This window comes from Microbacterium pullorum, assembly GCF_014836535.1.
Classification (GTDB): Bacteria; Actinomycetota; Actinomycetes; order Actinomycetales; family Microbacteriaceae; genus Microbacterium; species Microbacterium pullorum.
In genome coordinates, this window is record NZ_JACSQP010000004.1 from 362554 (window position 1) to 446428 (window position 83875).

Genomic DNA, 83875 nt, shown 5'->3' on the forward strand with positions numbered 1-83875 from the left:
GAAGGCGCGGCGACAGCAGCGACGTCGCGCCCGCCGCCGGCGAATCGCGTGCCCGGTCATAGCGCGCGAGGTCGTCGGTGAGGAACTCGCGCAATCGTGCCCGGGCGGCCGGTTCGCCCGGTTCCCACGTCTCGCGCAGGCCCTCGGCCCAGTCGGGCCGAGTGGGGAGCAGCTCCCAGTCGCCGAGGGCAGCCGAGGCCGGTACGCGCGAGGGAGCCGCGATGGTGCGGGGTTCGGGCAGTGGCGCGCGCGGTGCCGGGAGCGATAGGCATGCCCGCCAGAACGGCGTGAACACCGAGAACGGGGTGCCGCCACCGGTGCGCACCGTCCACGGTTCGAACAAGACGGAGCCTGCGAACGAAGCCACGGTGACACCGTCGCCGCGCAGACCCGTCTTCAGCCGCGCGTCGACCTCGCGCGCCGCGCCGTAGCGACGGTTCCAGAACACCGCTCCCGCTCCGGCATCGGCCACCGCTTCGCGCACGACCCGCTCGGCGGGGCCGCGGCGCAGCACCAGGGCGCCGCCACGCTCGGCCAGCCGCTCGGCGAGCGAGGCGAGGCTGTGGTGCAGCCACCAGCGCGCCGCACCCCCGAGGGGGCGGATGCCGGGGGACTGCTGGTCGAGCACGTAGAGGCCGATGATCGGCTCGCCGCGGTCGATCGCCGCGCGCAGCGCCGGGTTGTCGGCCAGGCGCAGGTCGTCGCGGAACCACACGATCGAGGGGGAGGGCATGCCCCCATGTTCGCGCACCCGTGTCGGGGTCGTGGCGGGGTTGACGCGGCGGCGCCTCAGAGGCTGCGGTCGTCGCCCACCCGGGCAGCCGGGCGGCCCGCGGCGGAGAAGGCGTGACCGGCGGGCACCGTCACCCGCAGGGCGCCCGGCTCCACGCGGGCGCGCACATGCACCGCCTCGCCGAATTCGTCACCGTCGAGCTGCACCGGCTGCGCGCCCGCCGGGGCGAGGTCGAGCCCCGGGCCACGGGCGTAGCGCACCGCGGTGTCTTCGGTGCGCAGCGCCAGCGCCCGTCTGCCCGCGCGGAAGCGGCGCAGCACGCTGTTGTCCCAGGCGACGCGTCGCCACACGAACAGCCAGCCGAAGGGTCCCGCGGGCTGGAAGACCACGACGTCCAGTTCGCCGTCGATCATCGAGGCCTCCGGGATCAGTTCGAGCCCGGCGGGCAGCGACCCGCAGTTGGCGAACAGCACGCTGTGCACCTTGGCCGAATGCATGCGGTGACTGTCGACCTGGTAGACGACGCGGAACGGCTGGGCGTTCACGAGCGACCGCGCGGCGCCGCCGACATAGGCGACCCAGCCGACCGTCTTCTTCAGCTGCGGGTTGGTGTTCGCGATCATCGCGGCATCGAGCCCGATGCCGCCCATCACGACGAAGGCGTGCTCGTCCACTCGACCGTCGGGACGGCGGAGGGTGGCGAAGCCGATGTCGATGTCCTGGGTGTGCCCCTGAAAGGTCGCCCGGATCATCGTCTCGGCGTCACCGAGCGGCAGCCGCAGGTTGCGCGCGAGCAGGTTGCCGGTGCCGCTCGGCACGATCGTGAGGGGGATGCCGGTGCCGCTGACCGCGCCCGCGACGGCCCGCACGGTGCCGTCGCCGCCGGCCACGAGCACAGCGGCGACCCCCTGGGCGAGCGCGTTGCGGGTGGCGCCGTCGCCCAGATCGTCCACCGTGGTGCCGAACATCAGCGGGGGAGCCCATCCCGCCGCGTGCGACAGACGCTCCGCGGCGGCGCAGAGCGTCGCGGCATCCACCTTGATCGGGTTGTAGACCAGCGCGGCGCGAGGGGCGGCGGGCACGGTCATGCAGTCACGATAGCCCCGGCTGTGGGGGCGGGGCCTGTGCGAGGATTGTCGGATGATCGATCCCGCTCTGCTCCGCGACCAGCCGGACCTCGTCAAGCGCTCGCAGCAGGCCCGCGGTCAGTCGCCCGAGACCGTCGATGAGGCAGTGGCGGCCGACCGGGCCCGCCGTCAGGCGATCACCGCGTTCGAAGAGCTGCGCGCCGCCCAGAACGCCCACGGCAAGCGTGTCGCGCAGGCGCCGAAGGACGAGAAGGCGGCGCTGGTGGCTGAAGCCAAGGACCTCAGCGACCGGGTCAAGCGCGCGCAGGCCGCCGTCGCCGAGGCCGAGGCCGCTGCCGATGCCGCGTTCGCCAAGCTCGAGAACATCGTGATCGACGGCGTCCCTGCCGGCGGCGAAGACGACTTCGTCACCCTGCGCACCCACGGTGAGCCGCTCGAATTCGACTTCGAACCGCTGGATCACCTCGCCCTCGGCGAGAAGCTCGGTGCGATCGACATGGAGCGCGGCACCAAGGTGTCGGGCTCGCGCTTCTACTTCCTCACCGGCATCGGCGCCCGCCTGGAGCTGGCCCTCATGAGCCTCGGGCTCGACCGCGCGCTGCAGCACGGGTTCACCCCCATCATCCCGCCGACGCTCGTGCGCCCCGAGGTCATGCGCGGCACCGGGTTCCTCGGGCAGCACGCCGACGAGGTCTACCACCTCGCCGACGAAGACCTCTACCTCGTCGGCACGAGCGAAGTGCCCCTCGCCGGCTACCACATGGACGAGATCCTCGACCTCTCGGCCGGGCCCAAGCGCTACGCCGGCTGGTCGACCTGCTATCGCAGCGAAGCCGGCTCGTACGGCAAGGACACCCGCGGCATCATCCGGGTGCACCAGTTCAACAAGCTGGAGATGTTCGTCTACACGACCCCGGAAGACGCCGAGGCGGAGCACGAGCGGCTCGTGGCCGTGCAGGAGCAGCTGCTGCAGGACCTCGGCCTGAGCTACCGCGTCATCGACGTCGCCGCCGGCGACCTGGGCTCCTCGGCCGCCCGCAAGTACGACATCGAGGCGTGGGTCCCCACGCAGGGTGCGTACCGGGAGCTCACCAGCACGAGCAACTGCACCACCTACCAGGCCCGGCGCCTGGACATCCGCTTCCGTCCCGACGGCGGCAAGACGTCGCCGGTCGCAACCCTCAACGGCACGCTCGCCACGACGCGCTGGATCGTGGCGCTGCTGGAGACCCACCAGCGCGCCGACGGTTCGGTGACGGTTCCCGAGGTGCTGCGTCCCTACCTCGGCGGGCTCGAAGTCATGGAGCCGATCGCATGAGTCAGGCTCACCTCCCCGCCACCGGCGGCGTCGAGATCACCCGGCCCGGTGACGCGGCGGAGATCGTCGAGGAGATCGCGGCGGACACCGAGAATCCGCTCGTCCCCACCGAGCGCCTGCTCATCGTGCTCGACATCGACGGCACGATCCTGCTCGAGGACGAATCTCTCAGCCCCGGGATCGTGGAGGCCGTCGCGCACGCGCACCGCGCGGGACACGAGGTGATGCTCGCGACCGGCCGCAGCTGGGAGAGCACCCGCGGCATCATGCGCGTGCTCGAGATCGCCCCCGAATACGTCGTCTGCTCCAACGGTGCGGTCGTGATGCGGCGTGTCGAAGGCGACGAGGTGCGCTACGAGCGGTTCCACACCGAGACCTTCGACCCCACCGAGGTGCTGACGCTGCTGCGCGAGCACCTGCCGCACGCACGGTACATGGTGGAGCTGCCCGACGGTCGGCGCCTGTACACCGAGGAACTCGACGACTGGAACCTGCAGGGCGCCAAGCGGGTGTCGTTCGAGGAGCTCTCCGCGCAGCCGGCATCGCGTGTCGTGGTCGTCTCGCCCGATGAGACCGAGCAGGATTTCGTCGACCTCGTCGCGCGCATCGGTCTGAACGAGGTGTCGTACGCGGTCGGCTGGACCGCCTGGCTCGACATCGCTCCGCGCGGGGTGGACAAATCCTCGGCGCTGCAGCTGGTCTGCGACTGGCTGGGTGTGGACCCCGCCCATGTGCTCGTGATCGGCGACGGCCGCAACGACATCGGCATGTTCCGCTGGGCGCGCGAGCACGGCGGCCGCGCGGTGGCGATGGCCCAGGGTGTGGCAGAAGTGCGCGCCGTGGCGGGGGAGACCACCGGTTCGGTCGAAGCAGGCGGCGTCGCCGACGTGCTGCGCGGGCTCTGAGCCGCCGCGCGCGGGCGCTCCGCGCGTCATTCAGCGGCCGCACAGCAGCCCCCGGGACAATGGGACACGATGCCGTCGACTAGACTCGTGGCCTGTTCGACGGATGCCGCGTGGCTTCCGCCGGGAGGGTTGTCCGAGCGGCCGATGGACCTGGTCTTGAAAACCAGTGGGCAGCAATGTCCCGTGGGTTCGAATCCCACACCCTCCGCCATGGCACTCGGGTGTGACGATGAGGGCCCGTCCCACCCGAGAGGACCCGCGTGAGCACACCCGAACCCAGCGGCGCACCCACCGGCGCTGCGCGCGCCGGCCGGCGCCCGCTGGCGCGGCACGGAGCCCATCGCTCGCCCGGGCCGCTCGCCCAGCTCCTCAAGTTCGTCGGCATCGCCCTCGCCGTCGTGCTCGTCGCGGCGGGCGGCGTCGCCGCCTACACCGCGTACGACCTGGCATCCAGCTTCGCCGACGGCTCCGTCGACCTCGAAGGCCAGGAGGCCGTGCCGCCGGACATCGGCGAGATCGAGGGGGGAGTGAACCTCTTCCTCGCCGGCACCGACGCCTGTGAGCCCGAGTACGCCGCCTTCTTCGGCGATCGCTGCTCGGGAGCCGACGCCGAGGGCGAACTCAACGACGTCAACATGCTCGTGCACATCTCCGACGCCCCCCGCCGGGTGACCGTGATCTCGTTCCCCCGCGACCTCATGCTGCCGATCCCCGCGTGCACCGAGCCAGGCGGTTACGCCAGTTCGGCCATGAGCAAGCAGCCGTTGAACTCGGCGTACTCGTACGGTGGCCTCGGGTGCGTCGTGTCGACGATCTCCGAGCTCACCGGGCAGGAGATCCCCTTCGCGGCGAAGATCACCTGGGGTGGGGTGATCGAGATCACCGACGCCATCGGCGGCGTCGAAGTGTGCATCGCCAATGGCATCCGCGATCCCCATACCGGCATCGACTGGGAGGCGGGCAACCGCACCATCGCCGGCCTCGAAGCGCTGCAGTTCCTGCGCACCCGGCACGGCGTCGGCAACGGCGGCGACCTCGGCCGCATCAGCAACCAGCAGCAGTACATGTCGCGGCTGGCGCGCAAGCTCATCAGCGACGAAGTGCTCTCGAACCCGGCGACCCTGTACTCGCTGGCATCCACCGCCGTGAAGAACGTCACTCCCAGCAAGACGCTCACGAACCCCGTCACGCTCATGCAGATCGCCCTCGCGGTCAAGAACGTGCCGTTCGAGGAGATCGTCTTCGTGCAGTACCCGGTGCTCGAAGACCCCGACGACCCCAACAAGGTCGTGCCCGACTATGACGCCGCCGACCAGCTCTGGGCGGCGCTGGCGGCCAACCAGCCGATCGTGCTGAGCGGCGAGGCCAGCCAGGGCGACGGTGTGGTCGTCGTCGAGTCGGAGAACCCCGAGGCGACCGATCCCGCCACCGACGCCGGCGCAGAGGCGACAGAGGCAGCCGCTCCGGGTGTTACTCTGCCATCGTCCATCGCTGGCCAGACCGCCGCGCAGGAGACCTGTTCGAACGGAAATGTGAGCGAATGACCCCACGCAGCGCCCGAGGGCGACCGCTTCCGGTCGCCCGGCACGGCCTGCTGCGTTCCCCGAACCCGCTGCTGCAGATGCTCACCGTCTTCGGTGTCATCGTCGCGGTCGTGGTGGTCTCGGGGGTCAGTGTCGCCGGCTACGCGGCCGTCGGCCTGGTGTCGGACTTCGCCGAGAACGCCGTCGAGCTCGAAGACGCGCCTGCCGAGCCGCCGAGTCTCGGGCCGATCGAGGGGCCGATCACGATGGTCGTCACCGGCACCGACGAGTGCGAAGACGAGATCGCCGGCCTCTTCGGTGGCAGGTGCACCGGCTCGGATGCCGGCGGTCAGCTCAACGACGTCAACCTGCTCGTGCACATCTCCGATGCGCCGCGGCGTGTGACCGTCGTGTCGTTCCCTCGTGACCTCATGCTGCCGATCCCCTCGTGCACCCAGGAGGACGGCACGCAGACCGCCGCGATGCGCAAGCAGCCGCTGAACTCGGCCTACTCCTACGGCGGCCTCGGCTGCGTCGTGAACACCCTGTCGAGCCTCAGCGGGCTGAGCGTGCCGTACGCCGCCAAGGTCAGCTTCGGCAACGTCATCAGCATCACCGACGCCATCGGCGGCGTCGAGGTCTGCATCGCCGGCGGCGGCATACGCGACCGCCACACCGGCATCGACTGGCCGGCCGGCATGCGCACCGTGTCGGGATACGACGCGCTGCAGTTCCTGCGCACGCGTCACGGGGTGGGAGACGGCTCGGACCTCGGGCGCATCAGCAATCAGCAGCAGTACATGTCGCGTCTCGTGCGCAAGCTCGTCAGCGACGAGGTGCTGAGCGACGTCGGCACCCTCGGCGCGCTCGCCGGCACCGCGGTGAAGAACGTCACCCCGAGCGACAGCCTGGCCAACCCGCTGCGGCTCGTGCAGATCGCCCTCGCCGCGAAGGACGTGCCGTTCGAGGACATCACGTTCTTGCAGTACCCCACCTACGACGATCCCGCCGACGGCAACAAGGTCGTTCCCGACTACGCCGCCGCCGAGCAGCTGTGGGCCGCGTTGATCGCGAACCAGCCGCTGCAGCTGAGCGGCGAGGCGGGCAAGAACGACGCCGTGGTCGTGGTCGAGCCTCCCGCGGGCGAGGCTCCGGCGGACCCGGCCGTGGGCGAGACGCCGACGGAGACTCCTGCCGTGGTCGACGGCACCGTGGTGCTGCCGCAGTCGATCACCGGCTCGACCGCCGCACAGGAGACGTGCTCGGTGGGTAACGTCCGGGGGTGACCCGTGTTCGTCGAGGGGCGCGCGACCAGGTTATGATGGCTGAGTGCGTCCGCCGATTCGGTCGGGCGCCTGGAGACGTCGCATAGTCAGGCCTAGTGCACCACCCTGCTAAGGTGGAGTCCCCTTATGGGGACCGAGGGTTCAAATCCCTCCGTCTCCGCCATTGATTCCCTGATCGGTCATACTTTTTTCTCGTATCTCGGAGACCAATGCCGATCTGAATGGCATCTTTTGGCGCATAGGGGTCCCCCAGCGGGACCCGTGGGGGACCCCTGGAAAACAGATCTCCGCTCGGCTGCCTGAGCTGATTCGTCGAGTTCCGCGTGTTTCCGCGGCGGGCTGGGGACCGATAGTGGGGGAGTGCACCGCTCCGCGAGGGTGGAGCACCTCACGGGCTTTGGCACGTGTGGTGCCCGCACGATTGGGCGGCGGCTAACGCGATTGTTCTCGGGCCGGTCATCCGAACGGTCGAGGCCCACGCTTGGCAAGGGGAACGCGATCGTGTCGGGATCGAGCGTTGACGGACAGAAATCGTGATGTCGGTCGATCGCTCCTGGTAGCCCGGCCCTCTCCGTCCAACCGATGCGCGCGTCTCAACCCGTCCTCACCGTCCGTCATTCGGGCACTGCGCGGATAGGGAGCCACTGCGAGCAGCACCGCAGCGTTGAGCGTCCGCGCAATCGGTTACCGTGGAAGCGGTGAGCAGAAGCCGCGAAGTGACGGCGTGGGTATCGGCGACGTTCCCTCGTCGCTCCTGGACAAATCTTTCGGTCGTCTCCGGCGCGTTCCACGACGTGGTGATGACAGGCGAGGTGGTCGCTCGCGTGAGCTCGGGTCGCGGTCACTTCGAGCGCTCGACGCGGGAGTGGCAGATCGCACAGCAGGTAGACAACCTGTTCGTCGACACTGCGGTGCCCCGTGTGCTGACCGACATGCACACAAGCGCCAACCACAGCGGATTCTTGCTCTCCCGCCTGCCAGATAGCGACGACGCACCCGCTGAGTGGAGCGAGGTTCGGTCCACCTACGCAGAGTTGCTGGAGGCGCTGGCACTCGCTCCAACGACGCTGGACCTGCCGCCGGCGCGGACCTGGTGCGGTGGCGACCGTTTCCTGGAGACTGTTCAGGAGGCCTTAACCCCGTTGCTCGGCGACGATGCTCCGGCGGCGGTCCGGGCGGTCGAATCCGTTATGGAGCTTCCGAATCGCAGCCCAACCCTTGTGCACGGTGACTTCGGCGCCCACAACATAATCTGGCGGCAAGGTCGAGCACATGGCGTGATCGATTGGGACCATGCCTGCGTTGACGATCCTGCTATCGACATTGCGCCGCTGGTGGGAATGTATGGGGCAGCCAGCGTTCGACAGATCGCACCGGCCGAAACGGTTTCGCGCGCCATGGTGCATCGCGCGACACTGCCTCTGCAAGTCGCAGCCGCAGCACACAGCATCGGCCACGCCGCACTTCGCGACCACGCACTAGGCAACTTCAGAACGCGCCTACACTCCGGACTGTTGTACGCCGCTGATGGCGCCCACCCCTGATCCGGAACGCTCAGGGATCCCCTGCGCGCGCGATCGGCCACGCCGCGCTATTTGCCGCGGTCGTGCCGGTCGTGGCCGTCGGCGGACGCGGACTCGCGGTCCAAGCTCAGGGGTCCCCCAGGGGTCCCCCAGGGGTCCCCGAGGCTGCCGATAGTCCGGATTGTCCTGGTGTGTGAGGGTTGCATAGAGTGCGACATGAGGCGGCCGACGGTCGTTCGAATATGCCCGGTGAGGTGCGGAATTTGCGGGGCCGCGCGGGTCAGGGCGGTGATGGGCAGCGCAGCCGGATTCGGCTCGTTTCCCCCTGCTAAGGTGGAGTCCCCTTATGGGGACCGAGGGTTCAAATCCCTCCGTCTCCGCTCTGAAAATTCCTGATCAGCATCTATTTTCTTCCGCTTCCGCCACGAAGTGTGCCATTTCTGCCGCGTTCTTGGTGCGGTCAGCGGTGAGCAGATCGGCATCCAGGCCTTGCGTCCTTGCAGTCTTCTCCTTTGGAAATCGCCTGGGTTGCCCTTTCCGGGTGTGAGGCGGGAGCGCAAATCCCTCCATGACCGGGATCGGCGTGTCCGCGAGCTCGTAAAGAGCGGGTACGTCTCGATGGGGCGTCAACGAGTCCAGGTTCGTTCTGAGTCGAGTGAGCAGCCGAGCGCCCGAGGGCTTCGTCTCTTGCTCAAGCAGAGCGGATCCACCTCCTCCAGCCACGAGTCACCGGAGCGTGTACTGCCGCCTAGCCGGACGGTTGTCGCTTCGAACAGAACCGTCGCAATGAGATGGTTACACCAGGCTCCGCAAACATCCGACCTCTTGCTAGGGTGTCTCGCATGGCTGTCACCGACGAAGCGATCCTGAAGATCAAGGAAATGATCGTCTCGGGAGCACTCGGGCCGGGCAGCCGACTTCCACCCGAGAAGGAGCTCAGCGAGCGCCTCGGCCTCTCGCGCAGTTCCCTCCGTGAAGCGGTGAAGGCGCTCGAGGTCATCCGGGTGCTCGACGTCCGCCGAGGCGACGGCACCTACGTCACCAGCCTGCAGTCCGACCTCCTCCTCGAGGCGATGTCGTTTGTCGTCGACCTGCACCAAAACGACTCGATCCTCGAGATCCTCGCTGTCCGGCGTATCCTCGAGCCGAAGGCGACGGCGATCGCGAGCGGCGTGATCACCGACGAGCAGCTCGACGAGATCGCGGGGCTCATCGAGACCATCGCGAACGACACCGACATCGAACATCTCGTCGTGCACGACATCGACTTCCACAGCCGGATCGCGGGTGCTTCGGGCAACGCCTATCTCGCGCACCTCATCGATTCCCTCTCCAGTCAGACCGTCCGCGCGCGCGTCTGGCGCGGCATCACCGAGGGTGGCTCTGTCGCCCGGACGATCGACGAGCACCGCGCCATCCTCGCGGCGCTGAAGCAGCGTGACGGCGAGCTCGCTGAGGCGTTGATGATCGCCCACGTGTCGGGCGTCGAGCAGTGGCTGCGGAAGGCGCGCTAATGCGCATCGCACTGCACTCCGAGATTAAGCCTGGCCTTATCGATGGCTACGTCACTAACCACGATACGATCCCCGACGACCTCGTCGAGACCTTCGCGCGGGTCGGCATCCGCTCCTGGACCATCTGGCGCTCCGATCACCGACTCTTCCATCTCGTCGAGTGCGACGACTGGGATACCGCGCGCGCAGCGCTCGCGACCGACAGCGCGGACGCCCGGTGGCAGGCGACGATCGGCCCGTACGTCCGGTTCTTCCTCGACGCGGAGGGCGGCCAGGACACCGCGCCGCTCCATGAGGTGTGGGACCTCGCAACCCAGCGCGACCGGAGCCGAGAAGAGGTGTAGCGACACATGCCCGTCGCGGTCATCGACGCCCACGTCCATATCTGGGACCCCGCGGTCCTCCCGGTCCCCTGGGTCGAGGGCAGCCCGCTCGCGGGTCCACGCCTCCCGCGCGACCTGGACGGCGATGACCGCATCTCGGCCCGCGTGTTCGTCGAAGCCGACATGGCCGCCACCCCGCTCGCGGAGGTCGACTGGGCCACCTCGCTCGGTTGGGACGGCCTCATCGGCATCGTCGCTGACGTCGACCTGACCGCTGGCACGCTCCCTTCAGATCTCGCTGAACTTCGCCTCCGCCCGCTCGTGCGCGGTGTGCGCGACTTGCTGCAGAACCGAACGGATGCCGCGATCGCGGCGTGCGCACCCGGTCTCGGGTTGCTCGGCGACGTGACGTTTGACGCCTGCGTGACCTGGCAGCAGCTTCCGGCCGTCGCGGCGCTGGCCACCGTCGCCCCCGAGACCGCGATAGTGCTCGACCACTGCGGCAAGCCGCCCGTCACCGATGGGCTCGACTCGGCGGCGGGGAAGAGGTGGCTCCGCGGCATCCGTTCGGTCGCTGCATGCGACAACGTGACGGTGAAGCTCTCCGGGCTCCGCGCCGAGGCCGCGGACGCGGCATCCTTCACCGCGCATGCACCCGCGTTCCTCGAAGCGACGCTGGAAGCCTTTGGCACGGAGCGCGCCATGTTCGGCAGCGACTGGCCCGTCAGCACCGGTGCCGACGCCGGTGTCTCGACAGCCCAGTGGATCGACCTCGTGCGAGTAGCGGCCGGAACCGGCTGGCCCCAGGTCGCCGCCGGGACGGCGAGCCGCGTCTATCGACTCAGGGGATGAGGCCCTCCGCTGCGAGGTCGTCCCATAGCGCGGACGGGATCGGCGTGCGCAGATGCTCGACGTTCGCCTGCAGCGACGAGACGCGCGCGGTCCCGACCACGACCTGCTCGACCGCCACGTGCCGCAGCGGGTATTGGATAGCCGCGGCGGGAAGCGCGACGCCGTGGCGTGCGCACCCGGCGCGGAGCGCCTCGGTGCGCTCGATCAGCTCGGCTGGCACGTCGCCGTAGTCGTAGTGCGCGGTGCGCGGGTCGGCGGCGGCGAGCAGTCCCGAGTTGAAGACGGCGACGGCAATCACCGCGACACCTTGCGACTCGCAGAGGGGGAGGAGTTCGTCGCGGGCGGGTTGCTCCAGCAGGGTGTACCTGCCGGCGATCATTACGACGTCGAGGTCGCCCTCGCGCACCGCCCTCACTGCCGCATCCACACTGTTGACGCCGACGCCGATGCGGTCGACGAGGCCGCGCTCGCGCAGCGTCGCCAGCGCCGGCAATCCGAGGCGCAGGCCTTCGTCGAGGTCGTACACGTCGGGGTCGTGCAGAAACAGGGTGTCTATTCGATCGAGTCCGAGCCGCTCGAGCGACTCCGCGAGGCTCCGCTCGACACCGGCGAGGCTCGGGTCGAAGCGGCGCACGAGCCGGTCTGGGACGGCGAACCCGTTCGCGGCGTCCATCCCGCCGCTGAAGTCGGGGTTCGGCTCCAGGAGGCGCCCGACCTTCGTCGACAGTTGGAAACCCTCGCGCGGCTTGCCCTGCAAGAGAGCACCGAGACGCTGTTCGCTGAGGCCCAGGCCGTAGTGCGGTGCGGTGTCGAACGAGCGGATGCCGGCGTCCCACGCAGCATCCAGCACGGCCCGCGCATCGTCGTCCGAGACCTCGCGGTAGAGGTTGCCGATCGAGGCGGCACCGAAGCCGAGTCGTTCGATCATGCGACCGGTCCCGTCGCGTGCCAGCGGTATTGCTCGATGGATGCCGCGTGCATCTCGGTGCCGGCGCCCGGGGCGGTCGGCGTGACGTAGCGGCCGTCCGTGATCACGGTGGGCACGACGAAGTGCTTGTGGAGGTGGTCCACGAACTCGATCATGCGCCCCTCCATGCTCCCCGAGACGGCGACGAAGTCGAACATCGACAGGTGCTGCACCGCCTCGCACAGCCCGACTCCGCCGGCGTGCGGGCAGACCCGCACCCCGAATTTCGCGGCGAGGAGGAGGTGCGCGATATTCTCGCTGACACCACCGACGCGCGTCGCGTCGATTTGCATGACCTGGAGGGCGTCTGCCTGCAGGAACTGCTTGAACATGACGCGGTTGTGGACGTGCTCGCCGGTCGCGACCGGGATCGGTGCGATGGCCTTCGCGATCGCCGCGTGCCCGAGGATGTCATCGGGGCTCGTTGGCTCTTCGACCCAGGCGAGGTCGAACTCAGCGAGCGCCCCGATCCAGCGGACTGCCTCGGTGACGCCCCACCGCTGGTTCGCGTCGATGGCGATGGGGAAGTCCGGGCCGACGGTGCGGCGCGCGATGGCGAGCCGGCGAATGTCGTCCTCGAGGGAAGTGCCCACCTTGAGCTTGATCTGCGCGAAGCCGTCGGCGACCGCTTCGCGGCACAACCGCTCGAGCTTTTCGTCGGAGTAGCCGAGCCAGCCCGGGCTCGTCGTGTACCCGGGGTACCCGTGACGGAGCAGCTCCGCCTCGCGTGCGGCGCGGCCGGGTTCCGCAGCCCGGAGGATCTTGATCGCCTCGTCACGTGTGAGCGCGTCGCTGAGGTAGCGGTAGTCGACGAGGTCGGCGATCTGCTCGGGGCTCATCCGGGAGAGGACTTGCCACAGGGGCATCCCTGCCCGCTTCGCCTTCAGATCCCACAGCGCGTTGAGAGCGGCGCCGATCGCCATGTGCATCACGCCCTTCTCGGGGCCGAGCCAGCGCAACTGCGAGTCGTGCGCGAGTAGGCGCCACGTCGCGCCCATGTCGTCGAGGAGCGGTTCGAGCTCGAGCCCTTCGAGATGCGGCCGGAGGGCGTCGATCGCGGCGACCTGAACGTCGTTACCGCGGCCGATAGTGAACGCGAATGCGTGCCCCTCCAGCCCGTCGCCGGCGTCGGTTCGGATGACCACGTACGCGGCCGAGTAGTCGGGGTCGGGATTCATCGCATCGGAACCGTCGAGGCTGAGCGATGTGGGGAAGCGGATGTCCGCTGTCTCCAGCGAGGTGATGGTCGTCATTGGTCCTCCTGGGCCCACGATAAACATCCGATGTCTTGGCCGTCAAATGGTAGCGTGTTCACGCAAGCCACATTTCTCGGCGGCTAAAGTTCGGATGTTCGAAGGAGACGCATGCGTTTCGCCCGGGTCGGCGCTGCCGGCAAAGAGATCCCCGTCGTCCTGCACGGCGACCAGCTGTTCGACCTTCGCGGTATCACGCCCGACATCGTCGGCACGTTCCTCGAGAGTGGGACGGATGCCGTCTCCGCGGCACTCGCGGCGGGCGAGCTTCCCGAGGTGCGGGGAGGTGATGTGCGGTACGGTGCCGCGATCGCGCGACCGTCGTCGATCATCTGCATCGGCATGAACTATGCCGCGCACGCGGCCGAGTCAGGGTCGGCGCCGCCGGAGGACCTCGTCGTCTTCCTGAAGACCGCCAATACGATCGCCGGCCCGTTCGACGACGTCGCCCTTCCGCCCAGCAGTGTCAAGACCGACTGGGAAGTCGAGCTCGGCGTGGTGATCGGACAGCGGACCAGCTACCTGGACTCGCCTGCCGCCGCGCGTGCGCACATCGCCGGCTACGTCGTCGCGAACGATCTCTCCGAACGCGAGTGGCAGATCGAGCGCTCGCTCGGTCAGTGGAGCAAGGGCAAATCGTTCGCCGGGTTCTCACCGGTCGGCCCGTTCCTCGTCACGACCGACGAAGTGGATGCCGGGATGCTGCGCGTGCGCAGCTGGGTGAACGGCGAACCCCGACAGGATTCGTCGACAGCCGACATGATCTTCGGCGTGGACGAGATCCTCTACCGACTGAGCCAGTTCCTCGTCCTCGAGCCCGGCGACCTCGTCCTCACCGGGACGCCCGAGGGCGTCGCACTGTCGGGGCGCTTCCCATATCTGGCATCTGGTGACGTCGTCGAACTCGAGATCGACGGGCTCGGCCGGCAGCGGCAGGCCGTCCGATGAGTGCCTTCGACGGCCTCGCGGCCATCGTCACCGGCGGAGCCTCAGGTATCGGCGCCGCGATCGCCGCACGCCTCCGTGAGGACGGCGCGCGCGTCGCCGTATTCGACCTGGCCGAGCCAAGCGGCCACGACCAGTACCGGGTCGACGTCGGTGACGATGCGGCGGTGCGCGCCGCTGTCGCCGAGGTCGCGGAGCGCTTCGGCGGCATCGACGTGGTCGTGAACAACGCCGGTATCGGCGCACAGGGGAGTGTCGAGGCGAATTCTGATGAGGAATGGCACCGGGTGTTCGATATTAATGTGCTGGGTGCTGTGCGCGTGTCGCGGGCCGCGCTGCCGTGGCTTCGCGGGTCCGCCCATGCAGCGATAGTCAACATGTGCTCCATCGCCGCAGGCGCGGGGCTCCAGCAGCGCGCCCTGTACGGCGCGACCAAGGGGGCGATGGCATCGCTGACGCTCCAGATGGCGGCCGATCACATCAGGGAGGGGATCCGGGTCGCCGGCGTGAGCCCTGGCACTGCCGAGACGCCGTGGGTGACGCGGCTGCTCGACAGCGCGCCCGACCCTGTCGCAGAGCGCGCCGCGCTCGAAGCGCGGCAGCCGCACGGCCGGCTTGTGCACGCGGACGAGATTGCCGACGCTGTCGCGTACCTGGCGAGCCCGCGCGCCGGATCGACGACCGGCACGATCCTCGAGGTCGACGGAGGGATGGCCGGACTGCGCCTCCGGCCCGCGTAGGCATCGGATCATTGTGATCACGCAGGGGCTGTTTTTGACGTTTCTAGAGATTTGACACTTTAAACATCGGATGATTGGATCGGGGCGGCGAGTGCCTGAACCAGTCCCTCGCCCATTCATCAAAGGAGATGTCATGAGAGCACGTTCCGCAGCACTCGCCGTCACCGTCGGCGGCGCGCTCGCCCTCACCGGGTGCGGTGCCTCCGGTTCCGGCGGCGACGGCGACCTGATCTGGTCAATGTGGATCGGGTCGACCGAAGACCAGCAGGCATGGGACGCCGTCGCAGCCGCCGGCGCAGAAGCGGCCGGTGTCGACGTCACCCTTCAGGGTGCGCCGTTCGCAGATTACTGGACCAAGCTGTCGACGCAGCTCGGCACGTCGAGCGCCCCGTGCATCGTCTCGATGCAGAGCCTGCGGCTCAACCAGTTCACCGACGGGCTGCTGCCGCTCAATGACCTCATCGCGGACAGCGACATCGATATCGACGCCTTCGACGAGGGCGCACTCGAGGCGATGGCGTTCGACGGTCAGCAGTACGCACTGCCCTACGACACCGGCCCCCTCGTGTACTTCTACAACAAGGACGCGTACGCGGATGCCGGTGTCGCTGAGCCCGAGCCGGGGTGGACTGTCGACGACTTCGAGGCTGCCGCCGAGCAGCTCGCTGCAAACGACCAGATCGCCCACGCGTCGAGCGTCGAGGACCTCTACCTCGAGGCGAGCGCGCTCGCGTACAACGGGGCGTCGATCATCAGCGAGGACGGCGAAATCGCAGTTGACGACCCCGACTTCGCATCGGCGGTCGAGTGGCTTGCGAGCCTCGTCGAACAGGGGTACGCGACGCGCGCCGACGGTGCCGACTCCACTGCGGACGACAACGCGTTCGCGAACGGCACCGCCGCGGGCATGGTCGCAGGCCCCTGGCAGGTCCTCGACGTGAACGCGAAAACCGACTTCGAGCTCGGCATTACGACGATCCCGGCCGGCCCCGGCGGCGGGCCGACGTTCTCGGCCGGCTCCGGCTTCGGTATCTCCAGCACGTGCGCCGATCCTGAGGCTGCGCTTGAGGCGATCGGAGCGATGACCTCGCCGGACGTGCTCAGCACACTGGCATCCGACGGCCGCGCGTTCCCCGCACGCACCGCCGAACAGCAGCTCTGGTACGACAACGCGCGCGTCGACGGTGTCGACGTCGCGATGAGCGCCGCGCTCGAATCGGCCATCCCGTTGCCCGGCAGCGCGCAGGGCGACCAGCTCAACCTGCTGCTCGCGCAGTACGGCGCGCAGATGCTGAACGGCGACCAGCCGGCAGTCGAGGTGCTCGCCACAATGTCGGACCAGCTCGGCTGATCCGGAGGTACCCGTGACCGACCTCATCGACCGGGAAGCCGCCACGCCGGCGCCCTCGTCTCCCGCGGCAGCGGTGGGACGAGGGCGCCCGGCCCGGGCGCGGCGGAGCCTGTGGGGATACGGCTTCGTCGCCCCCCACAGCGCAGGCCTCGCCCTGTTCACGATCGTCCCGATCGCCATCGCACTTGTGATGAGCCTGCACATCTGGCCGATGATCGGGTCGCCGACCTTCATCGGTCTTGAGAACTTCACGCAACTTCTCGCCGACGAGACCTTCCGGGTCGCGATGGGCAACACCCTGTTGTTCGTGGTGCTCTACGTGCCGTTGAACCTCATCGTGTCGCTTGGCATGGCGGCGTGGCTCAGCCCGAAGATCAAACACCGGCAGATCTTCCGCGTGCTGTTCTTCCTGCCCACCGTGACACCGATCGTCGCGAACGCGGTCGTGTGGCGCATGCTCTACCAACCCGGCGGCGCGATCGACGGAACATCGCAAGCGCTGTTCGGCATCGAGACGCCGAACTTCCTCCAGGACCAGCAGTGGGCCATGATCGCGATCGTCGTGATGAGCGTGTGGCAAGGCTTCGGCTACAACATGATCGTCTTCTCGTCGGCGCTCGACTCGGTGCCGGAGAGCCAGCTCGAGGCTGCGCAGCTCGACGGCGCGAACGCGTGGACCACGTTCTGGAAGGTGACGCTTCCGCTCATCTCACCGTCGGTGTTCTTCGCCTCGACGATGACGCTGATCACCTCGTTCCAGGTCTTCATCCAGCCGTACATCATGACCAAGGGTGGTCCCGGCAACGCGACGATCACCCTCGTCCAGTTCATCTACAACCAGGGCTTCACGTTCCAGCAACTCGGGCTCGCCTCAGCGGCGGCGTTCGTGCTGTTCGTGATCATCCTCGGCGTCACCGCCGTGCAGTTCATCGGCCAGAAGAAGTGGGTGCACTATGACTGACGTCATCGTCGTCCCGAAGCGCGCGCAGGGCGTGCACCGCCGGTCCGCCCCGAGCGGGCACCGCACCCGTCGGAAGGTGCGGTCGGCCATTGGCTACATGCTTCTGTGCCTGGTGGCACTCCTGTTCGTCTTGCCGCTCATCTACATGGTCGCGACGTCGCTCAAGCCGGCCAACGAGATCTTCTCGACGCCGCCCTCGCTGTTCGGCTCGTCGATCGAGTGGGGCAACTACGTCGAGGTCTTCGAGTACGCCGCCTTCGGTCGGTACCTCGTCAACGGCATGCTCGTCGCAGTCTTCGGCACGGCGATCACACTCGCGGCATCCGCACTCTCCGGGTACGCGTTCGCCCGGCTGAAGTGGCGCGGTCGCGGCGCGACGTTCGCGGTGTTCCTCGCGACGATGATGCTCCCGCAGGAGGTCATCATCGTGCCGTCGTTCGTGCTCATGCGCGAGCTCGGCTGGGTGAACAGCTATGCGGCGCTCATCGTCCCATGGGCGTTCACGGCGCTCGGCGCCTTCCTGCTGCGGCAGTTCTTCCTGTCGGTGCCCCAGGAGTTGGAGGATGCCGCGCGCATAGACGGGGCCGGCACTTTCGGGACCTTCTGGCGCGTGATGTTCCCGCTCGCGCGGCCGACGCTCGCCGTGCTCGCGGTCTTCACGTTCATCACCTACTGGAACTCGTTCCTGTGGCCGCTCATCGTCGTCAACGACGTTTCGGCGCTCGGGACGATTCCACTCGGCCTGCAGCAGTTCTTCGGCCAGCAGGGCACTCAGTGGCATCTCATCATGGCGGCATCCGTCATCTCGATGCTGCCGACGACCATCCTCCTCATTGTGCTGCAGCGGCACCTCGTCCGGGGAATCGTAACCTCCGGACTCGGCGGTCGCTGAGTGGCATCACCACCATCCACGAAAGGAACGACCGCATGGCTATGTTCACCGCCGAACCGAAGCGACCCGAGGCCTACGAGGGATTCAGGCGGGAGACCCCGGAATGGTTCAAGGACGCGAAGCTCGGCATCTTCGTGCACTGGGGGCCGTACTCCGTGCCCGCCTGGGCCGAGCCGATCGGTGCCCTCGGCACGATCGACAAGGAGACGTGGCAGAAGCACAACCCTTACGCGGAGTGGTACTACAACACGATCCGCATCGAGGGGAGCCCGGCGCAGGAACATCAGCGCGAGGTCTACGACGGCGCCGACTACGACGCGTTCCTCGACGCGTGGAAGGCCGAGTCATTCGACGCTGACGAGATCATGGCGCTCGTCGCCCGCACCGGCGCGCGCTACTTCGTGCCCACCACGAAGCACCACGACGGCGTGACACTCTGGGACGCCCCGGGCACCGGTGACCGCAACACCGTCGCGCGGGGACCCAAGCGCGACATCGTGGGCGAATTCCGGGATGCCGCCGAGCGTGCCGGCATCCGCTTCGGCATCTACTACTCCGGTGGGCTCGACTGGCACGTCGGTGGCCAGCCGCCGATTACGAGCGTCATCGACGACGCGCACCGTCCGCTCGACAAGGCGTACGCGGACTACGCGTTCGAGCACGTCGCCGACCTCATCGAGAAGTACAACCCCGAGGTGCTCTGGGGTGACATTGAGTGGCCCGACGCAGGCAAGCCGGACGGCGAGAAGAGCATGGCCGAGCTGTTCCGGCGGTTCTACCGGGCCCGTCCCGAGGGCGTCGCGAACGACCGGTGGGGCGAAACGCACTGGGACTTCCGCACGAGCGAATACGAGCAGGGTCGCGAGCAGGAGACCGGCATGTGGGAGAACTGCCGCGGCGTCGGCTTCTCGTTCGGTCACAACCAGATCGAGGACGAGTCGAACTCCCTGGATGCCGCGGGCGCGGTGCATCACTTCGTCGATGTCGTGGCGCGCGGTGGGAACTTCCTGCTGAACATCGGCCCGACGGCGGCCGGTGAAGTCACTCCACTGCAGCGTGCGACCCTCGAAGGCCTCGGCGCGTTCAACGCGGCGCACGGCGACGCGATCTTCGGATCGCGGGTGCTGGATGCCGCGATCGCGCAGCCGTCGGACGAGCCGTGGGTACGGTGGACGCGGACCGGCTCGGCCGAGGCCGGTTTCGTCGCGCACGCCTTCGTCGACGCGCCGGTCGGCACCGCCGTGACGCTGCCGGTGGATGCCGCGGCCGTCGACCTCTCGGCTGCGGTGGGGCGCTCCGGCGCTCGTGTCTACGCGGGAGTCGAGTCGATCGTCGTGCACGTTGAGGCGCGCGATGTGCCCGGGCCGGTCCGGGTCGACATCCCCGTCCGCTGACGCAGAGGGATGGGCAGGGTCTCGCCCGGTCCTGACATGCCGTGCCATTCGCTTCGCGGGCGCCGCGGCGATCCTCGGGTGGGTGGTCGTCGAGAAGATCAAGGACGGCAGAGCCACCTCGGTCGGTGCCGGGTCAGGCCTCGTCGCCATCACTCCCGCGTGCGCTGCACTCGACCCGATCTGGGCGATCCTGCTGGGTGTCATCGCGGGGCGGTGTGCTGCCTGGCGATCGGACTCAAGTGCAAGCGGGGATTCGATGACTCCCTCGACGGCGTCGGATTGCATGGCATCGGCGGATTGCTCGGGTGCTGGTACCTGGGCTTCTTTCGCCCAGGAGAGCACACCACGTCGCCGCGCGGACCCCGGTGACCTTCGGCGGCGACGATGTCGTGACCGCCGACACGCACGGGCAGCGCATCGAGGCGCTGAACGTGATGGTCGACCAGGCGCACACGACGGTGTCTTACGGCATCCAGTGCGGAGCGGTCACTGTCGGCATCAGGCCGGAGATCGCCGTGATCCTGGGCGGGTCGACGCGGCTGGGTCGCCACGCGCTTCCCCCGGGAACGCTGGTGTCCGCGCAGGCGACTCTCCGTCGCCGCCGACGGCGTGATCCTGCGGCTGTCCTTCGTCACGGCGTGATGTCCGCTCAGGCCGCCGTCACGCGTCTTCGTGTATGACATTTCAGGCGTATCGGTGGAAGCGACAAGCTGAACGCACACACCCACCCGTGCAGTGACTACGCTCATAACCGAGGTCAGTCATGGAGTTCCCCGGGAGGATGAGCATGTCGGTGGCATCACCCCGCGTCGGGCGCCGCGAGCGCAACAAGCAAGAGAAGCGGGAGCGCATCGTCGCCGCGGCCGGCGCCCTGTTCGCCGAGCGCGGGATCGACGACGTCACGACCCAGCAGATCGCCGACGCCGCCGACATCGGAACCGGAACGCTCTTTCTCTACGCGAAGACCAAGGGTGAGCTGCTGCTTCTCGTGCAGAACGCTCACTACCTGCGCGCCCTCGAAGAAGGGCGCGCGGCGGCGGCGGAGACCACGGGTGCAGTGGACGGTGTTCTCGCCGTCCTCGCGCCGATCGTGGCCTGCAACCGCACCCATGTCGACAATGGGCGCACCTACCTGCGGGAGATGGTCTTCGGCGATGCCACCGAGCCGCATCACGCCGAAGCGCTGCGCATCGTCGACGAGACCGAACGCGACGTCGCGGCGTTGATCGTCGCGCGCGCGGGGCGCAGTGAAGCGGATGCCACGGTGCTGGCCCGGGTGATCTCGTCGGGCCTCGTGGTCACGATGGCTTCGGCATCCGACCCGCAGACGAGTGTCGCCGAGGTGGTCGCAGCCGTGCGCCGGCAGGTCGAGGTCATCCTCGCCGGCGATCGGTACAGCGGGTAGAGTACACCGCTGACCGGCCGATTCCTTCTGTCTTCGCCATCAATCTCTGGCCAGGCGCGGACCGGCCCAGCCGCCCGCCCTATCTGCGGGGTCGCGTCCGCGCTTAGTGCGTCTGCTGCACCGCCCGCGGCCGCAGGTGCGTCATTCCGCCATCGATGTCCAGCGCCGTGCCGGTGATCGAGCCCGAGCGAGGCGACGCGAGAAAGGCGATGGCATCGGCCACCTCTTCCGGGGTGACCATGCGACCGGTGGCCTGCCGTGCATCCAGAGCCGCACGCTCGGCGGCCGGATCGGGGAAGTTCTGCAGCATCCGCTCGACGAATGCCGTGGCCACCGTCGCCGGCCGCACGCAGTTGATCCGAATGCCGTCCGCGATGTGGTCAGCGGCCATCGCGAACGTCAGAGACATCACCGCACCCTTGGTGGCGCTGTACACGGCCCGTTGAGGCAGCCCGTTGAGGGCTGCTACCGACGAGAGGTTGATCACCGATGCGGCCGGTGAGCGACGTAGCCACGGCAGCGCGGCTGCCGTGACGCGCGCCATGCTGATGACGTTGATGTCGAGCACGCGCGCCCACTCGTCATCGTCTGCGTCCTCGATGGTTCCGATCGAACTGATGCCGACGTTGTTGACCACGATGTCGATGCCGCCCAGTTGTCTGGCGACCTCATCGATCGCTGAATCCACGCTCGCGCGGACGCCCACGTCGCACACGATCCCGACGGCGCCCGTGGGGATCGTGTCGATCGCGCGGTCGAGCACCGCGACATTCGCACCCCGTTCGCGCAGCTGGCTCGCTGTTGCGAAACCGATGCCCGACGCCCCGCCCGTGACAACGGCAACCAACCCGTCCAGCTCGGCGCTCATGCCTGACCCACTTTCTGTCGTGCGGCGCCCAGGCCCTCGATCGCCAACTCGACCACATCCCCCGCACGAAGGTACGGGTTGCCCTCGATGCCGAGCGCGACCCCCGCGGGGGTTCCGGTGTTGATGAGGTCGCCGGGTCGCAGCACCATGAACTGGCTGAGGTACCAGATCGCATGAGCGACGGAGAAGATCATGTTCGCGGTCGTGCCGTCCTGGCGACGCACCCCGTTGACGTCGAGCGTCATCCGCAGCTGCTGCGGGTCGGGGATCTCATCGGAGGTGACCAGCCAGGGTCCCAGCGGGTTGAAAGTCTCGCAGCTCTTTCCTTTGTCCCACTGGCCGCCGCGCTCGAGCTGGAACTCACGCTCGCTCACGTCATGCGAGACTGCGTACCCGGCGACGTGCGCGAGTGCCTCGTCGGGCGATGCAAGATAGCGCGCCTCGGTGCCGATCACGACGCCGAGCTCGACTTCCCAGTCGGTCTTCACCGATGCACGCGGCACGAGAACCTCGTCGAACGGCCCGATGACCGTCGAGGGGTCCTTCATGAACACGACGGGCTCAGCAGGGATCGCCGCCCCCGTCTCGGCAGCATGATCGCTGTAGTTGAGTCCGATGCACACGATCTTCCCCGGCAGTGCGATGGGCGCCCCGATGCGCTGACCTGTCATATCTATCTCGGAGAGGTCGCCGGTGGCGAGCGCCGCGCGCACGCGGTCGATGCCGCCCGACTCGAAGAAGGTACCGTCCAGATCGCTCGTCAAAGCATCCAGTGCAAATGTCGACTCTCCGTGGATGACGACGGGTCGCTCTTCGCCGGGGGCGCCGTAGCGTGCGAGTTTCATCTTGTTTTCCTCTCGAGGGGTGATGCGGTGGTGCGCAATCGGTAGAAATCAGTTGCCGTCCCGGCGCGGATCCGCGCGCGTTCGCTCTCGTCGAGGGAGCCGAACACGCCGTCCAGCGCGCTCCACACCCGCTCGTAGCCGCCGGCGAGCGTGCTGATCGGCCAGTCGCCGCCGTACATCAGCCGCTGCGGCCCGAACATCTCGATTCCTGCGTGTATGGCCGGAGCGATGTCGTCAACGGTCCACCTGTCCATGGGCCCTGTCGTCGGATACAGGCCCGAGACTTTCGCGTGCGTGGCGGGGTTCGCTGCGACCTCGGTCATGAGGGCGCGCCATCTTCCCGCGTCGTCTTCACGAATCGGCGGGTGACCGAGGTGGTCGATGACCATCCGCAGATTCCGATGGCGCTCGCCCATGTCGATGGCCGCCTTCAGGCGGCCGTGACCTGGGGCGATGATGTCCAGTGGGAGGTCGCGGTCCGCAAGCATGCCGAGTACTGAATCCACCTCAGGCGTGGCGAGCCAGCTCGGGTCGTCGCGGGTATGGATAAGTGCACGGATGCCGCAGAACGCCGACTCGTTCTCCCATTGCTTCAGAAGCTCGTCGGCGTGGCGAGGATCATCGAGGGGCACCCACGCGACGACTCCCCGCACACGGGAACTGACGGCCGCGGCTTCGAACATGACCTCGCTGTCGGCGGCGTTGTCGGCCGACTGCACAAGGATCGTCCCCGCGATCCCCACGTCGTCCAGCTGCTGCACGGCGTCTTCGATTGTGTGGTCTCGCGCCAAGGTGGCGTCATCAGGGCTCATCCACGGGTAGGCGGCCCGTGTCAGTGACCAGATGTGCTGGTGCGCGTCGATGACCTGATCGTCGGTGCTCTCAACCATGGTGAGCAACCTCCGCCCGCTCGTCGAGCAGGCCGTGCTGCACGAGAGTCGACCAGAACTCCTCGGGAACCTCCGTGCGGTGCCGCGCTGCGGCCTCGGAGACGTGGCGCTCGGTGCGAGTGCCGATCACGACGGACGCGACCGCGGGGTGCCGGAGGGGAAAGGCCACCGCTGCGTCGGGGATCGTGATGCCGAAGTCATCGCACAGCTCTGCGATCCGGCCCGTGCGCTCGAGCAGCTCGCGCGGTACAGCGCCGTAGTTGTAGTGCGCGTCAGGACGGATGCGCGCAGTCGCGAGCAAGCCCGAGTTGTAGATAGCCGCCGCGACCACTGACACGCCGTTCGCCTGCGCGGCAGGGAGCAGATCATCGAGCGCGCCCTGCTCGAGCAGGGTGTAGCGACCCGCCAGCATGACGATGTCGATGTCGAGGCGCTCCGCGAATCGCGCGAGCATCGCCGACTGGTTCATCCCGGCGCCGACCGCCTTCACGACGCCCTCGTCTCGCAGCTCGATCATCGCCGGCAGCGCTTCGGAGAGAGCCTGCTGCTCATGCTCATCGGGGTCGTGCAGGTACAACACGTCGACCCGGTCGAGTCCCAGGCGTTCAAGGCTGTCGTGGAGGGAGCGGCGGATGCCGTCACGGCTCAGATCCCACTCGCGTCGGGTGGTCGCGGGGACCAGGAAGTCTCCATCGAACGCGCCCTCCCCGCCGGGGTTGGGGACGAGCAGGCGCCCTACCTTGGTCGAGATCACGAACTCATCCCGTGGCTTGCCCTGCAAAGCGTCGCCCAGCCGCCGCTCTGAGAGACCCAGTCCGTAGTGGGGTGCCGTGTCGAAGTACCGCACGCCGGCGACCCACGCCGCATCGACCGCGGCCGTCGACGCCTCGTCCGTCGTCTCGCGATACAGGTTGCCGAACTGAGCGGCGCCGATGCCGACCTCGGTCAACGCGAGATCGCCTGCTGTGCGTCGGTTCATCGTCGAACCTTCCCCCCAAACCTAATACGTCGTATGAATATATGTCATCCTGCCATAAGACGCCGGGCCAGATCTGCCAGGGAACGCTGGCTCAGACACTCCCGTCGCGGGCACGGGCGGCGCAGCGGGCGAGCCGCCTCAAGGCAGCTCGAGTCTTCCATCGATGCGACGCGGCACCGTGGACGCCCCGTCCCGAAGCTCAGGCGGCAGGACGGACTGGGGAGCGTCTTGGAACGCGATCGGCCGCAGGAAGCGACGGATCGCCGTCACCCCGACCGACGTATGCGCGGAGTTCGTCGCAGGCCAGGGCCCACCGTGATGCTGTGCCCACGACACACGAACCCCGGTGGGATAGCCGTTGAAGACGATCCGGCCGACGAGCGGCGACAGATCCGCCACAAGGCGCCGGGACGCGGCATCCTCGTCAGGCTCTGCGTGAATGGTGGCGGTGAGCGAACCCGGCACCGATGCCAGGGCCGATGCGACCTCGTCGAGGGAGTCGTAGCGTACGACGACCATGAGCGGACCGAACGCCTCCTCGGCGACAGCGCTCGTGAGATCTGCCGCGGCGACCGCGAGAACCGTCGGTGTGGCGCGGATCCCGTCGCCATCCATGCTGCCGCGCGCGAGCAGACCCACCCCCTGCTGGGATTCGAGCCGCGAACTGGTCTCGTCGAATGACGACGCAATCCGGTCATTGAGCAGCGTCTGCGCTGAGGCGACAGCGGCACGACCGACGAGACCGTCCACCACACGATCGCCGTCTGCTCCGGTCGGGACGAACGCGAGTCCCGGTTTCGTGCAGAACTGTCCCGAACCGAGTGTGAATGAGCCGAAGAGTCCCGCGGCGATCTCGTCCGCGCGCGCGGCGGCCGCGGCGCGCGTGATCACGAGGGGATTGAGGCTGGACAGTTCTCCGAAGAACGGGATGGGTTCGCTGCGTTGGTCGATGACCGCCATGAGGGCCTGGGCAGCAGAGAGCGACCCGGTGAATCCAGCCGCTCGTACCCGCGGGTGCGCGACCAAAGCGCGGCCCGACGCCGTGCCGTACACGATGCCGAGGAGACCCTCGGGAGCTCCATACGCGGTAGCCGCCGCAACGAGCACCGAGAACGTCGCCGCCGAGGTCTCGAGATGAGAGCTGTGCGCCTTGACGACCACGGTGTTGCCGGCCGCGAGCGCGGACGCGACATCCCCGCCGGCCACGGAGAACGCGAAGGGGAAGTTGCTCGAGCCGAACACCGCCACGACGCCGAGCGGGACGAGGATGCGACGAAGCTCGGGAGCCGGCCCGAGCTCGGTGTCGCCGGCGTGGTCGATGGCCGCTTCGAGGTACCCACCGTCACGCAGCGCCTGCGCGAACAGTCGGAACTGGAACGCGGAGCGCGCGATCTCACCGGTCAGCCGCCCCTCGCCCAGCCCGGTTTCGCGATCAGCGATGGTGGCCAGGTCGGCGGCGCGGCCCATGAGACCGTCGGCGAGCGCATCGAGCAGACCCGCGCGCCACAGGCGATCGTGACGCGCGAGGACAGCGAACGCGGCGTCGGTGGCGTGGACGCACTCGTCGGCGCCGTGATCCGACGTCGGTTCGATACCGGTGTCTCGCGCAGTCGATGTGCGGGGGTCGGTGGAGGTCAGCACGTGTGATCCTTCATCTCTGATGTCAGGACAGTGGTCAGCGCAAGTAGCCGCGGCGGGCGAGACTGCGATACAGGTCGTCGATCCCCGAGACCCAGGGCGCTACCTCTTCCGAGGAGCGGACACGGTTGACGAGGGACCCGAGGCGGGGCTCCGAGATGCGCACGACGTCATCGGTGTGGTGGGTGAACCCGCGGCCGGGTTCGCCGCGGTCTTCGACGGGTGCCAACATCGTGCCGAGGTACAGCACGAAACCGTCGGGGTACTGGTGCCGGCGCCCGATGGCCTGAGCGACGAGGTCGACCGGGTCGCGACTGATCTGAGCCATCGCGCTCTCGGCATGCATAGTGAACCCATCCATGCCTTCGACGTCGAGACTCACGACGGCGAGGCGTACATCGTCGAGGGTGTAGCCGTCGTCGAAGAGTCGCAGCAGCGGGCCCGCTGACGCCGAGGCGTTGTTGTCTTTCGCCTCGCCGAGCAGCAGCGCGCTGCGTCCCTCGATGTCGCGCAGGTTGACGTCGTTGCCGAGCATTGCGCCCACGATGGCACCGCGCGACGACACGCACAGCACCACTTCAGGCTCGGGGTTGCTCCACTGCGACGCTGAGGCCACGCCGACGTCGACGGCGGTGCCGACGGTCGCGAGCACCGGGGCCTTGGTGAACAGCTCGGCGTCCGGTCCGATCCCCACCTCGAGGTATTGGCTCCACCATCCCTTCGCGATCAGCAGCTCTTTCAGTGCCATCGCCTCCGCAGAGCCGGGCCGCAAGGAGTCAATCGATCCACCGATGGTGGCGTCGATCTCCGTACGGATGGCGGCGGCGGCGCTCTTGTCGCCGCGCGCTCGCTCTTCGATCACCCGCTCGAGCATCGACACCGGAAAAGTGACGCCGGCGGCCTTCACCACGTGCAGGTCGATCGGCGACAGCAGCCAGGGAAGAGCCGCGTTGCGCGTGTCGGGCGGAGTGTTCGCGGCAATCTCTTCGAACGACCCGACGTCGGGTCCGGATGCGGCGGCCACGGCAGCAGCGGGGAGCTCGTTCTCAGTGAGCGTGCGCATCGTGGGGAACGTCGCGGTGATGTCGATCAGGCGGCCGCCACGGCAGGCCACGACTGCGGGGCCTTCGGGAAGACGAACGCGACCGACGAGGCATGCGTTCCGCGCGTCGGCGGGGAGGAGGACAGAAGGCACGGGCGGCCAGGAAGTGGTCATGGGAGGTCCTCGGATTCAGCGGCGGTGAAAGACGCCGACGCGCTTCTCGGCGAAGGCGGTGCGCCCCTCGGCGGCGTCTTCGGTGGCGAAGGCGACGGTCTGCAGGTCACGCTCGTAGCCGATGGCCTGCTCCTGCGGCATGTTGACGGCCGCACGCAGGTTGGCTTTCGCCGTCTCGGCGGCGATCGGCGGATGCTGGGCGATGATGGCGGCGATCTGCTGCGCACGACCCACGAGATCGCCGGGTTCGGTGAGCTCTGACACGAGCCCCCAGCGCAGCGCGGTTTCCGCGTCGATCGGATTCCCCGTCATCAGCATCAGAGCCGCGTTGGACGAGCCTGCCGCCTGAGACAGGAACGCCGCCATTCCGCCGCCGCCGATCCAGCCGAGCTTGATCTCGGGGGCGGCGAACGACGCCGTTCGCGACGCGATGCGGATATCGCAGCTCATCGCCGTCTCGAGACCCCCTCCGAAGGCGAAGCCGTTCACGGCCGCGATCACCGGCTTGCGTGCGGCGCGGATCGCATCGCAGTAGTCGGTGCGATTGCGAAACTCCCACGGCGTGGCGTACTTGTCGAGCGTGCCGATGTCCGAGCCTGCGCAGAACGAACGTTCCCCGGCGCCGGTCACGACGATCGCGCGGATCTCGTCGGCGGCATCGGCCCCCTCGATCAGCTCGACGAGGGCATCGGACATCTCAGGGGTCACCGCGTTGAGCTTCGCGGGGCGGCTGAGGGTGATCGTGGCGACCGCGCCCTCGACGTCGTAGCCGATGTTCTCGTTTGGCGAGGTGTTCATGCGATTGTCCTTTCAGCGGGAGACGAGGCGCCCAGGCGGTCGAACTCCACGTCGAGGTGAGAGAGCGTGTGGTCAGGGTCGGCGTCACCGAGAATGGCAGCCCGCACCAGTGCGGAGGCAGCGGACTGGAACGCGATGAATCCGTCGACGCGGGGACGCACCCATGCGCTCTCGATGGTGGCGAGTGTTCGGCGGTAGAAGTTTCCGGCCGCAGCATTGACCGTGGGGTCGGTCCATGCGTCCCGGCGCGACGGCTGACCTGCGTGCTGCGGGATGAATGACCGCTGCGCATCCGGCTCGAGCAGGCCACGCAGATGCGTGAGAAGATCGTCGCCCATCTCACGACGCGCCGAGAGCGCGAAGCCGGTGCCACCGATCGTCGAGCCGCGGTGGCCGTCCGGCCCTGCCGGCGCGTCGTCGAACACGAGCGGGTCCTGTCCGGTCGCATACGTGACGTACCCGTAGATCAACGGGATGTAGGCGATGTCACGCTCCGTGCGCATCCGCTCGAGCAGACCGATCGGGTTCTGCGCAGTCGTGCCCTTCGGCATGCGTTCGGCGATCCCCCGCAGCAGCTCGAGCGCGGCGATCCCGGTCGAGCGGTGGACGAATCCGCTCCCGGGGTCCACGCTGCCGGGCGCCCCCATCGCCGCGCACAGCGACGCGAACGAGAGGAAGGCATGAGGGCCCGCGAGGCTCAGTGCTACGGGGACCTCATCCGCGAGCCTGTCGACGTCCTGCCAGCTCTGCGGCGACCGGGTCACACGCTCCGGTGCGCGAACGGCGACCTGGGTGGCCGCATCCAGGGGCAGTGCCCACAGTCGATTCGCCATACGGTAGGACTCGATGCTCGGTCCCACCGACGCCTCGTCGAGGCCGGCGAGCCAGTGCGGGTCGAACAGCTCGTCCAACGGTTGCAGTGAGTCCTGCGCAAGCGCCTCGCCGAGGTGCGGATGGTCGAGCACGATCACGTCGTACCGGGCCGCGGTCGCGGCGATGGGCGCCGACTCGAAACCTTCGAGCGACTGCACGTCCCACTCGATGAGCGGCTCGCCGGTGGCGGTGATCGCGCCGGCGGCGGCTCTCTCGAGGGCCAGTCTGCCGCGCGGGTGATCCCACGTGAGGCCTCGGTAGCGGGCCATCACGGCTCCACGGGAACCGGCATCCCGACGGCGGCACCGGTGTCGAGAAGCTGATCGATGCGCTCGGTCGTGAGTCCCGCCTGCGCGAGTACCTCACGCGTGTGCTCTCCCACGAGCGGAGCACCGCGGTAGATCTGCGGGGGTGTGGCCGAGAAGCGGTACGGGAACCCAGGCGTCTTCACTCGGCCCTCGGTCGGGTGGTCGTACTCGATGAACGTGCCGTTGTGTGCGATCTGAGGGTCTGCCACGAGGTCGGCGTAGTCGAGCACCGGACCCACCCAGATACCGGCCGACCCCAGCACATCGAGCCAATGCGCGGTGGCCTTTTCGCTCAGCTTGGCCGCGGTGAGCGCGTGCACCTCGTCGCGACGGGTCCAGCCCTCGACTTCGCTGCTCCACCCCTCGAACATGGGCTCGCCGATGAGCGGTCCCAGCTGACGCAGATCGGCGAATGCCAGCGCGAGATACCCGTCGCTCGTGGCGAACACCCCATATGGAGCGCGAATGAAGACGTGCGCGTGCGGTTGGCCCGAGCGTTGCTGTGCCTTGCCGCCGATGGTGAACACCGACAGCTCCTGCATCTGCAGAGTCGTGAGGGCGTCGAGCATGTTCACGGTGACGAGTTGCCCCTCACCCGTGCGCTCGCGGTGAAGGAGCGCCGCGAGCACTCCCTCGAACGCGGTCGATGCGGTGATGGCGTCGGCGAGATACTGGCCGGCGGGTGTGGGCTCGTCGCCGTCGCGGCCCGCCGAGAACATCGCGCCCGACATCGCTTGCAGAAGCAGGTCCTGGCCGGGCCGGTCGCGATAGGGCCCGTCCTCGCCGTACCCCGAGATAGAGACATAGACGAGCGAAGGATTGACAGCGCGCAGCGATTCGTAGTCCACGCCGAGGCGCGCAGCGACACCCGGACGATAGTTCTGCAGGAAGACGTCGGCGCTTCGCACCAGTTCGAGCAGCGCCTCCCGGCCGCCGTCGCTCTTGAGATCGAGGGCGACGGACCGCTTGTTGCGGTTGAGGGAGAGGAAAGAGACGTTGATCTCGTTGCCCTGTGCGCCACCCGCGGCTGCGAACCTCTGCCATTCGCCGACAGTCGGCTCCACCTTGATCACGTCGGCGCCCAGGTCGCCCAGGCGCTGCGCGGCGAACGGACCCGCCATGGCGATCGAACAGTCGAGGACGGTGTAGCCCTCGAGTACGGCGGCGTGGGATCCGGTCATGACACAGGTTCCTTGTTCTGCACCGCGATCTCGGTGCCTCCGGCCGCGCTGCTGCGCAGCATGGCGTCGATGAGTTCGATCGATCGGGCGGCGACGTCCGCCGTCGAGTTGTTCTCTGTACTCCTGCCGAGGATCAGATCGATGAAGCGGTTCGGCGGCTCGATGCACTCGTACTCGCCTGCCCCCTCGGGGATGTCGATGTTCCACTCCTGGCCGTCGTGGCGGCGCACGCTCACGCGTTCGCGCTCGGTGTCGAGCAGCAGCACGCCCTCTGACCCGAAGACCCGGATGTCGACCTGGTAGCTGCTGCCGTCCGGGAGTGAGGCTGCCCCCGACACGGTGCCCAGTGCACCGCCGCTGAAACCGACCACGGCTGCGTCGTAGAGGTCCACGGCAGAGCCGGCGGTCGAGACTTTGGCCGTCACGGTTTCGGCGCGCAGATCATCGAACAACCAGAACAACAAGGCACTCGAATGAGTGATCTGCCCGTGCGCGTATCCGCCGCCCTTGGAAGGCGTCTGCCACGTGCGCGGGTCGGGGCCGGATGTCTGCGAGTCCCACAGCCGCCGAATGTGATTGGTGTCGCCGGCGAACAGGCCCAGCGTCGGCGACGCCATGTGGCACAGGGCGTACTGCACCTGCCCGATGTGCCCGGCATCCACCAGTCTTTTGGCCTCGACCGTGAACGGTTTGTAATTCCAGCCATAGGGCGCGAGGAAGACCACGCCCCGTTCGCGCACGCGGCGCTCGAGGTCCCATCCCTGTTCGGCAGAGAGCGTCACCGGCTTCTCGACGAGCACGTGGAGCCCTCGCTCGATCGCCTGCACCGCCTGTGCGTAGTGGAGGTCATGCGGGGTCGTGATGACCACGGCATCGAGATCCTGAGCGAGGAGTTCATCGTAGTTCTCGGTGGCCATCCCGAAACCGAACTGCTCGCGGACACGCTCGAGCTCGGGGCCGATCCCGCACACCCCGACGAGCTCGACGTCCTCCCTCGCCGCGAAGATCGGGAAGTGGTTGCTCGTCGCCCACCATCCGGCACCGACGGCTCCCAGGCGCACCTTGCCACTCATGTCATGCTCCAGCGGCGTCGGCCGCCATCGTCCGTCGTACTCGTCAAGACGCCGCGTTCCCGCAGACGCTCGAGATTTCCGGTGACGGGAAAGATCGAATAGTCCAGCGCGCCGGCGCTCCACGGGCCCAGCTTCTTACCCGCCTGACGCACCACCTCGAGCGCGGTCAGCGGAGCACCTGCCGCGACGAGGGCGTCGGTGATGATGGCATCGATCTCGGCGACGTAATCCTCTGACTCGGCGAGGAAATCCTCGACGCCGGTTCCCTCGTGCACCGGGTAGTGGGCGGTGAGCAGCAGGTCGGCGTCGACGTCACGAAAGGCGCGGATGCTGTCGAGATAGGGCGTGGTGTCGCGATAGGTGGGCGGGAAAGCCGGGGATCCGTCTGCGAAGGGCACGGTGCGCCCCAGCGTCGCATCCCCGATCATCAGGGCGCGGTTGGCGGGGTCGTGCACCGCAACGTGGCCGGGGCTGTGCCCGGGCACGTGCATCACGGTCACCTCTCGACCGCCAAGATCGAACACCTCGCCGCCGGTCAGTGCGCGGTCGATCGGCACCAGGTCGGTCACCGATCGCAGGTAGCTCGTCGTCTCGGCCGGGTCGTCGAACCCGTCCGAGGCTCGAAACTCCCCGTATCGCTCGTCAATCAGACGCTGCACATTCTCGACGAGCGGCTGATCATCGAGATGGGCGAGGATCTGTACGTGCGCAAGCGCGGTCTTCAACGCTCCGTTGCCGCCGGTGTGATCGAAGTCGCAATGGGTGTTGATCGCCCAGGCGAGCTTCTCAGGAGCAATCCCCTGCTGTGCGAGGTACGGGAGCAGAGTGCCGGTGATGCTCTCGCGGATGCCCGTGTCGACGAGTAGTGCCGAGTGCTCGCCTTCGAGCAGGTAGAGCGCGACGAAGCGCTCGCCCAGGGGCGCCTGGATGCGATGTAGTCCGGGGCGGATCTCCATGGAGTGTCTCCTTCTCAGCGTTCGACTTCAGCGCTCGACTTCAGCGCTCAACACCGTCGAGAACGATGCGCAGCCCGGCGCGCAACGGCCGCATGTGCGGCCCGACGGGGTCTCGCCAACCGTCGCCGGTCCGCGCAGCATGAATGGCTTTCTCGTCAACGGTGATGCCGGCGCCGGGCGCGTCCGAGAGGATGATGCCCCCATCTGCGAACTCATGGTCGACGTTCACCCCGGGGGCGAAGGAGAGCTCTTGCACCTCGGTGGTCAAATGGTTGGGGATGGCGGCCATCACATGGGCCGCGGCCGGGTTCGCGTTGTAGCCCACCAAACTGAACGGCAGGTCGCGCGCTGCGGATGCGAGGGCGAGGCGGTGAGCGTGAGATACGCCCCAGATCGCGCCGGATTGCACGATGTCGGGGGCACCTGCGTCAAAGAGGCTGCGGAACTGCTCGACGCCGGTGAGATTCTCCCCGGTGGCCACTGCCGCACGGATCGCGCTGCTCAGGCGGGCATGCCCTGCCGCATCCCAACGGCGCAGAGGTTCTTCCACCCAGATGAGATCGAATCGGCGCTCGAGCTCACGCACATAGCGAACGGCCTGCTTCAGGTTCCAGGATTCGTTCGAGTCCAGCATCAGACCTGGGCGCGACGTGTTCTCCGCGAACACGTCGTGAATGATCTGCAGACGGCGAAGGTCGGCGTCGATGTCGAGGCCGCCCTTGAGTTTGCCGGCGACGAATCCCCGCTGCGCGAATGACGCGTAGAACGCTGCGAGCTGGTCATCGGGCAAAGCGATGTCGAGACCCGACGCGTAGCCGGGGACGAATCGATCTCGGCCACCGAGCAGCCGCCACAGCGGTTCGCCGGCGATCTTGGCTTTCAAGTCCCACAGTGCGGCATCGAAGGTGGCCAGGCCGCCGTAGGTCGCCCCGCCGTGCCCAGACTTGAACACCTGTGCCAGCATGCGATCGAACAGAGACGAGACCGCACGCGGGTCTTCCCCTTCGATTGCAGGGAAAAGGCGATCGAGGTCGGCGTGTGAGCCGATGCCGACGCCCTCGACTCCCTCGTCCGTCTCGATGACGACCACCGGCACCGTGGTGATGGCGTCGACGATGTGCCCGTTGGCGTCGCCGATCGCGCGCTGCCACTCGTGATGGGCCGCAAGGGTGCGGTATCCCGTGATCTTCATGTCAACCTCGATATGTTCACGTCCAATTGAACATACATCATATGATTCCGCGTCGTCATGGCAACCCCCCGGTAGACTGCGGCGCATGACGCTCGACTCGACGCCCCCGACCCGCGTTCTCGGGGAGGGTGCACGTACGCCCGCAAAACGACTCGGCGTGGTCGTCGTCCATGACCTCGTCGCGGCGATCGTGACAGGGGAGGTCGCCCCGGGTGACCTCCTGCCCACCGAGTCCGAGCTGTCGAACCTGTTCGGCGTGAGCCGCACCGTCATCCGCGAATCGATCAAGCGGATCGAGGAGAAGGGGATGGTGCGGGTCGTCCAGGGGCGTGGCACCGAAGTCACCGCGCAGAGGTCGTGGAACATCCTCGACCACGTCGTGCTCTCGACATTGATCGAGAACGACGCAACGCTCGGCGTCCTCGACGAAGTCGCGGTGCTGCGCGCCGAGCTCGAGTCGGTGATGGCGCGTGACGCCGCAGAGCGACGTACCGAAAGTGCCGTCGAGGACCTCCACGCAGCAATGGCGCGGATGCACGCGGCGATGGAGGATCCCACGCGCTTCGGCGACGAGGACATCGCCTTTCATGAGGTCGTCATGAAGATGTCGGGTCACATCATCGCGCGCGGTATCGCACAGCGCCTGGTGGATGAGGCACGCGAGAACTCTGCCCGGTTCCGGATCGCCACCCCCGAAGCACACCGCCTCACCGTCGAGGAGCATCAGCAGATCCTGGACGCAATCGTCGCCGGGGACGAACATGCCGCCGCCACGGCAATGCGCACGCACATTGCGGCCTCGTGGGAGCGCCGCCGCACCGCGCGCTCCGACGAGGTCTGACCGCGCGCGCCGCACCGATTCCGATCGCGGCGGGGGCTGCCGGGTGGCAGTGATGCCCCCGCGATTGCCGTACGACATGATACGTAGTACATTTCCTGAAACCCACAATGAACGCAGCGCCGCGCCACCCGACTGAGGCGGGCTGAGTGTTCAAAGCTCACCGATGAAAGGGATCGCAATGAAGCGGACAATAGGCGTAGCCGCCCTGGGACTGGGGGCCACACTCGTACTCGCCGGGTGCGGCGGCGCCGCCAGCCCGACGCCGAGCGAAGGTGACGGCGGAGGAGAGACCGGGACGCTGACCATCTGGAACTGGGGTAACTCTGACGACGCTGCCACGCAGTATCAGGAAGATGTGATCGCCGCCTTCAACGAGTTGCACCCCGGCGTAGAAGTCGAAATCGTCGCACAGCCCTTCGACCAGTACTACACACTTCTCGGCACGGCGATCGAAGCGGGCACCGGACCCGATCTGGCGCTGTTCAACGGCGGCACACAGCTCAAGTCGCGCGCCGACATGCTCGTCCCTGTGACCGATGAACTCGCCGATCTGCGGGATCAGCTCGCCGGATGGCCGGCCTTCGAGAGCGCGGGTGAGACGTATTCGGCACCGATGTTCCTGCAGGGCTTCCCGATCTATTACAACAAGGCGATCTTCGCCGAGGCGGGCCTCGACGCCGACAGCCCGCCGACCACGTGGGACGAACTCGCTGAGGTGTGCAACGCCGTCGCATCAGGCACGGACTCTTCGTGCTTTGCGCTCGGCAACAAGGAGGGCCTCGGAATCGAGTTCTTCATGTCGGGGCTGGCCTCGGGCCTGTTCACTCCCGAAGAGTACGACGCGTGGATCGACGGCACTCGCGACTGGGAGAGCGAGCATTCGCGCCAAATGCTGGAGCTGTGGGCGCAGACCGCCAGCGACGGCTGGTACAACGACGGCGCGAACTCAACCGCGATGTTCAACGACTCGTTCGACCTGTTCTCAGCTGGAGAAGCCGCTATGGTGATCGGCCTGACCAGTGGCATCGCACACTGGAAGCAGTTCGATGAGTTCCTCGGTGACGACCTTGGCTTCATGATGCCCGTCACCATCAACGACGGCACCGAGCTGGCGCTCCCCGTTGAGGGCGGCATCGGCTACGGGATCTTGAACGAAGACAAGGTCGACCTGGGCGTCGACTGGATCCGCGCGACTGTCGACCGCGATGCGCTCTCGGCGTACTCGATCGCCGGAGGCCAGATCACCTCGAACACCACGATCGAGCTCGACACCGACATCCAGTCCGCGCAGGACATCGTGACGGAGCTGCCGGGTTCGAAGCCCCTGCTGCACACGGCACTGTCGGCCGAGACGCTCGACCTGCTCCACCGGCTGGGTCAGCAGCTGCTGATCGGCGAGGTCACCGTCGACGACGCGGCTGGCCAGCTGGCGGCCAGCGAGGGCTGACGTGACGACGTACACCACCGAGACCCGGAGCCTGGTCCTGAAGGACCAGGCTCCGGGTCGGCCGGGCCGCGTTCCACACCGCAGACGACCCTGGAACGCGGAACGCATCACCCCTTTCCTGATGGTGGCGCCGGCTATTCTGCTGCTTGCCGTCTTTCGCCTCTATCCGCTGGCGCTCGGCGTCAACTTCTCCTTCACCGGTGACCGCGAGCTCAACGGCGTCTTCATCGGCTTCGACAACTACATCACGCTGCTCGGCGACGAGCGCTTCCAGGCCGCGGCACGCAATGTGCTGGTCGTGCTGCTCTTCGTGCCGATCCAGGTGTTCGTCGCCGGTTTTCTCGCGACCTTCATCTTCCTGAAGGTTCCCGGCCACCGGTTCTATCGGAGCGTCTACTTTCTTCCTGTCGTGTTGTCGCCCATCATCATCGGCGCGATCTTCAACATCGTCTTGGGCGCCAACGGCCCGCTCAACGGCTTCGCCGGCGCGATCGGATTGCCCACGGTCGACTGGCTCGGGCAGACTCTGACGGCGCTGCCCAGCGTGCTCGGCGTGCATGTATGGGCGACCTTCGGCATGGCGATGGTGATCTTCCTCGCGGGCTTGTCGACGCTTGATGCCCAGCTGCTCGACGCCGCGAAGATCGACGGTGCCAATCTGCGCCAGCAGATCGTCCACGTCATCATTCCCAGCCTTTCGCAGACGATCACGTTCGTCTTCGTGACCACGACCATCGGCATGCTGACCGGACTCTTCGGTCTGCTCTACACCATGACCGCTGGCGGCCCGGGGGCCGCGTCCTACCTGCCGGAATTCCTCATCTGGAAGCTCAACGGCGAGGCTCGCCCCGCGCTCGCATCCGCGGCGTCCGTCTTCCTACTGCTGATCGTGCTTGTCGTCGGGCTCATCCAGATGCGCGTGCTGCGCCGCGCGACCAAGGAGGTCTGATGCGCAAGGAGAAACTCGGCCGGTGGATCTTCGCGATCCCGATGATGGCCCTGGCCATCGCCACGATCTACCCGATGCTGTATGCGGTCAACATCTCACTGAAGTCGCGACGCGAGTACGTGCTCGACCGTCTCGGGCCGACGACCGAGATCATGCTGTCGAACTACGTGGATGCGTGGGTCCAGGCCGACATGGGCCGGTACTACATCAACTCGATCATCGCGACGGTCATCTCGGTGGGCATCATCCTGGCCCTGGCTTCGATGGCCGGGTACGCGCTGAGCCACCTCACCTTCCGCGGCAGCCGTGTGGTTTTCCTGGTGATCCTCGCCACCATGATGGTGCCGTTCCAAGTGATCATGGTTCCGCTGATCAAGGTCTTGGGCGACATGGGACTGATGGACAGCTTTCCCGGCCTGATCGTCGCCTACGTATCGCAGTTCCTGCCGTTCACCGTCTTCTTCATGACCGCGTTCTACTCCGGGATTCCGAAGGAGATCACCGAAGCGGCGCGCATCGACGGCAACGGCTTGTGGGGCGTATGGGGACGCATCATGCTGCCCCTGGGGCGGCCCGCGCTGCTGTCGATGGGCATTCTGAATGCCCTGTTTTGCTGGAACGACATCCTCATCGCCCTGCTGATCATGCAGTCGCCCAGCAACCGCACCGTGATGGTTGGGGTGAGCGCACTTCGCGGCCAGTACCCCGACAACATTCCTACGTACCTCGCTGGGATCATCCTCGTGGTCCTGCCCCTGGTGATCGTGTACATCATCTTCCAGCGGCAGATCACCACGGGTGTCACCGCCGGCGCGACGAAGGGCTAGGGATGTCGACGGACCGTATCGAGGTATACGTGAGTCCTGAGGGGTCACCCTTCGCAGACGGCTCACGCGGCTACCCGGCGCGCGATCTGCACACGGCAATGGCCCTGGTGCGGCAGCGACGAGAGCCAGGGCAGCGGGCCGTCGTCTGGATGACGGGGGGTGACTACCAGCTGCACGAGACGCTCGTGCTCGATGCGGGAGACTCGTTCACCACGTTCGCAGCGCGAGATTCCGTTGATCAGCCGGTGATCAGGGCATCGACGCGAATCGGGGCCTGGCGACCGGTATCCATCGGAGGCCTCACGGTCTTCGCTGCCCGTGCGCCACGCCGGCGCGGCCGATGCCTGTATGTGAATGGCGTGCGTGCCCCCCGGCCGCGGTTCCCGCGAGAGGGTTTCTTACGGATCGCCGAACAGGAGGGGCTCGATCCGACGGCGAGCTTCGTCGGAACGCTTTTCGACGGCTCAGATCGATTCCGGTACGCCGAGGGGGATATCCCCGCTCTTTCCTCGCCGACCTCGGTCGAGGTGGTCGTCCCGCACTACTGGGTGCAGGAGCGCATGCCCATCGCTGAGATCGATGCAGAGCGGCGTGAAGTGGTCTCGTCCCTGCGCAGCATCTTCGCCCTGCGCGATGACGCAGCCGAGGACTTCGCGCGCTACTACCTGGACAACGTGATCGAGGAATTCGGTTCCGTCCCCGGCGAGTGGTATCTCGATGCCGATGGTCTGGTGAGCGGATCTGGTGATCCCGAGATCCTTTACGCGCCTCGACCCGGTGAACACATTGACGCGCTCGACGTGCGGATGCCGGTGCTCGACGTGTTCGTGCATGTCGCCGGCACCGCCGGTGCGCCGGTGCGCGAAGTGCGGTTTGAAGGAGTGCACTTCTGTGAGGCGGACTTCGATGAAGTGCCCGCCGCGGTGCCACCGTTCGGCGTGCGCGAGGACCCCATGCTTCCTGCCGATGGTCGATTCGCTGCCGATGTGCAGGCCGCCAGCACCGTGCCGGCTGCGCTGCAGTTCGAGTTCGCGCGCGGGTGTGCGGTGATCGATGGGGCTGTCGAACGCGTCGGCGGGTATGGAATCAGTCTCGGTCCGGGCAGCCGCGGCAACATCGTGAGCGGCACGCGCTTTCGAGATCTCGGCGCCGGCGCGGTGCGCTCGGGGGGGTCTGTTGACGCGTCCTCCTCTGCGTTCAACTCCGCGAACGAGGTCAGCGACTGTGACATCGCGGCGGGGGGCCGGGTCTACCCGAACTGCGTCGCCGTGCTGTTCCAGCACGGGGCTCACAATGTCATCGCGCACAACCGGATCCGTGACTTCTTCTACACGGGCATCTCGGTCGGATGGATGTGGGACTACCTGGACTCGCCGTCACAGGGAAACCGCATCGAGTCCAATCACATCCACGACCTGGGTCAGGGCCTCCTCAACGACATGGGCGGCGTCTACCTGCTGGGCATCGCGCCCGGAACTGTGGTGCGCGGCAACCACATCCACGATGTGACGTGCCGCAACTACGGCGGGTGGGGGATCTATCTCGACGAGGGGTCGTCTTTCGTCGTGATCGAGGGCAACGTCGTCCACGACGTCTCGAGCCACACCTACCACCACCACTACGGCCGCGAAGTCACGATCCGCAACAACGTATGGGCGTACGGCGGTGATGGTCAGATCTCCATCACTCGACCCGAAGAGCACGTGTCGTTCACCTTCGAGCGCAACATCGTCGTCGGCGCCCGTTCGCCCGGGTTCATGGGAACCGAAGGTGCGAGAGACGTCGTGAACTACAACATCATCAGCGACCTCAACCTGTTCTGGGACGATGACCCGGTGGCCGGCGCCGTGCGCGCTGCGAATGGTGTCAAGAGCTCGGTGGCCGATGGGTCGGTCGGGTTCGCTCTCACCCAGCCGCGCGACGACGCGTGGGCCGCGCGACATGACCGACACTCCGTCACCGCGGACCCGATGTTCGTCGATGCGCCAGCGCGTGACTTCCGTGTCGCCGGGGACTCACCGGCACATGCGCTCGGAATCACACCGCCCGACGTCCGTGACGCCGGGCCGCGCCCGATCGCCGAGCGCCGGCATCCGCTCGCTCTCCGGACGTTGCCCGATCCGTTCCCTCGCCCCCGGGGGTGAGCCTCGTCTCCGGGGCACGTCGACCGTCGGGTGCGGAAGTGATCGGTTGGCCCCGTTCGGCAGCGGCTGTCCGCCAACCCGCGATTCTCTAGGCTGACGCCTCCAGGGACCGCGCGCGGATCGCAGCAGCTGCTTCGTGGAGGCAGGTGATGAACGTCGCCGTGACCGCCGCGTTGCGTGGCCGGCGCGGACGGATCGCCAAGAGTCGGGTGGTGGGGGAGCCCGCGAGCGGTACGACTGCGATCGATGGGGGCACGAGCTGGCGCACCGATTCCGGCAGGACGCTCGCGCCGGCGCCCGCGGCGACGAAGGCGAGCGCCGTTTCCTGGTGCACGACCACCTCCACGATCCGCGGGGCGTCGTCGAGGTCGGCGAAGATCGTCGCCACTCGATCGACGTACCCGGGCATGAGCGAGCGCGGGTAGGCGATCAGCGGTATCCCGATCAACTGGGCCGGGGTGATCTCGGCCACGCGAGCGAGGGGGTGGCTGACCGGAAGGCAGGCCACCAGCCGCTCTTCGAAGACCACCTCCGCCACGAGCGACCCTCCCGCCGTCTCCGCCGGGACCTCATCCCGGACGATGCCGACGTCCAAGTCGCCCTGGAGCACACGCGAGATCTGCTCACCGGACGTGAGCGGAGCGAGATTCAGCTCCACGCTCGCGCGCCGAGAGCGGAAGAGCCGGACCACGTCGGGGAGGACGGTGTAGTTCGCCGAGCTCACGAAACCGGCTGCCAGCTCACCGCTCAGACCGTCGGCGTAGTCGCGCATCTCCGTGCGTACCGACTCGAGGTCGGCCAGCAGCACCCGGGCCCGCTGCTGCAGGTGGCGTCCCGCCGCGGTGAGAGTGACTTGCCGGGTGCTGCGCTCGAGCAGCTTCACGCCGATCTCGCGCTCGAGATGTCCGATCTGCACACTCAGCGGCGGCTGTGACATGTGCAGCCGCTCGGCAGCGCGGCCGAAGTGCAGTTCGTCCGCTACGGCGACGAAGTAGCGCAGCTGACGAATGTCCATGTCGGCACGATACGGGCCCCGTATTACCGCGGGATTTCGCCGACATTGCGAGCGATGCGATATCAATCCACGACGAAACGGATACTTGACCGCGCCGAGGGCCAGCGCATTTCCTGGGGTTCACCCGAATCCATCTGGAGGCCCCTGTGACCGCTGCACCCCCCACCCGCATCGACATGCTGTACCTGAGCGAGCCCGAGGTCATCGCCGCAGGCATGAAGGATATGGGCCGCTGCATGGAGGTCATGGAGGAGGTGCTGGTCCTCGTCGCGAAGGGCGACTATCGCATGGCCGGCAGCTCGGCCAACTCGCACGGCGCGCAGATCAGCTTTCCCGCGTCGTCCCCGTTTCCGGGCATGCCGCTGGATGCCGCCGACCGCCGCTTCATGGCGATGCCCGCCTACCTCGGTGGGCGCTTCGACACGGCGGGCGTCAAATGGTACGGCTCGAACATCGACAATCGCGAGCAGGGCCTGCCCCGTTCGATCCACCTCATCGTCCTGAACGACAAGCAGACCGGCGCGCCGTTCGCGATCATGTCCGGCAACCTCGAGAGCGCCTACCGCACCGCCGCGGTGCCGGGCGCGGCGGCGAAGAAGCTTGCGCCGGTGAACGCGAAGTCGCTCGGCATCATCGGCCCCGGCGCCATGAACAAGAGCGCGCTGCACGCGATGACCACCGCACGCCCGAGCCTGGACACCATCCGGATCAACGGCCGGCGCCGATCCACGTCTGAGGCGTTCGCCGACTACGTGCGCGCACACTACCCGCAGTTCACCACGATCGAGATCGCCGAGACCGTCGAGGCAGCCGTCCGAGACTCCGACATCGTCTCTGAAGCGGTCACCGGCCTCGTCGGTTCGGAGAACTACCCCTACATCGACGGCGACTGGATCAAGCCGGGCGCGTTCCTGAGCCTCCCCGCCAACCTGCGGATGGACAAGGAATACACCCTCTCGGGCAAGGCGCGCCTCATCGCCGACGCCAAGAAGATCTACGAAGCCTGGGCCGAGGAGTACCCCGCTCCCTCGCACGAGACCGCATTCGGCATGATCGGGCTGTACTGGCAGGACCTCATCGATGCGGGCGAACTGGACGAATCGCGGGTCGTGAACATCGGTGACGTCTTCGACGGTTCCGCGGCCGGGCGCGAGTTCGACGAGCAGCCGGTGCTCTTCAGTGTGGGTGGCATGGGCGTGGAGGACGTCGCGTGGGCCAAGACGGTCTACGAGAACGCGGTGGAGCTCGGCATCGGCACGACGCTGAACCTCTGGCATGCGCCGGACCTCGTCTGATCGCATGAGCATCGCAACACAGGAGCGCGCCCACGAGAGCGCGACGTACGCGATCATCGGAGCCGGACTCAGCGGTGCTGCCGCGGCCTGGCGTCTGGCGCAATCCGGCGCCGAGGTCATCGTGCTCGAGCGGGATGTCCCGGCATCCCACCTCGGCAGTTCGCACGGATCCGCACGGATCTTCCGGTACGCGTACCTCGACCCCTTCTACGTCGACCTCGTCGTGCAGGCGCGGCGAGGGTGGGACGAACTGGAAGCCGCGAGCGCGCAGCGACTCATCATCCCGAGCGGGTCGCTCGATGCCGGCGTGATCCGCGATCCGCGCGCTTTGGCGGCAGCCCTCGAGGCCGTCGGCGTCGAGCATGAGCTGCTCAGCCGCGACGACGCCGAATCTCGCTGGTCGCAGCTGCGATTCGACAGCGAGGTGCTCTGGCATCCCGGCGCGGGTGTCATCGACGCCGAGTCGTCGGTCCTCGCCATGCTCGATCTCGCACGTGCCGCCGGCGCTGAGGTGCGTAGCGGCTGGGAGGCGGTCTCCGTGCGCCGGGCATCCTCCGGCTACGTTGTCACGTCACGCTCGGGCGCGACCGTGCACGCCGAGCAGATCATCGTCGCCGCCGGCGGGTGGTTGCCCACGCTGCTCGCCGACATCGCCCTGCCCACGGGCTTCGCCGCCGCACTCCCCGAATTCGAGGTGCGGCAAGAGAACGCATTCCACTTTCCCTACCGCGACCAGGGGGATTGCGGCCCGACCGCGCAGGGCGCCGCCACTTCATGGCCGACCTTCATCTACAAGGGGGAGGAGATCCAGATGTACTCGCTCCCGGGCGGGCGAGATGCCGACTTCCGCGGTCAGAAGATCGCGGAGTACAACGGCGGCAAGCCGATCCCGTCGGCAGCCGATCAGGACGGCCGGATCGATGCCGGTAACCGGGCGCGGGTCGTCGGCTTCGTCGAGCAGTTCGCGCCCGGCATGTCGCCCGAGCCCTACGCCGAGACGACCTGTCTGTTCACGAACGTGCCCGGTGACGACATGATCATCGACCGCGCCGAAGGCGTCACGATCCTCTCGCCCTGCTCGGGCCAGGGCGCCAAGTTCGCGCCCCTGCTCGGCGAGCTCGTGTACGACCTCGTCGCCGGGTCGCAGCGCGCCGGGCAGCGCTTCCAGGCGGTCGGCCAGCGTTTCGCGAGGGCCCACGCATGACCGCCGACGGCAACGCGCTGCTCGCAGAGATCGCCGGGATCGGCGTGGATCCGTTCACCGGCGGATACCTCCGGCCGGTGTTCTCGCCCGCCGAGCTCGAGCTGCGGGCGTGGTTCGTCTCGTGCGCCGAGGAGCGAGGACTGGATGTCGAAACAGACGGCAACGGCATCGTCTGGGCTTGGTGGGACCTACCGGCGGATGCCGCAGCAGCCCGCGACCGGTCAGGGGCGATCCTCACTGGCTCGCACCTGGACTCCGTCCCCGGCGGCGGGAACTTCGACGGCCCCCTGGGCGTGGTCAGTGCGCTCGCCGCGATCGATGTGCTGCGATCGCGCGGCGTGCGACCCCGCCGCCCGCTCGCCATCGCTGTCTTCCCCGAGGAGGAGGGGTCGCGGTTCGGTCTCGCCTGCCTCGGCTCGAGGCTCCTCTCCGGCGCCGCCGATCCCGTCGCCGTGCGGGGTCTGTCGGATGCCACGGGTCGCACCTACGCGGAGGTGTCCGCCGAGGCGGGCCTGGATCCCGCGCTCATCGGCCCGGACCTCGAGCGCCTGGCACGCATCGCCGCCTTCATCGAGCTGCACGTCGAGCAGGGCCGTGGCCTGGTCGATCTCGACCGTCCGGTCGCGCTCGCCGGGGGCATCATCGCCCACGGGCGCTGGCGAATCCGCATCGACGGGCGCGGTGATCACGCCGGGGCGACGCGCATGGCGGACCGTCAGGACCCGGTCGTCGTGGCGGCCGAGGCGGTTCGGAGCCTCCGCGCGCACACCCTCGTGGTCGACGACGCGCGCGGGACCATCGGCCGCATCGAGGTCGTGCCGGGCGGCACCAACGTCATCGCGTCGTCGGCCGAGATCTGGATGGATGTCCGCCACCGGTCGGAGGACGCGGTGCGTCGCATCGTCGACGAAGTGACGGCCGCGACACAGCGCGCGGCGGATGCCGAGGGGTGCACGATCACGGTGACCGAGCAGTCGTTCTCGCCCACGGTGGAATTCGACGGAGCCCTGCGCGCGCAGCTGCAGTCGATCCTGCCGGAGGCGCCCGTGCTCGACACGGGCGCCGGACACGACGCGGGCATCCTCGCGGCATCGGTGCCGACCGCGATGCTGTTCGTCCGCAATCCGACCGGGGCCTCCCATACCCCCGCAGAGACAGCCGAGCCCGAGGACGTCGACGCCGGCGTCACGGCGCTCGCTGACGTGCTGGGGCATCTGCTCACGCACTGACGCTCCACCCCTTCCCGAGCTTCACCCGAAAGGACTTCTGATGGATAGTGGCAATCTCACGTGGGCGATCGTCGCCTCCGCGCTCGTCGTCTTCATGGCGCCGGGGATCGCGTTCTTCTACGGCGGCATGGTGCGGGCGAAGTCCGTCGTGAGCATGATGATGCTCAGCTTCGGCGCGATGGGATTGGTCGGTGTGCTGTGGGTCATCTACGGCTTCAACATGGCCACGCTCACCGACACCGACGCCGGCGGCTTCCCCGGCTTCCAGTTCGCCGGTAACCCGTTCACCGAGAACTTCGCGCTCGCGGGCTATGACACCGCCACCCTGATCGGCGCGACTTACGGAGCCACCTTCGCGGTCGCCACGACAGCACTGATCTCGGGGGCGATCGCCGACCGGGCGCGGTTCGGGTCGTGGATGATCTTCGCGGGCATCTGGGCGACCATCGTCTACTTCCCCGTCGCAGGATGGGTGTGGGGCTCGGGCGGGTGGATCTATGACCTCGGGGAGATCTTCGGGTTCTCGGCGAGCACGATCGACTACGCCGGAGGCACCGCGGTCCATATCAACTCCGCCGCGGCCGCCCTCGCCCTTGCCCTCGTCCTCGGACGCCGGGTCGGATTCGCGAAGGGCGTGCACCGCCCGCACAACGTGCCATTGGTCCTTCTGGGAGTCGCGATCCTCTGGTTCGGCTGGTTCGGGTTCAACGCCGGCGCCGAAGGCACGTTGGGTCTGCTCGGCCCCGAGAACGACACCGTCGGCAGGATCATCGTGAACACCTTCGTCGCGGGCGCCGCAGCGATCCTCGGGTGGGTGGTCGTCGAGAAGATCAAGGACGGCAAAGCCACTTCGGTCGGTGCCGGGTCAGGCGCGATCGCCGGCCTCGTCGCCATCACTCCCGCATGCGCTACGCTCGACCCGATCTGGGCGATCGTGCTGGGTGTCATCGCGGGCGCGGCGTGCTGCCTGGCGATCGAGCTCAAGTACAAGCTGGGATTCGACGACTCCCTCGACGTCGTCGGACTGCATGGCATCGGCGGATTCCTCGGATGCTGGTACCTGGGCTTCTTCGCGCAGGGCACCGGTCTGTTCATGGGCGGCAACTACGAGCAGCTCGTGCTGCAGGTCGTCGCATCGGTCGCCGTCGCCCTGTATTCCTTCGTGGTGACGTACGGCGTCGGCCTCGGCATCGAGAAGACGATCGGCTTCCGCGTGAAGAACGAAGACGAGGTCGCCGGCCTCGACACTGCTGTGCACGGTGAGGAAGCGTACGCGCTCATCTGAGCTCGGCTCCGCATGCAGGGGGTGGACCGGAACGCACCTGGTCCGCCCCCTTGCGCCACATGAGAGGAGGTTCCATGCGAGACGTGGTCCTGCCCGCAGCTGTCACCGCCGAACCGTGGAGCAACGGGAAGGGCACCACGCGCGAGCTGTGGAGCACCGCCCACTGGCGGATCAGTCTCGCCGAGATCATCGGCGCCCCTGCGTTCTCCACGTTCCCCGGCACCGACCGGCTCTTCGTCGCGCTGACCGACCCCGGCGTCACACTTCACCTGGGCGGGAGAGCGCACCACGTCGCCGCGCGGACCCCGGTGACCTTCGGCGGCGACGATGTCGTGACCGCCGACACGCACGGGCAGCGCATCGAGGCGCTGAACGTGATGGTCGACCAGGCGCACACGACGGTGTCTTACGACATCCAGCGCGGAGCGGTCACTGCCGGCATCAGGCCGGACGTCGCCGTGATCCTGGGCGGGTCGACGCGACTGGGTCGCCACGCGCTTCCCCCGGGAACGCTGGTGTCCGCGCAGGTGCTGAGGCGACTCTCCGTCGCCGCCGACGGCGTGATCCTGCGGCTGTCCTTCGTCGTAGCGTGATGCCCGCTCAGGCCGCTGTCACGCGTCTTCGCACAGGTCGTGCGGATCCGTGTCGCCTTCGGCTGAAGCGAAGAGCGCCGCCAGCTGGGGGACCGCGTACATGTCGTATCGGACGGCGCCCATCGGCACCGCATTCGACACGGCCGCCCGCGCCGCCTCCATTTTCCTAGGAAGCAGACGATGAGCGTTGCGAGACAGAGCGCCAGCATGCCTGCGGCATTGACGAAGAGGTTCCGGCCCAGATCGCGCGCTCGAATATGCAGGGCGATGGCGACGAGGAAGTAGAGGATCAGGCAGGACACCGTGACGAGCCCGAGCGCGGGTATCCAGATGCCGAGGATCAACCCGAGAGCGGCGGCGAACTTGATAGGCGACATGATCCACCAGTAGCGCTTCGGAAATCCGACATCGTCGAAGCATTCAGCGATGAAGCGGGCTGGTCGGAGATCCGTCTGGAGCCGCGCATCCGAAGACAGCGAACGCACGCGGCTGTCCGCCTTGCTGCCCTACCTGCTGGTACTCGGGGCAGGGGCACTCGTCCCACCTGTCGGCGCCGACGATCTGCGTGACGTATACGAGATCTTGCTTCCGCTCGTGCCCGATCAATAGCGGGAGATGACGTGAGCGCGCCCCACCGCCCTGCCGGAACCCCGAGGCGGTGCGCGTGCGGTTCAGGCGCGGTCGGCGCTGAGGAATTCCGCAGCGACGGGGGCGAAGTCCTCCCCGTACTGGAAGATGGCGCCGTGCCCGGAGTCGGGGTAGATGATCAGCCGGGACCCGGCGATGCGGCGATGCAGGTCTTCGGACAGCATGCTCGGCACCATGCGGTCGTGGTCGCCGTTGGCGATGAGCGTGGGCACCGTGATCACCGAGAGATCAGACGGCGCAGAGCGGCCGTACTTCTGGATCGCCTTGAGCTGCGTGCGGAACGCCCGGGTGCTGAGGGGCTTGTCGCGGTCCGTGGTGCGTTCCTTGAGGCGCTCGACGAACGCCTTGCCGGCTTTCTTGCCCGCCGCGTCGCGAGGGAAGAACAGGAACCCCTTGGCGTCGGAGCGGGCGAGCGCCGACCGCAGGATGTCCCAATAGGTGACGCCGACGACCTTGTCGATGCCCTCTCCGCCGCGCGGTCCGGTGCCGGTGAGCACGAGGCGGCGCACGAGGTCGGGGTGCTTCACGACGAGGTCCTGCGCGATCATGCCACCCATCGAGAACGCGAAGACGTCGATCTTCGGGTATCCGAGACCCGTCACGATGAAGGTGTGGGCGTCGTCGGCTGCTTGGTCGAGCGTGTCGGGGAACCTGCCGCTGGAGGCGCCGACGCCGAGCTGATCGAAGGTGATCACGCGACGGGTCGCCGCGATCGCGTCGATGATGCGCGGGTCCCAATTGTCGAGGGTCGCGGCGAGGTGCGTGAAGAAGACGACCGGGACCTCTTCCTCCGGGCCGAGCTCACGGTACGCGAAGGTGTCGCCGCCGACCGTGAGCGTCTTCGTGGGTGCTTCGGCGTACGAGGTGATGGTCATGCGCCGAGGAGCACGGACTTGCCGCGGATGCCGCCGGCGTGCAGCGACTCGAGGGCTCGCGGTGCCTGGTCGAACGGGTAGGTGGCCCCGACGATCGGACGGATGGCGCCGGCATCCACGAGTTCGGCGATGGTGCGCAGCTGCTCGCCGTTCGCACTCATGAACAAGAACTCGAAGTCGACGCCGAGCTTCTTCGCCTGCGCCCGGACCTTGCGGCTGAGCGCACCCATCACCAGCTGCAGCACCGGGCTCAGGCCGAGCTGCCGGGCGAAAGCGGGCGTGGGCGGCCCGGCGAGGCCGATGGCCTTGCCTCCCGGGCGGAGTACGGTCAGGGACTTCGTCAGGTTGTCGCCGCCGAGGCTGTCGAGCACGAAGTCGTATCCCGACAGTTCGGTCGCGAAGTCCTGCGTCTTGTAGTCGATGACGACATCGGCGCCGAGCTCGCGCACGAAGTCGGCGTTCTTCGCCGACGCGGTCGTCGCGACGTGTGCGCCGAGATGCTTGGCGAGCTGGATCGCGATGGAGCCGACGCCGCCGGCGCCCCCGTGGATGAGCACCTTCTGCCCGGCGGTGACCGCACCCTTCTCCACGAGCGCCTGCCACGCGGTCAGGGCGACCAGCGGAAGAGATGCTGCCTCGACGACGTCGACCGACCTCGGCGCGAGCGCGACGTCGGCCTGGTCGACGGCGATGCGCTCGGCGAACGTGCCGATGCGGTGGTCGCGCGGACGCGCATAGACCACGTCGCCGGGCGTGATCGAGCGCACGTGTGCGCCGACGCTCACGACCACGCCCGCCACGTCGTGGCCGAGGATCAGCGGAAAGCGGTAGGGGAGGAAGGCCTTGAACTCGCCCGCTCGGATCCTCTCGTCGAGGCCGTTCAGCCCCGCCGCGCCGACGGCGATCAGCACGTCGTCCGCGCCCACGGTGGGCTCGGGGACGTCGGCCTCGTGAAGGGGCTTCTTGTAGGCATCGATGATGAATGCGCGCATGTGGCGACTCTCCCTGGGTGCGGTCCTGATTGGACGAGCATAGTCAATACTGAGCGCAGTCAGTTAAAATGTCAAGGGTGGCGCAGGGCGCGCACCGATGCTCCGTTACGCCGCGAACGTCACGTCGCCGAGCGTCGGGCGGCTTCGGCGCCCAGCCAGGCCAGGCTCGGCTTCGGCGTGCGCACGAACGTCTCGCGGTCCACCGCGATGAGGCCGAAGGTCGGCCCCCAGTGGCCCCACTCGAAGTTGTCCAACGCAGACCAATGCAGATACCCGCGTACGTCGATGCCATCGCCTTTCGCGGCGAAGAGGTGCTCGATCGCTCCCCCCGTGTAGGCGATGCGGCGCGCGTCATCGTCGGTGGCGATGCCGTTCTCGGTGACCAGGACGGGGACTCCGTGGGTGACCTCCCACGTGTGGCGCACGGCGATGCCGAGCGCATCCGGACGATAGGCGGTGCCGACCATCGTGTCGTCGTCGGCCGGGACGTGCGCGACGATGCCGTGCTCGTCGACGTCCTGAGTCGAGTAGGACTGCACGCCGACGAAGTCATCACCGCGCGCGGCCTCGAGGTACAAGTCCTCCCGCACCCAGGAGAGGCGGCGCAGCTCGGGGTTGTCTTCGGGGCCGACGTTGATCAGCGCTTGGGAAGCCACGCTCCATCCGATGCGGGCGCTCGTCGTGGCGCGAAGGATCGCACGGGCCGCATGGTGGATCGCGACCAGGCGTGCGCCGATCTCCGGGTCCGGGTCGGGCAGGACGAAGCTGGAGTGGTCGAGGCTCGATGCATCCGGCGCGTCCGCGGCGTCTGCGCCACCTTCCACGGTCGGGCTCTGCCACGATCCGGCTCCGGGCTCGGCCTGCTGGGCAGCCTGCGTGAGGCTGATCATCATCGCGAGCATGTTGGGCTCGTTCATCGTGACGATCCACTCGACGTCGTGGAGGATCGGTTGGACGGTCTGCACGTAGCGTTCGAACCGGTGCAGGGCGCGCTCGTCCATCCACCCTCCGTCGTCGGCGAACCATCTCGGCACGCTGAAGTGATGGAGGGTGACAACCGGCGTCAGCCCGAGTTCGATCGCCGCCTCGATCATGCGGCGGTAGTGCGCCAGCTCGGCGCGGGAGATGTGACCCTCTTCCGGCTCGATGCGCGCCCACTCGATCCCGAATCGGTAGGCATTGAGCCCGGCATCGACCAACAACTGCATGTCTTCCCGGTATCGGTGGTAGCTGTCCACGGCGTCGCCGCTGCGCTCCATGCCCGGGATGAGCTGTTCGTTGCGCCACCAGTCGCTGGCGACGTTGTTGCCTTCGGTCTGATGAGGCGCCGTGGCGGCACCCCACAGGAACTGGTCGGTCACGGGGTCTCCTGTTCGGGGGCGGTGATGTCGGGGGCCACGGTCAGCTGAACGACCCCGGCAGGCAGTGACGCGTCCGTCGTGGACGCGGTGATCGAGAGGGTGCCGGCATCCGAGGCTCGGACGATCGCCAAGGCGCGTCCGTCGAACGTCGTCTGGGTCTCCTGTGCGTAGGAGTCCGTGGGGTTGGGGCGCGCGCTGCCGAACCCGAGCATCGTGCCCGGCCCGGTGATCTCGAGACGGATGCCGCGGTCGTCGCCGGTCACGATGCGTCCCGCAGCGTCGGCCAGGCTGATCTCGACGAAGACGAGGTCGCCGGCCGAGACTCGTTCCCGGTCCACCCGGCAGCGCACGGCGAGATCGTCGCGGTCTGCCGTCTGCACGCTCCAGCGCGCGTACTCCTGACCATCGCGCAGGGCGATGGCGGTGAGCTCGCCCGGCGCGTACGTCGCGTCGAACACCGACGTGTACCCGTTGGCGGGGCCGCTCGGCCGCCGCCCGAGGCTCTCGCCGTTGCGCAGCAACTCGACTTCGTCGGCCGCGGAATACACCTCCACCGTGACCGGCGCACCGGGCCGGACCGGCCACGTCCACGACGAGACGCTGTCCGACCACGCCCACGGCGGCGCGGTGAACGTCTCGCCGTGATGTTCGGGGCGGCGAACGGCGATGTAGGGCTCGGCGCGCAGGCCGAAGACGATCTCACGGAAGTACGAGGCGGGGCGGCGGTGTCCGGTGATGTCGATGTCGCCGCACCAGGCCGAAAGCCACGGGTAGGGCGCGGACGTGCCGCCGCCGTCGATCGCGTAGTCGGTGCGCCCGATCCCGGACTCGCCGAGGTAGTCCCATCCGGTCCATGTGAAGTCGCCGATGAGGTGGGGGTGCTCCGTGACGAGGGGCCAGTTCTGCGCGATCGAGCCGGGGTACGTCTCGGTGCCGATGATGACCCGGTCCGGGTGCGTTCCGAGGTCGCTCAGGTACCGACTTTCGCCGTAGTTGAGGCCTGCGGCATCCAGCACCGAGAGCGATTCCTCGATGCGAGCCGACACGAGAGGGTCGATCGCCTTCATGCCCTCGCCCATATCGCTCATCATGTCGTTCACGCCGCCGGCGGGCTCCGCCGCCGCGGGAGCGCCGAACCCGAGTTGCGACAGCTCGCGCAGCGTGGAGGCCAGCCCGTTGATGTCGTTCGTGACGAATCGGGTGGGATCGAGCGTGCGCACCTTCTCTGCGATCCGGCGGCCGAGGCGCGAGCCGGCGGGGGTGCCCGTCTCGGGGATCTCATTGCCGATGCTGTAGAAGATCACCGACGGGTGGTTGAAGTCGCGGGCGACCATCGACTCGATGTCACGCTCCCACCACTCGCCGAACGCGAGCGAGTAGTCGAAGGGTGTCTTGGCCTCCGTCCACACGTCGAACGCCTCGTCCATCACCAGCATCCCGAGTCGGTCGCACGCCTCCAGCAGGGGAGTGCTGAGGGGATGGTGGGAACTGCGGATCGCGTTGAAGCCCGCCTCCTTGAGGATCCGGACGCGTCGTTCCTCGGCCTGGGCGAACGAACGGGACCCGAGGATGCCGTTGTCGTGATGGATGCACGCGCCGCGCAGGTCGACGGGCTGGCCGTTGATGCGCAATCCGCGCCGCGCGTCGAGGGTGAGGGTGCGGATGCCGAACGTCGTCGTCTCCTCGTCGACGACCTGCCCGGACGCGTCGGAGAGCGTCGTGCGCGCACGGTGCAGGTGAGGAGCATCCACGCTCCACCGCTCGGGATGCTCGACGGCGATCCGCTGACGCACGACAGCCGAGTCGCCCGGGAACAGCGTGACCGGGCTGACTGCGACGCCGACTTCCGCGCCGTCGGGGCCGTCGATGTGCGTGCGCACGTTCGCGGTCACGGTGTGCTGACCCGCGTTGGTGACCATCGTCGCGACGGCGACCACAGCGTGGTCGTCTTCGATGGTGGGCGTGGTGATGTGAACGCCGTCGACGGGGACGTGCAGCCTGTTCTTCACATGCAGGGCCGCGCCGCGATGGATCCCGATCCCGGTGTACCAGCGGGAGTCCTGATGTGCTCGAGCTTCCACTCGGATGCGGTTGTCTGCGCCGTACACGAGGAAAGGATCGAGGGTCACAAGGAATCGCGCGTATCCGTTGGGGCGCTGCGCGGCGGGGGCGTCGTTGACGAAGACCATCGCATCGCGGTAGACCCCGTCGAACTCGACGATCAGCGTCCGGTCCCGGTGCTCCTGGGGCACGTGGATGGTCTTGTGGTACTCCACCGCCCCACCCGGGTAGTAGCCGGAGTGGGAGCCGGCGTCGGCGTCGGTGGATCGCGCCTGGTCGCGCAGCCAGTCGTGCGGCAGGTCAACGGGCTGCAGCGGAGCTGCCGCCCCCGAGACCGCGTCCCACAGTCCTCGCTTGGGGCCGGCAGTCCATCCCTGGACGAAGCTGCTGTCGATCACGCGATCCTCCTCGATCCGCGCCATCAAAATACGTTCACGGCGCGACTTTCACGAAACGGTACCAGAAAATCGCGCCGCAGTGGCACTTTGAGGGCGGGGTCCTCGGTCGGCTCAGCGAGTGGCCTTCACGTCCGCATCGTCGGGGAGGGCTGCCGGAGCGAACGTGAGGATGACGCGCCGGACGATGGCCTCCAGGTCGACGGACTCGCGGTCATACAGCCACTGCAGCTGCAGCCCGTCCAGGAGCGCGATCACCGTCGCCGCCATCTGGGCGGCCGTGAGTGGTCCGTCGCCATCGGACGGGCCTAGTGCGACCTCGAAGGCGCTGGTCAAGTACGCGCGGAAGTCGCGGTAGCGCTGTACATAGTGATCGTGAGCCGGGTGCTCGGGAGACACTGCCTCGGCCGCGAGGGTGCTGTGCAGTTCGATCAGGCCGGGTCGGGTGTAGTTGTCCTCGATGATGCGGATGATCGCCGAGATCGCATCGGTTCCCGCGCTCGCCGCCAGGATCCCACTCTCTGCTTCTCGGAGTTCGAGCACGCCGAGAAGCAGTGCCTCTTTGCTCCCGAAATGGTGGACGAGTCCGCGTTGGCTGATGCCGGCGCGCTCGGCGATCTCCTTCATCGTGGTCGCGCGATAGCCCGACTCTGCGAACACCGCCAAGGCTGCTTCCAGGATCTGCTGTCGGACGCGGGGGGTCTTCGCATACGGACCTCGCGGGCCCTTCGGTGCGGACATCGTTGTTCTCCTACCGTCCACTATCACGCCGGCTCGGCATGTCTACCGTACCCGGGCAGGCGCCTCGGGCTCGTTGAGGCGGTCGAGGGTGTCGATCAGGAACTGCTCGTTCAGGGCTCCTCCGGAGAAGGTGACCAGCTTGCTGACGGGCATGGCCGCCATCATCCGCGCCATGTCCATCCCCAGCGTCTCGCCGGCCGCGTCATCGACGTGTTGCGAGCCGAGCAGGCTCGAGAACGCCTCCGCCGCAGCGGGATCGGCCATCAGCTCGCCCAGGGTGGACTCGAGCGTGAGGGGGAGTCTCCTCGTGTCGCCGGCCACGTCCACGACGAGCGAAGCGCGGATGTCGCGGCTCGATGCGCCGACATCGACGCGGTACTGTCCCGGCTGCACCCGCCAGCCGTCGATGCGCGTCTCCCAATAGGCCAGATCCGACGTCTCGACCTTCACAGTCGTCCGCACCGTCTGGCCGGGATCCACGGCGACGGCGCCGAACCCGACGAGTTCACGTGGCGGGCGAGGCGCGGCGGCATCCACCGGCGCGGCGTAGACCTGCACGACCTCGCGGCCGACGCGTCGGCCGGTGTTGGTGACGTCCACGGCGACCATGAGGTGATCGTCCTGCACGGACACCGAGAGGTCGCTGTAGTCGAACGTCGTGTACGACAGCCCGTGGCCGAACGGGAATGTCACGTCGATCTCGCGTGCGTCGTACCAGCGGTAGCCGACGAAGATGCCCTCCCCGTAGAGGACATGGGAGTCCACGGGGGCGAAACTCAAATAGGCGGGAACGTCCTGAAGGCGTTCCGGAACGGTTTCCGCCAGACGCCCCGTCGGCTCGGACTCGCCGTAGAGCACGCTCGCGATGGCGTGCCCGCCCCCCTGCCCAAGCAACCCGCCGTCGAGGATCGCCGGGGCGAGGTCGGTGAGATCGGCCAGCCGGAGGACACCGCCGTGCGCGAGCACGATCACGACGTTCGGCTGTACCTCGGCGATCGCGCGCGCCAGGTCGACCTGCGCGGCGGGAAGTTCGATGTCGGTGCGGTCGAACCCTTCCGACTCGTCGGCTTCGGGAAGACCGAGGAAGACGATCGCGACGTCAGCGGACGCGGCCGCCGCCACTGCCGCTTCGCGCAGGCGTTGGGCGTCGCCCCCGTCGGCGATCCGGTACCCGGGCTCGAACGACACCGGCCGGTGCGCCAGTGCGCGGATCTCCTCCAGCGGCACATCGACGCGGGTCGGCACCACGTGAGAGCTGCCGCCGCCTTGGTAGCGGGGAGTGGCGGCGAACTCGCCGATCACGGCGACCGACGACTGCGGCGTGAGCGGCAGCATTTCCCGGTCGTTCTTGAGGAGCACGATGCAGCGCCGTGCGGCTTCTCGCGCCCAGGCGTGGTTCGCGTCGTGGTCGACGGCAGTCCCGCCGGCGCCGTGAGCTTCGACGGCACGGATCAACGCGGCGATCCGGCTCGCAGACTGCTGCACCTTGTCTTGTTCGAGGGTTCCAGCCCGGACGGCCTCGATGACGCGGGCGTCGCCGACCGGATCTGGGCCAGGCATCGCAAGGTCGAGCCCTGCCGAGGCCGCGGCGACGCGATCGCGGACTGCTCCCCAGTCGCTGACCACGACGCCCTCGAATCCCCACTCGTCGCGAAGGACGGTGGAAAGGAGCCAGCGGTTCTCTGATGCGTACGTTCCGTTGATTCGGTTGTACGCGCACATCACCGACCACGGGCGGGCGCGTCGGATCACCCTCTCGAACGCCCGAAGGTAGATCTCACGCAGCGTGCGCGCGTCGACATCGGAGCTGGCGCGCATCCGATCGTCTTCGGCGTTGTTGACCGCGAAGTGCTTGAGCGACGCGCCCACGCCCTGACTCTGCAGTCCGTTCACCCAGGCCTGCGCCATCACTGCCGTGAGCAGGGGGTCCTCCGACAGGTACTCGAAGTTGCGGCCGCCACGCGGATCCCGCTTGATGTTGATGCCGGGTCCGAGCAGCACCCCGACTCGGTGCGCGCGGGCTTCTGACCCGAGCAGCACCCCCGCCTGATGAGCGAGGTCGGGGTCCCAGCTCTGGGCGAGGCTGGCCGACGTGGGAAGGCAAGTCGCGGGCTCGCTCGGCGCGATGCCCAAGTGATCGGTGGCGCCCTCCTGTTTGCGTACACCGTGCGGGCCGTCGGTCAGAGTGATCGCCTGCAGTCGCCCTACAGCCTCCGTCGTCCAGAACGAGGCGCCGCTGCCCAGCGCCGCGGCCTCTTCGAGGCTCATGTCCAGATCTGTCGTGCGGTCCATTGCTTCTCCTCGCGTCGTCGCGCACCGTATGGAATCCGGTCGGGGATTCAGGCGGCCGTTCGGACCGTAACATGAAAATACCGTCGAAATGGTACTTTCAAACGAAATTGTTCACGCGGCGCGGTTTTCATGCTAGCGTCCAATCTCGCGCCAACATGGCGCTTTCGCAATGCCGATCAAGGAGGATCTCGGTGACCAATCAGCACCCGACCCCATCCACTCCCACAGACGCCGTTTCCGGAGAAAACCTGAATGATCAGGTCCTCGCGGGTGCTGAGCCGGGAGCGACATCGATCGTTTCGCCCCCGCATCCCATGGTGCCTGTCGCGAGCGCAGCGCCGACACTGTCGCGAGTGGGGGCGGGCTTCATCTGGGGCCTGATCCTTGCGTCGTTCGGCGTGAACATGGCGTACATCGTGCCGCTGGCTTTCTCGCTCTCCCTCAAGCTGAACGAGCTCGCGCCGGGCCAGGAGGAGTTGCTCGGCGTCATCACCGGTTCGGGAGCGGTCGTCGCCCTGGTCACCGCGCCCCTGCTCGGAATGCTGAGCGACCGAACGCGCTCCCGATTCGGTCGGAGACGTCCCTTCATGCTCGGCGGACTCGTCATCGGCCTCGTCTCGTTGTTCGTCATGGCCACGGCGCCCTCGCTTCCGATTCTCATCGTCGGCTGGATGCTCGCAATGCTGGGCTGGGGCACGGCGACGGGCGCACTGCTGAACGTTCAGGCCGATCGGCTTCCCGAGGAGCAGCGTGGCAAGGTCGCAGGGTTGAACGGCTTCGCCTCGATGATCGCCCCGACCGTCGGCGTCGTGATCGCAGGGGCAGTGGCCTCGAGCCTCTTCCTCGTGTTCCTGATTCCGGGCATCGTCGGCGGTCTTTTCCTCCTGGCGTTCGCGATCTTCTTCAAAGACGCGGACTCGCGCGCTTTCGAGCACGCGCCCATGACGCTGGGCGGCGTGGTGTCGAAGTATGTCTTCAACCCCAAGACCTACCCGGCATTCGCATGGAACTGGCTCGGTCGCTTCTTCTTCTTCGCAGGACTCTCGTTCAGCACCACCTTCACGGCGTTCTTCTTCGCGCAGCGACTGGGGATCCCGCTGGAGGAGATCGCCGGGGTGATCGGGATGGTCGCACTCCTGGGTATGGTCGCGACTGTGATCGGTTCGATCGGCGGGGGATTCCTCTCGGATCGCCTCAAGCGCCGCCGCGTCTTCATCCTGGTCTCCGCCATCGCCTTCGTCGGCGGAGCTCTCATCTCCGCAGTCGCGTGGGACCTCACGCTCATCATCGTGGGCTCTCTGCTGATCAACTTCGCGATCGGATGCTTCAGCGCCGTGGACCAGGCGATCGTGCTCGATGTCCTACCGAACCGTGAGACCGAAGCCGGACGGTTCCTGGCTCTCATGGGCTTCGCGCAACAGATCCCGGGCGTCATCGCGCCCGTGTTCGCGGGTCTCATCATCACAATCGGGGCGACAGCGGGCGAGAAGAACTACGCGCTGGCGTACATCGTTTCCGGGGCGTTGGTTCTGTTGGGCGCCGCGGTGATCTTCCTCAAAGTCAAGGTCGTCCGATGACCGCGCATGTCCCGACAGTTCATCCGCCGATCCCTACCACCATCAGTGATGAGGCGAGGGTCGTCCTCGAGGCTGCTGCGGTCACACCTGTGATGGCGAACCCCGCCCCGGCGGACGAAGCGGGCTGGCAGCAGCTGGGTGCGTTCGCCGCGACGGCTGATCCCGGGATGGTATTCGCGCTCGCGCTGGCGACCACCGGTGCGGTTGCTCAGGACGTCGTCGTGCCGATCGCGGCACGCCGCCGGGGCGAGGCGAGCTACTTAGTCGCCGAGCCCGCCGAGTCCGCAGGCAACCGAGCTTTGCTGGCCATCCACGGAGGAAGCTTCACCTTCGGCGGAGGCGAAGCTGCGAGGGTGTCGACGGGCCTGCTGGCAGCAGCTTATGGAGTGCGCACGTGGGGGATGGATTACCGGGAGCTCCCGGACCACCCCTTCCCGGCGGGCCTGGAAGACTGTCTGACGGTCTACAGGGCCCTCCTGGAGGAGTTCTCACCCGAAAAGGTCGTCGTGCTCGGACAGTCGGGCGGCGCGAACCTCGCGGCGGCACTGATGCTCCGAGCACGAGACGAAGGAGTGCCGCTTCCAGCGGGACTTGCGCTCCTGTCGCCGCCGGTCGACCTCACCTGCGCCGGCGACAGTTACCAGACGAACGGTTTCGCCGTTGCAGGCACGGGAATCGAGAACGTGTTCGCGCGCTACGCCGGGCACGCTGATCTGCGCGACCCCCATATCTCCCCGCTCTTCGGAGACCTGACCGGCTTGCCGCCGACGATCCTCACGGCTGGCACCCGCGACTTCCTGCTGTCAGACACGGTGCGGATGCATCGCGCTCTCCTCCGGCAGGGAGTCCGCGCCGAGCTGCACGTCTGGGAAGGGGCACCGCACGGGCTCTTCATGGGCCGCGCGCCCGAGGACCGTGAGCAGGTGGCGCAGGTGCGCGGATTCCTCGAGGAGGTATGGGCCGCATGACCGACGCCGCACCGCTGTCTGACGCTGAGCGTATCGATGACTTGCTGTCGCGCATGACGCTCGAGGAGAAAGCCGGACAGCTGACCCAGTTCTTCTATCTCAAGATCGAGCAGAGCGCAGAGGTCGACCTGGATTCCATTCCCGAGGAGTATCGCGCCTATGTTGAGCAACCGGCGATGGTCGAGGCGGCCATCGATCGCGGCGCGACAGGTTCCGTCCTTTTCGTGACCGAACCTGCACTCGCGAACAGGCTGCAACGGCGGGCGGTCGAGGAGACCCGGCTCGGCATCCCTCTGCTCTTCGGCTCCGATGTGATCCATGGAATGCGGACGATCTTCCCCGTTCCGATCGCTCTCGCGGCGACCTGGTCGCCGTCGACGATCGAACTCGCGCAGGCGACCGCGGCACGCGAAGCACGCGCTTCCGGCGTCCACTGGACGTTCGCTCCGATGGTCGACATCACGCGAGATGCACGCTGGGGCAGGATCGTGGAGGGCGCCGGCGAGGACCCGGTGCTCGGGGCGGCCGCGGCGGCCGCTGCAGTGAGAGGCTTCCAAGGCACGCTCGGCCTGGAGAACGTCCTCGCGGGGCCCAAGCATTTCGCGGGGTATGGGGCTGCCCGTGGCGGGCGCGACTATGACGACGCGGAAGTCTCCGACTCCGAACTGTGGAACGTCTATTTCCCGCCCTTCCGGGCGGCGATCGATGCCGGCGCGGAGAACGTGATGAGCGCCTACATGGATCTCAACGGGGTTCCGGCCTCCGCCAACACTTGGCTGCTGACCGACGTCCTGCGGCGCGAAATGGGTTTCGAAGGCTTCGTCGTCTCGGATGCCGATGCCGTGCGTTCGCTGGAGACTCAGCACTTCGCAACGGACCAGGCTGATGCTGCGGTCCGTGCGCTCAGCGCCGGTCTCGACATGGAGATGTGCATGTTCGACCCGGCGTCGTGGCGGCTGCCGCAGGCGATCAGGGACGGCGCGATCGCGGAGGCGACGCTGGATCAGGCCGTGGGTCGGGTGCTCCGGGCCAAGCTGCGATTGGGTCTGTTCGAGAACCCGTACGTCGAGGAATCCGCGGCCGCCCGCGTCTTGAACGATCCTTCACACCGTGCAAGAGCGCGCGCGGCAGCGGAAGAGTCCTTCGTGCTGCTCAAGAACGACGGGGCGACACTTCCCCTCGATGCAGAGTCTCTCCGGTCGGTCGCGGTGATCGGCCAGCTGGCCGACAGCAGGCGCGACACCCTCGGACCGTGGGTCGGCGAGCACGACATCGCCGAGACGGTGACGATCCTCGACGGATTGCGAAGGCGTCTCGGTGGCGCGGTGCGGGTCGAGCACGAGGCGGGTGCCGGAATCCCGGAGCGCGTCTTCCCGTCCATGTTCGATCACGGCGATGGCGATCTGGAGATCACCCCCTCAGATTACGACGACGACGCGGCGATCGGCAGCGCCGTCGCATTGGCGGCACAGAGCGATGTCGCCATCGTTGTCGTGGGCCAGCGGCAGAACCAGATCGGCGAGAGATCGTCCGTGTCGTCCCTGCGCCTGGGTGGGCGCCAAGAGGAGCAATTGCAGCGGATCGCTGCGACGGGAACCCCTGTCGTGCTCCTGGTCATGGCGGGCCGTCCCCTCGACCTGCGATGGGCCGACGCCCACGTCCCCGCCATCCTCGAGGTGTGGTATCCGGGAACTGCAGGCGGCGACGCCGTGGCGGCCACCCTTATCGGCGATGTCTCGCCGGCAGGCCGTCTTCCCTTCACCTGGCCGCGTCACGAGGGCCAGGTGCCCATGGTCTACTCGCACAACCGCACGTTCAAGCCCGATGAGCAGAACGCTCGCTATTTCGACGAAGAGGGCTCCCCTCTGTATCCCTTCGGCCATGGGCTTTCCTACGGACAGTTCGAGTATGCGGACCTTCGTGTCGACCGGTCCTCGGTCGCCGTGGGGGAGTCGGTCACGGTGTCCGTGGCGGTCACGAACGTCTCCGACCGTCCGGCCGGCGATGTCGTGCAGCTCTACATCCATCAGCGCAGCGGCACGTCCTCGCGCCCCATCAAGGAGCTCAAGGGATTCGAGCGCGTGCACGTTCCCGCCGGGGAAACCGCGCAGGTGAGCTTCGTCCTCGGCCCGTCGGAGCTTCGATATTGGAGCGCCGCCACACGGGGCTACGTCCAAGACGCCACGACGATCGACCTCTGGGCCGGGGGGAGTTCAACCGCGACCTTGACCACTCAACTGGAGATCACACCGTGACGGGACTCACCTCATCAGTGCCGCCGGGGGGCCCGGTCGTCACGACCGTGCGCGGTGACATCGCGCCCGAAGAACTCGGCATGACATCGATGCACGAGCACCTCAACGCCGACATGGAGATCCTCACCAGGGTCGCCAAACAGTTCGGCTTCCCCCCGCCTCCGGCCGAGATGCTGACGCTGGAGAACCACAACCTCGCCTTCCTGCGCAGCGGTGCGGCGATCTTCTCCGAGGCGAGTATGACGGCCGGTGACATCGACTTCACCGCCGCCGAGCTCGGGTTCTTCCGCGCGGTCGGTGGTCGCTCGATCGTGGATCCTTCGCCCATCGGCATCCGCGGCGACGTCACCCAACTGCGGGAAGCATCGCGGCAGGCCGACGTGCACGTGGTGTGCGCGACCGGGCTGTACACGGCTGCGAATCGTCCCGACGAGTACGCGGGGTGGACCGAGGAACAGCAGCACGAGCTGTTCCTTCGTGACGTCACCGAGGGGATCGACGGATCGGACGTCCGTGCCGGCATCCTGAAGTGCGCGCTCAGTGCGGTGTCGGCGGACGCTCCGCTCGACGAGGTGGAACTGGCGACTCTGCGCGCGTGCGCGCGGGTCTCTCAGGAGACGGGGGTGTCGGTTCACGTCCACAGTGCGTTCCCGATGACGGGCGACCACGTGCTGCGGGGCCTTTCGCTGTTGGTCGATGAGATGTCTCTGGAACCCGGCCGTGTCGTCATGATGCACATGGACTCGTTCCTGCGGCCCTGGGACTCGCGAAGCAGGTACATCGACTCGCTGGACGCCGTGAAGTCCGTCGACGTCACCGGGGTGCAGCGCGTACTCGACCGTGGCGTCACCGTGGGCTTCGATTCGTGGGGCTCGAACGTCGACCTGCTGCCGCAGGACGACGATCGCCTCAAGGCTCTGCTTCACCTCGTACGCTCCGGCTACGACGGGCAGATCGTCCTCGGTCACGATGTGACCCAGAAGCCCCAGGGTGTCAGCTACGGCGGCACCGGTTTCACGTGGTTCCCGGCGCTGATCCCGCCCGTGCTCGCGCAGGCGGGCGTGGGGGAGGACGCCTACCGACGCATGACCACCGACAACCCGGCGCGGGTTCTCGCGCACTGAAGGAGACCCACAAGCATGAGAAGCGTCCTCCTCTCCGGACCGCAGCAACTCGAGATCCGCGAGATCGAGCCGCCGATCGCGGGCGATGACGACATCGTCGTGCGCATCCGCGCGTGCGGCATCTGCGGTGCAGACCCGCACGCGGTCGCGCAGGGAACGATCATCCCCGGCGCCGCGCAGACCGCGCTCGGCCACGAGCCGGCAGGTGAGATCGTCGAGGTGGGTGCCCACGTGCGCGACCTCGCCGTCGGCGACCGTGTCGTGATCGATCCGACGAAGGTCGCCGACGCGATCATCGGCGGCGGCGGGCCGCAGGGGGCGCTCTCCGACCTCGTCGCCGTCCGCGGCGCCGTCGCGGGCGAGAGCGTGATCCCCTTCGCCGCGCACGTCCCCTGGCACGTCGCGGCGCTCGCCGAGCCTCTCGCGGTGGCCCGTCGGGCGGTGGACAGGACCCATCCGCAGCCCCACCACACGGCGGTCGTGTTCGGCGCCGGCCCGGTCGGGCTGGGAGCGCTGCTCGCCCTCAAGAGCTACGGCGTCGGGCACGTCGTCGTCGCGGATATCCAGCAGGGCCGCCTCGAGATCGCGCTCGAACTCGGCGCCGATGCGGTGATCGACTCCAGTGCCGAAGACGTGCGTGAGCGCCTGGTGGAGCTGCAGGGTTCGGGGGCCGACGCGTTCGGTCGGCAAGGGCTGCCCGGCACAGACATCTACATCGACGCCGCCGGGGTGCGACCCGTGCTCGACACCGTGTTCGCCGGGCCCAAAAGCGGTGCGATCCTCGCCATCGTCGGGATCCACCAGCGGCCCGTCGAGGTGGACTTCCAGAGCCTCATCCCCTCGGAGCTCGCCATCGTCCACTCGATGGGACACCCCGGCTCGGAGATGCGCGAGGTCGTCGCCGACATCGTCGCGAACACCGACAAGTACGCGCGCATCGTCAGCGACCTCATCCCGCTCGACAGGGTCGCCGAGGCGATCGACCTCGCCGGTCGTCCGGGCGCGAGCCGCAAGGTGGTCGTCACGCTGGACTGATCGGCGGCGGTGGCGGGGACCCCTACCGGGGAACCTCGCGCACGACGCGCGCGGGAGAGCCGACCGCGATGGATGCCGCGGGGACGTCCTTGGTGACGACGGAGCCCGCACCCACCACGGCGTCGTCGCCGATGGTGACCCCCGGCAGCACGGTGACGTTCGCGCCGAGCCAGACATTCCGGCCGATGACGACGGGGGAGGGGATGAGGTCGCTGCGTCGCGACGGGCGCATGTCGTGATTCAGGGTGGCGATCACCACGTTATGGCCGATGAGGCAGTCGTCACCGATGGTGATGCCGCCCTGGTCCTGGAAGCGGCATCCGGAGTTGATGAAGACGCGCTCGCCGAGGGTGATGTTCTTTCCGAAGTCCGCGGTGAACGGCGGGAAGAGCGTCACCGTCTCGGCCACGGGGCGCCCCGTCAGCTGGGTGAGCAGCTCGCGCACCCGGGCGGGCTCGCGGTAGCCGGCGTTGAGCTCGCCGGCGATGCGCAGCGCTTCTTGGCTGGTCTCGTGCATGACGGCGTGACCGGGGGATCCGCCGGTGATCGTCTCGCCTGCGTCGAGGGCGGCCAGCAGTTCGGTGAGCGTCATGCGGTACCTCCGTGCAGATGGGACGGCAGCGATGAGCCTACCTCCGGCTGCGCGATCGCCGAGATGCGCCGGGACCTTGTGCCCGGTCCGGGTTGGCCGACGCTTCTAGGGTCGCACCATGATGACCGTCCCCGGCGCCCGTGCCCCGGCGTGGGCTGTCCTCTACCGCACTGCGGGGTGGGCAGGAGTCCTGTTCGTCGCGTGTGGTGTCGCAGCTCTCAACCTGTACGCGATCGACACCCCGCCGGTGACAGGGGGAGAGGCCACGCTTCTCTTCATCACGGATCACACGCAGACGTATGTCGCGCAGCAGCTCCTGTGGCTGCTTCCCTCCGTTCTTGCTGTCGTCGTCTTCGTCGCCCTCTTCATCGTGCTGTTCGAGGTCGATCCGAGTCTGAGTGTGCTCGGGCTGGCGATCGGAGGGGGCTCGTGGGTCGCGCTCATCGCCGTACCGGTCACCAGCGAAGGAGCCCTTTCGCTGGTGTATCTCGCCGACCGCTTCGCGGTCGCATCGTCGACCTCTGCGAGCACGTATGTCGCCGCTGCCGAGGCGATCATCGCCGAGAACAACACGCCGTCGCTGGCCGGTGTGCTCTCTCCGCTCGGCGTGCTCCTCATGTCGATCCCGATGGCGAAATGTGCGTTTCCCAGATGGATCGGTTGGGTGGGGCTGGCGACCGGCGGGCTCGGGCTGGCGAGCGAGGCGCTCAGATTCGCTGTCCCCAATCTGTATGCGGTGTACGGCCCCCTGCTGTGGTTCTGGTTCGGGGCGGTGGGTGTGCGTCTTCTCCTGCTGTCGCGCAGTGTCGCGGCCCGCTCCGCTGCCGGCTCGCCGTGAAGCAGCAGGTGGGATGCGGATCGGATCCGCTTCAGTGAGATTCGGACGCCGGGATCGGCAGGCGGCCCATGCGCAAGAGGATGGCGAACCTGTCGGGGACGCCCCAGTGCTCGACGATGAGCCCGCCCTGCACGCGGGCGATGTCGATCACGGTGAAGTGCACGGCCTTGCCGGTGGGCGGCCCGAAGAACGGCCCGGTATTGGTCGCGGTCCCCTCGGCGCGCACCCACGCGATGTCCCCGCTCTCGGCCCAGTCCTCCACCGTGAATCGCAGGTCGGGCATGCCGCGGTGCACATCTGCGATGCCGCGCTTGACCTTCGCGATGGCCTCGGCGCCCGAGCCGGCGAGACCGAACTGATGCTCCACGAGGTGCGGTGAGCACAGCTCGTCGACGATGTCGGTGTTCCCCGTGGCGAAGCCCTCGTGCAGCATCCGCTCGAGTACCTCCACTCCCACGGAGCGCTTCTCTTCAGTGTTCATGACGAGCCTTTCGTTACAGTTGACGTGCAGTCAGTGCAGTAGTAGTGCAATGACTGCACTGACTAGTGTTGATCGCGTGGAGAGCGACGTCAAGACCCCCGTCTCGTCGTACCGGCAGGAACAGGCCGAGGCGACGAAGATCCGCATCGCCGAGTCGGCGCAGCGGCTCTTCGCGAGCGAGGGCTACGGCGCGACCAGCATGGACGCGATCGCGCGGGCGGCGGGGGTGGCGAACCGCACGGTGTACGCGGCGTTCGGGGCGAAGCGCGAGATCCTGAATCTCATCTGCGAACGCTGGCTCGAGCGGGCGGGTGCCCGCCGTCTGGCCGACGAGATCCTCACCGAACCGCACCCGCTGCTGCGACTGCGGGGCGCGGCGCATTGGTTGACGGTGCTGTATTCAACCGATTTCGATGTCGTGCGCATTCTGGATGCCGCGATCGACGAGGACGCAGAGACGCGCACTCTGCTGCGCTCGAAGCTGCGAGGCCGCAACCGCCTGATGGACCGCCTCATCTCGTCTGTCGAGAGCCGACTCGCCGTCCCGGTCGCCGACGCGCAGGCCCTCTTCCGCGCCTACGCGGCGCCGGGCGTCTACGGCGAGCTCGTGGTGAACAGCGGGTGGAGCGTCGAGCGGTTCGAGCAGTGGCTCGCGGACGCGCTCGTCACGCAGTGCGTGCCCGACGCCGACTGATCCGGCCGACATCGGGAGCGAGGCCGGCGCAGACCGATGGCGCAGCATGGCCGCTGTGTCCACGACTGCGCCCTCCGCTCGCCTGAGCGTTCCGGGCGCGGCGATCGCGGCGGGTTCAGTGGCGTGCGGCCGCGCCGTCACCGCTCACGGGCGTGGTGCCCGCGGCGTCTGCGAGCATCGCGTGCGCGAGGCGGGTGGAGCCGGCGACGGCCGCGGGCATGACGGCGACGGCGCCGAGCGGCACGAGGAAGCACAGCTGCGTGGCCAGACCGAACCCGAACGCGCGCCCGCGGTGGGCGCGCAACAGGCGCCGGCGCTCGTGGCGGCCGATTCCGCGCGCGGTGAGCGCCCGCGACGTCAACTCGTCGGCGAGCAGCCAGCCGGTCAGCACGACGCCGGTCACCGCTCCCAGCGGCGCGCCGATCACCGGCACCAGTCCGCCGAGCGCCGCGAGCAGGGCGACGCCCACCCCGCGCGCCACCAGCGCGAGCGCATCGCCGACGGAGCGCCAGAATCCGTAGGGGGTGTCCAGCGGGGCGCTGCCGGCATCCGCCTCGACGGCGCGCCAGATGCGCTCGTAGAGCGGCTCACCGACGACGAGCGCGAGGGCGGTGAACGACACCACCATGACGACCACCGCTGCCGCGAACACCGCGGTGCCGGCGGCGATGCGCGCGACGGCCAGCCAGAGCGCCGGCCAGCCGTCGGCGAAGGGAGTCAGTGCCTCCGCGATCGAGGGGAGGAATACAGCCAGGGTGACCAGGCCGGCCAGGAAAAGTGCCCCCACGAGGGCCGCCGGCACGAGGCCCAGAGCCATCAACCGCGGGCGGCTGCGCCACAGCGCGAACCCGCCGACCAGATCGGTCACGCCCCGCATCAGTTCTCGCATCGCCCACCAGCGTAGAGCGTGCCGGGGCAGGACCGGCGTCGAGGGGTGGGGCGGCCGGGACCGCTGCGTCTCGAGCGAGTCGGTGGCGCCCCCCGGGCCACCGATCCGCCGGGAGCGTCCCGGCCACCCGCCCTCCCCAGAGCAATCTCGCTGCCCCGTTGCGTTGCCGCGCGGGCGCAGCGCACTGTCGAACTCCCGCTCGGGTGCGGGGGTGCAGTTCCACGCTAGCCCGCTGCCGTGCGCTGGCCGGGTGCGCGGGGGCTTCCCGGACGTTCCCGGACGGCCGCACACGGCGCCCCGCCGCGCCGGGGTGGGGGCCGACCGCGCGATATGCTCCTCCTCGGCGGGCAACGCCGCAACGTGGGGGAGTGACGAGTGCACGCGGACGATCCGCTCTTGCAGGAGAGCCTCGTCGACCGCTTCGTGATGGACTTCCAGATGCTCCGCCTCGCCGCCGGTGACGCCAGCTACGCCCAGATCGCGCAAAGGGTGAGGCGACTGCGTGAGGAGCGCGGCGTGAGCGAGGCTGCCGCATACGTCGGGCGTTCCACCGTGTACGACGCCTTCCGCCCCGGTCGGCGTCGGATCAATGCCGCCCTGGTCGCCGACATCGCCACGGTGCTGGGCGAGGATGCAGAGCGGGCCGAGCACTGGCGCGAGTACTGCGTGCGCGCCCAGGCCGAAGCGGGCGCCCGCACCGAAGCCGCGGGACCGGCGGCGCCGCCCGCCGGCTCCGAGCGCTCCGCCGACCCCATCGAAGCGCCCGCTGCTCCCGTGCCCGCGCAGCGTGCGTCGCCACCTCCCGTTGCCACGTCGCGAAGGCTGAGCGCCCACTCCTCGTTCCTGGTCGTCAGCATCCTGATCGTCGCCGTCGGCGTTGCGGTGAACATGGGCGGCTCGCTGTTCGTGCGGGCGGTGGGCCTGCCCCTCTACCTCGACATGATGGGCACCGCGATCGTCTCGCTCGCCCTCGGCCCTTGGTACGGCGTCGCCGCCGCCATCGCCACCCACGGCCTCTTCGCCGTGTTCGAGACGACGCTCGTCGGCCTGCCGTTCGCGCTGGTGAACATCGCCGGCGCGCTCGTCTGGGGGTACGGCGTGCGCCGCTGGCGGCTCGGGCGCTCACCGGCTCGGGTGCTGCTGCTGAGCGTCATCGCGGCGGTGTGCAGCACGCTCGTGGCCACCGCGGTCATCATGTTCTTCTTCGACGGGTTCTCCATCAACGCCGGCGCCCACGCGCTGTCGGGCAATCTGGTCGCCGCCGGACATCAGATCTGGGGTGCGGTGTTCTCTGCCAACATGATCACCTCGCTTATGGACAAGCTGATCTCCGGCTTCGTGGCGCTCGCCGTCGTGCCCTACCTGCTGCGGCCTCTCGCCGGAGGGGAGGGGCACCGCATCGGCGGGTTCGACAACCTCCTGGTGCGGCGTGAGCCGCTCAGCCCGGCAACCGGGCGCGGCGCCGCGCCCCTGCGCTGACCGCCAGGGGGGTGCAAGCACACCGTCCGCGCCTTGGCAACCGCCTGCGGCCGGGGGTCGGTGCTCCCGATACTGGCTGGTCGGGCCCCACCCCGGGCGGCCCCCTCGCAACAGGACGGCGATGATGACCCCGCAGCAGCACACCCGCACCGGCGCGCCGGATGCCGAGCACGACGACAAGCCCGACGCACCGACCGAGATCACCAAGAGGTCGTGGAAGTACGTGCTCGGCAAGACCGTGCGCGAGTTCACCGCCGACGGCTGCGTGGATGCCGCGGCGGGACTGACCTACTACGCCGTGCTGTCGATCTTTCCCGCGCTCATCGCGATCTTCTCCCTGCTGGGCGTGGTCGGGCAGAGCGGCGCCGCCGCCGACGCGGTGCTGGGGATCGTCGAGGACGTCGCGCCCGGTGAGACCGCAGACGCGCTGCGCGGTCCCGTCGAGCAGCTGTCGCAGGCGCCGAGCGCCGGCCTCGCCCTCATCACGGGCATCCTGCTCGCCCTCTGGTCCGCCTCCGGCTACGTCGGCGCGTTCAGCCGCGCCATGAACCGCATCTACGAGATCGACGAAGGGCGGCCGTTCTGGAAGCTGCGTCCCATGCAGCTGCTGGTCACCGTCATCGCCGTCGTCTCCCTCGCCGTCGTGGCGATCGGACTGGTCGTCTCAGGCGACGTCGCCGACGCGGTCGGCGGCGCACTGGGCGTCGGGGAGGGCGTGCGGCTGGCGTGGGAGATCGCCAAGTGGCCGGTGCTGCTGCTGATCGTCGTCTTCCTGGTCGCGGTGCTCTACTACGCCACCCCGAACGCCAAGCAGCCCAAGTTCCGGTGGATCAGCATGGGCGCACTCCTGGCGATCGTCGTGCTGGCGCTGGGCACGCTCGGCTTCGGGCTGTACGTGGCGAACTTCTCCAACTACGACCGCACCTACGGGTCGCTTGCGGGCGTCATCGTCTTTCTGCTGTGGCTGTGGATCGCCAATCTCGCGCTGTTGTTCGGTGCGGAGTTCGACGCCGAGCTCGAGCGGGGACGCCAGCTGCAGGGCGGCATCCCCGCCGAGGAGAACATCCAGCTGCCGGCGCGCGACACCCGAAAGAGCGACAAGCGGGCGGAGAAAGAGCGGGAGGACATCCTCGAGGGTCGGCGAATCCGGCGGCAGCACGAGGGCGACGCAGACGCGAACGGCATCCGTCCGGGCGCAGGCCCCGCGCCCGGCAGATGAGGAAGCTCTCACACAGACCTGCCTGCGGCCTCGCTCCGATGAGAGCACATAGTGTGAGAAGTCAGGTCCCGCAGACGACGCTCAGTCATCGTCGCACAGCAACCCGAATCGCTCGTAGCATCTCTTCTTTGAATACTCTCCGCGACCTGAACCCGCGAGGCTAAGGAGAGCGCCATGGGCATGTTGTATTACGGATCCGCCACCACTCCCATCCACATCGAGGATGAGATGCTGGCCCACCTCAAGGTCGTGATGGCCACGAAGCTCCGCCGCGGCGAGAGTTTCACCGTCACCTGGCGCCATGACGAGCACAGCCCCGCCGGGCGCACGACGCTGTGGATCGAACCCAGCATCCCGCTGCGTTTCACCTTCGACTCCGCCGACCCGTGCGTTCTCGACCCGGCGCTGCTGCGCGACCTGGCCGACGAGGTGTCGCGGGGCGGCAGCCTGACCCTCCCGCCGCTGTGGACACCGGTGGCAGCATCGACGAGCACCGGTCGGCACGCCGCAGCGTCACGACGCCCGCGCGTACCGCAGGTGGCAGGCGCCGCCGGCCCGCGCGGTTGATTGGTCAGAACCCGTCGAGGTAGTCGTCGGCGGCACCATCCGCGTCCAGAGCGATGCGGGTGGTGTCCGTCTGCGGCGATGGACTGCGCTCGTCGCGCACCCGGCCGGCGACGGCGTGCAGGTGCGCCACGAGCTCGGCGTCGACGATCTCGTCGTGCGGTGACTGCTCGGCATCGGAGATCAGCTGGCTCGCCGGTCCGATCAGCACTTCCGACCTGCCGCGGGTGCCGTCGCGGTTGACCGTGGGGATCGCCACGGTCGCCGACGCGCCCGCCTCCGCCAGCGCCTGGGCGTAGTCGAGCAGCGCATGGGCGATGTCGGTGCCGGTGACGATCGACGTACCTGCGTAGTGAAGTCGGTCCATCCCCCGTCTTTAGTCGCCGCCCGCGCGGACGCACAGGGACTTCCGCTGGAACGGTGGGTGCGCGAAGATGAGCCGCGACCCGTGTCGCCGGCGCGGCGCGGGGAGCGGAGGGGGCGGCGCGATGGGCAAGTTCATATTCGAGGGTCAGCTCAAGGCCGATTTCGAAGACCGACTGCTCTCCCATTTGCAGCTGGTGATCGGCAACAAACTGCGCCGCGGCGAGTCGTTCCACTTCACCTGGCGTGACGACGCGAGCATCGGCGACGGGCGCACGTCGATCTGGCTCCACCCCCGCAGCGTGCTCGTCTACAAGTTCTACGGCAGTCGCCGTGCGGCGCTGAACCCCGCCTGGCTGGGCGCGCTGGCCCACACCGCCAACTCGCCGCACGGGCTGTACGTCGTGCCGGAGCCGGCACCCGACACCGAGACCGAGGCGGCGAGATTCGATGAAGCGAATTGACATCGCCTACGGCGGCAACGCGTATTCGATCGGCAACCGCGACATCGACGAGATGCGCGCGCAGATCGCCGCGACGGTCGCCGGTGACGCGCCCGCGTTCTGGCTCGAGGTCAACTACGGCGAGGGCCAGTTTCGCCCGACGTACCTGCTGATCAGCGCGGCGACGCAGCTCTCGCTGACGCCGATCGCCGGCGATGAAGAGACCCTGCCGTCTCCGTAGCGACCGCTGTCTGGGGGTCGGCCGAGCGTGCGCGGGTCGCGCTGAGCGGGCGGCCGTGCAGGCGACGGGACAGATCGTCGGCGCCGGCGGTCACCTGCGCGACGATCGCGGTGACGGCGTGTGCGGGCAGCGCCGCGTCGAACGTCACCGCGATGCTCGCCGCCGGCCACCCGGTGTGATCGCGCACGGCGACGGCCACCGAGGCCAGCCCCGGCGTGATCTCACCGTTCTCGGTGGCGTACCCCCGGGCCCTCACGTCGGTCATCAGCCGGCTCAGCTCGCCGTAGCCCGATCCCTCCCGGTCGGTGCGCTGCGCGAACGCCGTGCGGTCGGGGAAGAGTGCGCGCAGCTGTGACTTCGGCAGTGTCGACAGCAGTGCACGTCCGCTCGCGGTGAGGTGGCTCGGCAGGCGCACCCCCACCTCGGAGACGAGCGAGGGGCGGCGGGGAGCCCGCTCCTCGATGAGGTAGATCACATCGCGCCCGTGCAGCACCGCGAGGTGGCCGCTCTCGCCGACACGGTCCACGAGCGCGGCGAGCACGGGCCCACCCAGCCGCGTCAGCGGCTCCTGGCGCGAGAATCCCGAGCTGATCTCGAACGCGGCGATGCCGATGCCGTACCGCCGCTCCTCGGGGAAGTGCAGCACGAAGCCGTACTCCTCCAGGACCCCCAGCAGGCGGTACACGCTCGACCGCGGGAGTGCGAGCGCGGTGGCGATGCTCGCCGCCGTCACCGGCCCGCGCTGCGCCGCCAGGTAGCGCAGGATCGCGAGGGTGTGCCGGGCCGCCGGGGCCGCCGACGCGTCGTTCGCCATGGCCCACTGTCTCACGGGTGAGACGAAAAAGGCACGGAAGCCGGTGACGACGACACGCGGATGCCGTGTGATGAGACCATGCCTGCCGTCACCAGCGAATCCGCTCCCGTCCACGTCGGCGTGGGGGCGGTCAGCCTCGCCGATGTCATCGCGGTCGCCCGTCACGATGCCGCCGTCACGATCGACGACGACGCCCGCGCCGCGGTCGCCGCCAGTCGCCGCACGATCGATCAGCTCGCCGATGACCCGGCGCCGCACTACGGCATCTCGACGGGCTTCGGCGCCCTCGCGACGACATTCATCGCCGCGGACCGTCGCACCCAGCTGCAGCAGAGCCTGGTGCGGTCGCACGCCGCCGGATCCGGGCCGGAGGTGGAACGAGAGGTCATCCGCGCACTCATGCTGCTGCGCCTGTCGACCCTGCTCACCGGCCGCACCGGGGTGCGCCCGGTCACCGCCGAGACCTACGCCGCCGTGCTCAACGCCGGCATCACCCCCGTCGTGCGTGAGTACGGGTCGCTCGGCTGCTCGGGAGACCTCGCGCCGCTGGCGCACTGCGCCCTCACGCTCATGGGTGAGGGCACGGTGCGCGACGCGCAGGGCACCCCGATGCCCGCCGCCGACGCGCTCGCCGCGGCCGGCATCACGCCGGTGGTGCTCGCCGAGAAAGAGGGACTCGCCCTCATCAACGGCACCGACGGCATGCTCGGGATGCTGGCGCTGGCGATCGAGGACCTCCGGCTGCTGCTGACCACCGCCGACATCACCGCCGCGATGAGCGTGGAGGCGCTGCTGGGCACCGACGCCGCCTTCGCCGACGACCTGGCGGCGCTGCGTCCGCAGCACGGCCAGCGAGCCGCAGCCGCCAACATGCGCGGCATGCTGGCAGGCTCGCCCATCGTGGCGAGCCACCGTGGGCCCGAGTGCACCCGCGTGCAAGACGCGTACTCGCTGCGCTGCGCGCCGCAGGTGCACGGCGCCGCCCGCGACACCGTCGACCACGCGGCGCTCGTCGCCGAGCGGGAGCTCGCCGCGGCGGTGGACAACCCCGTCGTCACCCTCGACGGCCGCGTCGAATCCAACGGCAACTTCCACGGCGCCCCGGTCGGCTACGTGCTCGACTTCCTCGCGATCGTCGTGGCGGACGTCGCGAGCATGGCCGAGCGTCGCACCGACCGCTCGCTCGATCCCGCACGCAGCAACGGCCTGCCGGCGTTCCTGGCGCACGATGCCGGCGTCGACTCCGGACTCATGATCGCCCAGTACACCTCGGCCGGCATCGTGTCGGAGCTGAAGCGCCTCGCCGTGCCGGCATCGGTCGACTCCATTCCGTCCTCCGCGATGCAGGAGGACCACGTCTCGATGGGGTGGGCCGCCGCGCGCAAACTGCGCACCGCGATCGACGGCCTCACCCGCGTGCTGGCGATCGAGGCGATGACCGCCGGGCGCGCCCTGGACCTGCGCGCCCCGCTCGCCCCGGCTCCGGCCACCGGCGCGGTGCTGGCGCGTCTGCGTGAGGACGTCGCAGGTCCCGGGCCCGACCGCCACCTTTCCCCCGAGATCGAACTCGCCGTCGAGGCCGTCCGCTGCGGCGCGCTGCGGCGCGCGGCCGCCGCCGTGACCGAGCTGCAATGACCCCGACCCACCCGTGTCCTGCGGAAGGAACACCGTGACCGACCACCAGCCCCGCCCTGTCCGCGCCGACCGTGGCACGACCCTGCGCGCCAAAGGATGGCAGACCGAGGCGCCGCTGCGCATGCTCATGAACAACCTCGACCCCGAGGTCGCCGAGCGCCCCGACGACCTCGTCGTCTACGGCGGCACCGGCCGGGCGGTGCGCAGTTGGGCGGCGTTCGACGGGATCGTGCAGGCGCTGGAGAACCTCGAACTCGACGAGACCCTGCTCGTGCAGTCGGGCAAGCCCGTCGGCGTCTTCCGCACCCATGAGTGGGCGCCCCGGGTGCTCATCGCCAACTCCCACCTGGTGGGCGACTGGGCGACGTGGCCCGAGTTCCGCCGGCTCGAGGCGGAGGGTCTCACGATGTACGGCCAGATGACGGCGGGCTCCTGGATCTACATCGGCACGCAGGGCATTCTGCAGGGCACCTACGAGACGTTCGCCGCCGTCGCCGACAAGCGCTTCGGTGGCACGCTCGCCGGCACCCTCACCCTCACCGGCGGTGCCGGGGGCATGGGTGGCGCGCAGCCGCTGGCGGTCACGATGAACGACGGCGTCGTGCTGATCGTCGACGTCGACCCGGCCCGGCTGCGACGCCGCGTCGATCACGGTTACCTCGACGAGATGACCGACGACCTCGACGAGGCCCTGCGCCGTGTGCTCGCGGCCAAGGTCGAGCGCCGTGCGCTGTCGGTGGGCCTCGTCGGCAACGCCGCCACGGTCTTCACCGAGCTCGCCGCGCGCGGTGTGCCGGTCGACATCGTCACCGACCAGACCTCCGCTCACGACCCGCTGAGCTACCTGCCCGAGGGGGTGGCGCTGGCCGAGTGGCACGAGCGGGCCGCCGCCGATCCGGAGGGGTTCACCGCGGCATCCCGCGCCTCGATGGCAGTCCATGTGCGCGCCATGGTCGCCTTTCAGGATGCCGGAGCCGAAGTGTTCGACTACGGCAACTCGATCCGTGCCGAGGCGCAGCTCGGCGGGTACGATCGGGCCTTCGCCTTTCCCGGTTTCGTGCCCGCTTACATCCGCCCCCTGTTCGCCGAGGGGAAGGGTCCGTTCCGCTGGGCGGCGCTGTCGGGCGACCCCGCCGACATCGCGGCGACCGACCGGGCGATCCTGGAGCTGTTCCCGCACGACGAGAAGCTGCACCGCTGGATCGCCCGAGCTGCCGAGAAGGTGCGCTTCGAGGGCCTTCCCGCCCGCATCTGCTGGCTCGGGTACAAGCAACGCCACCTCGCAGGGCTGCGATTCAACGAGATGGTCGCCTCGGGCGAGCTGATCGCCCCGATCGTCATCGGCCGTGACCACCTCGACTCCGGTTCGGTCGCCTCGCCCTACCGCGAGACCGAGGCGATGAAGGACGGGTCGGATGCCATCGCCGACTGGCCGCTGCTGAACGCGCTGCTGAACACCGCGTCGGGAGCCACCTGGGTGTCGCTGCACCACGGCGGTGGGGTCGGCATCGGCCGCTCGATCCATGCGGGGCAGGTGGTGGTGGCCGACGGCACCGCGCTCGCGGCGGAGAAGATCGAGAGGGTCCTCATCAACGATCCCGGCACGGGGGTCATGCGTCACGTCGACGCCGGGTACGAGCGGGCGGTCGAAGTGGCCCGGGAGCGGGGTCTGCGGGTCCCGGTGGCGGAGCTGTGATGCCGGCCGTCGCGGTCACCCGCGGACGATTGACCGGCCTCCACGAGATCGTGGACGTCGGGCGCGACCGCAGCCGCGGCGGCTACTCGCGTCACGTCTGGCAGCCCGCCGAGCTCGAGCTGCGGGCCTGGTTCCTCGAGCGCGCCCAGCGTCTGGGCCTCAAGGTGGAACACGACCGCAACGGCAACCTGTGGGCCTGGTGGGGCGAGCCGGCACCGCATGCCGTGGTGCTGGGCAGTCACCTCGACTCGGTGCCCGGCGGCGGGGAGTTCGACGGGCCGCTGGGCGTGGTCAGCGCGCTGGATGCCATCGGGCTGCTGCAGTCGACGGGCTTCACGCCCAGTCGCCCGTGCGCCGTGGTCGTCTTCGCCGAAGAGGAGGGGTCGCGCTTCGGGGTGGCCTGTCTCGGATCCCGATTGATGACGGGGGCGATCGATCCCGCGCGGGCCGGTGCGCTCACCGACGCCGACGATGTGCGCTTCGCCGATGCCGCGCAGGCGAACGGTCTCACCGCCCGCCACCTCGGCCGCGACGATGTGGCGCTCGGTCGCATCGGACTGTTCCTCGAACTGCACGTCGAGCAGGGGCGCGGGCTGATCGACCTCGACGTGCCGCTCGCCGTGGCCTCGAGCATCCTCGCCCACGGCCGCTGGCGCATCGACATCGCGGGCGAAGGCAACCACGCCGGAGCGACCCGCATGCAGGGCCGTCGCGACCCGATGGTCGCCGCCGCCCGTGCGATCGTCGCGGTGCGCGATGCCGCCGCCGCCCGCGGCGACGACCGGGCCACCGTCGGCCGCATCCACGCGGTGCCGGGCGGCACGAACGTCATCCCCTCGACGGTGACGACCTGGCTCGATGCCCGCAGCGAGCACGACGACGCCACCCGCGACCTCGTCGCCGAGATCACGGCCCGCGTGAGCGCGGAAGCGGCCGGCGAGGGGTGCTCCGTCTCGGTCGTCGAGGAGTCGTGGAGCGGTGCCGTGCGGCTCGACCCGGCGCTGCGCGATGGGCTGGCCGCCCGCCTCGGCGGCATCCCGGTCCTGCCCACGGGCGCCGGGCATGACGCCGGCGTGCTCGCCGCGCACGTGCCGACGGCGATGCTGTTCGTGCGCAACCCGAGCGGAGTCTCGCATTCGCCCGAGGAGCACGCCACCCTCGACGACACGGTCGCCGGCGTCATCGCCCTCGAGCGCGTGCTGCGGGGGCTGCTGTGATCGTCCACGCCGCCACCGCCCTCATCGACGGCGTCCCGGTGCGTGCGGTGCGCATCCACCTCGACGGCTCCGGCCGCGTCGTACGGGTCGAGGCGGGGGTGGCCCCGCAGGCCGGCGACCTGCGCCTGGGATTCGTGCTGCCCGGTGCCGCGAACGCCCACTCCCACGCTTTCCACCGGGCGCTGCGCGGGCGCACCCACGGTGGCGGCGGCGATTTCTGGCGCTGGCGGGAGCAGATGTATGCCGCGGCCGCGCGACTCGACCCCGACACCTACCGAGCCCTGGCCCGTGCCGTCTTCGCCGAGATGGTCACGGCGGGCTACACGTCGGTCGCGGAGTTCCACTACGTGCACCACCGCCCCGACGGCTCGCCCTATCTCCCCGCGCACGCCATGGAGCTGGCGCTGGCGGATGCCGCGGCCGACACCGGCATCCGCCTGACGCTGCTGGACACGTGTTACCTCGCCGGGGGCATCGGCACTCCGCTGAGTGATGCCCAGCGCCGCTTCGGCGACGGCACGGCCACGGCATGGCTCCGTCGCTGGTACGCCCTCCGCGACGTCCTCCCGCCCGGCGTCGTCGTCGGCGCGGCGGTGCACTCGGTGCGCGCCGTGGCGCCCGCCGACATCGCCGCGATCGTCTCGGGACTGCCCGCCGAGGTGCCGCTGCATGCGCACCTCTCCGAGCAGCCGCAGGAGAACAGCGACTGTCTCGCCGCGTACGGTCTCACCCCGACGGGTGTGCTGGCAGAGGCGGGCGCGCTCGGCCCCCGGCTGAGTGTCGTGCACGCCACGCACCTCACCGACGACGACATCCGCCTGCTCGGCGACGGCGGGGTCACCGTCGTCCTGTGCCCCACGACCGAGGCCGACCTCGGTGACGGCATCGGCCCCGCCCGGCGACTGCACGATGCCGGGGTGCGCATCGCACTCGGCTCCGACCAGAACGCCGTCGTCGATCCGTTCCTCGAGGTGCGCGCGCTGGAGGCGGGGGAGCGTCTCGCCTCCGGTCGTCGCGGCCGGTTCAGCCCGCGCGACCTCGTCGACGCGATGACGGTGCACGGCTACGGTGCGCTCGGGCGCACCGGGGGCATCCGGGTGGGAGCCGACGGCGATCTGATCGAGATCGACGATGCCTCGGTGCGCACCGTCGGCACCGCCAGCGACCAACTCGTGCTCACGGCGACCGCATCGGATGTGCGCCACGTCATCGTCGGCGGGGCGGTGCGGACGCGCGCCGGTGCGCTGTGCGGGCCCGCCGGCGCGCCGGAGGTGCGACCGGAGCGGCTGCTGGCTGCCGCACTGGCGCCGTTCGACCGATCAGGGGAGGACTGACATGGGGGCCGAGCTCATCACCGACATCGGCGAGCTGACGACGAACCTCCCCGCCCGGTCGCGAATCACCCGGGCGGCGCTCATCGTCGAATCGGGGCGCATCGCCTGGCTGGGGGCGGCGGCCGATGCGCCCGCCGCCGACATCGTCACCTCCGTCGACGGCCGCGCCGTGCTGCCCGGTTGGGTGGACTCGCACACCCACATGGTGTTCGCCGGCGACCGCTCAGCGGAATTCCAGGCGCGCATGGCCGGTCAGAAGTATGCCGCTGGCGGCATAGCCACGACCGTGCGCGCCACCCGCGCGGCATCCGACGCCGAGCTGGCCACCAACCTCACCCGACTGCGCGACGAGGCCCGCCGACAGGGCACCACGTTCCTCGAGACCAAAACCGGGTACGGGCTCGATGTCGCCTCCGAAGAGCGCAGCGCCCGCATCGCGGCCGCGCAGGCCGACATCGTCACCTTCCTCGGCGCCCACGTCGTGCCCGACGGACTCGACACCCGCGCCTACCTCGACCTCGTCACCGGTCCCATGCTCGGCGCGGTGGCACCGTACGCGCAGTTCATCGACGTGTTCTGCGAGCGCGGCGCGTTCGACGTCGAGCAGTCGCGTGAAGTGCTCGAGGCGGGGCGCCGAGCCGGTCTCGGCCTGCGCGTGCACGGCAATCAGCTCGGTCATGGTGGCGGCGTCGCCCTCGCCGTCGAACTCGGCGCGGCGAGCGTCGACCACTGCAACGCGCTGTCCGACGCCGACATCGACGCGCTCGCCGGGTCGCACACGGTCGCCACCGTGCTCCCCGCCTGCGACCTCTCCACGCGTGAGCCGCTCGCTCCGGCACGACGGCTGTGGGATGCCGGGGCCACCGTCGCCATCGCCACGAACTGCAACCCGGGCACCTCCTACACGACGTCGATGCCGTACTGCGTGGCCACGGCCGTGCTGCAGATGCACCTGACGATCGAAGAGGCGGTCTGGGCCGCCACCCGGGGTGGCGCGATCGCCCTGGGGGTCGCAGGCAGCGCCGATTCGGTGGGCCTGCTCGATGTCGGCGGACGCGCAGACCTGCAGGTGCTCGAGGCGCCTTCCATCGCCCACCTGGCCTACCGGCCCGGCGTACCCCTCACCGCCGCTGTCTGGGTCGGGGGAGAGCGGGTCGCCCTCACCCCGTCGTGGTGACCGGCGTCAGGCAGCGACCAGGTTACTCGCCGTCTGTGCGGATGTCGCGGCGCGGGCCTCCTGCTCCCAGTCGAGCGTCATTCCGCCGGCGGAGTTCGCCGCGGCGACGAGCTCTTTCAGCAGTTCGGGGTCGAGCGTCTCGGGCTCCGGGTTCTCGAAGACGAATCGCAGCGCGATCGCGGGCTGCAGCCACAGGGTCGTGCGGCCCGAGGTGTCTGCCTCGGGGTGACGCCAGGAGACGGTGAAGCTCTCGTTGCGCCGCAGCTTGGTGGCGGTGACGACCTTGACGTGCGCCAGCAGCCGATCGGGGATCTCGGCGGGGGTCGTGTCGTTCCCGTAGAAGAGAAGTCCCATCGCTTGGTCCTTTCGCTCGGGCGGCGACGTGCCCTGCCGCTCATGTTCATGTGTCGACTACTTCTCTATCGAAGAAGACCAGTGAATGTCAATCACACGAAGTATGTAATACAGATAGTGTGTAATCGCGTGGACGGATTCCCGTGCACGAAGGAGAAGACATGTCCGTGATGATCGACACCGCACCCTCGACCGAGGTCAGGTCCACTGCGGCCTGGTTCGAGGTGGAATCGGGGTTCTGGGTCGCCAACACGGGGGGTCAGTACCTCGGAGCCGTCGAGCGCGAGCGATCGGCCGGCTTCTGCGCCCTGGATGAGACCGGGGCGCAGATCGGGTGGTTCCCATCCCTCACCGCGGCGCGCGATGCCGTGGTGTCCGAGTACCGCTAGAACGAACGGGGGAGGCGCATGCCTCAGAACGTGGTGCGTCGCGAGGGAGAGCATCTGCACGCCGAGCCGCCGGCGACGCCGTCGGGGCGCCGATTGAGCGAGGCCATCGTGCGGTGGCGTCGCTCGGAACGGATGCAGGCGCAGCGCGCCCAGGAGCGGGCAGGTCTGTCGAGTCTCGACCTCACCGCCCTGCGGCTGCTGGTGCAGGGGTACCGCGACCAGCGCGACCTCAGCCCCAAGGATCTGCTCGGCATGTTGGCGACCTCCAGCGCCACTGTCACCAACGTGGTCGAGCGACTGGTCAGTCGCGGACTCATCCAGCGCGTGCAGCATCCGCGCGACCGACGCGCCCACTATCTGGTGCCGACCCCCGACGCGCTGAGCCTGCTCGACCAGGCGCACGGTGCACATCACGCCGCCGTGGTCGAGGTCATCGACGACCTCACGCCCGAGCAGGCCGTCGCCGCCACCGAGGTGATCGCGCGGATCACCGAACGTCTCGACGCCCTCGACAGCGGTGCCGGAGGCGCCGGAGTGCGCTGACCGCCAGACGGCCGGGGCTACATGACGACGGCACCCCCTCGCGAAGAGGGGGTGCCGTCGAGGGATCAGGGTGGGTCAGACCCGGCGGTACGTCGCCGCCATCGGGCAGTCGAACGGGTCGCGGGCGGCCAGGCCCACGCGGTTCAGATACTCGATGACGATGCCGTACGAGCGGATGAGGCTCGTCTCGGTGTACGGGACGTCGAGCGTGCGGCACGCCTCGATCACGATCTCGCGCGCCTTCGCGAGATGCGGTCGCGGCATGTTCGGGAAGAGGTGGTGCTCGATCTGGTAGTTGAGCCCGCCCATGAGGGAGGTCGCCCACCAGCCGCCGCGGATGTTGCGGGAGGTGCGTACCTGCTTGCTGAAGAAGTCGAGCTTGGCGTCCTTGTCGATCACCGGCATGCCCTTGTGGTTCGGGGCGAATGAGGCGCCCATGTACACGCCGAACACGGCGACCATGACGCCGGAGAACGCGAAGGCCATGCCCAGCGGAAGGAACAGGAAGACCGGCGTGAACACGACGGCGTGACGCGCGAACAGCATGCCCAGTTCGACGAAGCGGCCCTTCACCGGCTCACGGCTGAACAAGTGGCGCAGCGAGATGAAGTAGAGGTTCACGCCTTCGAACGTGAGCAGCGGGAAGAACAGCCAGCCCTGACGCTTCGTGATGAAACGGCGGATGCCGCGCGCGGAGGCGGCGTCGACATCGAGGAACGAGATCGTGTCGATCTCGATGTCGGGGTCCTTGCCGACGCGGTTGGGGTTGGCGTGGTGACGCGTGTGCTTGGTCGCCCACCAGGAGAAGCTCATCCCGACGATGGCGTTGCCGAGGATGCGTGCCAGCCGGTCGTTGGCCGGTCCCGATGCGAGGATCTGGCGGTGGGCTGCCTCATGGGACAGGAACGCGACCTGCGTGAACAGGATGCCGAGGGCTGCCGCGATGAGCAGCTGGAACCAGCTGGCCCCGAGGAGGATGAATCCGGTGATGGCGCCGCCGAAGCCGAGCAGAATGGCCGTGCCGACCAGGGCGTAGAAGCCGCGGGCGCGCTTGAGCAGACCGGTTTCCTTCACCACGTGGGAGACGTCGGTGTACGCCCGGGTGATGGGAGGGAAGTCTTTGGTGGTGGCGTATGTCTGGCGGATCGGACCGAGTGTCGACTCGACGGTGGTAGCGGAGATGGAAACACCCCTTTTCGATCGGGGACCGTGTTGGCCTTCCGGGAGCCAACGGCGGATGCCGATCGCTGAGACCCACCCTACGGGGGGGTCTATACCGCACGAGGAATGCACGGGTGACTCCCGGCGGGAACGACGAAGGCCGGCACGCGTGATGCGTGCCGGCCTTCGCGGAAACTCAGAGTGCGCGGATGTTCGCAGCCTGCATGCCCTTGGGGCCCTGCTCGGCGTCGTATTCGACCTTCTGCGTCTCGCGCAGTTCCTTGAAGCCGTTGCCGGCGATCGCGCTGTAGTGCGCGAACAGGTCGGCGGACCCATCGTCAGGGGCGATGAAGCCGTAGCCCTTCTCGGAGTTGAACCATTTCACGGTGCCAGTGGCCATCGTGTCTTTCCTTCTACTTTTCGGGCCGCTCGTGCGACCGATGGTGCCGAGCCGACGAATGCGACGCGGACGGGTGAGCCGCGGGTGTTCCGCGGAAGCTGTGGTGTGGTCTTCCCGAAGCTCGGCGAGTGCGTGTTGAGCACTCTCCACGGAAGCATACAGGCCGAGAGCCTGGCCGAGCGGGCCATGTGCTGTGAAGCCGTGTTCGGCACGCGCGACGAAGCCGGCGTATTCGCCGAAGGCGGTGGCCACGTACACATCGAGATCGGCTTGACGCCAATCCAGCGGGCGCTGCGCGACGGCGTCGCAGCAGAAAACAGAAGACAAGAGGAGAACTTTCATGTGTGGCGTCATGCGCAAGAATACGGATGACGGAGCACGGGTTACTGGCCGCTGATGCGACGGGGATCCTGTCGGTGGTGCTCTCCGGCACTGGAGCGTGTCGACGCGAAGGATCTTCCCCGAACCGGGGATACCCCACTGTAGCACGCTGCGGTAGACCACGACGCCACCGGCGAACGAGTCGCTCGACGACGACCCGCACCGACGCCGCACTCCTGGGCGAGGCGCGCCGGCTCCTGCACGTCGCTCATACGTCGGTGTCGTCCTCGTCCAGCACCTCGCCGCCCGGGCGCACGGCCGCGTCGTCCCGCACGTCGATGCGCGTGACGCGGTCGCGGTGCGTCACATCGATCCTCGGGTCGGCATCGGACTCGACCGCGTCCGGCGCGGCGAGCAGCTGATCGCGGCGTTTCTGCTCATCGGTCATCTCGTCGGCATCCATGTCCCATACGGTAGGGAGGGTGGCCGATTCCCGCCCAGGGCTTTACATCTCTCGTCGGCTGCATTAATCGCATCGCGGTCGAGTGATGCGAGCACAGACGGTGCGCTCCCGGTTTGGGTGGGGTGCACCGGTCAATGGATGGGGACCGGATGCCAGAGGAATCGAACACCGATCGAGCCGCGCGCAGCGTCGAGCTGCTGCGGCTCTCGGAGGCACGTCTCTCCCGCCGACGCCAGGCGGAGTGCGGTCCCAGTGAGACTGCGCGTGCGGCGATGCGCTACATCCTCGAACGCGACGATGCCGGCGAGCAGGTGACCCCGACCGAGATCGCGGAGCACCTCGGCGTCTCGACGGCATCGGTCACGGGAATGCTCACCCGCCTGCGCGCCGGGGGACTGATCAACTTCGCCCGCAATCCCGACGACGGTCGCAGCAAGTTCGTCGTCCCCGTCGACCGCAGCGCCGATCTCGAGGACGTCGACCCGCTCACCGCGCACGTGCGCCGGCTCGCGACGCGCCTCACCGAATCGGAGGCTCAGCACATCGCCGAGTTCCTCGACCTCGTGCGAGACGCTGTCGACCGGGAATGCGCGTGATCAGCCGACGGCGTCGGCAAGGGTGACCGAACCGGGGGTCGGCTCGGGCACGAGGCGCAGGCCGTTGGGGCTGCTCGCCTCCTGCATGAGGGCCTCGACCCATTCGCGGTTCAGAGAAGGCTGGCGGCTGCCGTGGAACTGGAACACCAGGGGCACCGCGGGGTGCGTCCACACGCTGCAGCTGACGTGCGGCTCGTTGTGGTGGAACATGAACGGCTCGCCGCGGCGGAGCTTGTTCATGAAGACAACCCGCAGGTGCGCGAGCGCCCGGTCTTCGATGTCGAATGATCTGTTGCCGCTGCCGTAAACGAGTTTCCCCATTAGATCAAGGTATCGCGTCCGTGGTGGCTAACCAATCCGGCGAGGCTGCCTAGCTATCTGTGCACTCACCTGGGAACGAACGGGGACCGGTGGGCGATCGGGATCGGCTTGGTTCTGCGGGACTCCGCCGGCGAGGCGAGCCCTTCCGTCGCCACCCGGACCACATCGTCGAGGGTGGGATGCCGACTCGTGCCCGAGCGGGTAGCCACCCAGACGGCCTCGTACGTTCCGTCCGCGGTGAACTCGACATAGGCCAGCAGCGCTTGCCCGGCGTCGTCGATCGTGCGATCGCACAAGCGCCACGCGCTGCGGCCCAGCGGTTCCACCCGGATACGCTCTCCCGCCTTCGGCTCGTCCACGTCGTCACTCCTGACGTGCGGCGGGGCGGATGCCGTCGCGCCTGATCGCGGTGCTGAGCGTGCGACGCGACGTGAGACCGGGCGGCGCGTCGGGGACAGATGATGTGCGATCTCGGTCGTGTCCATAGGGCCGACGCGCGGGACTGTGAGGTACTGCGGGGTTTTCCATGGCGATGTTCCTCCTCCTCGACAGTGACTGCGATGCAGCGAGGTGGGGAGGGGATTGACAGTGTGCCCGGTGTCGGTTAGCCGCGGTCCTCGGCCGCTGCGGAGGGCTACCGGCGGTCGTCGGTGGTCTGTCCGTAGACGTTCTGGTACCGGTCGTAGAGCCGGTCGATCGCGTCCTGCG

The 83875-nt window shown here is 68.4% G+C and carries 81 protein-coding genes, 2 tRNA genes and 2 pseudogenes (1 of these 85 cut by a window edge); 50 read left to right on the forward strand and 35 right to left on the reverse strand.

Features of this window, described 5'->3' with window-relative positions; translation table 11 throughout:
• Nucleotides 1-733: the 5' portion of a cryptochrome/photolyase family protein gene (locus tag H9651_RS08620; protein WP_191718871.1), read on the reverse strand. It extends 605 nt beyond the left edge of the window; only the first 733 of its 1338 coding nucleotides appear in the window; it begins with the start codon at nucleotides 731-733; the stop codon falls past the left edge of the window.
• A gap of 56 nt (nucleotides 734-789) precedes the next feature.
• The gene (locus tag H9651_RS08625; protein ID WP_191718872.1) at nucleotides 790-1821 is read right to left on the reverse strand and encodes a diacylglycerol/lipid kinase family protein; all 1032 of its coding nucleotides are present in this window, start codon (nucleotides 1819-1821) and stop codon (nucleotides 790-792) included.
• A gap of 52 nt (nucleotides 1822-1873) precedes the next feature.
• Between H9651_RS08625 and serS the strand changes: the two genes are divergently transcribed.
• From serS to H9651_RS08675, 10 genes are all read left to right on the forward strand, one after another.
• Entirely contained in the window at nucleotides 1874-3139 is a 1266-nt protein-coding gene (gene serS / locus H9651_RS08630; protein ID WP_191718873.1) for a serine--tRNA ligase, read from the forward strand.
• Nucleotides 3136-4044, forward strand: a complete 909-nt coding sequence (locus H9651_RS08635) for an HAD family hydrolase (protein ID WP_191718874.1) — start codon at nucleotides 3136-3138, stop codon at nucleotides 4042-4044. The genes serS and H9651_RS08635 overlap by 4 nt, the downstream gene beginning before the upstream one ends.
• A 123-nt stretch (nucleotides 4045-4167) precedes the next feature.
• Nucleotides 4168-4255: transfer RNA gene (locus H9651_RS08640), tRNA-Ser, on the forward strand.
• 49 nt (nucleotides 4256-4304) lie between these two features.
• On the forward strand, nucleotides 4305-5588 hold the full coding sequence (locus tag H9651_RS08645; RefSeq protein ID WP_318244818.1) for an LCP family protein: 1284 nt from the start codon (nucleotides 4305-4307) through the stop codon (nucleotides 5586-5588).
• Nucleotides 5585-6853, forward strand: a complete 1269-nt coding sequence (locus H9651_RS08650; protein ID WP_191718875.1) for an LCP family protein — start codon at nucleotides 5585-5587, stop codon at nucleotides 6851-6853. Before H9651_RS08645 ends, H9651_RS08650 begins: the two co-directional genes overlap by 4 nt.
• 71 nt (nucleotides 6854-6924) lie before the next feature.
• Nucleotides 6925-7016, forward strand: a tRNA-Ser gene (locus H9651_RS08655).
• 535 nt (nucleotides 7017-7551) lie between these two features.
• The gene (locus H9651_RS08660) at nucleotides 7552-8397 is read left to right on the forward strand and encodes an aminoglycoside phosphotransferase family protein (protein WP_191718876.1); all 846 of its coding nucleotides are present in this window, start codon (nucleotides 7552-7554) and stop codon (nucleotides 8395-8397) included.
• Between the two features lie 821 nt (nucleotides 8398-9218).
• Nucleotides 9219-9890, forward strand: coding sequence for a FadR/GntR family transcriptional regulator (locus H9651_RS08665; RefSeq protein WP_191718877.1), 672 nt, complete (start codon nucleotides 9219-9221; stop codon nucleotides 9888-9890).
• Nucleotides 9890-10234, forward strand: coding sequence for an L-rhamnose mutarotase (locus H9651_RS08670; protein ID WP_191718878.1), 345 nt, complete (start codon nucleotides 9890-9892; stop codon nucleotides 10232-10234). The genes H9651_RS08665 and H9651_RS08670 overlap by 1 nt, the downstream gene beginning before the upstream one ends.
• A gap of 6 nt (nucleotides 10235-10240) precedes the next feature.
• A complete protein-coding gene (locus H9651_RS08675; protein ID WP_191718879.1) occupies nucleotides 10241-11065 on the forward strand; it encodes an amidohydrolase family protein in 825 nt (274 codons plus the stop codon).
• On the opposite strand, the gene H9651_RS08680 is transcribed toward H9651_RS08675, so the two are convergent.
• On the reverse strand, nucleotides 11055-11993 hold the full coding sequence (locus tag H9651_RS08680) for an aldo/keto reductase (protein WP_191718880.1): 939 nt from the start codon (nucleotides 11991-11993) through the stop codon (nucleotides 11055-11057). The genes H9651_RS08675 and H9651_RS08680 overlap by 11 nt on opposite strands.
• Nucleotides 11990-13285 carry an enolase C-terminal domain-like protein gene (locus H9651_RS08685; protein ID WP_191718881.1) on the reverse strand — a complete coding sequence of 432 codons (1296 nt, stop codon included), beginning with the start codon at nucleotides 13283-13285 and terminating at the stop codon, nucleotides 11990-11992. Before H9651_RS08685 ends, H9651_RS08680 begins: the two co-directional genes overlap by 4 nt.
• A gap of 111 nt (nucleotides 13286-13396) precedes the next feature.
• Here H9651_RS08685 and H9651_RS08690 point away from each other — a divergent pair, with 111 nt between their 5' ends.
• The 9 genes and pseudogenes from H9651_RS08690 (at nucleotide 13397) to H9651_RS08730 (ending at nucleotide 20973) form a co-directional block, all read left to right on the forward strand.
• Complete coding sequence (locus tag H9651_RS08690) at nucleotides 13397-14233, forward strand: fumarylacetoacetate hydrolase family protein (RefSeq protein WP_191718882.1); 837 nt, start codon at nucleotides 13397-13399, stop codon at nucleotides 14231-14233.
• Entirely contained in the window at nucleotides 14230-14970 is a 741-nt protein-coding gene (locus tag H9651_RS08695) for an SDR family NAD(P)-dependent oxidoreductase (protein ID WP_191718883.1), read from the forward strand. Before H9651_RS08690 ends, H9651_RS08695 begins: the two co-directional genes overlap by 4 nt.
• Before the next feature lie 133 nt (nucleotides 14971-15103).
• Nucleotides 15104-16321 carry an ABC transporter substrate-binding protein gene (locus tag H9651_RS08700; RefSeq protein ID WP_225216519.1) on the forward strand — a complete coding sequence of 406 codons (1218 nt, stop codon included), beginning with the start codon at nucleotides 15104-15106 and terminating at the stop codon, nucleotides 16319-16321.
• Nucleotides 16322-16334: 13 nt separating this feature from the next.
• Nucleotides 16335-17282, forward strand: a complete 948-nt coding sequence (locus H9651_RS08705) for a carbohydrate ABC transporter permease (protein WP_318244819.1) — start codon at nucleotides 16335-16337, stop codon at nucleotides 17280-17282.
• A complete protein-coding gene (locus H9651_RS08710; RefSeq protein WP_191718884.1) occupies nucleotides 17275-18174 on the forward strand; it encodes a carbohydrate ABC transporter permease in 900 nt (299 codons plus the stop codon). Before H9651_RS08705 ends, H9651_RS08710 begins: the two co-directional genes overlap by 8 nt.
• Before the next feature lie 35 nt (nucleotides 18175-18209).
• A complete protein-coding gene (locus H9651_RS08715) occupies nucleotides 18210-19568 on the forward strand; it encodes an alpha-L-fucosidase (protein ID WP_191718885.1) in 1359 nt (452 codons plus the stop codon).
• Nucleotides 19569-19623: 55 nt separating this feature from the next.
• A pseudogene (locus tag H9651_RS08720) lies at nucleotides 19624-19895 on the forward strand (ammonium transporter); the annotation flags it as partial.
• A 62-nt stretch (nucleotides 19896-19957) separates the two neighbouring features.
• Nucleotides 19958-20248, forward strand: coding sequence for a hypothetical protein (locus H9651_RS08725; protein ID WP_191718886.1), 291 nt, complete (start codon nucleotides 19958-19960; stop codon nucleotides 20246-20248).
• Nucleotides 20249-20355: 107 nt separating this feature from the next.
• The gene (locus tag H9651_RS08730; protein WP_191718887.1) at nucleotides 20356-20973 is read left to right on the forward strand and encodes a TetR/AcrR family transcriptional regulator; all 618 of its coding nucleotides are present in this window, start codon (nucleotides 20356-20358) and stop codon (nucleotides 20971-20973) included.
• A 103-nt stretch (nucleotides 20974-21076) separates the two neighbouring features.
• Here H9651_RS08730 and H9651_RS08735 read toward each other — a convergent pair whose 3' ends face one another.
• The 12 genes from H9651_RS08735 to H9651_RS08790 form a co-directional block, all read right to left on the reverse strand.
• The gene (locus H9651_RS08735) at nucleotides 21077-21841 is read right to left on the reverse strand and encodes an SDR family NAD(P)-dependent oxidoreductase (protein WP_191718888.1); all 765 of its coding nucleotides are present in this window, start codon (nucleotides 21839-21841) and stop codon (nucleotides 21077-21079) included.
• Complete coding sequence (locus H9651_RS08740; protein WP_191718889.1) at nucleotides 21838-22686, reverse strand: fumarylacetoacetate hydrolase family protein; 849 nt, start codon at nucleotides 22684-22686, stop codon at nucleotides 21838-21840. Before H9651_RS08740 ends, H9651_RS08735 begins: the two co-directional genes overlap by 4 nt.
• Nucleotides 22683-23576, reverse strand: coding sequence for an amidohydrolase family protein (locus H9651_RS08745; RefSeq protein ID WP_191718890.1), 894 nt, complete (start codon nucleotides 23574-23576; stop codon nucleotides 22683-22685). Before H9651_RS08745 ends, H9651_RS08740 begins: the two co-directional genes overlap by 4 nt.
• On the reverse strand, nucleotides 23569-24555 hold the full coding sequence (locus H9651_RS08750; protein WP_191718891.1) for an aldo/keto reductase: 987 nt from the start codon (nucleotides 24553-24555) through the stop codon (nucleotides 23569-23571). Before H9651_RS08750 ends, H9651_RS08745 begins: the two co-directional genes overlap by 8 nt.
• Before the next feature lie 138 nt (nucleotides 24556-24693).
• Nucleotides 24694-26196: an aldehyde dehydrogenase (NADP(+)) gene (locus H9651_RS08755; RefSeq protein ID WP_191718892.1), complete on the reverse strand. Its 1503-nt coding sequence runs from the start codon at nucleotides 26194-26196 to the stop codon at nucleotides 24694-24696.
• 34 nt (nucleotides 26197-26230) lie between these two features.
• A complete protein-coding gene (locus H9651_RS08760) occupies nucleotides 26231-27409 on the reverse strand; it encodes a fumarylacetoacetate hydrolase family protein (RefSeq protein WP_191718893.1) in 1179 nt (392 codons plus the stop codon).
• Nucleotides 27410-27424: 15 nt separating this feature from the next.
• Nucleotides 27425-28207, reverse strand: coding sequence for an enoyl-CoA hydratase/isomerase family protein (locus tag H9651_RS08765; protein WP_191718894.1), 783 nt, complete (start codon nucleotides 28205-28207; stop codon nucleotides 27425-27427).
• On the reverse strand, nucleotides 28204-29349 hold the full coding sequence (locus H9651_RS08770; protein ID WP_191718895.1) for a type 2 periplasmic-binding domain-containing protein: 1146 nt from the start codon (nucleotides 29347-29349) through the stop codon (nucleotides 28204-28206). Before H9651_RS08770 ends, H9651_RS08765 begins: the two co-directional genes overlap by 4 nt.
• Nucleotides 29349-30569 (reverse strand): CaiB/BaiF CoA transferase family protein, encoded by a 1221-nt coding sequence (locus H9651_RS08775; protein WP_191718896.1) that lies wholly within the window; start codon nucleotides 30567-30569, stop codon nucleotides 29349-29351. The genes H9651_RS08770 and H9651_RS08775 overlap by 1 nt, the downstream gene beginning before the upstream one ends.
• Complete coding sequence (locus H9651_RS08780) at nucleotides 30566-31642, reverse strand: Gfo/Idh/MocA family protein (protein WP_191718897.1); 1077 nt, start codon at nucleotides 31640-31642, stop codon at nucleotides 30566-30568. Before H9651_RS08780 ends, H9651_RS08775 begins: the two co-directional genes overlap by 4 nt.
• Entirely contained in the window at nucleotides 31639-32598 is a 960-nt protein-coding gene (locus tag H9651_RS08785) for an MBL fold metallo-hydrolase (protein ID WP_191718898.1), read from the reverse strand. The genes H9651_RS08780 and H9651_RS08785 overlap by 4 nt, the downstream gene beginning before the upstream one ends.
• 40 nt (nucleotides 32599-32638) lie before the next feature.
• On the reverse strand, nucleotides 32639-33790 hold the full coding sequence (locus H9651_RS08790; protein WP_191718899.1) for a mandelate racemase/muconate lactonizing enzyme family protein: 1152 nt from the start codon (nucleotides 33788-33790) through the stop codon (nucleotides 32639-32641).
• Between the two features lie 85 nt (nucleotides 33791-33875).
• Between H9651_RS08790 and H9651_RS08795 the strand changes: the two genes are divergently transcribed.
• From H9651_RS08795 to H9651_RS14745, 5 genes are all read left to right on the forward strand, one after another.
• The gene (locus H9651_RS08795) at nucleotides 33876-34631 is read left to right on the forward strand and encodes a FadR/GntR family transcriptional regulator (protein ID WP_191718900.1); all 756 of its coding nucleotides are present in this window, start codon (nucleotides 33876-33878) and stop codon (nucleotides 34629-34631) included.
• Nucleotides 34632-34809: 178 nt separating this feature from the next.
• Complete coding sequence (locus tag H9651_RS08800) at nucleotides 34810-36078, forward strand: ABC transporter substrate-binding protein (protein ID WP_191718901.1); 1269 nt, start codon at nucleotides 34810-34812, stop codon at nucleotides 36076-36078.
• Between the two features lies 1 nt (nucleotide 36079).
• Nucleotides 36080-37027: a carbohydrate ABC transporter permease gene (locus H9651_RS08805; protein ID WP_318244820.1), complete on the forward strand. Its 948-nt coding sequence runs from the start codon at nucleotides 36080-36082 to the stop codon at nucleotides 37025-37027.
• The gene (locus H9651_RS08810; protein WP_191718902.1) at nucleotides 37027-37854 is read left to right on the forward strand and encodes a carbohydrate ABC transporter permease; all 828 of its coding nucleotides are present in this window, start codon (nucleotides 37027-37029) and stop codon (nucleotides 37852-37854) included. The genes H9651_RS08805 and H9651_RS08810 overlap by 1 nt, the downstream gene beginning before the upstream one ends.
• Nucleotides 37855-38807: 953 nt before the next feature.
• Complete coding sequence (locus H9651_RS14745) at nucleotides 38808-39998, forward strand: right-handed parallel beta-helix repeat-containing protein (RefSeq protein ID WP_225216589.1); 1191 nt, start codon at nucleotides 38808-38810, stop codon at nucleotides 39996-39998.
• 88 nt (nucleotides 39999-40086) lie between these two features.
• Here the strand turns inward: H9651_RS14745 and H9651_RS08815 are convergent, their stop codons facing one another.
• The gene (locus tag H9651_RS08815) at nucleotides 40087-41013 is read right to left on the reverse strand and encodes a LysR family transcriptional regulator (protein ID WP_191718903.1); all 927 of its coding nucleotides are present in this window, start codon (nucleotides 41011-41013) and stop codon (nucleotides 40087-40089) included.
• A gap of 146 nt (nucleotides 41014-41159) precedes the next feature.
• Here H9651_RS08815 and H9651_RS08820 point away from each other — a divergent pair, with 146 nt between their 5' ends.
• The 5 genes from H9651_RS08820 (at nucleotide 41160) to H9651_RS14750 (ending at nucleotide 46619) form a co-directional block, all read left to right on the forward strand.
• Complete coding sequence (locus H9651_RS08820) at nucleotides 41160-42308, forward strand: tyramine oxidase subunit B (RefSeq protein WP_318244821.1); 1149 nt, start codon at nucleotides 41160-41162, stop codon at nucleotides 42306-42308.
• A 4-nt stretch (nucleotides 42309-42312) separates the two neighbouring features.
• Nucleotides 42313-43512: an FAD-dependent oxidoreductase gene (locus H9651_RS08825; protein WP_191718904.1), complete on the forward strand. Its 1200-nt coding sequence runs from the start codon at nucleotides 42313-42315 to the stop codon at nucleotides 43510-43512.
• Nucleotides 43509-44741, forward strand: coding sequence for an allantoate amidohydrolase (locus H9651_RS08830; protein WP_191718905.1), 1233 nt, complete (start codon nucleotides 43509-43511; stop codon nucleotides 44739-44741). The genes H9651_RS08825 and H9651_RS08830 overlap by 4 nt, the downstream gene beginning before the upstream one ends.
• A gap of 40 nt (nucleotides 44742-44781) precedes the next feature.
• Nucleotides 44782-46026 (forward strand): ammonium transporter, encoded by a 1245-nt coding sequence (locus tag H9651_RS08835; RefSeq protein WP_191718906.1) that lies wholly within the window; start codon nucleotides 44782-44784, stop codon nucleotides 46024-46026.
• Between the two features lie 74 nt (nucleotides 46027-46100).
• Complete coding sequence (locus H9651_RS14750; RefSeq protein WP_225216520.1) at nucleotides 46101-46619, forward strand: HutD family protein; 519 nt, start codon at nucleotides 46101-46103, stop codon at nucleotides 46617-46619.
• 203 nt (nucleotides 46620-46822) lie between these two features.
• Here the strand turns inward: H9651_RS14750 and H9651_RS14755 are convergent.
• The 7 genes and pseudogenes from H9651_RS14755 to H9651_RS08870 all read right to left on the reverse strand — a co-directional run.
• A pseudogene (locus tag H9651_RS14755) lies at nucleotides 46823-47104 on the reverse strand (DoxX family protein); the annotation flags it as partial.
• 186 nt (nucleotides 47105-47290) lie between these two features.
• Nucleotides 47291-48142 carry an alpha/beta fold hydrolase gene (locus tag H9651_RS08845; RefSeq protein WP_191718908.1) on the reverse strand — a complete coding sequence of 284 codons (852 nt, stop codon included), beginning with the start codon at nucleotides 48140-48142 and terminating at the stop codon, nucleotides 47291-47293.
• On the reverse strand, nucleotides 48139-49134 hold the full coding sequence (locus H9651_RS08850; protein ID WP_191718909.1) for an NADP-dependent oxidoreductase: 996 nt from the start codon (nucleotides 49132-49134) through the stop codon (nucleotides 48139-48141). Before H9651_RS08850 ends, H9651_RS08845 begins: the two co-directional genes overlap by 4 nt.
• A 119-nt stretch (nucleotides 49135-49253) precedes the next feature.
• Nucleotides 49254-50495, reverse strand: a complete 1242-nt coding sequence (locus H9651_RS08855) for a family 1 glycosylhydrolase (RefSeq protein WP_191718910.1) — start codon at nucleotides 50493-50495, stop codon at nucleotides 49254-49256.
• Nucleotides 50492-52954 carry a glycoside hydrolase family 2 TIM barrel-domain containing protein gene (locus H9651_RS08860; protein ID WP_318244822.1) on the reverse strand — a complete coding sequence of 821 codons (2463 nt, stop codon included), beginning with the start codon at nucleotides 52952-52954 and terminating at the stop codon, nucleotides 50492-50494. Before H9651_RS08860 ends, H9651_RS08855 begins: the two co-directional genes overlap by 4 nt.
• Nucleotides 52955-53065: 111 nt before the next feature.
• Nucleotides 53066-53692, reverse strand: a complete 627-nt coding sequence (locus H9651_RS08865; protein ID WP_191718912.1) for a TetR/AcrR family transcriptional regulator — start codon at nucleotides 53690-53692, stop codon at nucleotides 53066-53068.
• Nucleotides 53693-53734: 42 nt separating this feature from the next.
• Nucleotides 53735-55984: a glycoside hydrolase family 3 C-terminal domain-containing protein gene (locus H9651_RS08870; RefSeq protein WP_191718913.1), complete on the reverse strand. Its 2250-nt coding sequence runs from the start codon at nucleotides 55982-55984 to the stop codon at nucleotides 53735-53737.
• Between H9651_RS08870 and H9651_RS08875 the strand changes: the two genes are divergently transcribed.
• Genes H9651_RS08875 through H9651_RS08895 form a run of 5 tightly spaced genes read left to right on the forward strand, consistent with a single transcriptional unit; the run spans nucleotide 55984 to nucleotide 62943 of the window.
• Nucleotides 55984-57561 (forward strand): MFS transporter, encoded by a 1578-nt coding sequence (locus H9651_RS08875; protein WP_225216521.1) that lies wholly within the window; start codon nucleotides 55984-55986, stop codon nucleotides 57559-57561. The genes H9651_RS08870 and H9651_RS08875 overlap by 1 nt on opposite strands.
• Entirely contained in the window at nucleotides 57558-58529 is a 972-nt protein-coding gene (locus H9651_RS08880; protein WP_191718914.1) for an alpha/beta hydrolase, read from the forward strand. The genes H9651_RS08875 and H9651_RS08880 overlap by 4 nt, the downstream gene beginning before the upstream one ends.
• Nucleotides 58526-60784 (forward strand): glycoside hydrolase family 3 N-terminal domain-containing protein, encoded by a 2259-nt coding sequence (locus H9651_RS08885; protein WP_225216522.1) that lies wholly within the window; start codon nucleotides 58526-58528, stop codon nucleotides 60782-60784. The genes H9651_RS08880 and H9651_RS08885 overlap by 4 nt, the downstream gene beginning before the upstream one ends.
• A 47-nt stretch (nucleotides 60785-60831) precedes the next feature.
• Nucleotides 60832-61908 carry a phosphotriesterase family protein gene (locus tag H9651_RS08890; RefSeq protein ID WP_318244827.1) on the forward strand — a complete coding sequence of 359 codons (1077 nt, stop codon included), beginning with the start codon at nucleotides 60832-60834 and terminating at the stop codon, nucleotides 61906-61908.
• A 15-nt stretch (nucleotides 61909-61923) separates the two neighbouring features.
• A complete protein-coding gene (locus tag H9651_RS08895) occupies nucleotides 61924-62943 on the forward strand; it encodes a zinc-dependent alcohol dehydrogenase (RefSeq protein WP_191718917.1) in 1020 nt (339 codons plus the stop codon).
• 22 nt (nucleotides 62944-62965) lie between these two features.
• Here H9651_RS08895 and H9651_RS08900 read toward each other — a convergent pair whose 3' ends face one another.
• Entirely contained in the window at nucleotides 62966-63535 is a 570-nt protein-coding gene (locus H9651_RS08900) for a sugar O-acetyltransferase (protein WP_191718918.1), read from the reverse strand.
• Between the two features lie 118 nt (nucleotides 63536-63653).
• Here H9651_RS08900 and H9651_RS08905 point away from each other — a divergent pair, with 118 nt between their 5' ends.
• Nucleotides 63654-64373 (forward strand): DUF4386 family protein, encoded by a 720-nt coding sequence (locus tag H9651_RS08905; RefSeq protein WP_191718919.1) that lies wholly within the window; start codon nucleotides 63654-63656, stop codon nucleotides 64371-64373.
• 31 nt (nucleotides 64374-64404) lie between these two features.
• Here the strand turns inward: H9651_RS08905 and H9651_RS08910 are convergent, their stop codons facing one another.
• Nucleotides 64405-64854 carry an ester cyclase gene (locus H9651_RS08910; protein WP_191718920.1) on the reverse strand — a complete coding sequence of 150 codons (450 nt, stop codon included), beginning with the start codon at nucleotides 64852-64854 and terminating at the stop codon, nucleotides 64405-64407.
• A 76-nt stretch (nucleotides 64855-64930) separates the two neighbouring features.
• Between H9651_RS08910 and H9651_RS08915 the strand changes: the two genes are divergently transcribed.
• Nucleotides 64931-65548 carry a TetR/AcrR family transcriptional regulator gene (locus H9651_RS08915; RefSeq protein ID WP_191718921.1) on the forward strand — a complete coding sequence of 206 codons (618 nt, stop codon included), beginning with the start codon at nucleotides 64931-64933 and terminating at the stop codon, nucleotides 65546-65548.
• Between the two features lie 115 nt (nucleotides 65549-65663).
• Here H9651_RS08915 and H9651_RS08920 read toward each other — a convergent pair whose 3' ends face one another.
• Complete coding sequence (locus tag H9651_RS08920) at nucleotides 65664-66425, reverse strand: EI24 domain-containing protein (protein WP_225216592.1); 762 nt, start codon at nucleotides 66423-66425, stop codon at nucleotides 65664-65666.
• A gap of 408 nt (nucleotides 66426-66833) precedes the next feature.
• On the opposite strand from H9651_RS08920, the gene H9651_RS08925 reads away from it, so the two are divergent.
• From H9651_RS08925 to H9651_RS08935, 3 genes are all read left to right on the forward strand, one after another.
• Nucleotides 66834-67916 (forward strand): hypothetical protein, encoded by a 1083-nt coding sequence (locus tag H9651_RS08925; protein WP_191718923.1) that lies wholly within the window; start codon nucleotides 66834-66836, stop codon nucleotides 67914-67916.
• A gap of 124 nt (nucleotides 67917-68040) precedes the next feature.
• Nucleotides 68041-69135 carry a YihY/virulence factor BrkB family protein gene (locus H9651_RS08930; protein WP_225216525.1) on the forward strand — a complete coding sequence of 365 codons (1095 nt, stop codon included), beginning with the start codon at nucleotides 68041-68043 and terminating at the stop codon, nucleotides 69133-69135.
• 174 nt (nucleotides 69136-69309) lie between these two features.
• Nucleotides 69310-69702 carry a DUF7882 family protein gene (locus tag H9651_RS08935; protein ID WP_191718925.1) on the forward strand — a complete coding sequence of 131 codons (393 nt, stop codon included), beginning with the start codon at nucleotides 69310-69312 and terminating at the stop codon, nucleotides 69700-69702.
• 4 nt (nucleotides 69703-69706) lie between these two features.
• Here the strand turns inward: H9651_RS08935 and H9651_RS08940 are convergent, their stop codons facing one another.
• On the reverse strand, nucleotides 69707-70066 hold the full coding sequence (locus tag H9651_RS08940) for a hypothetical protein (protein ID WP_191718926.1): 360 nt from the start codon (nucleotides 70064-70066) through the stop codon (nucleotides 69707-69709).
• Nucleotides 70067-70187: 121 nt separating this feature from the next.
• Between H9651_RS08940 and H9651_RS08945 the strand changes: the two genes are divergently transcribed.
• Together H9651_RS08945 and H9651_RS08950 are read left to right on the forward strand one after the other, a co-directional pair.
• The gene (locus H9651_RS08945) at nucleotides 70188-70526 is read left to right on the forward strand and encodes a DUF7882 family protein (RefSeq protein WP_191718927.1); all 339 of its coding nucleotides are present in this window, start codon (nucleotides 70188-70190) and stop codon (nucleotides 70524-70526) included.
• Entirely contained in the window at nucleotides 70513-70746 is a 234-nt protein-coding gene (locus tag H9651_RS08950) for a hypothetical protein (RefSeq protein ID WP_191718928.1), read from the forward strand. The genes H9651_RS08945 and H9651_RS08950 overlap by 14 nt, the downstream gene beginning before the upstream one ends.
• Here the strand turns inward: H9651_RS08950 and H9651_RS08955 are convergent.
• Nucleotides 70679-71560 carry an IclR family transcriptional regulator gene (locus H9651_RS08955; protein ID WP_191718929.1) on the reverse strand — a complete coding sequence of 294 codons (882 nt, stop codon included), beginning with the start codon at nucleotides 71558-71560 and terminating at the stop codon, nucleotides 70679-70681. The two genes, H9651_RS08950 and H9651_RS08955, sit on opposite strands and share 68 nt — an antisense overlap.
• A gap of 78 nt (nucleotides 71561-71638) precedes the next feature.
• On the opposite strand from H9651_RS08955, the gene hutH reads away from it, so the two are divergent.
• From hutH to hutI, 5 genes are read left to right on the forward strand one after another with little or no spacing between them, the layout of a single operon-like run.
• Entirely contained in the window at nucleotides 71639-73195 is a 1557-nt protein-coding gene (hutH, locus tag H9651_RS08960) for a histidine ammonia-lyase (RefSeq protein ID WP_191718930.1), read from the forward strand.
• Nucleotides 73196-73229: 34 nt separating this feature from the next.
• Nucleotides 73230-74891, forward strand: a complete 1662-nt coding sequence (gene hutU, locus H9651_RS08965) for a urocanate hydratase (RefSeq protein ID WP_191718931.1) — start codon at nucleotides 73230-73232, stop codon at nucleotides 74889-74891.
• Nucleotides 74891-76108, forward strand: coding sequence for an allantoate amidohydrolase (locus H9651_RS08970; RefSeq protein ID WP_191718932.1), 1218 nt, complete (start codon nucleotides 74891-74893; stop codon nucleotides 76106-76108). The genes hutU and H9651_RS08970 overlap by 1 nt, the downstream gene beginning before the upstream one ends.
• The gene (locus H9651_RS08975) at nucleotides 76105-77442 is read left to right on the forward strand and encodes a formimidoylglutamate deiminase (RefSeq protein WP_318244823.1); all 1338 of its coding nucleotides are present in this window, start codon (nucleotides 76105-76107) and stop codon (nucleotides 77440-77442) included. Before H9651_RS08970 ends, H9651_RS08975 begins: the two co-directional genes overlap by 4 nt.
• 1 nt (nucleotide 77443) lies before the next feature.
• The gene (hutI, locus tag H9651_RS08980) at nucleotides 77444-78619 is read left to right on the forward strand and encodes an imidazolonepropionase (RefSeq protein WP_191718933.1); all 1176 of its coding nucleotides are present in this window, start codon (nucleotides 77444-77446) and stop codon (nucleotides 78617-78619) included.
• A 6-nt stretch (nucleotides 78620-78625) separates the two neighbouring features.
• Here hutI and H9651_RS08985 read toward each other — a convergent pair whose 3' ends face one another.
• Complete coding sequence (locus H9651_RS08985) at nucleotides 78626-78973, reverse strand: DUF7882 family protein (protein ID WP_191718934.1); 348 nt, start codon at nucleotides 78971-78973, stop codon at nucleotides 78626-78628.
• A gap of 161 nt (nucleotides 78974-79134) precedes the next feature.
• Between H9651_RS08985 and H9651_RS08990 the strand changes: the two genes are divergently transcribed.
• Nucleotides 79135-79362 carry a hypothetical protein gene (locus H9651_RS08990; protein ID WP_191718935.1) on the forward strand — a complete coding sequence of 76 codons (228 nt, stop codon included), beginning with the start codon at nucleotides 79135-79137 and terminating at the stop codon, nucleotides 79360-79362.
• A gap of 18 nt (nucleotides 79363-79380) precedes the next feature.
• Entirely contained in the window at nucleotides 79381-79905 is a 525-nt protein-coding gene (locus tag H9651_RS08995) for a MarR family winged helix-turn-helix transcriptional regulator (protein ID WP_191718936.1), read from the forward strand.
• Between the two features lie 75 nt (nucleotides 79906-79980).
• On the opposite strand, the gene H9651_RS09000 is transcribed toward H9651_RS08995, so the two are convergent.
• Complete coding sequence (locus H9651_RS09000) at nucleotides 79981-81087, reverse strand: fatty acid desaturase family protein (protein WP_404803006.1); 1107 nt, start codon at nucleotides 81085-81087, stop codon at nucleotides 79981-79983.
• A 175-nt stretch (nucleotides 81088-81262) separates the two neighbouring features.
• Nucleotides 81263-81466, reverse strand: coding sequence for a cold-shock protein (locus tag H9651_RS09005; protein WP_191718937.1), 204 nt, complete (start codon nucleotides 81464-81466; stop codon nucleotides 81263-81265).
• Between the two features lie 105 nt (nucleotides 81467-81571).
• On the opposite strand from H9651_RS09005, the gene H9651_RS09010 reads away from it, so the two are divergent.
• Entirely contained in the window at nucleotides 81572-81838 is a 267-nt protein-coding gene (locus H9651_RS09010; protein ID WP_191718938.1) for a hypothetical protein, read from the forward strand.
• 217 nt (nucleotides 81839-82055) lie between these two features.
• On the opposite strand, the gene H9651_RS09015 is transcribed toward H9651_RS09010, so the two are convergent.
• Nucleotides 82056-82250: a hypothetical protein gene (locus tag H9651_RS09015; protein WP_191718939.1), complete on the reverse strand. Its 195-nt coding sequence runs from the start codon at nucleotides 82248-82250 to the stop codon at nucleotides 82056-82058.
• Between the two features lie 149 nt (nucleotides 82251-82399).
• Between H9651_RS09015 and H9651_RS09020 the strand changes: the two genes are divergently transcribed.
• On the forward strand, nucleotides 82400-82846 hold the full coding sequence (locus H9651_RS09020; RefSeq protein ID WP_191718940.1) for a MarR family winged helix-turn-helix transcriptional regulator: 447 nt from the start codon (nucleotides 82400-82402) through the stop codon (nucleotides 82844-82846).
• On the opposite strand, the gene H9651_RS09025 is transcribed toward H9651_RS09020, so the two are convergent.
• A complete protein-coding gene (locus H9651_RS09025; protein WP_191718941.1) occupies nucleotides 82847-83167 on the reverse strand; it encodes a DUF7882 family protein in 321 nt (106 codons plus the stop codon). It lies immediately after the preceding gene.
• A 65-nt stretch (nucleotides 83168-83232) separates the two neighbouring features.
• Nucleotides 83233-83526: a hypothetical protein gene (locus tag H9651_RS09030; protein WP_191718942.1), complete on the reverse strand. Its 294-nt coding sequence runs from the start codon at nucleotides 83524-83526 to the stop codon at nucleotides 83233-83235.
• Between the last annotated feature and the right edge of the window lie 349 nt (nucleotides 83527-83875).

What these genes read in the sequence shown, in the direction of transcription:
- H9651_RS08625 (WP_191718872.1), bottom strand. Translation starts at nt 1,821, where the DNA reads ATGACCGTGCCCGCCGCCCCTCGCGCCGCGCTGGTCTACAACCCGATC.
- serS (WP_191718873.1), top strand. Translation starts at nt 1,874, where the DNA reads ATGATCGATCCCGCTCTGCTCCGCGACCAGCCGGACCTCGTCAAGCGC.
- H9651_RS08635 (WP_191718874.1), top strand. Translation starts at nt 3,136, where the DNA reads ATGAGTCAGGCTCACCTCCCCGCCACCGGCGGCGTCGAGATCACCCGG.
- H9651_RS08650 (WP_191718875.1), top strand. Translation starts at nt 5,585, where the DNA reads ATGACCCCACGCAGCGCCCGAGGGCGACCGCTTCCGGTCGCCCGGCAC.
- H9651_RS08665 (WP_191718877.1), top strand. Translation starts at nt 9,219, where the DNA reads ATGGCTGTCACCGACGAAGCGATCCTGAAGATCAAGGAAATGATCGTC.
- H9651_RS08670 (WP_191718878.1), top strand. Translation starts at nt 9,890, where the DNA reads ATGCGCATCGCACTGCACTCCGAGATTAAGCCTGGCCTTATCGATGGC.
- H9651_RS08675 (WP_191718879.1), top strand. Translation starts at nt 10,241, where the DNA reads ATGCCCGTCGCGGTCATCGACGCCCACGTCCATATCTGGGACCCCGCG.
- H9651_RS08680 (WP_191718880.1), bottom strand. Translation starts at nt 11,993, where the DNA reads ATGATCGAACGACTCGGCTTCGGTGCCGCCTCGATCGGCAACCTCTAC.
- H9651_RS08685 (WP_191718881.1), bottom strand. Translation starts at nt 13,285, where the DNA reads ATGACGACCATCACCTCGCTGGAGACAGCGGACATCCGCTTCCCCACA.
- H9651_RS08690 (WP_191718882.1), top strand. Translation starts at nt 13,397, where the DNA reads ATGCGTTTCGCCCGGGTCGGCGCTGCCGGCAAAGAGATCCCCGTCGTC.
- H9651_RS08695 (WP_191718883.1), top strand. Translation starts at nt 14,230, where the DNA reads ATGAGTGCCTTCGACGGCCTCGCGGCCATCGTCACCGGCGGAGCCTCA.
- H9651_RS08700 (WP_225216519.1), top strand. Translation starts at nt 15,104, where the DNA reads ATGAGAGCACGTTCCGCAGCACTCGCCGTCACCGTCGGCGGCGCGCTC.
- H9651_RS08710 (WP_191718884.1), top strand. Translation starts at nt 17,275, where the DNA reads ATGACTGACGTCATCGTCGTCCCGAAGCGCGCGCAGGGCGTGCACCGC.
- H9651_RS08715 (WP_191718885.1), top strand. Translation starts at nt 18,210, where the DNA reads ATGGCTATGTTCACCGCCGAACCGAAGCGACCCGAGGCCTACGAGGGA.
- H9651_RS08730 (WP_191718887.1), top strand. Translation starts at nt 20,356, where the DNA reads ATGTCGGTGGCATCACCCCGCGTCGGGCGCCGCGAGCGCAACAAGCAA.
- H9651_RS08735 (WP_191718888.1), bottom strand. Translation starts at nt 21,841, where the DNA reads ATGAGCGCCGAGCTGGACGGGTTGGTTGCCGTTGTCACGGGCGGGGCG.
- H9651_RS08740 (WP_191718889.1), bottom strand. Translation starts at nt 22,686, where the DNA reads ATGAAACTCGCACGCTACGGCGCCCCCGGCGAAGAGCGACCCGTCGTC.
- H9651_RS08745 (WP_191718890.1), bottom strand. Translation starts at nt 23,576, where the DNA reads ATGGTTGAGAGCACCGACGATCAGGTCATCGACGCGCACCAGCACATC.
- H9651_RS08750 (WP_191718891.1), bottom strand. Translation starts at nt 24,555, where the DNA reads ATGAACCGACGCACAGCAGGCGATCTCGCGTTGACCGAGGTCGGCATC.
- H9651_RS08760 (WP_191718893.1), bottom strand. Translation starts at nt 27,409, where the DNA reads ATGACCACTTCCTGGCCGCCCGTGCCTTCTGTCCTCCTCCCCGCCGAC.
- H9651_RS08765 (WP_191718894.1), bottom strand. Translation starts at nt 28,207, where the DNA reads ATGAACACCTCGCCAAACGAGAACATCGGCTACGACGTCGAGGGCGCG.
- H9651_RS08770 (WP_191718895.1), bottom strand. Translation starts at nt 29,349, where the DNA reads ATGGCCCGCTACCGAGGCCTCACGTGGGATCACCCGCGCGGCAGACTG.
- H9651_RS08775 (WP_191718896.1), bottom strand. Translation starts at nt 30,569, where the DNA reads ATGACCGGATCCCACGCCGCCGTACTCGAGGGCTACACCGTCCTCGAC.
- H9651_RS08780 (WP_191718897.1), bottom strand. Translation starts at nt 31,642, where the DNA reads ATGAGTGGCAAGGTGCGCCTGGGAGCCGTCGGTGCCGGATGGTGGGCG.
- H9651_RS08785 (WP_191718898.1), bottom strand. Translation starts at nt 32,598, where the DNA reads ATGGAGATCCGCCCCGGACTACATCGCATCCAGGCGCCCCTGGGCGAG.
- H9651_RS08790 (WP_191718899.1), bottom strand. Translation starts at nt 33,790, where the DNA reads ATGAAGATCACGGGATACCGCACCCTTGCGGCCCATCACGAGTGGCAG.
- H9651_RS08795 (WP_191718900.1), top strand. Translation starts at nt 33,876, where the DNA reads ATGACGCTCGACTCGACGCCCCCGACCCGCGTTCTCGGGGAGGGTGCA.
- H9651_RS08800 (WP_191718901.1), top strand. Translation starts at nt 34,810, where the DNA reads ATGAAGCGGACAATAGGCGTAGCCGCCCTGGGACTGGGGGCCACACTC.
- H9651_RS08810 (WP_191718902.1), top strand. Translation starts at nt 37,027, where the DNA reads ATGCGCAAGGAGAAACTCGGCCGGTGGATCTTCGCGATCCCGATGATG.
- H9651_RS14745 (WP_225216589.1), top strand. Translation starts at nt 38,808, where the DNA reads ATGCTTCCTGCCGATGGTCGATTCGCTGCCGATGTGCAGGCCGCCAGC.
- H9651_RS08815 (WP_191718903.1), bottom strand. Translation starts at nt 41,013, where the DNA reads ATGGACATTCGTCAGCTGCGCTACTTCGTCGCCGTAGCGGACGAACTG.
- H9651_RS08825 (WP_191718904.1), top strand. Translation starts at nt 42,313, where the DNA reads ATGAGCATCGCAACACAGGAGCGCGCCCACGAGAGCGCGACGTACGCG.
- H9651_RS08830 (WP_191718905.1), top strand. Translation starts at nt 43,509, where the DNA reads ATGACCGCCGACGGCAACGCGCTGCTCGCAGAGATCGCCGGGATCGGC.
- H9651_RS08835 (WP_191718906.1), top strand. Translation starts at nt 44,782, where the DNA reads ATGGATAGTGGCAATCTCACGTGGGCGATCGTCGCCTCCGCGCTCGTC.
- H9651_RS14750 (WP_225216520.1), top strand. Translation starts at nt 46,101, where the DNA reads ATGCGAGACGTGGTCCTGCCCGCAGCTGTCACCGCCGAACCGTGGAGC.
- H9651_RS08845 (WP_191718908.1), bottom strand. Translation starts at nt 48,142, where the DNA reads ATGACCATCACCTCGTACGCCGAAGCACCCACGAAGACGCTCACGGTC.
- H9651_RS08850 (WP_191718909.1), bottom strand. Translation starts at nt 49,134, where the DNA reads ATGCGCGCATTCATCATCGATGCCTACAAGAAGCCCCTTCACGAGGCC.
- H9651_RS08865 (WP_191718912.1), bottom strand. Translation starts at nt 53,692, where the DNA reads ATGTCCGCACCGAAGGGCCCGCGAGGTCCGTATGCGAAGACCCCCCGC.
- H9651_RS08870 (WP_191718913.1), bottom strand. Translation starts at nt 55,984, where the DNA reads ATGGACCGCACGACAGATCTGGACATGAGCCTCGAAGAGGCCGCGGCG.
- H9651_RS08880 (WP_191718914.1), top strand. Translation starts at nt 57,558, where the DNA reads ATGACCGCGCATGTCCCGACAGTTCATCCGCCGATCCCTACCACCATC.
- H9651_RS08885 (WP_225216522.1), top strand. Translation starts at nt 58,526, where the DNA reads ATGACCGACGCCGCACCGCTGTCTGACGCTGAGCGTATCGATGACTTG.
- H9651_RS08895 (WP_191718917.1), top strand. Translation starts at nt 61,924, where the DNA reads ATGAGAAGCGTCCTCCTCTCCGGACCGCAGCAACTCGAGATCCGCGAG.
- H9651_RS08900 (WP_191718918.1), bottom strand. Translation starts at nt 63,535, where the DNA reads ATGACGCTCACCGAACTGCTGGCCGCCCTCGACGCAGGCGAGACGATC.
- H9651_RS08905 (WP_191718919.1), top strand. Translation starts at nt 63,654, where the DNA reads ATGATGACCGTCCCCGGCGCCCGTGCCCCGGCGTGGGCTGTCCTCTAC.
- H9651_RS08910 (WP_191718920.1), bottom strand. Translation starts at nt 64,854, where the DNA reads ATGAACACTGAAGAGAAGCGCTCCGTGGGAGTGGAGGTACTCGAGCGG.
- H9651_RS08920 (WP_225216592.1), bottom strand. Translation starts at nt 66,425, where the DNA reads ATGCGGGGCGTGACCGATCTGGTCGGCGGGTTCGCGCTGTGGCGCAGC.
- H9651_RS08930 (WP_225216525.1), top strand. Translation starts at nt 68,041, where the DNA reads ATGACCCCGCAGCAGCACACCCGCACCGGCGCGCCGGATGCCGAGCAC.
- H9651_RS08935 (WP_191718925.1), top strand. Translation starts at nt 69,310, where the DNA reads ATGGGCATGTTGTATTACGGATCCGCCACCACTCCCATCCACATCGAG.
- H9651_RS08940 (WP_191718926.1), bottom strand. Translation starts at nt 70,066, where the DNA reads ATGGACCGACTTCACTACGCAGGTACGTCGATCGTCACCGGCACCGAC.
- H9651_RS08945 (WP_191718927.1), top strand. Translation starts at nt 70,188, where the DNA reads ATGGGCAAGTTCATATTCGAGGGTCAGCTCAAGGCCGATTTCGAAGAC.
- H9651_RS08950 (WP_191718928.1), top strand. Translation starts at nt 70,513, where the DNA reads ATGAAGCGAATTGACATCGCCTACGGCGGCAACGCGTATTCGATCGGC.
- H9651_RS08955 (WP_191718929.1), bottom strand. Translation starts at nt 71,560, where the DNA reads ATGGCGAACGACGCGTCGGCGGCCCCGGCGGCCCGGCACACCCTCGCG.
- hutH (WP_191718930.1), top strand. Translation starts at nt 71,639, where the DNA reads ATGCCTGCCGTCACCAGCGAATCCGCTCCCGTCCACGTCGGCGTGGGG.
- H9651_RS08970 (WP_191718932.1), top strand. Translation starts at nt 74,891, where the DNA reads ATGCCGGCCGTCGCGGTCACCCGCGGACGATTGACCGGCCTCCACGAG.
- hutI (WP_191718933.1), top strand. Translation starts at nt 77,444, where the DNA reads ATGGGGGCCGAGCTCATCACCGACATCGGCGAGCTGACGACGAACCTC.
- H9651_RS08985 (WP_191718934.1), bottom strand. Translation starts at nt 78,973, where the DNA reads ATGGGACTTCTCTTCTACGGGAACGACACGACCCCCGCCGAGATCCCC.
- H9651_RS08990 (WP_191718935.1), top strand. Translation starts at nt 79,135, where the DNA reads ATGTCCGTGATGATCGACACCGCACCCTCGACCGAGGTCAGGTCCACT.
- H9651_RS08995 (WP_191718936.1), top strand. Translation starts at nt 79,381, where the DNA reads ATGCCTCAGAACGTGGTGCGTCGCGAGGGAGAGCATCTGCACGCCGAG.
- H9651_RS09005 (WP_191718937.1), bottom strand. Translation starts at nt 81,466, where the DNA reads ATGGCCACTGGCACCGTGAAATGGTTCAACTCCGAGAAGGGCTACGGC.
- H9651_RS09015 (WP_191718939.1), bottom strand. Translation starts at nt 82,250, where the DNA reads ATGGATGCCGACGAGATGACCGATGAGCAGAAACGCCGCGATCAGCTG.
- H9651_RS09020 (WP_191718940.1), top strand. Translation starts at nt 82,400, where the DNA reads ATGCCAGAGGAATCGAACACCGATCGAGCCGCGCGCAGCGTCGAGCTG.
- H9651_RS09025 (WP_191718941.1), bottom strand. Translation starts at nt 83,167, where the DNA reads ATGGGGAAACTCGTTTACGGCAGCGGCAACAGATCATTCGACATCGAA.